This is a genomic window from Veillonella denticariosi JCM 15641 (assembly GCF_002959855.1).
GTDB classification, from domain to species: Bacteria; Bacillota; Negativicutes; order Veillonellales; family Veillonellaceae; genus Veillonella; species Veillonella denticariosi.
In genome coordinates this window covers 115344-230686 of record NZ_PPDB01000007.1, presented here as the reverse complement: position 1 = coordinate 230686, position 115343 = coordinate 115344, and the positions used below count along the sequence as shown (strand labels likewise).

The following is a 115343-nucleotide window of genomic DNA, read 5'->3' as shown; positions in this document are numbered from 1 at the left end:
CTTCAAAGCCGAAGGACTCTCGCAATCGATTTTCTAGGAATCGCATATATGAGAAGTGAATCAACTCCGGTTCATTTACAAAAAGAATAAATGTAGGCGGTTTAACGCTGGCCTGTGTCATATAGTAAATTTTAGGAATACGACCATTTCGTGACGGCACAGGATTAACGGTTTGCGCATCTTGCAACAATTGATTTAATGTACCAGTCGATACACGACGATATTGTTGTTCGGAAACAAATTTCAACATATCCGCCAACCGATGAATGCGTTGCTTTGTCAAAGCAGATGCAAATAGTATCGGAGCAAATTGTAAAAAGCCAAGTTCGTCGTATATATCTTCGGTAAAACGCAATGTGGTTTTATCATCTTTTTCTACAAGATCCCACTTATTGACAACGATAACGACACCTTTACCGGCTTCATAAGCATAGCCGGCAATTTTTTTATCCTGCTCCGTCACTCCGTCCTGAGCATCGAGAACAAGCACGACAATATCAGAGCGGTCCACCGAACGTAATGAGCGAACAATACTGTACCGCTCAACAGCTTCCTCAATTTTAGCTTTCCGTCTCATACCGGCCGTATCAATAAGAACGAATTTCTGTCCATCATGAGTCCAATGGGTATCGATAGAATCCCGTGTAGTACCTGCCACATCGGATACGATCACCCGATCTTGACCAAGCAATGCATTCGTCAATGAGGATTTTCCCACATTCGGCCGGCCGATAACGGCAACATGAATCGTATCCTCATCATCTACATTCGTACCGATCGGAGGAAAGTGTTTTACCGTATCATCCAATAAATCACCGAGATTCATTAAATTCTTTGCAGAAATACCGATAGGGTCACCTAGGCCAAGATTATAAAATTCATAAATATTCGGTTCCTGATTTACGCTATCAATCTTATTAACTACAAGCACAACAGGTTTTCCGCTGGCTCTAAGAATGTTGGCAACCTCTTCATCAGCAGGAACAATGCCCTGTTTGCCATCCACGACGAAAAGAATAACATCCGCCTCTTCAATAGCGAGCTCTGCCTGTAAGCGCATCATCTTAGGAATTACATGACTATTTTCTGTTACAAATTCAATACCACCTGTATCAATCATCGTGAATTCACGATTTAACCATTCCGCGTCAAAGTAAATACGATCCCGTGTTACACCGGGAATATCTTCTACGATGGAAATACGTTTATTAACAATGGCATTAAAAAGTGTAGATTTTCCTACATTTGGACGACCTACGACGGCCACTAATGGTTTTGCCATAGTTTCACCTCATTATCAACTATAATACATTATAATATTTTATCATATTCCCCATACAGTACGCAAAAAGGCTAACCAAGGAAAACCTTGGTTAGCCTTCTATTAGACAATGAATTATTCAGCGTCTTCTGCAGTTTCTTTTGCTTCCATCAATTCAGTTAATGCCAAACCCAATTTCTTTTCATCTTTATTAAGAGAAATAATTTTAACTTCAACTTCTTGACCACGGTTCAAGTAATCTTCAACTTTCGCATTACGTTGTTTTGTAATTTGAGAGATATGAAGTAAACCTTGAATGTCGTCGTTAACTGCTACGAATGCACCGTAAGCAACCAAACGGACAACTTTACCTGTAATAACATCGCCTACATGCAATGTTTCTTCCGCCACGTCCCATGGGCTCTTAGTCAAAGCTTTCAAGGACAAGGATAATTTATTGCTTTCAGCATCAAAGGATTGTAATTTAACTTCGATTTCTTGACCAACGGAAAGAACATCTTCCACTTTTTTAATTTTTTGCCAAGAGATGTCGGAAATATGAAGTAAACCTTCAATACCTCCGATATCTACGAAAGCACCATAAGGCATAATTTTGCGAACAACACCTGTATAGTTTTCACCAACGGTGATATTTTTCAATGCTTCAGCTAATTTAGCTTGACGTTCTACTTCCAATACGGCACGACGGGAAAGAACCAAACGGTTTTTCTTTTCATCGATTTCAAGTACTTTAGCTTCGAATTCTGTGCCAACCAAGTTGTCCAAAGATTTTACAAAGTGAACATCACCTTGGGACAATGGAATGAAACCACGAAGGGATTTAACGGTTACTACCAAACCTGCTGGAATAGCATCAATACCTTTACATAGGATGGTTTCATCTTTTTCTTGTGCTTCGATAACGTATTGCCAATCTTCATCTTTAGCCAAGCGAGTCATGGAAAGATAAATAGGATTATCTTCTTTGATGTGATTCATGATAACTGCTTTAATTTCATCACCATTCTTTAACACATCTTTGGCAGATTCTGGTGCTGGATAAGAAATTTCAGTTCTATTCAAAATGGCTTCTGTTTTATAGCCAAAAGATACATATGCACGTTCATCTTCAACTTGAACAACTGTACCTTCTACAACATTCCCTTTCTTAAATTCTTCTTGACCTTCTGCTGCTAATAATTCTGCAAAATCTTTCATTGTCTCAATGACCTCCTTAATAATCCAGTCGGGAGTCGATGCTCCTGCTGTTACCCCTACCGTCTGTACTCGGTCAAACCATTCCAGTTGTAATTCAGTAGAGGTTTCAATGTGATAGGTTATACATCCAACGTCACGACATACCTCTGCCAATCGGTTTGTGTTACCGCTATTTTTACCGCCTATCACAATCATAAGATCAACACTACGAGCTAATTCAACGGCAGAGTTCTGTCGTTCTTGCGTTGCATTACAAATCGTTTTGAAAACCTTAAGATTCTTAGATTTTTTCTCTAATATGTCTATTATACTGTTAAATTTAAATTGTGAAAAGGTTGTTTGTACAACAACGCCCATTTTTTCCACAATTTGTAATTTTTCAGCGGATTCCTCATCTTCGATGATTATTCCTTTGTTATCTGCCCATAAATTAATACTTTTGACCTCAGGATGGTTCTTTTCACCTAAAATCACTAAAGTCATTCCATCTTCAATGACGGATTTCGCATCCTGTTGTGCTTTTTTTACATATGGACACGTAGCATCTACAACATTAAGACCTTTTTCTTCGGCTTCATCATAGACAGCCGGCCCCACACCGTGAGAGCGGATAATCATAGTCCCCTCTTCGATATCCGATACAGCCTGAACAGGACTGACACCTCTTCTTTCAAGGCGGCCCACAACTTGAGGGTTATGAATAATAGGGCCTAATGTATAACTCTTTCCACAATGATTAGCCGCATCATCCGCCATTTCAACAGCCCGTTTTACACCATAACAAAAGCCGTGATTTTCCGCCAAAATTATTTCCATAATATCTCCTGAATAGAATTACCGTGATATGAATCTATCATGCGTTGGATTTCACCTTTTACACGATCATTTACCTCTTGAATAGCCTCAGGTGTCGGTTTTGCTTTTTCTACAGAAATCTGTTCACCAATAATACAAGCTACCCTTCCCCGTTGCATATTATGCGATCCGATAATAGCTACGGGAACGATACCTATACCGGTGCGAAGAGCGATAGAAGCCGCACCGTCATGAAATCTGCCCAGTTTACCGCTTTTTTGTCGATTTCCTTCCGCAAAAATACCGAGGACCTTATTCGCTTTCAGTAATCCTAACGCATGTCGAATAGCAACCTTATCAATAGCGCCACGATTCAAAGGAAATGCACCAAGCCAGGTACAAAGGAATCTTGAAATCGGATTAACAAACAATTCCTGTTTGGCCATAAAATGCACGTGTCTTGGTAATGCATATCCGACTATGCACGGATCATTATTACTCATGTGATTCGGCACAACGATAACAGGTCCTTCCATAGGGAAATTATTGCGCCCATAAACTTTTAACCCGTATCCGACTTTATAGCGTAACCAAAAAGCAGTACGCCATAGCCAGGTGGAAAATCTATTCATGATTAATTATCTCCTGTACCAACTGCAATATACGATTCACCGTTTCATCAAATGTCATATCACTAGAGTCTATTACTACCGCATCGTCGACACACACTAATGGAGATTCCTCACGATTCTTATCCATCTCGTCCCGGCGCTCTACGTTCTTAGTTATCTCATCCAAAGATTGTTCGTTAGCTGTTCCCTGCACTTCAAGCCATCTGCGTTTCGCACGTGCTTTCACAGAAGCGGTTAGATATATTTTTAATTCCGCATCAGGTAAGACTACGGAACCGATATCGCGACCGTCAAGGATGACGCCCCCTTCATCCGCCAAAAGACGTTGACGTTCTACCAGATATTGACGTACCCCTTTATGGGAAGCTACTTCGGAAACGGCATTGTTTACTTGAGGCGTACGAATAAGGTCGGTCACCTCTTGGCCCCGTACAAACACCTTACAGGCATCATTGCCCGGTTCCATCGTTAACTCTAGAGTTGGAAGGATGGTCTCCACCGCCGCCTGATCAGTAGGATCTATACCGTCATGTAAAACAGCCCACGTAACGGAGCGATACATGGCGCCCGTATCTATATATAAATATCCCAGTTGCTTTGCCACAACTTTTGAAATACTACTTTTACCGGCCCCTGCAGGACCGTCAATGGCAACAGCAATTTTTTTCAAACTCATAATAACCTCTATTCCTCATCTCCATGAACAGCGTGCATAGCCGCGACATAGCCCGTAGAAAAGGCGGCCTGTAAATTATATCCGCCCGTGAAAGCATCGATATCAAGCACTTCACCGGCACCATATAACCCTTGAATCAATTTTGATTCCATCGTTTTAGGATTAAATTCTTTTAATGATAGTCCGCCGGCTGTAACAATAGCCTCCTCCACGGGACGAAGCCCTTTTACAGTCAATGTCATATGTTGTAACACATGACATAGCCGTTGACGTTCGTCCCTCGTAATTTGATTAACGGGCTTTGCAGGATCTAATTCTGCTAATCGTATAACGACAGGTATTAAATTTTGCGGCAACAAATCCTTCATCCCATTCGTTAATTGCTTCTTTGAATATAAATCAAAATCTTTTTGTACACGCTTATCCAATACATCCGGTGTCAAAGCGGGCTTTAAATTAATCTCTATAGAGATTTGAGGATCTTTTTTGCGTAATAATTTTCCCACCGTATGACTGAGCGATAAAATAGTGGGTCCCGTAATACCGAAATGTGTAAACATCATTTCTCCAAACTGCTTCGCCTGTATCTTATTTTTCGAAATAACCGATACCTCTACATTACGCAAGCTAAGGCCCATGATATCCTTAACCCATGTTTCATCAGTCACGATCGGTACCAAGGAAGGTCTGATATCTGTTACCGTATGCCCGATTTGTTCCGCCAGTATATAACCGTCTCCGGTAGAACCAGTCAACGGATAGGAAGCACCGCCTGTACATAAAATAGCCGCATCACATGCGTATCGTTCTTTATCGGTTCGCACACCAATAACACGGCCATCCTGAACCGTAATTTCTCTTACGGGCTCATTTAGTCGAACTTGAACATGATACTTTTTAAGAACTTTCATGAACGTATCACGTACGTCCAAAGCGGAATCCGACTCAGGAAAGACGCGACCGCCGCGTTCAACTTTTGTCTTAAGGCCCCAACTATGTAACAACTCCAATAAATCTTCATTACTGAAATGCTCATAAGCGCTGTATAAAAACTTACCGTTTCCCGGTGTATTCTTTATAAATTCAACCATATCAGCGTTATTAGTGATATTGCAACGGCCCTTACCGGTAATTCCCATTTTCTTACCGACCATATTCATTTTTTCTAACAGTATGACACGAGCGCCTTCACGACCGGCGATAACCGCCGCCATCAATCCTGCTGCACCGCCTCCAATAACAATGATCTGCTTCATTTCTTATCAGACCCCAACGCTTTTAAAGCTTTCACCTCGCGAGACGTCAACTCTCGCGAACCGCCTCTCTTTACACCGCCTAACGTAAGTCCCCCATAAGCGATGCGCTTTAAATTGTGAATACGATAGCCGAAATGCTCAAACATGCGTCGTACCTGACGGTTCTTTCCTTCGTGAATTGTAATCTCCACCTCATGAACCCCGTTATGATCATCAAAGCCCAGATCTATAATCGTAGCCGGTGCGGTCATACCGTCTTCAAGATTGACACCGTTCGCAATGATTTGTAAATCTTCATCGCGTACTCGACCTTTAATACGAACTTCATACGTTTTTTCTACACCTTTTGAAGGATGTGTCAAATTCTGCGCCAACTCTCCATCATTGGTAAGCAATAATAATCCTTCCGTATATAAATCGAGACGACCTACAGGATAAATACGTTTCGACTCATTTTTTATATAATCCAACACGGTTTCTCTACCCTGCGGATCCGATACGGATGTGATGACCCCCTTAGGCTTATTCAATAAATAATATACCGGTTTTTCTTGTGCCAATAATTGACCATCTACCTTGACACGATCCTTTTGCGGATCGATTTTTACGCCTAGCTCCGTCACTTTACGGCCATTAACCTGAACATGTCCTTCTGTGATCAACGCCTCCGCCTTACGTCGTGATGCAATACCACAACTGGCAATATATTTCTGTAATCGTTCCATATTACCCTTCTGTTTCCGATACTTCCTGATGCAGTGCATCTATCGATTCGACACCGGCACTGCGCAAAAACTCATCTGTCGTGCCATATAAAATTGGTCTCCCTACCGTATCCTTATGACCCAGCTCAGCAATGAGAGATCTGGTAAGCAACTGTTTGATGATTTTATCGCTATTAACCCCGCGGACTTCTTCAATTTCCGCCTTTGTAATAGGCTGCTTATAAGCGATAACAGCCAATGTTTCCATCGCCGCATTCGACAATTTATCTTCCCGCTTGCGGATATGTCCCACATACGGTGCTGATTCACTGACACTCACCAATTCTACACCGGCACCGGATACACGAACACGTATCCCCCGATCATTCAATTCCAATTCAGATTGTAATGATTTAATATAATCAGATATTTCCTGTTCTGAAAGCTCGAAAACATCCGCCAACATATCCTGGGATATCGGTTTCGCAGCAGAAAATAAAACAGCCTCTAAATGCTTTGTCGGTAACGACATAGTATCCCCTTTCTACAAATTTTGTCCTACGGTTGCTGTAAAGATAATATCTTCATCTTCACCTTCACTCCGCATTTCCATCACTTGCTGTTTAAGTAACTCCAGGACGGCCATGAATATTGTAACCATACCGCTCTTCGTCTCAATAGCTATGAGTAATTCTCTAAAATAAAGGCTTTCACCACGGCGAATACGGCTGGACAAAGACAAAATCATATCCTCTAAACTATACGTGTCCTTTTCCACTTTAACTTCATGTAAAGGCTCTTCGTCAGATATTTCCTTTGCACGTTTCAATGTTTGATAAAAGATTTGATACAACTGTGAAAGTTCAAAATTATAAACATTATCTAATCCCAGCACACTGGTTTCTTCGGGGCGGCTAAAACAGTCGGAAGATGTGGACGTGCGTTCCATAAGTAGAGCTGTGAAGTCTTTAATCTTTTTAAACTCCACTAACTTAGCCACCAGTTCATCCCGAGGATCTTCCGCCTCGTCCGGTTCCGGGTCTGCCTTAGGTAGCAGCATTCGTGATTTAATTTGCAATAATGTGGATGCCATAACGAGGAATTCACTGCTGTAATAAATATCAAAATGATTCCAATTATCCAGATATTCCAAGTATTGGCTCGTAATCTCGACGATAGGAATATCGGTGATATCTATTTTATGTTTTTCGATGAGATGCAACAGCAAATCAAGAGGGCCTTCAAAAACGTCCAGCTTGTAATTATAATCGCCCATAATCCCCAATCCTCAGAAATAATATATTTAACTATATAATTATAAAGCATTTATCATAGTACTTTCAAATAATTGTTTTTTTTGCATTCATCTGCTATCTTTATTAGAGTAGTTATTATATATTATTATTTTCTTGTAAGAGAGGCCGTATTATGTCATCCATGATAAAGCAAATAGGACGTAATCCTATTTTTCGCTTTGGTATTATAGGCATTTTGTTATATATTGTACTGTACATCATCTACGAACCGATTACATTAGGATTAGATGTAGAAGATATTACAATTTTAGCTGTGCCTACTATTGTAGGTACATTTTTATTTCAATATTTTATGGGCTGTACCGTGTTTCATCGCCCGTTTTTGGGATATGGATTAGTCGGTATTCTATGGGCATTGACCTTTCCGTTGCTATTCCACTGGTCCTACGTAAAGCCTCTATATTTTTATGAATTTGCCAATGATTTTCTCTTCGGTCTTCTCATCTTTATGGGGTTTTCAGGAATTCAATTTCTAATCACCCAGACTAATCGATTCCATAAAACGACATCATTTATCATGGCTATCATCACCATGATACTAAGTCTCATTCCGTTCCTACAAATCAGCTACTACATGACAACTTGGCATTGTTTGACTCCGGCCAGCCTCCTCGCAGTATATATGACTAATCCAGAGGAAGCCTTCGGATTTCTTAAAAATGCCGCCGGCATCCCAGGCCTAATAGCCGTCGGAATCGGTCTAATCCTTTGGACATATTTATTATATTGGTCCAATCTGGGCATGAAATATGTAGTAAATCTCAACACGACACGACCTATGCGATCCGCATTGCTCATCGCCTCGATAGCCGCATTTCTCGTATACGTGCCATTCTTTTTATTTCCCAAAACTTGTATCGTAGCCAATTGGATTTCAGCCGGTGATTATGTAAAACAAATGCAGCAATATAATGATAATCATCATCTTGTCTTTGATTCTTTCAATTTGGATTCAACCGATACGGCTGCTAAAGAAACACCGGGCACAATCATCCTCGTCATCGGTGAATCGAGCTCTCGAGATTATATGAAAATGTATAATCCCGCTTTTCCTTATGATGATACACCTTGGCAGGGCGCTATGTATGCGGATAACAAAGACTTTATCTTCTTTGATAATGCATATTCATCCTATGTACAGACCGTTCCGAGCCTGGAACGCGCCCTATCTGAGCGCAATCAATACGATGATCGACCATTCCTCGATTCCGCCAATATTTTAGACATTGCTAAAAAAGCGGGATACACTACATCCTGGTTCAGTAATCAAGGTGTATTCGGAGAATATGATACGGCGATCTCGTTAATGGCGAAAACAGCAGATACGACGAAATGGGCGCATGAATCCTATGCATTCTCGGATCGCTACGATGAAGCGTTATTGCCATTACTCAAGACCGTGGATCCTACCAAAAATAATTTTATCGTCATTCATATCATGGGCAGCCATATTTATTATAATGACCGTTATCCTCATGAATTCAGTAAATGGAAACAAGGTCCTTATCCTGACGGACAGGAAGCCTATGCGAACAGTCAACTCTATACGGATTGGCTATTACAGCAAATTTATACATATGGTAAGGAGAAACTGAATCTTCAGGCTATGGTATATTTTTCCGATCATGGTGAAAGTCTCGATAAATCTCACAATCCAGACACATTCGACTTTATCATGACGCATATACCATTCTGGATCTATTTATCTCCTCAATATCGCGCTACCTATCCACAAACGGTATCAGCGCTCAATAGTCATGAACATCAGTATTTCACAAATGATTTACTCTACGACACCTTGGTAGGGCTCATGCATGCACCAAGTCAAAGATATGATCCGCAGCGGGATTTCAGTAACAGCAAGTATCGTTTCAATTTGCATAACCTTACTACCCTGCTCGGAGATCAACCCCTAACAAACGACCCAGCAAATGCAGGCAAATGATTTTATATTAATTTTATATTAATTGCATATATATAAACAACAGCCTCCTAAGGTTGGCACTATTTACCGCAAAATCGTAAATAGCTATCAACCTTAGGAGGCTGTTTATCTGTAAATAATTTTAGATAAATCCAAATTATATTGAATAGTATATATGATTTTCAATACTTCTATATTACTTATATTTTTCTAATAAATCGAGAATATCATCTTCCGTATAAATCTCAATGTCATGATGCAATAAACGTTCCACAGTCACACCATGTCCATTTGTAAGGGTTCTCGTAAAAGTACCGTCGTAAATGCGTTTATATCCGCAGCTGGGACTTTTCGCTTTCATTAAGGCAACCTTGCAACTATTCTGTAATGCCATATCTAATACGAGCTGTGCTCCATTCAAAAATGCATCCGTTACATCGGTACCATCACAAGTACAAATATTGGAACCGCATCGTTCCGCCGGCTGTCTCGGCGTATCTAACCCGCCCAATACCTCCGGACAAACAGGAATTAAGTTAAATGAAGCTTCTAACTCTTTAAGGCAAGGAAGTGCATTATCCTTTCCATCATAGCGGCAAGGCACTCCGCAGAGACATTCACTGATCAATAGATTAATTTTTCTCTTCATAAATATCCCCTATAAGATAATTTTCATATAAAATAAAAAAGACTAACCTAAGTTAGTCTAATGGTGCCGAGGACCGGAATCGAACCGGTACGGTTGTTTCCAACCGACGGATTTTAAGTCCGTTGCGTCTGCCTGTTCCGCCACCCCGGCATGGATGACGTTTGTGGAGGCGGCACCCAGAATCGAACTGGGGAATAAAGGTTTTGCAGACCTCTGCCTTACCGCTTGGCTATGCCGCCATATAAAATTGGAGCGGGAAACGAGATTCGAACTCGCGACCCCCGCCTTGGCAAGGCGATGCTCTACCACTGAGCTATTCCCGCATGTACATGGTGCCTCAGGACAGAATCGAACTGTCGACACACGGATTTTCAGTCCGTTGCTCTACCGACTGAGCTACCGAGGCATGATGGCGACCCCGATCAGATTTGAACTGACGATCTTCGCCGTGACAGGGCGACATGTTAACCGCTACACCACGGGGCCTTATCCAAAGTACTTGATTAGTATATCGGTTATCACAATATTTGTCAACACTATAACAAAAGATTTTTCATAAAACGTTCTTCATTCCGCAAGGTCGTAGAATCCTTATGTCCGGGCTCAACTATCAGGTTTTTAGGCAATGATAAAAGGTAGCGTATACTCGCCAATAACTGTGATGCATTGCCATTATAATTGTCCGTATTTCCCACATTTTGCTTGAAGAGAGTGTCCCCCGTAAAAAGGTATTCACCTATTTCAAGGCAAACAGATCCGGCACTATGCCCCGGCGTATGATGCACAGTTATCGTAAAAGGATCTAAATTCAACTTACCGGGCAACAGATCTTCACAGTCGGTATACATCTTTTTTTTATATACACTGGGGCGTCTTCTAATGAGCTGTAGCAACTCCTGATCTTCCGGATGCAAATACGCAGGAATATGGTAATGCTCACAGATATCATCCAAAGCGGATACGTGATCACAATGGCCATGTGTTAATAATACGGCTAAAGGCTGTGAATCCCCTACCATATCGATTATATGATGACTATGAAAACCGGGATCGATGATTAGAGATTTTCCATCTTGAATCAATACATAACAGTTAGCCTTATATAACCCTAGCGGACGTTTTATAATCTGCATCGTTCCTCCTAAAGAATTTTATAGCGTTTAAGAGGTTCTTTCTTGATAAAATAACCTTCCCAGAATTGGGGGTGTAACATAACGAGAATAGTAAATAATTCCAGACGACCTAATAGCATATCAACAGATGCGATTAATTTAGCCGTATTCGGCATAACAGCAAACGAATCAGTCGGACCAAATCCGCCAAAGCCTAAGCCTACATTGCTTACGAATGCGGTAACAACCTGTAATGCATCATAAGTCGTCAATCCCGTACATGTCATTAAAAAGGCGGAGCCTACATAGATCAACAAATAAAGGAATATAAACTGTTGTGTCATCTGAATCGCTTTTTCCGGCATCGGCTTACCATTGATGCGCACAACCTGTACCATATCGGGATGAATTGATTTACGTAAATACAGAATACTGCTCTTAATAAGAGTGATAAGCCGAATAATCTTTATGCCCCCTGTAGTAGATCCGCTGCAGCCTCCAAAAAAAGTACAAATGAACAGCATCATTTGCGCTGCTGCCGGCCATAAATCATAATCGCTGACAGCAAATCCGCTCCCGGTCTGTAAAGACACCAGATTAAATGCCGAATCCCGAACGATCTGCAATGGATCAGTATAGCCAGAATGCCATGCTAACGATATTGCCGTAACTGCAATACCAATAAATAAAACGAGCCAATACATGCGGGTTTCAAAATCATGTAAAAGAACCCCTATTCCCCGTTGCAATGCCCCGTAATATATAGCAAAATTACCACCTGCAAGAATCATAAAGAATATAAACACAAAGCAAATGTAATTGTTCTGCTCATAAATAAATGCACCTGCCGTAGTCGGAGTAAATCCGCCCGTAGAAATGATGGAGAACGCATAATTTAATGCATCAAAAGGACTTAGTCCTCCCGCCCATAACATAAGGAAGCATAATACGGTAAACACCACATATAACTGCCATAATTTCAAAGCTATAGATTGTACACGAGGCATCACCACGCCTACCTTAGGTACAGATGCTTCGGCATTAAAGAAATGAGCTGCATCAGCACCTAAATTTTTTAGAAAGGAAAGAATTAAAACGATAATTCCCATCCCGCCGATCCAGTGCATTAAACCGCGCCAAAGAATAAACGTATCCGGCAGCTCATCAACATTATAAATTATAGTAGCGCCCGTAGCCGTGATACCGGATGTAGCTTCAAAAAGGGCATCAAAACCATTCGTAAGTATTCCACTGCCTAGAAAGGGAATGGCCCCTAAAATAATCGTTAGAATCCAAATGGAAGATACTACAAGAAAGCCGTCACGCAAACTGAAATTTTGACTGTCACGACCATAGCGAACAAGAACCGCCCCCAGTACTACGGAAAGACCGGTAGTAATTAGAAATGACCAGTATGCAGTTTCAAATGCTATGCCATATATAAAGGGAATTATCGTAAATACCCCGTAAATATAAAGTAGCTTGCCCACCAAAGACATGACGATTTGAATGCGCATAGACCCTCCAGACTACGTGAGATACTTAAGTAATTTACTTACCGATTCAGGTAAGGTAAACATAATGATATGATCACCATCAAGAATCCTCGTGTCACCGCGAGGAACAATGGCTTCATCACCGCGTAAGATAACACCGACCAAAGCTTTTCCGGGGAGGCGTATATCCTTTAACTGTTTGCCTGCCACCGGAGATTCATCGGTAATAGCGATTTCAATAGATTCCGCCTTACCTCCTTCAAAGGTGGAAATAGATACAACACCTTCTCCGCTGCGAACAAAGCGCAAAATTTGCCCTGCTGTCAAGAGGCGCGGAGAAAATACGACGTCAATACCGACCTGCTCCATAAGCATAATATACTCAGGGCGACCTACGCGAACAACAGTTTTAGGAATACCCATATGTTTTCCTACAAGGGCCACCAACAGATTCAGTTTATCATCATCCGTCAATGCGATGATAACATCACTATCCGCAATTTCTTCGGCTTCAAGCAGGTCAAAATCGGTACCATCACCATTGATGACCATCGCTCTATCGACTTGAGCCGCTAACTGTTCGCATCGTTCAAAATTTTTCTCAATAATCTTAACGGAAAAGCCGGCCTGTTCTAATAGTACAGTCAAATTTCGCCCCAATAAACCTGCGCCGATGATGACAGCGCGTTTGTAAAAAGCCGTATGATTATGAAACCATTGATTTTCTACCGTTTCAATCCCTTCTTTAAGGCCTAAAAAGAATACGCTGTCGCCGGGTTGCAGCTGGCTTTCACCATGGGGAATAATCATTTCCCCATATCTTAGAATACCTACGAGCAGAACCCCCTCAGGAAATTGAATATCCTTCAGTGCACGCCCCACTATCGGTACCTCATCATTCAGTTTGAATTCCATAAGACGCACAGCCCCCTGTCCGAATTCCTCCACGTCAATGGCAGACGGAGTTTCAAGAATTCGCAACAATTCCTGCGCTGTAACCATCTCAGGATTGATAAATAGATCTACGCCCAGCTTGAATTTCATATCGTCATCCATATGTTCAGCCAGATTATTATCCCGTACACGGGCAATAGTCGTAGGCACGCCCATGATTTTAGCCACTGCACAAGACAGCATATTTACTTCATCCGAATCCGTTACGGCAATAAACATGCCCACATCAGACATGTCGATTTCATTGAGCAGTTGTAAATCACTGCCATTCCCCTGGACTAAACTGACATCCAAAGTGCTTTCAAGATTGTTAATGCGTTCCGGTGATTTGTCGATTACATATACATCATGATCATCCTGAAGCAATCGTTGTGCTAATGAATAGCCGACCTTACCGGCCCCTACAATGACAATTTTCATCGCCTTTATTCCTTGTCTTGTGACTCATTACCTGCGAGAGATGAACGACCGATGTCTGTAAGTAAGGTCCAACCATCCTCTTGAATAATCTTCTTTTCCTTCATCAAATGGCCCAATGCCCGTTTGAAAGCCGCCTTGCTGATGTTAAATTTATCTTTGATTAACATCGAGGACGACTCATCACTATAAGGCATTTTACCTCCTCGGTTAAGGAGATATTCCATAATAATATCTCCATCCGATACGATGGCTTTTTCCTTTATAGGTCGCATTGATACATTGATACGTCCGTCGTCACGTTTGAATGTAATACGACCTTCAACCATCTCGCCCACCTTTAATTTTCTGGTCATTTCCGAGCGGTGCAAAAATGCAATCCATCGCTCCGGCGTAATAAAAAAGGCCCCATCGCTTGTCAAATTATAGATAGCCCCCTTTACCATCTGTCCCACAACGGCCTCCGTAGCCGCTTTAGAAGCGCGACGCATTTCGTCATCCACATCCATGGATACAGCCATGCGTCCGGATTTATCCGTATACAGACGGACCCAAACCTTTTCACCGATTTGTGGACGACCACGCATTTCAGCGTGAGGCATAAAAATTCCACGCTCTGTGCCGACCTCGACGAAACAGCCGAAATTCGTCGTATTAATCACCTCTACATAACCGATCTGACCAACCTTCATAGCCGGTAAACGCATCGATGCCGTTAAACGCCCTTTCGGATCCCGATATAGAAATACCTCTACTTCATCACCAATCGCAACAGGCATCGTTTGCTGATCCTTGTGCAATAGAATATCATCGTTGGTATTCCCCGTTTGTCCATCTAAAAAGGCACCCTGGTCACTAGTACGCAGTACTTTTAATGTGGCAATCGTATTTTCCAACAATTCCGTCGCCATTTTAAACTCCTTCAAACGGAACTCGCTGAGCATCATTCCACAGTTCTTCTAAACCATAGAACTCACGCAATTCGCTTCCGCCAAAAATATGACAAATAATATCGCCGAAATCCAACAGGATCCATTCACCCTCTCTGTATCCTTCCCGATGTCGGACGGTCATACCGAGTTCAGCCCCTTTATCTTCAATTTCATCGGCAATACTTTGGGACTGCTTGATATTATTTGCGCTGGTGATAAGAAAGTAATCTCCCAACATGGAAATTCCTTCCAAATCTAAAATCGTAATATCTTTTGCTTTCTTATCAAATCCGGCTTGTGCTAATTGCAATACAATTTCTTTAATATCTTTCTTTTCTTTCATTCTATCTCCTTATCGGTTCTCTTTTTTAGCGTTGTTATCATCACCGGGCTCTGTCGGCTTTGTAGTCGCCTTTTTTGAATCTTCAGAATCATCGGAACGCTTTGTAGTGGAGTTTGTCGGTGCCGATATGAACTGTGTCATTTCATTAGCCGGCAATGTTCCCATCATAATGCCAACCAATCGTTGTGCTTCTGTAGGGTTTATATTCCAATACGTTTTATCTTCAATAACTTCCTTTTCACCCGGCAGAATATAAAAATGAATCTGATCTTTATTCATGCGCCCCACATTGTACATTAACTTGATAGCATCCATCGTGGAGATATTGCTTTCATAATAATCCCACACACGCCAAATATGCCATGCATTAGTAAGGAAGAAAGAATTATGTTCGTTCTCAACCCATAATTTCAAAAACCGTTCCTGACGCTGTAATCGTGTAAATGTATCGTTCTTCGGATCGGAATAGCGCAAATATGCCAGAGCTTTATCACTGTTCAATGTCTGATAGCCGCGACGTAAATCGATATCCTGTACACCATTAGCATCAAAATGTTCCATATTCTGTTCCACATAGATTTGCTGATCGCCTAATACGTCATTAGTTTTTTTGAAAGCATCCTGATTCACCACGATGTAGTAAGGGATCGATATATGGAACATATCCTCTACAACTGCTTTTGTTAATTCAATACCGCCCTTTTCATACATAGTGTTCAGCATAACCGTTGCAGTCTGATCCCGATTATCAATCTTGCTGTTACTTGGTATACCTATAATATCCATCGTTTTCTGATCGATATTGATAGATAACAGAAATAAACTGTCACCTTGACTTGGATTATTTTCATCAGTACCGACTACGAGAACATAAACAGGCTTATCAAGGCGCTTCTGCTCCACAGATACTGTGGATACATCTTGTTTATCGGAGGTCTCCTCTACGGTGTTCTCGCTATAGCCCGTAATCGACCTATATACATATGACACACCGGTGTACAATCCCCATCCGATACCGCTGAGGACAGCTATAAGAATAATTCCTACAATAATAAGTCTTGTCCATTTAACCTTTGATTGTCGTTGACGTCTCCGTCTACGTCGGCGAGCTCGAGCTCGTTCACGTTCTTCCATTACTTATACTCCATTATTTACACGAACGTAATATATCATTGCGACCGAGGATGGTCAGCGGATAAATTGAAAGTTGTTGATCCAGGAGATACCTTAAGGTCGTATCATAGCCGAGCAAAACCGCTGTATCTAAATCCTCATCGGCCGCCTTGCGCAACATATCTACGCCGGGAAACTCCCGATTAGGCTCAATATAATCGGCTAAAAAGATGATTTTATCCAATTTGGACATCCCCACCTTACCCGTTGTATGAACGCGTATAGCTTCCAGCACATCGCGATTCGTAACAGCGAAGTCCCGCTCAGCTCGTATCATCCCTGCAAGGCCATGTAATAAAGCACCGTTTTGCAACATTTCATCATCCGCATCATAAGTACTGCCCCGAACAAGATGCTGCATAGCCTGCAAAGGCATTTCCTTAGCACAGTCATGTAACAATGCTGCCAAACGAGCCTCATCCCGATTTACTCCATACCGTTCAGCTAATCGTGTCGCCGCTTCAACCACACCTAAAGTATGTTTAAAACGTTTTTTTCCCATCAACCGACTAACCGCATCTTTAATTTCATCAAATGATAACATACTTCAATCCTTCTCATAAATATGATTATCTTCAATATAATCAACTACGCATTTAGGTAGCATATAGCGAACGGTCTTTCCCTCTCGCAGGCGCTCCCGCAAATATGTAGCGGACAATCTCATTTCAGGAACCTCCATAAGATGTACCTTGTCTCTTGCTATCGGTCCTAAAGCGTCTAAGGCGGCATCTATATCTGCAGATCCATCCGGCCTTGTAGCCCCGATAAAATGAACCTGCTCCAGTAGTTCATCGATATATTTCCACGTCGGTAATGCACAAATCGTATCTGTTCCGGCTATAAAATAAAATTCCACATCTGGCCCATACAGATTCTTGAAATAGTGTATCGTATCTACCGTATAGGACGGCCCGTCACGATGCATTTCCACATCGGATATTTCAAAGTTAGGGTTATCCATAACCGCAGCGGCTGTCATAGCATAGCGATGTCGACTGTCAATAACATCATGTTGCTTATGCGGTGGAATACGGGCAGGAACAAAGATAACCTTTTCCAGGCCGAAGCTTTCACATGCCACCTCGGCAATCATGAGGTGCCCCAAATGAATTGGATTAAAGGTCCCTCCGATAATACCTATCTTTCTTTTTTCTACCATAATAAGGTCACACCCTTTATGACAATGACACAAATAATGATAAATAAGAGCAATGCCTTACCATAGGACATCCATTCATATCGCCCCTTCGGGGTCTGAATATAACGATAATATGCCCTTATCAGATAGTATAGCTGTTTCACGACCGTACTTGACCTTCTCCAAACACAAAATACTTATAGGAGGTGAGAGCCTGTAATCCCATCGGTCCACGAGCATGTAATTTCTGTGTGCTGATGCCGATTTCCGCACCGAAGCCGAACTCAAAGCCGTCCGTAAAACGCGTGGACGCATTATGATATACGGTAGAGCAGTCCACGAGATTCATAAATACGGTAGCACGCATCGGCTCGTCGGTAATAATCGCTTCAGAGTGATGCGTCGTATACTGATTGATGTGATCTATGGCTTCAGCTAAAGAATCGACTATGCGCACATTTAAATCTAAATCGTTATATTCCGTACTGAACGATATATCTTCAAGAGGAATCGTGTTATTCATATATTTTGCCACATCTTGGTCACCATGGATGCGCACCTTATAGGATTCAAGTGCATCCTGTAAGCGAGGCAAGAATTCATCAGCCACCGCTTTATGTACCAGCAGGGTTTCCATGGCATTACAGACGGATGGACGTTGTACCTTGGCATTAACAGCAATTTGTACAGCCATGTCGAGATCGGCATATTCATCAACAAAGGTGTGACATATACCGCTACCCGTTTCAATAACAGGAATCTTACTTTCATTGACAACGCGACGAATAAGTCCGGCACCACCACGAGGAATGATAACATCGATATATTGTCTTTGCTCCAATAAAGTGCCCACCATATCGCGATCAAGGACTTCAACCAGTTGCACCGCATCCGGTGTAATTCCTTGAGTTTCCAATGTATTTCTCATAAGGTTTACGATAACCTGATTCGTATTAAATGCTTCTTTACCGCCCCGTAAGATGGTCGCATTCGAAGTCTTTAAGCAGAGTACACCGGCATCAACAGTCACATTGGGACGCGCTTCAAATATAATACCGATAACACCAAATGGAACAGCACGTTTTTCAATGCGTAAACCGTTAGGCCTCGTAATCGTTTCCAGTAGTGTCCCTACAGGGCTTTTCAGTTCAGCTACCTGGCGGATACCTAATGCCATCTGAGCTATTCTCTCCGGCGTCAATGTTAATCGATCCATCATCGTTTGCGGCACATCGTAATGAACGGCTTGGTCAAGATCCCTGGCATTAGCCGCCATGACCTCATCGATATGAGCTTCCAGAGAATCGGCAATGGCTAATAACGCGCGATCCAAAGAATCCTGATCAATTTGAGCCAGTTCATAAGAAGCTTCTTTAGCACGTTGTCCCATATCGACACATAGTTCTTCATATTGATTCATAGCAAAGCTCCTAATGTAATAAGACTAAATTGTTTCTATGTACAGCTTCATCATAGGTCGTATTTATGCCTAAGATATTTGCAATATCATTAGAATTATGACCTTTAATAGCCTTCATATCCGCTGTACCGTAATTCGTGAGACCGCGCCCGATTTCCTTTTCTCGATAATAAATAGAAATCGTGTCCCCCGGTTCAAATTCCCCCTCTACGGATATGATTCCGGCCGGCAATATGCTGGCGCCTTGATCAAGTATAGCGCGAGCACAACCGTCATCAACAACAATAGCCCCTTTTAATCGTTTTCCAAAAGCAAGCCAATGATGTTTACCGGATAAACTGCTGTCACGTGCCTCAAAAAGAGTCCCGATCTGTTCACCTTTGCAGACACGACGTATAGAATCTTCTACCTCACCGGAAGTGATTACCATAGGAACTCCGGAATTCGTCGCCATATGAGCCGCCTTAATCTTTGTATACATGCCGCCCGTTCCCATATCAGATCCGGCACCGCCGGCAATAGCAAAGGTGTCATATGTAATTTCCGATACGGTTTCAATCAATGTAGCATCCGGATGTATTGTCGGATTTTCCGTATAAAGGCCTTCTATATCCGACAAAATAATAAGTAAGTCAGCATCGACAATACCGGCTACCGTAGCCGATAAGGTATCGTTATCACCTATTTTATATTCCTCAATGGCGACCACATCATTTTCATTAATAATAGGAATGACATTGAGTTGTAGCAAAGTATGCAGTGTATTGCGTAAATTCAGGTAACTGTGACGACCTGTGCTATCCTCTTTCGTCAGCAAAATTTGCGCTACCGTACGTCCATATTCACGAAACATGCGCTCGTACATATGAATCAGAACGCCCTGACCCACTGCGGCCGCCGCCTGTTTTAATACGAGATCACGCGGTTTTTCTTTAAATCCTAGAGGTGCCAACCCCGCACCGGTAGCACCGGAGGATACGAGAATAACTTCCTTCCCCTGATTAGCCAAGTCAGACAATTGACGTACCAACTTTTCAATACGCTCTAAATTTAAATGTCCATTGGCATAGCAAAGAGTACTACTGCCTACCTTTACTACAATTCGCTTTGCCTTTACGATAGCGCTACGCATAGGATGAGTCCTCCACTGATGAAAGCAACCACATGAAATCTACAGGCGTCATGGTTATTAAAATACGTTCAAGATAAAATGCATCTTACTTCGGTAAAATAATCTTCGGTTCCCTTTTCGCCTTATATAAAACGCCGTTGAATCCGATGACTTGTACAAGTTCTGCGCCCAACATATCCGCTAACTCTTGGAAAATCGTCTTCTCCTCAGGGCTGTTGTTATGTAGCTTGACTTTGATGAGTTCTCGTGCCATCAATGCCGCACGTGCATTGTCAATCACACTATCTTCCAAACCGTTTTTACCGATTTGTACGACCGGTGTCATTGTCGCCGCCAAAGAACGTAAATACCGTTTTTGTTTTCCTGTCATCATTACTCCTACTCTCGGAATGTAAAGCGTTGATCGCCGATAACAACTTCGTCACCGTCTTTACAACCTTTTTCCTTCAATTTAGCATCTAATTCCATAAAACGCCAAATGCGTTGAAATCTGCGAAGCGATTGATCGTCACTCAGATTTGTCATAGCTACCAATCGTTCAATTCGTTTACCGGTTATATAGAAAGCTGCATCATCACCGCGAGTAATTACAAATTCCACATCTGGTTTCGCCTCATACATCACCGTATCGTCAGTAGCCTCAGGTTCCGGTGCATAATTTTCCACGTAATAGTATGCCCGCTCCATAAGTTCAACTAAACCGTCACCGCTGAGAGCATTGATGAGGAACACCTCATATCCCTTATCTTCAAAATATTTCTTCGTATCAGAAATCGTAGTGTCATCAAAGACCAGGTCGATTTTATTCAATGCAACGATTTGCTTCTTATTCGCCAATTTCTCAGAATATTTACGCAACTCCTCATTAATAGCATCAAAATCAGCCTTTGGATCACGCCCCTCGATACCGGATACATCCAATACATGAATCAAAATATTGGTACGTTCGATATGGCGCAGAAAATTATGACCTAGCCCCACACCTTCACTGGCCCCCTCTATGAGTCCCGGAATATCGGCCAATACAAAGCTACGTTCACCGGAAAGTGTCACTACACCGAGAACCGGTGTTAATGTGGTAAAATGATAGGCCGCCACCTCCGGCTGTGCTTTAGATACCTTTCGGAGAATACTGGATTTACCCACGCTCGGATACCCCAGTAAGCCCACATCAGCAAGAACCTTCAATTCCAATTGCAACCAGAATTCTTCACCGGGCTCGCCCTTTTCCGCAAATGTCGGTGCGCGATTGGAACTGGTCTGGAATCGTGCATTACCGCGACCTCCACGACCACCCTTAGCAATGATGTACATATCCCCATCATTGATGAGATCACAAAAAATTCGTCCCGACTCTTCTTCTTTTATCACTGTACCTAAAGGTACGGGAATGATAAGCGGTTCCGCCCCGCGACCGTGTTTATTGGAGCTTTCACCATTGCCGCCCGCAGGGGCTTTAAATTGCCGCTTATATCGGAAATCGACGAGAGTATTAATATTTTTATCGGCTTTAAAGATGACATCTGCCCCTTTACCGCCGTCACCGCCGCTGGGTCCACCATTAGGAACGTATTTTTCACGACGGAAACTGGACATGCCGTCACCGCCGTCACCGGCTTTCACAAATACACGAGCTCGATCTATAAACATATGTTGACTCCTATGAACTATTATTGTAACAGTTCCACTGCTTTTTGAATTTGAATATCTTCTAATGTGCTCGTTGGAGATACCCCCTTCGGTAAATCCAACTCTACATCAGGACTAATGCCGATACCGTCAATAACACGATCATTCGGCGTATGATACTTGGCTATAGTCACCTTGATACCTTCATTATCAAAGCTTGGGTATACGGACTGTACCGTTCCTTTACCATATGTGTTAGTCCCCAAAATCGTTCCCAACTTACGATCCTGAATAGCACCCGCAATGATTTCAGATGCACTGGCGGATCCCTTATTGACTAAAACAACTAATGGAATTGTCGTTTCAGAACCGTCTGATTTATAAGTAGCCAATTTACCGGAACGATCTTGAACAGTTACGAGTGTTCCCGGAGGCATAATATAATTGGACAACTTTTCTGCTGTAGAAAGTAATCCGCCCGGATTATCCCGTAAATCAAGAACTAATGCTTTCATGCCTTGAGACTGCAATTCCTTATATTGAGTTTCGAAATCGTCAGCCGTATATTCTGCAAATTGGCTTACTCGAATGTAGCCGATTGTAGGTGTAAGCATTTTACTTTTTACAGTAGGTAAAACAATAGACTCTCGAGTGATATCAAAATGGAGCCTTTCCCCATTTCGTTCCACATCAAGTGCTACTACTGTTCCGGGTTCCCCTCTGATAAGTCCGGAGGCCTGATCAATAGGAACATCTTTGGTAGATTGACCATCAATGGTTAAAATATGATCACCAGTTTTAACTCCGGCTTTAGCGGCCGGTTGATCCTCCATGACGCTGACTGCATATAACCCTTGTTCGTCAATACCTAAAACCATACCGACACCGGCATATGTAGCGGAAGTCTGTTGTTTTATATTACTATATTCATCCGCATTTAAATATACGCTGTGAGGATCTCCTAAAGAATCCACCAGCCCCTTTAGCATTCCGTCATACAATGTAGACTTATCCATAGGCGTCATAAAGACTTGACTGGCTGCATAATAAGCAACAAATAATCGCGGCAACCCGAAAAAAGAACCTGATAGGTACCAGAAGGTAAGCCACATGATGACGATACCGGCCCCTATATATCTCAATAAGGACCAAAGTACCGTCCGTGTATCAAATTTCATCTTATAAATATCCCATTGGATCCACAGGATCCCCGCTTATACGAACTTCAAAATGCACGTGTGGGCCGGTACTGTTACCGGTACTACCTGCATAGGCAATAACTTGCCCTTTTCCAACATCCTGTCCTTCAGAAACGGCTAAATCAGAATTATGACCGTATAAGGTCGACATACCATTACCATGATCGATAACTACGGCATAACCATAACCGCCCATCCAACCGGACCAAACAACAGTACCGCCATCAGCCGCATGAACAGGAGTACCTTCATCAACACCGATATCGATACCGGAATGATAAATCGTGGTTCCCCAGATCGGATGTGTACGATAGCCATAAGGCGAAGTAATCTCACCACTTACAGGCCAACCTAATTGTCCTGTCCCTTGCACCCAAGTATATCCTGATGATGAAGCCTGCTGTGCCGCGGCAGCTCGGGCTGCCGCCCGTTCCGCCTGGCGCTGTTTCAAGAGTGCTGTAATCTGCGCTGAGGATGCATTTAACTCTTCAATCGCCTTCATAGCTGTCGCCTGATCAGTCTTAGCCTTCTCTAATACGACGGCTCGTTCTTGCTTTTTCTGTTCAATTTCAGCTTGTTTCGCGACAGCTGCCTTTTCTAATTCTACAAGTTTTGCCCTGGATTGTTCCAACGCCTGCTTACGAGCTTCAATTTCAGCGCGTTCCTTTTTGATTTCATTGATGAGATTTATATCGGAATCAATGATGCGTTTTAAAATTTCCAAACGATTCGCAAAGTCATTAAAATCCTTTGAGCCGATAACCACATCAATATAACTGAGACGACCGTTGATATAAATATCTCTTACCCGTTTATAGAAAACGGCCTCACGACCCTTTAATCGTTTTTGAGCTTCCGCCAACAGCTTTTCATTGACAGTAATATCATTTTCAACGGCAACTCGTTGCTGTTGAATTGTTTCCAAATCATGTTGTGCCTGCCGCAACTGTACTTCAATTTGTCGCAATTGTTCAGATACGCTGACAATAACACTTTCCGCATCTGTCTTAATCGCATTCTGTTGATTTACCTGTTGCTGAATGGCATCTAGCTGATTTGTTAAATCCTCATCTTCCGCCGCTATGTATAGAGGTGTTCCCAATACGACTATACCTGTTAAAAGCGTCGCTACAAGACGTGACTTAAACATGTAATATTTCATAAACTATTACACCTTCATATATTGTTTTAAAGAAATAGTACTGCCGATAGCACCGACTACGATGCCGCCACCTAAAATATATAGTGCTACATCATAAAAAAATGGGAACATCGGTACTAATGGAAAGAATGCCAATGATTCGAATACTTCCATCGAAATGAAATGATAAAACTCACCTACGCAAAGAACGGCGATGATGGCCCCTATAAAGCCCAACAGCATGCCCTCAATCAAAAACGGCCAACGAATAAAACCATTCGTAGCCCCTACGTATTTCATGATGGCGATTTCTTTACGACGTGCAAATACGGTAAGGCGAATTGTATTGGAAATGATGAACAATGTAGCAGCCGCCAGGAAAGCAATCAATACGATGCCACTGATTCTGATAACTTGAGTGATGCGGAATAACTCCTCCACAATATCTTGTCCGTAATGCGTACTTTCAACCCCTTGGAAGGTTGTCACCAGTTTAGCGGTCGTCTTTACATCATTCGGGTTATCAAAGGTCAATACATACGAATTAGGTAACGGGTTTACCCCACCTAAAGCATTTACCAGCTGTTGCTGGTCCCCCAGACGTTCCTTAAATTCCTTCATGGCCTGTTCTTTATTTACAAATTCCAAATGTTTCAAATTCGGAATCGCCTTTATCTGTTTTCCCACAGCCATAATCTGATCAGTTGTCAGACCGTCCTTAAGATATACACTTAGCTGCACCTGATTTTCCAAGCTGGATGCCATATTGTTCAAGTTAATAACACCACAAAGGAAAACACCGAGCATGAATAAGGACAATGCCACCGTCGAGATAGATGCCAACGTCATTAATCCATTGCGCTTCATCGACTTGAGGGCTTCTTTGAAAAAATATTTTAATGTTCTAGGCTTCATTAACTTCTGCACCTCTCATATTATCACTCTGTACACGACCATCTTTAAGACGGATAACACGCTTATTTAAGTACGAAACAATATCCATATTATGAGTAACCATAATAACAGTAGTGCCGAAATTATTGATATGTTTAAATAAATCTACAATATCCCGACTTGTTGTAGGGTCTAAATTTCCTGTCGGTTCATCAGCAATAAGAACGGTCGGACGATTGACAATAGCTCGAGCGATTGCAACGCGTTGCTGTTCCCCGCCGGATAAATCCTCCGGCATATCATTCGCCTTATCAGTCAAACCCACCAGTTCAAGAACATGACTCACTTTTTCTCTGATCACCTTTGGTTTTTCCTCGATTACTTCGAGAGCGAAGGCGATATTTTCAGATACCGTCTTATTAGGTAAAAGACGGAAGTCCTGGAATACTACGCCCAGTTTTCTACGCAACTTCGGAATTTTACTGCGTTTCATGCGCGTAACATCAAACTCATCTACAAGAACACTACCCGAATCCGGTACGACTTCATGAGTTAATAATTTAAATAATGTCGATTTCCCTGCACCGCTGTGACCGCAAATAAGCACAAATTCGCCGTCATTAATCGTCAAACAAACGTCATCTAATGCAGTGGAACCATTATCATAAACTTTACTAACATTCTTAAATTCAATCATGGGGGTCCCCTTTTATTACTTACGAGCGATTACACGTTTTGCTGCTGCCACAATATCATCTGCGGACAAACCGTATTTTACCATCAATTCTTTTGGTGTCCCGCTCTCCCCAAACGTATCTTGAACACCGACGAATTCCATAGGTACCGGATTATTAGCCACTACAACTTCCGCCACGGCAGAACCGAGGCCACCGATGATATTATGCTCTTCCGCAGTCACGATAGCACCTGTTTCAGCGGCTGCTTTTACAATAGCATCAGCATCGATAGGTTTAATAGATGCCATATTGATAACACGAGCCGATACATTGGACTGACCTAATATTTTAACCGCCTCAAGTGCAGGTCCGACTAAGGCGCCGCATGCGATGATAGTTACGTCGGATCCATCAGCCAACATTGCAGATCTACCCGGTTCAAATATATACCCTTCCGCCGTTACATCCTCTACACCGGCACGACCCAAGCGAACATATACAGGTCCTTCATAAGCCGCAGCCCATTCAATAACAGCTTCCGTTTCCCGTTCATCAGCCGGAACGACAACTGTCATATTAGGCAATGTACGCATACAGGAAATATCTTCTAAACTCTGATGAGTCGCCCCGTCTTCACCAACAGTAATTCCCGCATGAGTGGCACATACTTTCACATTGAGTTTCGGATAACATACAGCGTTTCGAATCTGCTCAAACGCACGTCCCGTCGCAAACATAGCAAAGGAAGACACAAACGGAATTTTTCCTGCCGCAGCCAATCCAGCACCGACGGAAATCAAGTTCTGTTCTGCAATCCCCACATTGAAGAAACGTTCAGGGCATGCCGTTTTAAATGTATCGGTCTTGGTAGATTTAGATAAATCCGCATCTAAAACGATAATATTCTGATTGGCTTTGCCAATGCGAGCCAGTGCATTGCCATATGCTTCACGTGTTGCTTTACCCATTATTGCACCCCCATAATTTCATTCACAAACTCCGTACCTTGTTCAGCACTCGGAGCCTTGCCGTGCCAGCCGGCTTGACCTTCCATTTCTCCGACACCCTTACCTTTTACGGTGTGCATTACGATACATGTAGGTCCTTCTGTGAAGGCCTTTGCCGCTTCTATGGCATCATGCAGTTCATCGAGATTATGACCATCCACTTCGATTACATTCCAGTTGAAAGCTTTAAATTTTTCAGGAATCGGCAATGGAGACAATACCTTTGTAATATCTCCATCAATTTGTAATCCGTTAAAATCCACAAAAGCAGTCAGATTGTTGAGCTTATAATGACCGGCAAACATAGCCGCTTCCCATACTTGCCCCTCTTCGAGTTCACCGTCCCCGAGAATGGAGTAAACACGATAATCAGCATTATCGATTTTACCGGCTAGAGCCATGCCACAGGCTGCAGATATCCCCTGCCCCAAAGAACCCGTAGACATATCTACGCCCGGTGTATGTTTCATATCCGGATGGCCCTGTAACATATGATTGATTTTACGAAGATTGAGGAGCTCCTCTTTCGGAAAATATCCCTTTTCCGCCAATGTCGCATACAAGGCGGGTGCCGCATGCCCTTTAGACAATACAAAGCGGTCTCTATCGGGATTCTTAGGATTTTTAGCATCCACATTCATCTCTACATAATAAAGCAATGCCATTACATCAGTGATAGATAAAGAACCTCCGGGATGCCCTGATTTGGCAGCCGTAACAGACTGTATAATACTAACGCGAATAGCTTTTGCTTTCTCTTGAACTAATTGTTTAACATCTTGTGTTAATGCAGCCATAGAGACCTCACTTTCTGGATACTATCCATATATAATTAGAAATCCTTTAATAATGAAATAGCGATTTCCGCATTGCGTTGAGAATCGGATCTCAATGCTCGGATGCGGTCATAGGACTCCTGATAAACAGTCTTTGACGTCAATAATTCATGGCAACGTCTATATAATGCTTCCTCCCTCAAATGAGTCATCGTTCCAATAGGTTCTTGGCCAATCATATGTAAAAAGCTGGTGATTTTCGGATCATAAGAGATTCCGATAACAGGTTTTCCCATGAGAGAACTGAACACCAATGCATGGAGACGTATACCGATCATCAAATCCACATTTCCGGATAAAGATAATTGTTGCTCTGTGGAAAATGGGCCTTCTAACACAATAGCCCCTTTCGGCATAAGCCCGGCAATCAGTTTTGCTTCTTTAGTATCCTCGGGATGAGACATAGGGATAAATATAATTTCTACTTGGTCCTGTCCCTGCAAGCGCGCCAACACATTAGCCAGTGATTCCCGATACTCCGTATCCTCTTTCCAGCTGCGTACTGCAACACCAATACGCTTAAGTGATATCCCGGTATCAGGCAACTTAGACGTGTATCCGTCTAATATATGCTGACCGATAGATATATCGGCTTTATTCATAGCCAGTACCGCATCGGCGGTAACCTCTACATCCTCAATTCCTAAGGACTCCAATTCATCTTTAGAAATGGAGTCGCGTACCGTGATGGCATCTACAAATTTCAACATGCATCCTACGGCACGGCGTGTAGATTTGCGATTGAGAGGTCCTATACCTTGAGAGTAAAGCATAACCTTTTTACCCATCAACTTTGCGAGGCCCATAATACTCAAGTAATAATATGTATTACGTATACTCGTCGCATCTTGTAAAAGACTGCCGCCCCCGCTGATGACCAAATCGGAACTCGCAATGGCTTTCACAATACCTGGCGCCGAAAAGGTACCGACAGCATGAATATCATGTTTCTTACTGGTCTCTCGCGGATTACCCGAAATAACCGTTATGTGCGCATCAGCCTCTTCCTTACGAATTGCATCAACGATAGCACATAACATGGCTTCATCACCGGCATTGCCAAAGCCGTAATAACCGGAGATAACAATATTACTCATGTTTTACCTCCTGCTGTTGAAACCATTGTGTTACGTACATCATAAAACGTATCGCAATAATCAACGCAAGACCGATAACGACACCTATAAGCAATCCATCATAGCCGCGCATGATGGACATAAATACAGGGGTCCGAATATGACAGAATGTTTCAACCATGGATGCAATACCGATAACACCGGTAATCGTCAAAACAAAATGAATCACTGTAGGCCATTTTCTAAGGAATCCAAAAGTAGCTAACATCAACATAGGATGTCCAATGATAAATTCCTTTTCACGAGGTCGTGCATACAGTGTATTCTCAAGGAATCGGCGAAGCATCAGTTCAAAACCCGGTACCGGCACACCTGCCGTATGACCGCTGCGCCCTAAAAATACCCAAGCTGCACCACCTAGCGCGGCAATGATAAAGAATACATAAAACTTAACATCCATCGTAAGAAACTCAACAACGAACCGTTTAGCTTCTTCTTGAGAGTTAATCATGCGCCCTTTCCAGAGAGGAAACCGTTGTAAATACGCTATCATTACAAGAATAATCGGCAATACAAATGTTAATTTAACACCTCTGAAGAGTGCAAACTCCATAAAGAATTTCGTATTTCCCAGAAGAGCGGCGATGAACATTCCACCTATAGCCGCGAATAATGCGGCGACAACAAGGTATAACACGGAAAGCAGTATGGATTTAACCGTCCCCAACGGGCGAGAAGCGTCATAACGGCGCCATTCCTCCATCAGACAGATCATAGCACCTACAGGTGCCAGTACAGCTGATGAAAGGGCCCAAATTTGAGTAATCAACGTACCGCTCGTAATAATAAAAATTACGATGGACACTAAAGAGATACCAAAGAATGCAACTAACTGCGTATGTTTAGGCATAGGTATAAACATCTGCGCCACATATACAAACAATGCCACCGCCCCAATCATACTTAATACGACAAGCAGTGGATTTGGCGTATACGCCGGATAAATATCGGCAGGACCGAACTCATAGCCTTTTGCAGATAACTTATCTGTTGCCATCGCAATATAATTAATTGTCGTTTGTAACACGGTCTCATTATTTTGACCGGTTTCATATACAGGGAACAAATTATAGCGAATGTTACGTTCAATATCACTGATATAAAAACGCTGAGCGGACTCTTCAGGTGTGATTTTCTTTAATTCATCTTTAGCAATAGTATAAACGCGACCTACACTATAGCCATTCTTGGCAGCCATTTCAAGAAATCCTTGTTGCGGCTCATATTGAAGCTGATTTACCGCCTCAATACCGACTAATGGAATATGGTGTTTATTTAGCAGTTCCACTGTTTCATCAATGTGGTTCGGTGCCCCCAGAGCTTCTTTCCCGGCAAAAATCATACCGGTCACATGAGGTACACCATCTAGACGATTAAAGACATATTGAATATCTTCTGATGTTACATTTCTGTAGTTAGTGGGGCGAACAATAACATTAAAGCCTTTATCGGCCACTTCCTCAGCCTGTAATTTGGAAATGCCGAGATTCATCTTTTTATAACTGTCTTCTGTAGCACCGTATAATTCAATAACAGGTCCTATGCTCGTGTTGAGTTCATGTACCTTATCCTTGCCGATACGATGATACAAGTCCTCTCGAATTTCCTTGTAATAACCTTCCTTACCTGAAGCAAGTGCTATATACAGAGCCCCCGGTTTTACAGATGCTCCGTTAACACGAACGGAATTCATATCTTGCGCAGTCAATAATCTGATTTGACCGGCATCGTGCGCCTTTTCCAATGTACGATCATAAATGGCAAATGCTGTGACACCTGCATTCCGCAATGCATCAAAAGCTTCTTCCTGACTTCTTTTTTCAAAGGCATTGGCACGCAATACCGCATCATAGTCAACAATATTTTCAATATGATTTTGAGACTTTTCAATTTGATGTCGTTCAAATACCAAGTATAACGATGATAATAAACCAACAATAATACAAAGTATAAGAATCCAAGAATACTTATTTTTTTGTGCGCTCCGACGATTCACGGCAAATCCTTTCTATTTGAGTACAGGGATAACTTTAATATGAATTTCCCCATTAGTAACGTCAATACGTTCCGCTTTCACAGGAATCGGAAACGTATTGAAATCGTAAATTTCTGTAGTTTCCAGAATACCGGATGTAAAGCCCGGAATCGTTGCACCGTTAAGAGTAAATCTCTTAGGTGCAAAAACCAATGTATTTCCCTTTAATTCCAACGCACCTTCAAGTTGAATAGTGCCTCGGAACATCATACCAACATTCATATCCCCGGATAAGGTAATCTTATCATTACCGATGTTCACCTTAACATCTTTAATGGTATTACCTGCTTGTTCACTCAAAAATGCAGATAAATCCGCACTTGTAATAACACCGTCGATGCTAGCTTTCCCCACGCTAATTACATCCAGTTCCTGATTAGCAATCAAAGAAACAGGATTAATTAAAATTTGCTTTGCATCATAATCAAAGTTTGCAAAATTCAATTTGCCTAATCGTACGTTTTTAAGCGTGCCCGACACTTGATCCGCTTCCCCATATAACAGTTTAAAGCCAGGCTGTACCTCTACATTGACAACTTGAGAATCAGGTTGTAGAGACTTATTAATTTCTTTTTCAATGCGCGATTCCACATAGTTAGGCAATAAAAATTGAGTCGCTAAGAAGATGCCCACGACAAGCACCAGTAAAAAGAGTAAAAACTTTTTCATCATGTCTCCTAAATCGTTAAATTAGCTTCCTTTTTCAAGTACCCTTCGATGAATTGATCAATATTACCATCCATAACAGATTGTACATTGCCAGTTTCCACGCCGGTACGATGATCTTTTACAAGATTATATGGATGGAATACATAGGATCTGATTTGACTGCCCCATTCAATGGCCTGATAAGTACCACCGATTTGTTCCTTCAATTCAGCCTGTTTTTCTAGTTCCAGTTCGAATAATTTAGCTCGCAATAATCGTAATGCCTGTTCTCTATTCTGTATTTGAGAGCGTTGAGACTGACATTGTACGACGATTCCCGTCGGTCTATGAGTCATACGGACAGCGGAGTCGGTCTTATTAATATGCTGTCCGCCGGCACCACTGGCCCGATACGTATCAACTTGTACATCCTTCATATCGATATTGATATCTACCGTATCATCGATTTCCGGCATAACATCGACAGCTGCAAAGGATGTATGACGACGCGCCGCTGCATCAAATGGTGAAATTCGAACAAGACGATGTACACCCTTTTCTGATTTTAAATACCCAAAACTATTTTCGCCTTTAATAAGAAATGTGGCCGATTTAATACCTGCTTCATCGCCGGGCTGTTCATCCATAAGTTCAACAGAATATCCCGATTTTTCAGCCCAACGTAAATACATACGAATCAGCATAGAACACCAGTCTTGTGCTTCTGTACCGCCGGCTCCGGCATGGAAAGTCAGAATCGCATTGTTTGCATCATATTCACCGCTCAATAAAAGCAATACTTCTTGTTTCTCAACGGTTTCTTCAATATGGTCAACATAATCTTTAATATCGCCTTCCATTGAAGAATCATCTTCCTCAATAGCCATATCTAGCATGACGCCGGCATCTTCAATATCGCTAATCAATTGTTTATAACCTTCTACAGCATTTTTCAGTTGTGTCGCTTCTTGAGATATCTCGCGGGCCTTATCCGGATTATCCCAAAATGTGGGATCACTCATCTGCACGTCAAGTGTAAAAATCCGCTCTTCCTTCTGAGCGATGTTAAAGTGAATCCCTCATTCCATAAATACGTTCTTCCAGGTTTGCAATAATCGGTTTTAAATCCTCTAACAATTTATGTTCACCACCTTCGATAATGACTCCAGTAAAATGAAAATGGCCGTTGCCCAAAAGATCTCCCACTGAGCAACGTGCCATTCACAAATTTTAATCTATATTTTGTGGCTCCAACACATCTTCATGATGGGATTGTGCACCTTCCAAGTGATCAACAGGTTGTTCAATTTCCTCAATCAATTGTGCACGAATTTTGTATAACGCCATGATTGTCTCATCTTGAATCGCTTCAATCATACGTTGGAACATTTCATAGGCTTCAAATTTATATTCCACCAACGGATTTTTTTGTCCATATGCACGAAGACCGATACCTTCACGCAACATGTCCATATTATCCAAATGTTCCATCCATTTGTTATCAACAACGCGCAACATAATAGCCTTTTCAAGTTGTCCGAACATAGCTTCGCCAAGCATATCCACACGATCTTGGTACTCTTCATGAGCAATATCCAATAAGCGTTCCAAAAGGTCCTGACGACTATATTCCTCCATGTCTTGAGCTGACATAATATCTTCTGTTAAGAAGTACTGACTCAAATGTTTATATAAGCCTTCATAGTCCCATTCCTCCGGATAGAGTTTTTCATCTGCATAAGTATCTACAGACTCAGTCACCAGCTTATTGATCATTTCATCTATAGTTTCACGCAACGATTCATTGCATAAAATGCGACGACGTTGTTCATACAGGACTTCACGTTGTTGATTCATAACATCATCATATTCAAGGACATACTTACGAATATTATAGTTATGATCTTCTACTTTCTTTTGAGCCCGTTCAATTGATTTAGTAATCAACGAATGTTCGATAGGCTCGTCTTCTTCCATGCCTAATTTATCCATGATGCCCGAAATATTGTCGGCACCAAAGATACGCATCAAATCATCCTCTAAGGACAAGAAGAACTGCGATGACCCCGGGTCACCTTGACGGCCTGCACGACCGCGTAATTGGTTATCAATACGACGGCTTTCATGACGTTCTGTACCTAAAATAGCCAAACCGCCGAGTTCAGCCACCCCTTCACCGAGGGAAATATCAGTACCGCGACCGGCCATATTCGTGGCAATGGTCACCATACCCATTTGACCGGCATCTGCAACGATTTCCGCTTCTTTTTCATGATGTTTCGCGTTCAAAACCTTGTGAGGTACACCGGCACGTAACAGCATATCTGAAAGTTCTTCAGATTGCGTGATGGAAGTTGTACCGATCAAAATCGGTTGCCCCTTCTGATGGCGCTCTACAGCATTTCGTACAACGGCACGATACTTAGCAGCCTTCGTTTTAAAAATCTGATCCGGTAAATCCACACGGGCCAACGGTTTATTAGGTGGAATCGGCAATACGTCCAATCCGTAAATATCGTTGAATTCCTTTTCTTCCGTTTTGGCTGTACCGGTCATACCTGCTAACTTTTCATACATACGGAAATAGTTCTGGAATGTAATGGATGCCAAGGTCTGGCTTTCACGTTCAACCTGTAATCCTTCCTTTGCTTCGATTGCCTGATGCAAGCCATCGGAATAACGGCGGCCGAACATCAAACGTCCCGTAAATTCATCGACAATAACGACTTCATTGTCCTTGACCACATAATCGACATCGCGATGCATCATTGCGTAAGCACGTAAGGAGGCACCGAGCAAATGATTCAACTCGATATTTTCAGAATCATACAGATTTTCAACGCCAAGCATTTTTTCCACTTTAGCAATACCCGAATCCGTAGGCGCAATGGTCTTCTGTTTTTCATCAATCGTATAGTCTTCATCTTTTACAAGATGAGGAACGATTTTAGCCAACTTATAATAATTATCCGTAGAACGTTGACCAGGTCCCGAAATAATCAATGGAGTTCTAGCCTCATCGATAAGAATAGAGTCAACTTCATCGACGATAGCATAATTCAAAGGCCGCTGCACCATTTGCGATGCATCGGATACCATGTTATCACGCAGATAGTCAAACCCGAACTCATTATTTGTACCATATGTAATATCGCAAGAATAAGCTTCCTTACGTTGGTTATAATCAAGGTTTGCTACGATAAGACCGACAGATAGACCTAAAAATTTATATAATTTCCCCATCCACTCACTATCACGCGTAGCCAAATAATCATTGACAGTAACAACATGAACACCTTTACCTGTAAGGGCATTTAAATATACCGGCAATGTCGCTACCAAGGTTTTACCTTCACCGGTACGCATTTCTGAAATATTTCCACGATGAAGTGCAATACCGCCGATCATTTGCGTATCAAAATGACACATTCCCAACACGCGTTTAGATGCTTCGCGAACGACAGCAAATGCTTCCGGTAATATATCATCCAGGGATTCACCCTTTTGTATGCGACGCTTAAACTCATCTGTTTTAGCAACTAAATTAGTATCACTGAGTTTTACATAATTAGGTTCAATTTCATTAATATGGTCGACAATAGTGCGCATCTTCTTAATTTCATGAGCGCTATTATTGCCAATTAGCCTTTGTAAAAAGCCTAACAAACAAATCACTCCTCTACAGGACATCTTACATTATCTTATCTAATTTATTATAACGAAAACGCCTTGAATAGTCAAAGAATTCAAGGTGTTTTACTATTATTTCTCCACATTACCGTTCCATAATAAACTCAAAATTAAAAAATATTTTTTACCCGATATACTTTCATTGACAGTCGGTCTAGAAAAGTCCGCACATAAAGGGACCGTTTCTTTTATCAAAAGGCCATACTCCAATGGTAAAATTAGTTGGCGAGGCATTGCTAGTTTGATATAATTAGGTTCATTGGTGTGGTTTTATTTCATATTTTAATTATACCAATGGAATGGGTCCTTCGGGACCCTTTTTCCTTATAAAATACAGAAAAATAGCTATTAGTTGATTATATATAATCAACTAATAGCTATTTTTAGTAGAAAGGGGCTGTTTTGTTACAGCCCCTTTTTTATAATAATCGGCTGACTCTGACAATAGAAAGGAGTTTAGAATAAATGGTCAACCGATATTATCAATTATTGAAGTTCCGGTTCAATCAAACCGTAGAACCCATCATGTCTGCGATATACGACATTCATACTTTCCGTTTCCGCATTGAAGAACATGAAGAAATCATGTCCGATAAGATTCATTTGCAAAATAGCTTCTTCTACATCCATTGGACGTACAGCAAAATGCTTCCGTTTTACAACTTCGATGGTTTCTTCTTCCACAGGTACATCCAGTTGAGCAGGATGGAACGCTTCCTGTTTTTTGAAACGTTTAGCTAAACGAGTTTTATGTTTGTGAATTTGTCGAATAATTTTATCTACAACTAAATCGATAGCTGCATACATATCATCATTTGTTTCTACACCGCGAAGTACGATTTTATCCACAAAACAAGTAATTTCTATAGTAGATTTATCTCTTACAACGGATAGCACCGCTTGTGCATCTAACTCATCATCAAAGTAACGGGTCAATTTGCTCAATCTTTTTTCGATATACTCGCGAAGAGCATTTGTCACTTCAATGTTTTTACCTCTGATAGCTACTTTCATAAGTCAACACCCTTTCTAAAAATCAACCACGAGATACGAGTGCTTTACATAATTTATACTAATGTCTCGTGCTATATTTAGTATTTCTACATAAGACAGTTAAACTCCTCTTTTTATTAGAAAAAATTTTTTATTTTTTGCAAAATTATAAAATCGCTTTATGAGATAACTCAAAAAATCCCGATACCAAAGGATATCGGGATCTAATTTATGTTGTATTTATGTATTTTTCAGTATGTGATTACGCTTTAACAACATTTGCAGCTTGAGGGCCACGGTTGCCATCTACGATTTCGAATTCAACATTTTGACCTTCAGTCAAAGATTTGAATCCTTCATCTTGAATTGCAGAGTAATGCACGAACACATCGCTACCGTCTTCTCTTTCAATAAAGCCATAACCTTTTTCTGCGCTAAACCATTTCACTTTACCTAACATGGTAACATCCTCCTAAAAATATATATTGTCTTACTGTCTTGCACTACATTTGTATCATAACACAGCATGTATAAAATATCAAACGTTATTAACCGCGCGCGTAATGAATATACAAAAACTTTTTATTGGAGATAATTTTCTTATTATACCCGCAACATCCGTTATAAATTGAATTATAAGAGTTTACGGCAAAAGCAGATCATCATTATATTAATAATAAAAGTATGCATTAAAAATTATCAATTACACCGTCGAATGCATAAATTATTATTATATCACAAATATTTATAGGTATAATCGATTTTTACAGATTTAACCGTCTATACATTCACTGTTTAACACTCTTATTTTCACAACTATAAATTACTATCATCATAATTTTTGATAGGTATAAAGCCATTTGTTTATCATGAATTTTAATATGAACCATTTCAGTTTTCTTTATGAACGAACAAAAAAGAGATGTAATTACAACGCAATGTAATCACACCTCTTAAAATCTCTCAATTTTAACTAATCTGATATCTATCGATTATGACTGATCATTATAAAATTTTAGATAGGAATAATTTTGTTCTATCATTCGTCGGCGCTTCAAATACATGTTTAGGCGTATCGTCCTCTAAGATTAAACCGCCGTCTACAAACAGCACTCGGTCCGCCACTTCTTTCGCAAAATTCATTTCATGAGTAACGATAACCATCGTCATCCCTTCATAAGCAAGAGACTTCATAACATCAAGTACTTCCCGAACCATTTCCGGATCAAGAGCGGAAGTCGGCTCATCAAAAAGCATCACTTTCGGTTTCATCGCTAACGCACGGGCGATAGCCACACGTTGTTTTTGCCCGCCTGATAAGGAATCGGGATACGCATTTGCTTTATCAGCCAAACCTACTCGATCAAGCAAAGCTTGTCCGACTTTCTTAGCATCCTCATCAGATAATTTACGCACCTTCTTTTGCGCCAGTGTTAGATTCTCCATCACTGTCATATGAGGAAATAAGTTGAAATTTTGGAATACCATTCCCACTTCAGCGCGTACTTCGTTCAATTTCGTCTTATCAGCCAAATCCATACCATCTACAATAACCTTGCCCGATGTAGGCTCTTCCAAGTAATTCATCGTACGCAACACCGTACTTTTACCGGAACCGGATGGACCGATGATTACCACAACTTGCCCCTGTTCAATATGCAGATTGATACCTTTAAGTACTTCATTTTTACCGAAGGTTTTATGTACATTTTCTAATCTAATCATTTAATGCTGTATTTCCTTTCAAGGTATCCAACTAATTGTGAAATACTCACCGTCATTATGAGATAAATAATTGCAACGGTTCCCCAAATCTCAAATGATGCATACGTTTTTGCGATAATTAATTGACCGCGACGTGTTAACTCTTCAAATCCGATAACAGAAACCAATGAAGAATCTTTCAACATCGCAATAAATTCATTCCCCAATGGAGGAATAATTGCTTTAAAAGCTTGCGGCATAACGATATATCGCATCGTTTGCCCCCAAGTCAACCCCAGAGAACGTCCAGCTTCCATCTGCCCTTTATCGATAGATTGAATACCGGCACGGAAAATTTCAGAGACATAGGCACCGGAGTTAATACTACATGCGGTTACAGCAGCAATAAACGGGTCGATTCTCTGTCCTGTAAGCATCGGCAATGCAAAATAGATTAAAAATATTTGTACCAAAAGAGGGGTACCACGAATTATATCCACATAACATTTAGCCAATAGTCTAACTATACTAAAATTTGATAAATTCGCTAAAGACACCAATAACCCGATAAAAAATCCACACCCCACCGACATTGCGGTTATTTCTACTGTTACTAGGGCTCCTTGCAATAAAAGCGGCAAATTACTAGATATGACATTCCAGTCCATTCATTACTCCCTATACTATTTAAAATCTACAACAACGGGCATATCTGCAGGTGCATCTACATTAAACCATTTTTTATATAATGCATTAAATTCGCCATCCGCCTTCATCTCTTCAATAGCTTTGTTTATTTGTTCCTGTAAAGCCTTATTATCTTTATTAATTGCAATACCGAGATATTCTTTCGTATTCGGATATGCCATATATTTAATCTGTTGGTCCGGATGTTTTGTAGTGTAATATTGTGCTACAGGCAAATCGATAACCGTTGCATCAGCCCCACCATTTTGTAATTCTAACAGAGCTTCATTACTATGGTCAAATTCTTTTACCGTAGTACCTTCAATTTTATGTGCCAAATCGGAACCCGTAGTACCTAATTGAGCCGCAATTTTCTTACCTTTTAAATCATCTAGAGAGTTGATATTTTGACCGGCTTTAAATACAACGGCTAAAGCATTTTCATAATATGGAGACGAGAATAATACTTTTTCACTTCTTGCTTTTGTAATGGTCATACCGGAAGCGGCCACATCGATATCGTGTGTATTCAAAGCCGGAATCAACGCATCAAACGCAACATTTTTAAGTTCTACATCTTTATTGATACGCTTGCCGATTGCACGAATCAATTCGATATCAAAACCGGTATAATCCTGTGTTTTTTCATCTTTAAATTCAAACGGTACAAAGGTAGCGTTCGTACCTACAATTAATTTATTAGATGTGTCAGCTGTGGATCCACAGCCGCCTACAACAGCACCGGCCATAATCAACATACAACTACCAAGAATTAGTTTTTTAAATTTATTATGTAACATAGTATCAACCTCATAAACTTAATTTACAATTACTATATTGATAGTATAGACATAAGGTATAAATATGTCAATATTTTTGTATATATTATTCCGTTTAATCGTTATACTTCCGATATAATCCCCTCTCACTATACAATCTATGAATATTTATTACACCAATGTATACTCTATTTGCTTTAGCCATAGGATTTAGAACCGTTTGCTGATATACATATGTATAAAAAAAGCACATGAGAAAAGCCTCATGTGCCTGTATACGGCTGACCTGGTTTTTGCCCCCACACTCGCCTGCTGGAAGGTTCGCTCATAAGTCTGTGACTCCCCACTACTACTCCTCTCGTGTTACCGGCAGGACTTACACCTAAGCCGCACCATGCTCACAGCCTCTCGGACTGCTTATGTGGATCGTTTCGCCTGCGACTGGCATCGACTTGCAACCACAGACCCGTATAAAATTATTATAAATAATATTCTCATTACTGTCTAGGTACACGCCAATTAACTCACCTATTAACCTTAGACTTTAATTGATGTATTCTTTTAATACCACATAAACATAAAACTTTTACCCACATAATATATCCGAACATACCGGCTATTTATTCTCAGTAGAATAAAAATATTTTTTTCAAGTCTTTTTTTCGTTGTATAGAAAATAGGAATAGAATACATAAAAATTTCTTCATAATTCTATCATTTTTATTAAATCAATTTTTTAAAGCACCATTCTTATTGCATTCTTAAAAAGTCAATCATTTTTTGTATGATAAATATGAATACTAGCATCATAGGAGAACATATGTCTCATACACAAAAAAAAATTTATGGTGTATAATACGTATACTGTTAATAAAGAACGAACCAAAAGTTGTACGATATAAACATTTATACTTGGGGATGTATAATATATTATGTAGGTGAGTAAAGGGGTTTACTATGTTTATGTTATCATTAATGCAGCCGTCCGGGCTGTATGAATTGGAGAAAGATAGTCTAGAGGCCATCAGTGCACAATTATTGCAGATGATACAGATGAAAAGCTATCATCTATATACGCATTCCATCCAGGTTGCCAATTATGCGGTCAGTATTGCCGCAAAAATGGGATTGCCGCTAAATGAAATTGAGCAAATTCGTCATGCCGCCTTACTCCACGATGTAGGTCTCTTAATGGTACCTAATGCACTTATACAAAAGTGTCCATATCTGAACAAACAAGAAATGTCCAAATATAAACAACATGCTGCAAGCGGTGCCAACATGATTGAAAACTATCCATGTTGCCAGCAGATCTTGCCCTATATTCGCTATCATCACGAAAAATGGGATGGCTCCGGATATCCGAAGCATTTACGCGGCGCTAATATTCCATTAGGCGCCCGTATTATCGCCGTTGCTGATTATTATGACACGACGGTTAATCCATCCACCGAATTTTGGGCAAAGACCAAGGCGAAAGCAAAAGAAGAACTCTTCAGTGCATCAGGCTCTCTCTTTGATCCCGATGTGGTGAAGGCCTTTATCGATGTCCTAGGATAAAATTATGTCTTAGTCTAAAGGTCTATGCTCTAGACTAAAACATAACTTCAAATCTTATAGTTAATGTGCTAATTTAAGATACAAATAATTTATGAACTATCATTAGAAGCTCCCACTGGCAAGTGTAAGGGCTTCTAATTTTTTTGGCCTCTTTAATCGCAATATTTTAGCTACCGCCTCCAAGGTGGCACCGGTAGTATAAATATCATCCACAATAAGAATTCTCTTTCCTTCCAGATTAACATCATCATAATCACAATGCATCATGAAAGCATCGTTAATATTAGCTTGCCGTTCTTTATGTGTCAGACTCCACATATCACGTTCTGTATCAAATTTGTAAAGGCAATCAAACCACTTAAAATATGCAGGATACATATGATGTAATGCATCCGCCCAAGGTTTAAAAAACAGATCTACCTGGTTATATCCTCGTTGTTCTCTCTTAGCCGCACCGGATGGAACAGGAACAATATAATCAAATACATACGAGTTTACAGTAACACTATTAAATTTTCTGTGCATGTAAAAGTTGTACGATACTAGAAAAGGAGCAGCCCCTTTGGACTGCTCCTTTTTTTCGTTGAATTTGACATCATATATCATGGACTTCATACCGCCCTTGTAGTCGGCCAATATGCATACATCATCTAAATGATGTAAAAACTTATTCGGTACATGGCGAATATGTAAAAGTTCGGTAAAACAGGATTCACACCAATCCCCTTGTGATGCTACCTCAGCACCGCAATGCGGACATGTAGGAGGAAATAAGAAATCCCATAAACTCATTACGAATCACAGCTCCCTTGTATACGTTCCTTAAATAATGTATACCGTTCATCAGCATTTACCGTATGAACCGCACGATCAATAGCGCTCGTTGTGCCGACGATGATAACCTTACGCTTAGCACGTGTTACAGCGGTATATAATAAATTTCTCTGCAACATACCGCCGTATCGAGGTACAAAAGGAATAATCACCACACCATATTCACTGCCTTGACTCTTATGGACCGTGATCGCATAGGCAGGCATAATCATATGTGCATCATCGATAGAAAGACGCACTTCCTTATGGATAAAACGGATGCAAATATCCGTTCTCGTAATGGCATAAATAATGCCGATTTCACCATTAAATATGTCCAAATCATAGTTATTCAAAATCTGAATAACCTTATCTCCGACGCGGTATGTAATACCATTAACACGAACCTCACCCTTATGACTGTCAGGAGGATTCAATGCTTGCTGTACATATTGTGATATACGTGTACTCCCTGCTTCACCTCGGCGCATGGGAGAAATAATCTGAATATCCAGTTCATCCTCTATATTCTCCTGCTCACGCTTATACACATCAATGATAACTTTCATCAGCGCATCATAAGAGTTTACAGGGATAAAAGAAAATTCATCACCATTACCATCGAGTTTAGGCATATCGCCCCGATTAATAGCATAAGCACTGTCGACAATTGTATTACCAGAGTTCTGGCGATAAATCTGATTTAGCCTTGTATAGGGCACGCAATCACTGTCAAGCAAATCCTTAAGAACAAAACCAGCACCTATGGGCGGCAACTGATCCACATCGCCCACAATAATGACATGAGCCTCCCTAGGAATAGCCGCCATGAGAGAATAAAATAAACGCACATTCAACATGGAGGCTTCATCTATAATGATAACATCAATCTCGAGAGGATCATCTTCATTCTTCGTGAAATCATATGAATCACTCCCCTGGACGGGTACCAATAAACGATGAATCGTAGTCGCTTCAAACTCTGTCGCCTCCGTCAGGCGCTTAGCAGCACGCCCGGTCGGTGCACAGAGAATGATACGCCCCAAACCGCCTAATTGAAAACCTTTCACCAGAGCCTTGATAATCGTTGTTTTACCTGTACCCGGTCCACCTGTGATAAGAGAAAATTTTTCAAAAAAGGATAGTTTGATGGCTTCCTTCTGAGCATCACCAAAAGTAATATGATTCTCCTGTTCAAATCGATTGATAAAATCCTGTATATCAAGCGATATAGGGTCAGCTTCCAGTAAAAAGTCACGCGTATAATTAGCGCCTTCCACTTCGGCTACATACATCTGAGGCGGATAGATATAGAGAATATCGTCATGATAGGTGCTGTAGAGGGCCCCTTGTTCCAATAAGGATTCAATAAAATCAGCAATATCATCTACATCTGTTTGTAACAGATCATCCATGCGACCGATAAGCTGGTCCACCGGTAAACATGTATGGCCCTGATTATCGAGATTCCGCAAAATCCATTCAAGACCGGCCTCCAGTCGTCGCATATCGCTACCAGTAATTCCAAGATTTTCAGCCAGCGTATCTGCCGTTCCGAAGATCATATCTTGAGCAACACGAAGCAATGTGTACGGATTATCCTTGATTACATCGACGGCTTGTACCCCATAGTATGTATAAACGGTACGACTCCATTTCGATGAAATATGATGACTTTCAAAGAAATGATTCAAATCCGCTAAGATGCCTTCCCCCAATAAGGTATTAAAAAGTTCATCCTTAACGCTTTGTCTCAGCCCCGGTACCTCCTTGATTTCCTCCGGTCGTTCTTCGCGCAATACCTCTAAGATCCGAGTACCGAAATAATCTAATATCTTTTCAACAGATTTTTCACCGAAGCCTTTGATGCCGAGATTCATCAGGTATAATTTAGCGGCCCCCATGTTATCGGGTTTCAATTTTTCTATACTGAACGCATCAAACTGAAAACCGTATTTCGCATGCTCCACATATCGACCGCGAACTTCGATATCCTCGCCTTCCTTAGGAGATTCGAACTTACCCGTACAAGTAATGTATTCCTCATTATAATCTTTCAATATAAACACACAATATGTGCGCTGTGTGTTTTCATATATAGTTCGGTATACAACTCCCCGTATGGCGTCCATTATTTCTCCGTATTCGGCAAAGCTTCAATAATTTCTTGTACCGCATCGGTAATACTGCCTTCATTACCGATTTTAATATGCGCAACCTGTTCATATAAAGGATACCGTTCTTCATAAACATTGAAAATGTACTCGATACTTTCCTTTACAAGAGGTCTGATTTCCAAATCCAAATCATCCAGAATATGATTGACATCGCGATTCACGAATACAACCAACCCGTTATTTCGCATGAGTTTAACCGTTTTATCATAGGTAACCGTACCGCCACCGGTCGCTATCACCGACGGTTTATTCCGGATCAGTTCTTTAATCGTGGAATATTCATACTTACTGAAAGCATCCTTACCATCGTAAATAAAAATATTCTGCACCGATTTACCGACCTTATCTTGAATGGTCTGATCCAAATCATAAAAATCACGCCCCAATTCCTTTGCCAGCATTTTTCCGACCGTCGTCTTGCCTGCGCCGGGCATACCGATAAGGAAAATATGTTTATGCATATGCTCTTTCAAAAACTCGTTACTCATGGATACAACAGTTTTTAAATAATTTTTCACATATGGCGACAAATTTTCATCCTTACAAAGATCCTTGTGCAAAGCAATGATATCTTCATCACGCTCTTCATCGATAAGCGGCAAGTGATGCTCATCCTTATACTTCCCGATTTCCTTTATCAGGTTCAACCGTTTTTCAAATTCTTTAACCAATACGGTATCTATGCTATCAATTTTTTTACGAGCTTCTTTAATATCCATTAGAACACCCTCTATCCTCACGCGTCAGTCAAAATACGCAACGCTTTCTCTTCATCGACTTTCATCTGATCGATTAAATCCTGCAAATGGCCGAATTTAATCTCTGACCGTATATACGCAATAAATTGAACAATAACACTTTGTCCATATACATCCCGATCAAAGTCAAATACATGAACCTCACATCGATGATATTGATTCTTAAAGGTCGGATTATCTCCGATATTGCCGACCCCGTTATACCATTTACCATCAATACGTACACGATTTGCATAAACACCATCGGGCGGAATCGCCATTTCATCAGGCAATAACAAGTTTAACGTAGGAAATCCCAACGTCCGTCCCCGTTGATCACCTTTAATTACGGTTCCCTTGAATTGATACGGTCGACCCAGCCACTTTGTGGCATCCTCCATACGCCCTTCTTGAATCGCCTTTCGAATTTCCGTACTGGAAATCGGTTTCTCCAAAGAATCGCAAGGTAATAGCGGCTGTACCAAAACACGGATATCCGTAGATTCTAAAGTTTGCCGTATATAGGAAGGATTTCCCAATCCCTGCGCGCCAAAAGTAAAATTTTCACCCATTACGATTGCGGCTACATTCATATTCTTGCATAGAATTTTAAGGAACTCCTCCGCCGTGACACGCAATAAACCTGCCGTCATAGGTAACCGTAAAACATAGTCCACATTCATAGCCGATAAAATATCGTCCATAACATCCTGCTGAACCAGTAACTTCGGCACTTTATCCGGATGTAAAATGGTCAACGGATGACATTCAAATGTGACAATTATACTCACCGCCTGTGCTGATTTAGCCTCTTGCACAGCCTTATATATAACTCGCTGATGACCTCTATGAATGCCGTCAAAGGTACCCAAGGCATATACTTTTCTATCTTTGATTTGGCGCAATTCATCAAACGAATGTATTTGCTTCATACTCATCCTTTAATAAAAATATTTTTATCCACCTTCAATGTGTGGTCTGTTCGCTTCATAATACCTATAAACCCGTGAGGTCCATAGGCTCTATAGAGATGACCTGTTTCTGTGAAAGCAAAGTCTTTACCGATCGGTAACGCCTTGCCTTCTATCATCATCCTTAATTGTACACTATTTACAACTACTTGCGAAAGATGGGAAACCGCCGTATCTGTCGGTAATAGTAAACTTTCACCATGGACCATCAGCTCTTCAGCCATCTTGGTCATGGAGATATCAAAAGGGCCCACCTGTGTACGTGCCAAAGATGTCATCATTCCCGGAATTCCAAGAGATATGCATATATCGCGTAACAAGGATCGGATATACGTGCCCCCTGAGCAGGTAATACGAACTGTAAAGTAAGGAAATCCATATGCAATGAGTTCAATCTGCTTAATATGAATTTGACGTAACGGCAATTCTACAGGAATCCCCTTACGAGCATATTCATAAGCGCGAATACCGTTGACCTTGATTGCCGAATATTTTGAGGGCCGTTGATGCTGCTCGCCTTCAAAGGTTTTCAATATGCTTTGTAGTTCATCAAAACTAGGCTTACCAATAGATTCATCTAAGATAGACGAGCCTGTCTGAGCATCTACGAGAACCCCTGCTCTAAGAGACATCTCCGCATCGGGTAATACCGGACTGCCGGAACTATCCTCCGTATCCGTAAAGGTGCCAAATTTACATTCTGCCACATAGGTCTTGTCAAAACCTTCCGTGTATTCGATGAGACGAGTCGCCTTACCGAGAAATATGGGTAATACACCATATGCCATGGGATCTAACGTTCCGCTATGACCGATGCGTTTTTCTTTTAAAATACGACGACATATAGCCACCGCATCGTGACTGGTAATGCCGGGCGGTTTTAAAAACGGTAAAATACCATCCATTATTTAATAGCCTCAATTAATACACGTTTAACCTCTGTTAATGGCAAATTAATCGTACAGCCGGCAGCACGGATATGGCCACCGCCGCCAAAACGGGCAGCAATTGCGTTTACATCCGCCCCTTTAGATCGCAGGCTCACACGCGTGCGATCATCCGACTCGGCTTTCAGCAAAATAGAAATGTCCACCGTATCTACATTGCGGATTATATCCACAAAACCGTCTGTATCGTCACCGAGAATATCCATAACCTCTCGATTTAATTCGATGGTGGCCACAGTATCATTTTTATAAAATTCAATAGTCTGCATAATCTGTTTCGTCAAAGCGAGACGCTCCGCCGATACGGCCTCAATCGTCTCGGAAATCACATTAGGTCTAGCCCCTGCAGCCACACATTTAGCAGCCATTTCCAGCGTATTAGCCGTGGTATTACTGAATTTAAAGAATCCGCAATCCGTGGCAATAGCCATATAGAGAGCGGTCCCCATGGACTCTGTAATAGGCCAATTCCATTTTGCACATAAATCGGTAATAATTTCACCGGTAGCAGCAAACTCAGACTTTAAGTATAGATGATCCGCAAATTCCGAATTGGAAATATGATGGTCTATATTAAAAATAGGTGCACTCCACAGTGCACCTACTTTGCCAATTCGCTCATACGTGCTAGCATCCAAAACCATAAGCATATCGATATCCACAGGATGGGACTCAAAATACGCTACATCGTGGATATGATCTGTATACTGTAAGAAAGTGTATTTATCAGGTACTACATCATCCACTACCATATATACGGTTTTGCCTTGCCCTACAAGGGCTTCATAGAAGGCGACCATAGAGCCGATAGCATCGCCATCGGGACGGATATGGACGGTTAGCATAATAGAATTAGCTTCACACAGAGCCATATGTAATTGATTAATTGTAATCTTACTCATGTTCTGTATCCTTTGTGTTAATTTGTTTCTTCATCCTTTTTAATCTCATGTAAAAGGGATTCGATACGCATGCTGTAATCCAGCGATGTATCCTTATCAAAAGTAATCGTAGGAATATGGCGCAATTTAAGTACCTTTCCAAGTTCGGTACGAATATGGCCTGATGCATGCTTTAATGCGATAAGAGTATCTTCTTTTTCCTTATCGGAACCAAACAGGCTGACGTAAATAGTAGCTTCTCGTAAATCACCCGTCACGTGCACATCTGTAACGGTAGTGAAACCGATGCGAGGATCTTTTAATCCGCGCATCAGCATTTGACTTACCTCTTGTTTGATAAATTCCTGTAATTTTCTGACACGAACGTCACTCATAATAACCTCCTAAAGTTGAGGTGCAATTTCTTCCATCAAGTATGCTTCGATAACGTCGCCTTCCTTGATATCACGATACCCTTCAAGAGAAATACCGCATTCGAAGGATGTTTTTACTTCCTTAACTTCATCTTTGAATCGGCGTAAGGAATCGACCTTACCTTCAAATACAACGATGCCGTCACGAATCAAACGTACTTCAGAGTCATTTGTAATACGACCTTCCGTTACATAGGAGCCCGCAACGATAGCCTTCGGTGTGGAAATAACCTGACGCACTTCCGCACGACCTACGACAACCTCTTTAAATTGAGGTGCCAGCATACCGCGCATAGCGGATTCAACGTCATTAATGGCATCATAAATTACACGATACGTACGTAAGTCGACCTTTTCCTGTTCAGCCGCACGGCGAACGTTTGCATCAGGGCGTACATTAAAGCCCATTACAATCGCATTGGATGCGGATGCAAGCATAATATCGGATTCGTTAATAGCACCTACTGCGGCATGAACGATAACGATGCGAACCTCTGGATTTTTAATTGCTTCCAAAGATTGACGCAATGCTTCTACAGAACCTTGTACGTCGGCTTTGATGATGATATTTAGATCCTTCAACTCGCCCTGTTGAATTTGATTAAAGATGTCATCCAATGTAACCTTATGTGTAGCCTGTAATTCCTGAACACGTTGTTTAGCAATACGTTTTTCCGCAATCGCCCGTGCTTCATTATCGTCCATACCGTTGATGATTTCACCGGCTTGAGGAACCTCGGAGAAGCCCAAGATTTCCACCGGCATGGAAGGACGGGCTACTTTTACCCTTTCACCACGTTCATTAGTCATGGCACGAACCTTACCGTACGCCGTACCCGCAAGCACCGTATCGCCTACACGAAGGGAGCCTTTTTGTACTAAAACTGTACAAACGGCACCGCGGCCCTTATCAAGTTGAGCCTCGATAACGACACCGTACGCTTTACGATTAGGATTGGCCTTTAATTCCATCACCTCTGCAACGAGCAGGATGTTTTCAAGCAAGTCATCAATACCTTGCTTCTGCTTTGCAGAAACCGGCACCATAATTACATCTCCGCCCCATTCTTCAGGCAAGAGACCATGTTCAGACAGCTGTTGTTTTACATGGTCAGGATTTGCACCCGGTTTATCCATCTTATTGATGGCAACGATAATAGGCACTTCGGCAGATCTTGCGTGGTTGATAGCTTCGATAGTTTGAGGCATAACACCGTCATCCGCGGCAACGACAAGAACGGCGATATCCGTGGACTTTGCACCGCGCAAACGCATCGCTGTGAAAGCTTCATGCCCCGGTGTATCAAGGAATGTAATCTTATTATCCTTGTAACGTACCTGATATGCACCGATATGCTGTGTGATACCGCCCGCTTCGCCTGCCGTTACATTTGTTTGACGAATAACATCAAGCAACGATGTTTTGCCATGGTCAACGTGACCCATGATTGTTACAACAGGAGGACGAGGTTTCAATGTTTCCGGTGCATCTTCAATCTCGATAACATCCGTTGGATCCTCTTCCGGTTCCACTTCTGTTACGGTAACGCCGAATTCCTCGGCCACGATAGTAGCCGTATCGACATCTACCTCCTGGTTAATACTGGCCATAACACCTAAAAGCATCAACTTTTTAATGATTTCAGATACTTCACGGCCCATTTTTTCAGCTAATTCTTTAACCGTTAAAGAACCGCTCAATTCGATTTCCGTAGCGATAGCCGCTTCCGCCTTACGTTCAGCTTCCGCTTTCTGTTGCAAGTATTGTTCATTACGATGCTTTACGCGATTTTTTTTCTTCTGCATAGATGTGGATAACAAGGATTGCGGACGGTTATTACCGCCTTTTTTATTCTTCTTGTTACGACGATCATCATTGCGGTTATTACGATTATCGTTATTGCGACTATCATTATTACGAACATCGTGAGAACGACCGCTATTACGGTTATCCTTATTTCGATTATCGTTGTTACGATTGTCGTTGTTGCGGTTATTAGAACGATTGTGGGGACGGTCTCCGGCAGATTGATTACCATTAGATTTGCGCGTAGGTTCACTTATTTGTACATGACGCACATTACTTCGCTTATGATCATCACGTTTGGGTTGTTCTGTTTTCTGTGTCGCTTGTTTTTTATGCTCCTGCTTTTTCGACTCTTGCGTTTTGTTGTCCGACTTTTTTTGCTCTTGTTTATGACTTACAGACTCTGATTTTTGAGACTTAGACGCCTGTTTATGTTCAGCCGTTTTAGCAGGTGCTTTATGTACAGTCTTAGATGCTGCACCATCCTTCTTGCTTAACTGTTTTTTTACAATGTCATATCCTGTCTCATCAACAGAATTGACAGCTGTAGTAACTTTAAAATTATGTTGTTGCAAGATAGAAATGACCTGCTTGCTTTCTATGCCAAACTCCTTGGCAATTTCATGGACACGTTTTTTGGACATCTGCATACCCCCTTATTATCGATCAATCTCTTTTAATAATGCTTTTGCAAATCCATCATCCAATACGGCTACCACTACCCGAACATCCTTGCCAATGGCCGTACCTAAAGCCTCTTTCGTGGCAATACTGCAAAGCGGGATATGATGTATATCTGCTAATTGTATATATTTCTTTTCATTGTTGGATGCACAGTCACCTGCGAGAAGAACCAACTTGGGCTCCTTTCTCTTAATGGCTTTTTCCACGATAAAATTACCGGAAATCACCTTACCTGCTCGTTGTGCTAATCCTAAGAGATTTAAAATTTTATCTTCATTCATAATATCTTATCCAGTGATTACTCGGTCTCTTGAAAATCACGTCGAAGTTGTTCGTATATCTCTTGAGATACACTATGTTTTAACGATCGCTCCAATCGTTTTGCCTTATAGGCCTGCTCAAAACAGGAAACGGATGAACATAGATAAGCGCCTCGTCCCGGTGCTTTACCGGTGCGGTCAATGCTGATAACGCCATCCGGACTCAAGGCCACGCGAATTAGTTCCCGTTTTACCTTGGACTCACCACAGCCTACACAGGTACGCATAGGTTGGGATTTCTGTTTCATGACTATTCACCATCCTCAGCAGTACCGAATCCCGTGAAAGGATCCTCTGCCGCCTGTGTTTCACTCTTAATATCGATTTTCCAATTCGTTAATTTTGCTGCAAGCCTTGCATTTTGACCGGCCTTGCCGATTGCTAAGGACAATTGGTAATCCGGCACCACCACATAGGAGGATTTTTCCTCTTCGCTCACATCTACGGATACGACCTTTGCAGGACTTAACGAGTTGGCGATATAAATCGCCGGATCCTCATCCCATTTAACGATATCGATTTTTTCATCATGAAGTTCATCTACAATGTGTTGTACACGTTGTCCCTTCGGCCCTACACAGGAACCTACAGGGTCGATGTTTTCATCACGGCTGTACACGGCGATTTTAGAACGCATCCCCGGTTCACGTGCAACGGATTTAAGCTCTACCACACCTTCATAAATTTCCGGTACTTCTAACTCAAACAGTCGTTTTAACAATCCAGGATGTGTACGGGAAATCATGATTTGAGGACCTTTTGTCGTCTTCTTAACCTCTACAATGTAACATTTGATACGGTCGCCCTCGCGATAGGTTTCCGTTGCAATTTGCTCTGTAGGCGGTAAAATCGCTTCTGTCTTACCGAGGTCGATAAATACATTCTTACCTTCAACACGTGTAATAACACCGGTGATAATATCACCTTCACGGCTGTAATATTCTTCGTAAACTACACTTCGTTCCGCTTCCTTCAATCGTTGAATAAGCATCTGTTTTGCCGTATGTGCAGCACTACGTCCGAAATTGGCGGGTGTTACATTCACCTCAACGATATCGCCGATTTCAAAACGCTTATCCTTTTTTCGGGCATCCGATAAACTGATTTCTGTTTCCGGCAACTCTACAGTTTCAACGACTTGTTTTTTTGCCATTACCTTATAATCGCCGCTTTCACGGTCAATCACAACGTATGCATCAGGATTAGATGTAGGTTCTTTGCGATACGCCTGTAATAATGCAGCCTCCAAAGACTCGAAAATAACCTCGGGAGCAAAACCTTTTTGCTTTGTAAGCACCATCACCGCTTGAATTAATTCTTGACTCACTCGTATGCCTCCATGTATTAAAAATCAAGATGTAATCGAATTTGTGCAATAGCAGACCGTTCGAATGAAATGCTTTCACCATTGATTGTAAAATCGATAGTTGTATCCGTAAAACCTTGTACCGCGCCCATATATTGTTTGCTGCCGTTAATCGGTTTAAATAGCTGAATATCCACATCACGGCCGTTATAACGAACTAAATCCTTGTCCTTTTTTAATACCCGATCAAGACCTGGAGAGGATACCTCCAATAAATAGTTTTCCTTAATCGGATCCTTCTCATCGAGGACTGCACTTAATTTTTCGCTTACCCCTTGGCAATCGTCCAAATCCACACCACCGGGTTTATCAATGTAGACGCGCAGATACCAGTCCCTTTCGCGAACATAGTCCACATCGACTAATTCCATATCGGTGCCGGCTATAATGCCTTCAACTACAGAGGAAACAAATTCCTCTACCGCCTCTCTTTTCATAGCCATCGCCTCCTAACAATTTACTACTTACTACAATCCATATATTTTTAGTTAAGGTATTTCTACTCAAGAGTGCTAATCATAAATGAAAGAGTGGACATACGCCCACTCTTTTAACAGATTTATATAAAAGTCATATATAGTATATCATATTTACTATATATATACAAATTGTCCCCTGATTTCGGGTATTGAAAGAAAAATTTTCCAGATTCCTTCTCAAATGTATCAAATTTGTAATCGACCCGATATGCTTACACGGGTTCTTGTAAACTGCGCTCATTGAGCTCATGCAATACAATCTGAAGATATTTCCGCAACAACGAACTCAAATCATCTAAATTCTTTGCATCTAAATGGTGATCGATTTCCGGATAGTTTTTATATCGCAGTTCAGCAAAGAACTCATCACGCAGTTCATTATAATACAGTAGCAGCCCCGTACATTCATCCATCTTGCGATATTCACCGATGATAAAGGATCCGTTAATCATACGAATAGCATGTGCAGGATCTACATCGCGCACAAAACCTTCCAGTTCATCAGACATAACCTCTGAAAAATCCCATGTAGGAATACCGCGACGTTTATAGGTGAACGTAAAATTTTCTGACGGATTTACGAGCATATTCGTTAGCCCTTTTACACAGCGTTCCTGTAAGCCTGACCAGAACGAATCAAGGTCTGCACGAACAAAGGATATATCTACAAAAGAAAAAAGCGGTAACTCCACATGTACCGTATAGTCCTCCACCTCTTTATCATAGAGGGCGCACCAACGCCATCCTAGTGTATTTTCATAATGAAAAAGGGGCACAGTCATTACCTTTTCACCTGCAGCGATACGTTTCTGTATAGCAGTACAAGCATCAGGCCCCGTAACGGACAAGGAAAAATCCCCCACGGTCTGAGGTAACCAGGAGTAATCCAAGTCCTTACAGGATTCAATAATCTGGTCCATATAAAGCTTCATACCTTTCTTGATATTGTAATACGGCCTTTACATAGCTTCGCGTTTCAGGAAATGGTATGGTATCAACCATCCCGTTCCATTTATTTTCCTGTAACCATGCTTCAACATGCCCGCGCCCCGCATTATATGCGGCTAAAGCCATCACTTCATCGCCGTTAAAATCTTTTAACAGGTGTGCTAAATACCAGGTTCCTAATTCGATATTCGTTACCGGTTCCTTTAATTGCCTGTCGGTATAGTTACCATGTCCCACCTGCTCCGCTATCCAGCGTGCCGTCTCCGGCATGAGCTGCATCAATCCGAGAGCACCTGTTTCGGATTCCGCCGTATTTCTATACTTGCTTTCAGCAAGAATCACACTAGCCACTAACGCGGGAGATACATCTTCTTTTTCAGCGGCGGCCATAACCTCCTCCCGATAGTCAAAGGGATATACAAACTGGCGCTCTACAAAATCGTCAAGATGGGTAAAATAAAACCAGCCCAAAATGACGCATGATAACGCCGTTGCTGTTGTGCGTTTCATAAATCCCCCTTCTATCGTTCAAATCAATCACTCAAATGGCTTTAAAACAGGTTCTATCCGAGTAGACCATATAGATTGCAGTTGTTTCTCTAACTCATGAGGTGCTCCGTTATTATCTATAATTATAGTCGCATAAGACCTCTTGTCGTCAAGTTTCATTTGACTGTGAATACGAGCCATCGCATCACTCCGAGAATATCCATTACGTTCCATCAAACGCTGCACCTGCGTTGTTTCGTTTACATAAACGAGCCATACCTCATCCATCATAGTATACCATTCCCCCTCGATTAGAAGAGGAATATCATAAATGAGTACAGGCATCCGCTTCGCTTCGTACTCTTCGGTAAGCTCCATGATACGCGCTCGAATATATTGTTTTAAGCAATGATTCAATACATCACGTTTCGAATTATCATGAAAAACGATATTTCCCAGAATTTCACGATTCAAAGTGCCATCCTTATGCAGTACCGTGCTACCGAAATGCTCAACTATGGCTTCTAGCCCTTTCGTTCCCGCTTCCACCACTTCCCGAGCTACCACATCCGCATCTACATAAGGAATACCACGCTTCTTAAAAAATGATAAAACTGTGCTTTTACCGGACGCAATACCTCCGGTTAAGCCGATTTTTTTCATATGATTTCCCTTTTACTTCACCAAGGCCCAATTTTCCGCACTATGCACATCCACAATGAGGGGTACCTCTAGTTCCACAACGTTCTCCATAATGCTGCGCAATAATTCTTTTACCGCATCAAGTTCGGAATTTACCGCTTCCAGCACGAGTTCGTCATGAACCTGCAACAATAGCCGCGATACGAAATTTTTTTCTTCCAGCTTTTGTTCCACCTGATTCATAGCGATTTTAATGATATCCGCCGCCGTCCCTTGAATCGGTGTATTCATAGCCGTGCGCTCCGCAAAGGAACGACGATTAAAATTTCGGCTGTTAATATCCGGCAATTCCCGTTGACGGCCGAACATAGTACGAACTTTACCTGTTTCATGGGCCTCTTGCACCATACGGTCCATGTATTCCTTAACCTTCGGATACCGGCTGAAATACAATTCGATATAATTTTTTGCTTCCGCCCGGGTTATACCGAGATCTCTGGACAAACCGAAATCGGAAATTCCGTAGATGATACCGAAATTAACCGCTTTTGCATGAGAACGTTCTTCGCTTGTCACATCTTCCTGTGCCTTTCCGAGCACCTCCGCCGCCGTAAAACGGTGAATATCCTTACCGTCCTTGAAAGCCTGAATTAACGCCTTATCACCGGATAGATGGGCTAAAATACGCAATTCGATCTGGGAATAATCGGCACTCACCAATGTGTCATAGTCCGTCCCCGGATAGAACAGAGCTCGAATCTCACGTCCTTTTTCCGTACGAACCGGAATATTTTGTAAATTCGGATCCGATGAACTCAAGCGACCTGTAGCCGTCACCATCTGGTTAAAGCTGGTGTGAATACGATGCGTCTTTTCATTAATTAATACCGCAAGGCCTTCTAAATAGGTAGATACCAGTTTTGCCACAGATCGATACGCGAGAATCTTTTCTACAATCGGACTCTCATTACGCAACATATCAAGCACTTCCGCATCTGTGGAATAACCGGTCTTCGTTTTCTTAATGACAGGCAATCCTAATTTTTCGAACAAGATGACGCCCAACTGTTTCGGTGAATTAATATTGAAGGTTTCCCCTGCAAGTTCATATATCTCCTGCTGTACGGCTTCCAGTTCGGCCTTAAACCGAACCGTTGTTTCTGAAAGCTTTTCAGGATCGATATAAATACCGTTCTTTTCCATTACTACTAACGTATGGGTAAGAGGTAATTCTATACTTTCATATAGGGACCATACATTTTCTCTATGAGCGGCATCACAGGCCCCGGAATTCATGGCAAGTAAAGCTTTCACCATAGATATGCACTCCACATCGACACTGCCACTGGCAATAGCCGGTACGGAAAAACGCTCGGTCAAATACAGATATCCGTAATTAGTCCGCGTCGGATCAAGCAAATATGCCAATAGTGATATATCATGAATCCGTGCCGTACCGTCATCATTAAACAGAGATATCCGAGCAGGTTCAGCCTCGTCAAACGCCTCTAGCAATTCTTTCGCCTGAGTAGTTACAACCGTCTCAGCCCCCTTCAACACAGGAAGCACGGCATTAACGTCATCTGTTTTTACAACCCTATCCCCATTCGACAGATAAATCGAGGCAGGAACTCTGAACGGGGATTTTCCATCCAATATAACATGAACCGCTACCGTTTTTTTGTCATAGTAATCTGCAGTTAAATCCTTTGCATCACCTAGATTTTCCAAAGAAATCTCCTCTTGAGGCGCAAAAAGAGAACCCGGTTCTCCAAAAGCTTCGGACTCACCGCCCATAACCTGTACGATGCGCGGTGTCAACTTGGTAAAGCCCAGAGTCTCAAACAGAGGTTGCACCTCAGAAGAATGAAAGTTCTGCACAAAATCATCCACCGTATAGGATAAATCCATATCCGTTTTAATCGTTGCCAGTTGACGGGACAAAAATGCCAAATCCTTATTTTCTGTAAGACGTTCCTTCAATTTTTTACCGGAAATATCCTCAATATGATCGTATACGGATTCAAGAGTGCCGTATTCAGTGATCAGCTTAAGAGCCGTCTTTTCTCCGACACCAGGAACCCCTGGAATATTATCGGACGAATCCCCCATGAGAGCTTTCATATCGATGACCTTATCAGGACCATATCCGTAGAGTTCCTCCATGTTATCCGGAGTTACCTCCAACATTTCGGAAATGCCCTTCTTCGTTAATAGCACATGACTGTACTTTGTAATGAGTTGTAAATTATCGCGGTCACCGGTGATAATTTTGACCGCCAAATCATCGGAGCCGAATTTTTTACTCAAGGATCCGAGAATATCATCACCTTCAAAGCCTTCTTCTTCAATGACACAGATGCCAAGTGCTTTCAGAACATCCTGAATAAGGCTGAACTGAGGCCGCAAATCCTCCGGTGCATCGGGACGATTCCCTTTATAATCGCTGTACAATTCAGTTCTGAATGTTTGACGTCCCTTATCAAAAGCTACCGCCACATAATCCGGTTTAATTTCTTCATACAGCTTGATAAGCATCGTCAAAAAACCGTAAACCGCATTGGTAGGCGTTCCCAATGCGGAACTCAACGGAGGCAATGCAAAAAACGCACGAAATAATAAACTGCTGCCATCTATGATCATTAATTGTTTCATAATACACCTCACTTAATTCTATCATTTATTATATCATATAGAGCATTAAGGCTCTCATAAAATCCATGTTATAGATTAAGGAGTATAATCAGTCTTCCTCTGTAAAAGTTCTTGCGTATCAATATGCTGTGTGATATAATCATTCAGGTATAAGAAACGAATTTAAGGAGGTGACTCAATTGCCAAATATTAAATCCAGTATTAGAAGCGTAAAAACGGATGCTGAACGTCGTGCGAAAAATGCCGCTGTAAAATCTAAAATCCGTACAGCAGCTCGTAAAACCGTTGAAGCTGTTCAAGCAGGCGCAGTAGAAGAAGCTAAACAAGCACTTGTTCATGCTACTAGCGTAATTGATAAAGCAGCCTCCAAAGGTATACTTCATAAAAACACTGCAGCTCGCAAAAAATCCAATCTAGCAGCTAAAGTGAATGCTTTATAATTTAAAAACTATTAAGACAGCCTCACAGATTTCTGTGAGGCTGTCTTTTTATTCTTTACCTTAAAGCTATACCTTCAAAATATGTATAACCCTTAAAACTCCATTACTCCCGTTGTGGTGATTCGAATTTCAGGTATCACCGTCAACGCTAAGAAGCTGAGATTAATGAACGGATCCAATGTTTTAGGCACGCCCATGGAATAGGCGATTTCCTTCATTTTGGCCACCTTTGTATCCACCTCTTCATGCGGACGATTTGTGATGAGCCCCATAACTTCCAAAGGCAACTCTTCGATTACCTTTTCTCTGCCGGTAATAACATATCCGCCGCCGATTTCACGAATTCTATCGATAGCAATCATCATATCCGCATCATTATCTCCGACGACGATCAGATTATGTGAATCATGTGCAAAGGATGTGGCAATGGCACCGTTCTTTAGGTTAAACCCCTTCAAGATGCCTACACCATTTCGCCCGGTCGCCTTATACCGTTCTATACAGGTAATCTTGTTAAATGCATCATTAGGCACGAATAATCCATTTTCTGAAGGTACGTCTTCCATCGTTTTCTTCGTTACAATCTGCCCGGGAACAATATTAATAATCGATTGAGGCCCTTCAACGGAAATATCTAATTTATCCTTTGTGAAAGCACCGATATTAATGGTATGCAGTAATTCCTCCGGCACAACCTTTTCTTCTCTTACGGGAACGCGTTCAATCGGTTTCCCTTTATAGAACACCTCGTGAATATCCACGCGTTGCTCATCATTGAGGATTACCAGATTGGCGCTATAACCGGGCGCAACTGCACCTAAATTTTTTAATCCGTAACATGATGCCGGATGTGTAGAAGCCATTTTATATGCCTCAATAGGTTTGAGCCCTAACTCGATAGAGCGACGAATATTATAGCTGATATGTCCTTCGGAACGAATATCCTCAATATGTTTATCATCCGTACAGAATCCATATCGTTCCGTATTCGCCTGCTCCCCTATAATCCCTTTTACAATAGAGTCTAGATTATGAGCGGCACTACCTTCACGAATCCATACATAAATACCGTTTCTGACTTGTTCTTTAGCCTCATCATAAGAGATACATTCATGATTTGTCGTAATCCCCGCTAATCGATAACTTGCAAGCTGCTGTGGTGAAAGTCCGATTATATGACCATCCATAACGGTATTCTTAAAGTAATCCAGCTTCTTAAGCATATACGGATCAGCATTAATAACACTATAACAATCCATGACCTCCCCTAAACCTAAGATGCGAGAATTGCTCTGTAATCTATGTAATTCATCGCCATCCAGTATGGCGCCGTTATCCTCTCCGGGTACAGCAGGTACACAGGATGGCGCCATAACATATACATCCCCCTGAGCAGTAGCAGTTTCATTAATCATATACTCAATACCGGCAATACCCGCTACATTACCGGCTTCATGAGGGTCTACAATAAATCCTAACGTTCCCACTTGAGAGGCCTCAAATACGAGTTCTTTCGGATTCACCAAGGTGGATTCCAGATGGAGATGACTGTCTATAAATCCGGGCACAATATATTTATCGCTGTAATCATATTCTGTTTCACCGGTATATGTTCCTACACCTATAATCGTGTCATCATGAATCGCAATATCCGCTTTTACCCATTCATCGGTAAATACATTTAAAACAGATGCCCCCTTCAATACGACAGGAGCCTTATCCAACCCCTGTGCCTGTCGAGAAATTTTTGCATTGAATTGTATCATATAAGGGTCCTCCCTACATAAAGACTTCTTTCAAAACGAAAATGAGCGCCAAGAAATACATGACACCGGAAATGTCTCGATACTTACCGGTCAACACTTTAATCAAAACATAACTGATGAGCCCCCATTCGATACCCACACCTATGGAGTAAGCAAATGGCATCATAATAATTGTCAAAAATGCCGGTAGTCCTTCCGAAATATCACCGAAATCGATGTCCTTAACGGATGCCATCATAAATAGACCTACCACGATAAGTACCGGCGCTGTAGCCGCCACAGGAATAACCATAAGTAACGGTGCCAGGAATAAGGATGCTATAAAAAGTCCCGCAATGGTTAACGCGGTCAGCCCCGTACGTCCCCCCTCTGCGATACCCGCAGCCGATTCAACAGCCACGATATGAGGCGATGTACCTAGTGCACTACCGATGATAGTGCCTAAAGCGGATACTTTCATACAGGAACTCTGAACACTCATCTGTTTCTCCTGAGGTACCTCAGCTTGATTTGTAAGACCAATCAATACACCGACCACATTAAATAAGTTGACGAATAAGAATGTAAAGGCCACAAACACCATATCCACAGACAAAAGTTCGCTCAAATCATAATGAAACCAAATCGGTGTCAAAGACGGCGGCACGGAAACCACCGTATCCGGCAATTGGGTAATACCGCAGAAAAATCCTACAACCGCGGCAATGATAACAGCCAGAAAGATTCCACCTTTTACATTACGACCCGTAAAAACGGCAATCAATACAATTCCCAATATAGATACTAGGCTGGATGGAGCTTGTAAATCGCCAATGCTCACAATGGTGGCAGGATTGCTGACAATAAGTCCTGCACTGCTGAGACCGATTAGAGCGATAAACAATCCGATGCCCGCCGTTACCGCCAGTTTAATCGTATGCGGTATAGCATTGAACAGATATTCTTTTAACGGTGTAACCGCAATCAGTAAAAATGCCAAGCCGGCAATTAATTGGGCCGTCAAAGCAAAGGCAAAACTATGCCCCATCTGGACTACTATAGTATAAGCAAAAAACGCATTGATACCCATACCGGATAATCCTGCAAACGGCATATTGCTATACAGAGCCAACAATAAAGTCATGATGATGGCACTCACGGCAGTCGCCGTGAATACGGCACCTACATCCATACCTGCAGCGCCAAGAATAGCCGGATTTACGGCTAATACATAAAAAACACAAAGAAATGTGGTGGCCCCCGCAAATAACTCTCTTGATACGGATGAGCCCCGTTCTGAAATCTTGAATACTTTGTCCCATACACTACCTTGTACTTGTTCTCTCATAATGATTCCTCCTCTCGTACTTACAATCATGGGTGTATTCATGTATATTTATATATTTCCACATAACTACATAAATTTCCTGTATATGTTTGAAATTTTGTATACAAAATTACCGCAATACATAGTGATTACTTCAAATTACTATGTATTGCGGTATTTAAATCATCAATAAAGACTATGCTACCTTATGGGTAACATAGTCTTTTAATACAGTATCAACAATACTACACTTAGCATCTAACTCTGCCTTTAATGCTCGTTCAGGATCAAGTTCTCCAGATACGACCATATCAACGATGGATTTAGAGAATCCTGACACGAGAATGACACCGCTTGAATGTGATTGTACAGGTATTGTATTGTGCGCATAAAGAGACACATTCCAAAAATAAGGCGTGGCATACTATAACCACAGTCTTCAAATTTCTTACGACACATTTCCATTACGGTAACCGTATCACTATGAACCCTAGCTTGATCAAATTGCATGTCCGAAATGATAAGACACGTCTTAGGTAAATCCTCTTGACGCATATGATACTTAATAGCCGTATCTAGAATCAAATCAAAGGTAGCCTCAATATCCGTAGTGCGAAAATCATCGAATCTACGTAATCGTCTTAATTTATCATGCAATGACTCACACATTGAAATATCAACAATTTCAGGATTACTGCTAAACGTAATAAATCGATTTTTGAAAACTCGATTCCTATTATGCTCTGTACAATATAATGCAATGGAATCGCCCACACTAAGGGCCGTTACAGAGTTATTGCCTGCTACTGGTTGCCACATAGAGCTTGACCCATCTCGTATGATCAATATATCATCATACGCTTTGGGTGGCTCTTGAACCTTCCACAACTCTTCTAGTGTAGGATCCTCTTCTTTAATGGTATCTACCCAGCCATTGGGATTCGTATAGGCATGAACAATATCGTAAAGGAACATAGAATTAGCATTAATCCTAACAGATCTATCACCCTTTTTCAAGGATGCAAGATAAATCTTACGACGTTCCTCGTCATGATTTAGGAAGGCATCCATTTTGCTAGAAGGCTAATAGAATCGCCAAGACCACAGCCTATCACATCATAACTAAATTGATTCCTAATTAGTTTCCCCAATCCGTCATGAAGAACATCACTAGTCGTATCAAAATAGATACGCAATACATCATCCCAACGACCATAATTCCACAGCTCAGTACCAATGATAAATTGCAAAGCCATTTCTGGATACAAATCACCGATTTTAGTGAGCATCATACGAAATGCATCGCGTTCACCAAGACCAAGCTTAATGTGGCGTGCATACATAAGCCACTTCATGGTATAAAAAGGATCTTCCTCATAAGATGTAATAAATAAACGCAATGCGTCAACTGCTTCCATCTTATGTGACTCTCCATAAAAATAGGATTGGCTTTTACTTTTATCATAGAAATTAATTGCTGCATTACGCAAAGAAGGAACGGAAAAATTTAGGTCTACGAGAGTACTACCACTCGTGCGATACGCCGTTCCACCATTACCGGTATAGGATTTTTCATTTGTTGTTAATGCGTCCATAAATGTATTCATAGTTCATATCTCCTTGGTATATAAAAAACCGCTGCGGATTATCACAACGTAAATTTTGAAAGCAAAATAAACAAGATAACCATGAGCGGTTACAATACAAAGTTCAATACAATTACTAACCTCATCGAGGCTAAGGCTAACTAGACACGATATACGAGACTAAATGGGCTCTATCATTACTCTTTTAATTTAATCAATAGGAATTTGCTGCTTGTGTCTAACCTTATAAATCGTTTATGAACGATAACTATGAAATTATACTAGATTCTATCCTCATCTTTTTAATTGTAAAATGTTAAAGAATTGCTGTGAGAATCTAAGTCTTTCTGTTCTACATGTTAGTGAATTCTTTCACCTGTTGATGTAAGTATAATACACGCATCCATGTGTGTCAATATTTTTTAAAATTTTTTAGAAAATCTTGTTACATCATCAGAAATAACAACCACAAGACTAGATATTCTCTATAATAAGGTATAGCTTTTAGTCTTTTTGCAACACATTTTCTCCGGCCTTTAAAAATTACTCCAAAAAATCAGAACCACCCGTTTTACGGGTGGTTCTGATTTTTGTAATTATTTTCATCGACGTATTCTTATTATGTTACAATACAGTTATATTAGTGTTCAATGGGGGATGTGTGTATGAAACGTTATATTACATTACTTAGTCTAGGTTTGTGTTTAGCTGTATCGATGCTTTCACAAGCTAACGATATAAAGCCTTTTATACATGTTACGAATGTACATAATCGCCAATATGATGCGGAGTTAGATGCTATTACAGATACAAAGTTTTATGGACCGTATCAATTCCGCATATTAAAGGATGCTATTGAAACGCAGGGGGAAACGAAGGACATTGATGGTAGGGTGTTTAGAACCTCTAATGGGGTATTTATGCATGTAAAGGTTAGATCTATTGATAATGGTAGCGCATCCTTAGATAAAGAGGTTAAGAAGATTTTTAAAAATAGAACGATTCCAGAGTCTACAGTTAAGATGGTATTGCCTGTTAAGCATGATGTAATAGAGGTCAACAATGATGGCGTACGTAGTTTACTAGCTGAATTTATGTATGGGTGGCCATTAGAGTATCGCACGGATATGGTATTGGTGACAGATTATGAAGATACTCGATACTACTATAATTTACAGTTTTATCGACATAAGTTACCTGAAGGTGTTCGTATGGAGCAGTTGCGCCAAATGATTATGGATGCACAGTTTAGTTATAAATAAGTGATATCTAATTAGCACAATATAGTTATAAATAAAAGAGGTTTCTAATGGTCACAGTAGTGATTTATAGGAACCTCTTTTATTGTGCAAGTAAATTATATAGTTAGTAAACTATTACAGAATGCTTTTACCCAAAGGGAATACAGTTTTGATGGCGCATCTATGTGAAAGTACCGCCTCATAAACGTAACATATATTATATTTTTACAGGTAATAGATTTGGAAATTACGTTGTAAATGCTTTAATTTACATGAATTTGTTATAGGGTTATATTATTTATAAGTGTTTTTTTGGATTAGTGGTGGTTTTATATATTTTACAATTGCGATAGATATAGCAATTGTAAAAGCTATCAAAAAGGATTCTTTTGCGAAGCTAATGGCAATAGTTTCTTGTCCCATTAGCATATAATAAATGGATCGATAAAAGCTGAGGCCTGGTAGTAAAGGGAATAAGCTAGTCATTAGGAAAACTATAGCAGGGCATTTCCGTTTAACAGCCAATATTCTGGATGCTATGGCGATGATAAAACCACTGATAAATATTGAAAGCATAACATTAAATTGTAGTTCAGATAAAGTTAAGAATAAGAACCATGAAATAAATCCTAATATTGAAGTATCTAGAATATGTTGTTTTCGTACACGAAATAGGATTGCAAATGCTGTCGTACCAATGCCAGCCATTATACTTCTCATGAACATAGAAGTGAATGAATTAGAATCTAAATTAGATGTATAAAGGGGAATTATTTGTGTGTTGAAGAGTAGTGATTGTACTACTGCGACCCCTACAGCCATGGAGATACAGGTAAGTAAAGCTCCCATCATGAGTGTTATTCCAGTATTATAATTATTTTGACTATACTCCCTGATAGCATTAACAAATGGAACTCCAGGAACAATGTCAATCATAGCTCCTAGTAGTATTACAGAAAGATTAGATCCTATATTAAAGTGTATGAAAAGATTCCCAAATAAGGCGATAAGAATACTACCTAAAATAGTGATTAATACATCTGAGTTAAGTATTCTTTTAATCGTGCACATATAGGCGCCTAATATTAAGCCTATAATACCTGCAATTATAGAGTCTGTTATTGAACTACCAATTGCATAGCTAAAGCCAGAAGCTCCTATTGTATAAGCTACTAATCTCCAAAAAATTAAATAGTCAGGCATAGTATCAATTTTTTCAAGTTCATTTATAACCTCTTCAATAGTAATGCTCTTCTGTGTAATGCGTCGAGAGAGCGCGTTAACTGATTCAATTTTGCTGAGGTTAATATCGACTTCAGGAACATTATAAATACGAGTAATTTCAGTATTATCATCTTTCTTAGCAGTTGCAAAAATGCCTCTATTTGATACGTAGGCTTCTAAATCTTTAAAATTCATAGCTCTTGCTATGTAATTCATAGTATCCTCTGTACGACTGATTTCGGCGCCACTGCTAAGTAATATTTTTCCAGCTTTTAGTATAATTTCTAATTCCACATCTGTCATTATTTCCTCGTTATTCATTTTACTTCATTGTTATTTATATTGGACTTTTTGATAGGTCTATCTTTAGAAGATTCAGTTGATTTTGATTCTTCCTGTTGTTCTTGTAGAATATTGATATTTTGATGTATAACCTCTTCGTCTATTAAGAGATGCTCTTCCACATAGTCTTTTAGCTCTTGAACTGTTTCCGTATTTGAAAGTATTTCTTTTGCTTCATTATGAATATCTTCTTTAAGAGATTTTGTATCTGCTTGACTAATATCACCTAATGTATGGAATAGTTCACGTTCTTTTTCTGAAAGATTTTTGTGAGGACTATGTTTTTTTAATGATAAATGGAGCATCTTTCTTCGGAAGAGTTTTTCCATAATAATATCTTTACGATCACGGAGCCAGCCATAAATAAGAATAATTAGGAGTAATAGTCCCATATAACCGAGAATTGGGTAGAGGATACTAATCAAATCTTTAAAACCAAAGAAACTACATATATATCCTATGATTACTACAGAAATAATAATAATTCTCATTCTTTTTGTGCTGCCGTTGGCAAAACGTCTAGCAATAGAATAAAAAAGAGAGAATGCTGTATTAAAAATAAGTGAAAAGACTGTGATTGCATATATATGCTAGCCAAGGATGAATTTGATTGGCAATAGCAAGAATCGGCAAATCTGCATCTTTTACTGTATCTAGATTTGCAAAAATAGAGATAGCAGCTATAAAAACAACTAATCCGACTAATAGGCCGCCACGAGTGCCACCTTTTTCAGCAATACCAATACGAACAACAGAACCACCTAAAATAAAGGCCATAGAAACAGCTGTCATAGCACATAGAGCATAATAATTAAGGACAGAAAACCATACATTGCTTGTGGCTGGTTTGATTGTGTGGGCTATAGCCTCTAATGTAGTCCAATCATGACTTTTACCAATAAAAGAGTAGCCTGTAATGATGAATATCATAACAATCATGATAGGAGTAAAAACACCTAAAATATTGGTTATTTTGTCAAAGTTCATAAATGATACGGTTATGATTAAAAGTGAGCAAATTAATCCACCAATCCAAAAAGGGAATCCAAATTGTTGTTCTAAGTTTGAGCCTGCGCCAGCAATCATAACAAATCCCATAATAAAGCTACCAGAGATTAGTACAAAATCAAGTATTCTTGTAATAATAGGATGGGAAATCTGTGTAAAAACTTCTTCATGATTGTCTGCACGATAGTAGCTCCCCAAAGTAAGCATGATTTTACCAAATGCGGCATTTAATAGACCTAGTAATAGAACACCAATGAGACCTATTTGGCCAAAACTTATAAAATATTGTAGAAGATCTTGTCCACTCGAGAGTCCTGCACCTACAATAACACCTATGTAGGCAAATGCAATTTTCCATGATTGTTGCATTATATTTTCCTCCTTTCAAATACATAACTTAGTAAACATTTAATATTATATCATACTGATGATTCAGTTGATGGAAACCTCACCGCCAATCTCTATAAGATTAGCTAAGACTGGACCCATTTATAGGCCTTAAGTTCAATATAGTGATGTCAAACGTAAAAGTAAATCAGAACCACCCGTAAAACGGGTGGTTTGCTCACGGGCTATAAGCCCGTAGTACTAGGCCAGCGTCTAAAGGCGCTGGCTTTCACTACGTTCAATCCGCATAGCCATTGACTCGTAACGTTCCCCTTAAAGGGGATATGTATTACTTGCTACCCTTAAAAGGGTCCTCATATTCTTTTACACTAAGTTTATCTTTCATTTGGTCATGTAACTCTTGCTCACGTATATATTTCTTTACTGTAGCCTCATTTAGACCTACTGTACTAACATAATATCCCTCGGACCAAAAGTGTCTATTTCCAAACTTATACTTTAAGTTTGCGTGTTTATCGAACATCATAAGTGCACTTTTACCTTTTAAATATCCCATAAAAGGTGAAACTGCTATTTTGGGTGGGATTAATACTAACATATGCACATGATCTGCCATGAGCTCCCCCTCTATAATCTTGACGCCCTTATATTCACATAAACGCCTCAATATTTCAAGTAAACTATTTCTATATTGATTATATATAACTTTACGTCTATACTTAGGTGTAAATACTATGTGGTATTTGCATAACCATTTTGTGTGCGCAAGACTCTGTGTCTTTGTTGCCATATAAAATCATCTTTCTTTTGCATATAATGCGGCTTGAACACCTACATTATACTTAAGCAAGGTGATTTTTTTGTATAACTTTCGTTGCCGCACCCGCATAGCGGGTGGTTTTATGATTCGCGACTAAGTCGCGAACCAGTCTAAAGACAATAATAAAATGCCGATGCAGCTAGTTATTTACTAGTTGTATCGGCATTAAAATCAACATCTTTTATCCTATACTCTACACAGGTAAATTACTTCAAATTGAGAACATCCAAAAATGATTTTCCAATATGCCATAGTGGTAATCTAAAATTTTGCAATACTGTTTCACCTATGTCCGCAAAACTATGTCTATCACCCAAAGCTACTGAATGACTCATACTTGGACTATAAGCTAGCAAAGGCACCATTTCTCTCGTATGATCTGTACCTTTCCAAGTCGGATCATTCCCATGATCTGCCGTGATGAGGAGCAAATCATCATCCTTAAGTAAATCTAACAAGCCGCCCAATTGGTAATCAAAATCTTCGATAGCACGCTTATACCCGTCTACATTGCGCCTATGACCGTAAAGGCTGTCAAATTCAACAAGGTTAACCATCATGAGCCCCCGTATAAAACTTCGTCCCAACAGATACGGCACCACATTCATACCATGAGCATTGGACTTTGTCGGATATGATTCATCCCAGCCGACATGAGCATAAATATCGCCGATTTTGCCGACTGCCACTGTCGGAATATTAAAGTCTTGTAACGCTTGTTGCACCATTTTCTTTTCAGGCATGCGACTGTAATCATGGCGATTCGAGGTGCGCACAAAATGTCCCGATGTACCGACAAAAGGCCGCGCAATGATGCGCCCCACATAATAATCACCGATACACACCTTATCGCGCGTAATTTGACACATGCGATACAAATCTTCTAATGGAATGACATCCTCATGAGCAGCGATTTGAAAGACCGAATCCGCCGATGTATATACGATCGGTTTACCTGTTCTTATATGCTCTTCTCCGAGGCGTTCAATAATTTCCGTTCCGGATGCAACCTCATTACCCAGAAATTCATAACCCGTTTCCTTCGTGAAAGTATCCATCAATTGCTTCGGAAAGCCATCATAAAATGTCGGGAAAGGTACCGTCACGGGATGCCCCATCATCTCCCAATGTCCGCTTGTCGTATCTTTGCCGGTACTCATTTCGGTCATACGACCGTAAGCACCGACAACAGGCTCATCGAACTCTGAAATATCAGCAATACGGGCTAAACCCAAGCTTTTTAGATTCGGACAGCGGATAGGTCCCGCTGCAGATTCAATATGCCCCAATGTATTCGAACCTTCATCGCCGAATTTAATCGCATCGGCCGCATGTCCCACACCGACACTGTCCATCACTAATAGAATAATCCGATTATACATATGTACTCCTAAACTCATATGAAATACATTACCCTATATAATGTAAATATTTCATAATAAATTACAGTCAAGAATCATGACCATGAACCAGCAAAACCATCTGACGTAAATCGAAATATTTTTGATACTACTTAAGGTATGGCATAGCAAGCATGAGTGCCGCCAAAGACTTGCTATCCTTGATATTCTCATTTCTGATAGCCTCCAGCAACTCCGGTACTGTGTAGTACTCCAGCTCCACATATTCATCGGGATCCCAATTGGTTTCCCCCATGATAAGATCCTTGGCAAGATATAAATGTAGTACCTCATTGCAGAATCCCGGACTCGTAGCGATAGCTCCTAACGGAATCCACTGAGCCGCACGATACCCGGTTTCCTCGGCCAGTTCACGCTTAGCGCAGACAATGGGTTCTTCATTGGGGTCAAGTTTTCCTGCAGGTACCTCCAGTAGCGGCTGCTGCAAGGCATATCTGAATTGACGCTCCATGACGATCTTATTGTCCTCTGTAACCGCCACAATCGCCGTGGCCCCCGGATGATGCACAACCTCACGCCATGCCTCCTTGCCGTTCACATCGGCTATATCATAGGTAACTTGAATCAACTTACCGTTAAATTTCATTTCACTGGATTTCTGTATTTCCTTACTAATTGCCATATGTACCTCTAATCTTCTATTTTATGTAAAAATCCGAGCATTCGGATACGTTGTAAAATTTCCTCTAAATACACTTCATTAGGAACGATAAAATCAATATCGTCCTGCGTATGACGCTGAACCGTAATATTGTCATCCATAATAGCAAGAATCTTTTCTTTTGTCGTAGGCTCCGCCATCTGCTTTATAATAAAAAGAAAACCGTTATCTATATCCTGTTGCACTTTATTGTACATATCCCCTATACCGATATAGGAGCTGCCTTCTTTTTCCACTATGGTGGCAATAAAATCTATAAATCTTTGCGGTATATATACCTTATTATCCTCAAAAGCGATTCTTTCATATGGTTCAGCATACATATCAAGATTATCCACGATGATCAAATACAGTAGACGAGAGTACACTCTGTCCATTTCTATAGTATATCCGGGCAGCTTTCCATGTATATGATCCACTATATCCTGAACAGTAAATACATCCCCTCGGTCCATAACCTCTTTAATAGCAATATGGATGCTGTCCGTCATATTGGAAGGAATGCCTACATTAACAATACTGCAAAAATACAATCTTGATAATACATCTATGCCGACCCGTTCATTACGAATGATGTCTTCACTACGTTTTTCCTTCGTCAAAAGGGACATTCTGAACTGCGTATCATAAATATAATCATAATACTGTTCCTTAGCAATATAATCGTCATTAGCCAATTGCGCTATATTATCATGAATATCCTCGGGTAACCAGCTTATATAAGACCGTGAAAGAAACACATCACCTATATACGCGCAACCTTGATCATTGGCACGTTTTATAAATTCATGTACATATACAGGATCATTAAAAGGCTCCAAATATTCATGAGCCACATAATAATCATTAGAGCTCAATACCTTTTGGATGTTATCAATTTTATAACTCGCCGTCTGACTCATCCGATTATCCAGTCCCATCGTATCGGCTACAAGCTTCAATATGTTCTTTGTATATAAAGTCCGCTCCATCAACGGCATCTCTAGCGCTTTTTGCTCCGCGTACTGCATGATTTCTCGATATTGCTCTAACCGTTTCCATCCGGGATATGTATTATATGATACATAAGCAATACCTTTATCGGATAAATTCTTATTACAGATCGATAAAATCTTATCTTTTACCATATCCGGAACCCACGACCAAATCCCATGTACAATAATATAGTCAAAAGTACCGAAGGATTCGTCAATATCTAAAATATCTTTTTCAATCAAATGTATATTGGAAAGCCCCATCGATGCAATCAATTCATTCCCCATCTCAATCTGCGAAGATGATAGATCGATACCCGTAAAGGAAGCTTCAGGATAATATAAAGCCTGAGAAATAATATTTCCCCCAAAAGAACAGCCCAGTTCAAGAACGCGAGCCTTTTTTAAAGGTACAGGCTCCAATCCATATAATAAAGCTCGTGCCGCTAATGTATTTAGAGAAGTGGCTCCAAAGGGCTGAGAAATATACACTACATCCTCATAACTCTTTTTTAGAACTTTATTTTCATCCAGTATGTGCATAGTATTCTGTGTTGATTCGACATCATTTCCCATAATTGATGTATTCATATTCCTTTTTTGTTTTGACTCCTGTTTCATAACGCCTCCCGAATTCTTCTTCTATAAGAATTATTATATAGTATTATGAAAAAGAATTGTAGACAAGTCATAATAACACATGAAAGCCGCCCAACCAAGTTGAGCGGCTTTCACCATTTTATTATGAATCATATAGACTTTACATAGTCCCCGTACTGCCGATACCGCCGGTTCTTACACCTGTAGCATCGTCATCATTGGTAATAAGGTATTTGGAGAATATGCCTTGAGCAACGCGTTCTCCTTTTTCAAGGGTTATCGGTTCTTGACCAAAATTCAGGAGGGCAATCATAATATGACCTTCATTGTCCTCATTATTATAATAATCACTGTCGATAATGCCCGTGCTGTTCACAAGTGCCAAATGACGCTTAACGGCCATACTGGAGCGGATATGAATAGCAAGGTATTCATCATATGCCATAAAAGCCTTAAGACCCGTAGGCACAAGTTTTATTTCACCCGGTTCCAATGTAACGGCTTCAGCACATTCTATATCATATCCTGCACTTTCCGTCGTTTTACGGGTCGGTAAATTGATATCTTGTTCTTCAAAGGCAGTTACTACCTCAAATCCGCGAATATCCATGAGACACCTCTTACTTTAAACAATCCTTACGGGATAAGTTAACACGGCCTTGTTTATCAATTTCGATAACTTTTACCATGATTTCATCCCCAACGTTTACAACATCCTCTACATTTTCAACGCGTTCCTTAGCTAATTTTGAAATATGTACAAGACCTTCTTTACCAGGCAATACCTCTACAAAAGCGCCGAATGCCATGAGACGTGTTACCTTTCCTAGATATACTTCCCCTACTTCCACTTCTTTAGTAAGGTTCGTAATGATTTCTTGCGCTTTCGCAGCCCCTTCTTGTTCCACGGATGCGATAAATACGGTACCGTCATCTTCAATATCGATCTTAGCACCTGTTTCTTCAATAATGCTGCGAATTACTTTACCGCCTGTACCGATAACATCGCGAATCTTATCAGGGTCGATTTTCATCGTAATGATGCGCGGTGCGTATTGAGACATTTGTTTGCGCGGTTCAGCGATAGTATCAAGCATGATACCCATAATATGCATACGACCTTTATGGGCCTGTTCCAATGCTTCATGCAAAATCTCACGGGACAAGCCGGAAATCTTGATATCCATCTGGATTGCCGTTACCCCTTTAGCGGTACCGGCCACCTTAAAGTCCATGTCGCCAAGAGCATCTTCCATACCTTGAATATCTGTTAAAATCGTGTAATGTTCACCTTGAGTCACAAGCCCCATAGCGATACCGGCCACAGGCGCCTTGATAGGCACTCCGGCATCCATCAGGGATAATGTGGAGCCGCATACGGACGCCATGGAACTGGAACCATTAGATTCCAATACTTCAGATACGAGACGCAATGCATATGGGAAATCCTCTTCACTAGGAATTACAGGAACCAATGCTCGTTCAGCCAATGCACCGTGACCGATTTCACGACGGCCAGGACCGCGGGAGGAACGTGTTTCCCCTACGGAGAAGGACGGGAAGTTATAATGATGAATATAACGTTTTTCAGTTTCAACACCAAGACCGTCGATAGTTTGTGTTTCGGATAAAGGTGCTACTGTTGTAATATTCAATACCTGAGTTTGACCGCGTGTAAATAATCCGGAGCCATGTGTACGAGGCAATACGCCTGTACGGCAGGAAATCGGACGAACTTCATCAAGCTTACGACCGTCCGGACGAATTTTTTCAACGGTGATCATATGACGGACAATTTCCTTCGTCATCGCATCAAATGCTTTATTAACGTCAGAAAGATTATCCGGATAAATGCTTTCAAAATGAGCCAATACGTCGGAGCGAACTTCCGCTTCTTGAGTATCACGTTGTTGTTTATCAGCACAACGAACAGCGGCATCTAATTTATCATGGCCGTATGCACGTACTGCATCAGCGATATCCTGAGGCACTTCTTTACTTTCAAAGACGCGTTTTTCCTTACCGACTTTAGCTTTAATATCCTCCTGGAAGGCTACGATTTTTTTTATTTCTTCATGAGCGGTCATGATAACTTCGAGGATTATATCTTCCGGCACCTCCTGTGCACCGCCTTCGACCATGAGGATAGCATCCTTCGTACCGGCTACAACGATATTAAGATCGCTTTCATCAGCTTGAGCTTTAGTCGGATTAACAACAAATTCTCCATTAACACGTCCCATTCGAACACCTGCGATAGGTCCGTTCCAAGGAATATCAGAAATAGAAAGTGCTGCAGATGCACCGATCATACCGCATATAGCAGGATCGCAGTCGTGATCTACGGACATAACCGTTGCCACTACATGCACTTCATTGCGCACACCCTTATCAAATAGCGGACGAATAGGACGGTCAATCAAACGGCTATTCAAAATAGCGGATTCCGGTGGACGTGCCTCACGTTTGATAAATCCTCCAGGCAAGCGACCGACAGCATACATTTTTTCTTCATAGTCTACGGTAAGCGGGAAGAAATCGATATCCTTCGCCTCTTTAGAACCCGTAGCGGTCACGAGTACACGTGTATCTCCATAACCAACCATTACGGCACCGCCGGCTTGTTTTGCAAGTTCCCCAGTCTCAATCGTAAGCGTACGACCGGCCAGGTCCATTTGGAATTGTTCCATTCCTATTCCTCCTATAAATCATCTTTTTCATATACCTTATTATTATATATCATCATATAAAAATAAGCCATGTATTTAAAGACTTTAGTTGTTGGTACCGCTTATTTGCAGAGTTATAAATAAAAAAGCCGTCCCGGAGGACGGCAAATTTTATTATTTACGAAGACCAAGTCTTTCAAGAATGGAACGATAACGTTCGATATCTTTGCGACGAAGATAGTCAAGCATATTACGGCGTTGACCTACAAGTTTCAACAAGCCACGACGGGAATGATGATCTTTTTTATGTTCCTTCAAGTGTTCTGTTAAGTACTGAATACGGCTTGTCAAAATCGCAATTTGTACTTCCGGAGAACCTGTGTCACCTTCATGTGTAGCATATTCTTTAATGATTGCTAATTTAGCTTCTGTAGTTAACATTTCTGTTACCTCCTATAAATAAAAATCTCGTTAAGCTTAAGTAACCGTCGGAGAGTCGAATACTTCGCTTACGATGTGTCTAATGACTTTATTTAGTATACAGTATCTGCCTGATGTTGTAAAGAAAAACTATTTCGCTCCTAAAACCATGCGATCGCTCAATGCATTTTCACCGGCCACTTCGAATTTTTCAAGAAGATCCTGAACGGTGAGTTTTTTCTTTTCTTCCCCTTTTACATCGTAAATGATGCGACCCGCATCCATCATGATGAGACGATTACCGAAACGCAATGCATCGCGCATATTGTGAGTGATCATAAGGGTTGTCAAATTATGTTCAGATACGAGCTTTTCCGTCAACTGCAGTACATTTTCCGCTGTCTTAGGATCAAGTGCCGCCGTATGTTCATCGAGCAACAAAATTTCCGGGCGAAGCATAGTCGCCATCAACAAGGTAATCGATTGACGCTGACCACCCGATAGTAACCCCATGCGAGCCGATAACCGTTCCTCTAAACCGAGACCAAGTAGGGCGAGTCGCTCTTTAAAAAACGCCTGTTCGCTGTCTTTGAAAGCCCACTTAAGGCCCAATCTTTTACCGCGACGCATGGCGAGAATCAAATTCTCTTCAATCTGCATATTGCCCGCAGTTCCTACCATCGGATCCTGAAAGACGCGACCGATATATTTAGCACGTTTATATTCAGCCATTTTCGTCACATCAATATCATTGATTGTGATTTGTCCCTCATCTACGGGAAATACTCCGGCAATAGAGTTCAATAGCGTACTTTTACCGGCACCGTTACCACCGATAACCGTACAGAAATCACCTTCTTCAAGTCTAAGATTGATACCCTGAAGAGCGGTTTTTTCATTAATGGTGCCCTTAAAGAAAGTTTTTACCATATTTTTTACTTCTAACATAGAAACCTCCTTAGCGAGCCAGCCATTTGGCTTTCAATGTAGGCAACGAAAGCGCAATAGCCACGAGAATAGCGGTGAATAATTTCAAATCGTTCGGCGGCATACCGAGATAAAGGACGGTAGCAATTACGATACGGTATACGATAGATCCGAGCACTACGGCAATAAGACTCTGTACAAAGGATTTTGTACCGAATACGACCTCACCGATGATAACAGATGCCAAGCCGATTACGATTGTACCGATACCCATCCCTACATCGGCGAACCCTTGCGCTTGGCCGATTAAGGCTCCGGATATACCTACAAAACCGTTGGATATCAACAGACCAAGGACAATCATATTATCCGTATTCACACCTTGAGCGCGAATCATTTGCGGATTTACACCGGTCGCCCGAAGAGCCGTACCGATTTCAGTACCGAAAAACCAGAATAAGAACAGACATACAACGATAGCCACCAAAATCCCTACAATGGCCGCAGACCACATATTCGGTGTATGTAATACACCGCCGAGCATGCTATACACAGTATCCATACGAAGTAAAGATACATTAGCCTTGCCCATGATATGGAGATTAATGGAGTATAAGGCGATCATCGTTAAGATACCGGCTAAGAGAGCAGGTATTTTTAATTTTGTATGAATCCAGCCTGTTACAGCACCTGCCGCCATACCACCGATGCCGGCAACTAAAATGGATAAAATCGGATTCATGCCATTGGTAATCAAAATGGCTGAAATAGCCGCCCCCATAGGGAACGTTCCTTCCACCGTCAAGTCCGCCACATCAAGAACGCGGAATGTGATGAATACACCAATCGCTAATAAAGACCACAAAAGGCCTTGAGTTATGGTGCCTACCAATAAATCAAACATCAATATCTCCTCTATTTTTTCATATCTTTTCGAAGTGCCTCCGGAATAGTAATCCCCAATTTATTGGCACGCTCTTCGTTGACAGTTAATTTAATTTCCTTTTGTGTTTCAACCGGCATATCCCCGATTTTAGCTTCTCCTGACAAGATTTTTGCAGCCATCAAACCCGTCTGATAACCTAATTGATAGTAATCTACAGAATAGGTTGCCACACCACCGGTCATAGTCATGCCTTCATCAGCAGCGAATACAGGAATCTTTGCGGCATCCGTAATTTGCGCCAAGTTGGCCATCGCCGATGCGATTACATTATCCGTCGGCGTATAAATGGCCTGTACATCCTGATTTACGAGATTGGTTGCCGCCTGTTGAATATCGTTAACATTAGATACCGTCGCTTCTACTACAGTTATCCCCTTTGTCGCAGCATAAGCCTTCATTTTTTCCACCTGTAGCTGGGAATTGATTTCCGAAGATGTGTAGATAGCACCGATTCGTTTAACATTCGGTACCAATGCTACAATGAGATCCACCTCTTTTTCTACAGGTGTCATATCCGATGTACCCGACACATTACCGCCGGGATGTTCATTAGATTTAACAAGCTTAGCCGTCACATAATCGGTAATAGCTGTTCCTAAAATCGGCATATCATGAGATGCATTAGCCATTGTCTGTGCCGCCGGTGTTGCAATGGCAAGCACCAAATCATTTTTATCAGATACAAAACGCTGTGCAATACTATTTAAATTAGATTGATCGGCCTGTGCATTTTGTTGATCAATCTTGATATTTTCTCCATCCTTATAACCTTTGGAGGCAAGGCCGTCAATAAAGCCCTTATTTGCTGCATCAAGAGATGGATGTTCTACCAGTTGAATAACACCGATTTTCTTTTGATCTCCGGATGCCGTGTTGGAACCGCAACCTGCGACCATAGCCATTACGGTAATGGCGCTGAGGGCCACTACAATACCTTTTTTCCAGTTCATGTAACATTACTCCTTACCAGTTGCGTATTAAATCATAGATGCTTTGTTCATCAATTCCTCTGGTAAGGTGATGCCCAATTTTTCCAACTTGTCTTTATTCACAACTAATTTAAACTCTTTTTGCGTTTCGATAGGCATATCTTCAACTTTAGCTTCACCGGTTAAGATTTTTGCAGCCATCAAACCCGTTTGATATCCCAATTTATAATAATCCACGGATAAGGACATGAGTGCTCCGCCTTTAACATGATTATCTTCACCACCGAAAACCGGGATCTTTGCAGGATCTGTAATAGCGACAAGATTACTCATCGCAGATGCCACCACATTATCTGTCGGTACATATACCGCATCTACATGTTGAGATACGAGGTTTTGAGCCGCTTGTTGAATATCGTTTACGGTGGATACCGTAACCTCTTCTACCTTAATCCCTTTTGTAGCAGCATAAGCCTTCATTTTCTCTACTTGAATCTGAGAGTTCACTTCACTGGAACTATAAATGGTACCGATTGTTTTCGCATTCGGCATGACTTGTAATATCAGATCAACTTGTTGTTCTACCGGGTTCATATCACTCGTACCGGATATATTGCCGCCCGGATGCTCATTTGATTTAACGAGCTTTGCCGCTTCATAATCGGTAATGGCCGTCCCCAAAATCGGAATATCATGAGTCGCATTAGCCATCGTCTGTGCCGCAGGTGTAGCAATCGCTAAAATCAGATTTTTACGATCCGATACAAAACGTTGAGCAATCGTATTCAAATTTGATTGATCGGCTTGAGCATTTTGTTGATCAAAGGTAATCTTGCTATCTAAGCCTTTTTCCTTTAATGCATCGACAAAGCCTTTATTGGCTGCATCCAAAGCAGGATGTTCAACAAGTTGAACCACACCTACCTTGTAATTACCGCCATCACTTGTTCCATTTGTACCACACCCGGTAACGGCCATAAAAGCTGCCGCAGTCAGTACCAAGGCGATTCCTTTTTTCCAGTTCATAGGGATTCCCTTCCTCTTCGTCATATAATAATATATTAATTATAAACGACTTTATCTACTACATCAATGTAGCAGACTAAAGTATTTTACATTTGTTCATATTGAATATACAGAAAATACTGTTTTTATGAGATAAGGTTATCGATTTAAAGACGCCAACATTTCTTCCGTCAATTCGTTTGCGGCTAGAATATACTCCTTCAGCGTTCCCTTATCGAGGGCCATCTTCATAACGGGAACTTCAAAGGGGTCCAGGATAACACACATCAAAATCTCGCCTGTCACATAGTAACCGACAACAGCTTCACCTTCATCCATCTCAAGTGTTTCTCGTTTTACCGTTACACAGTATGGTTTCATAACCTCTGCGGCAGCCTTTGCCACTTCTTCCCGATTTGCAATGTATTCATCCGCCTTCGATTCAGGAATATCAAAGATATCGACCTTTACGGTCTTTACCTCCGATGCATTGTCTTTAGCGGCTGCAATAGCGGCGCCCAATTCCGTTTTACTCATAATCCACCTCATACATGAATTGGACTTTCACCACCGGTGAAAGCCCTCTATCATTAGATTGTTTCATCTGCCGCATTAAGGAACGCGACATAACACTGTTTAGCTTCGTAAATATCCGCTTTGGAGGTAACTTCCCACGGAGCATGCATGCTGAGTACAGCCACACCGCAATCAATGACATTCATACCGTACAAAGCCATGATATATGCAATGGTTCCGCCTCCACCGAGGTCGACTTTACCGAGCTCAGCCGTTTGATATGTAACATTATTGGCCTCCATAATGCGGCGAATAAAGCCCATATACTCCGCATTGGCATCATTAGAGCCCGATTTACCGCGAGCCCCCGTAAATTTATTGAACACAACGCCCATTCCTAAGAAAGAGGCGTTTTTCTTTTCAAAAGCGGAGCCGTAAAGAGGATCATATCCGGCGCTTACATCGGAGGACAACATGCGTGATTTTTCCAATGTACGACGAACGCTGACAGAATTCGGTTTTCTCATAAGCGTTAAAATTTCAGCCACCGCATTTTCAAAGAATCGGGATTGCATACCCGTAGCGCCGACTGAACCGATTTCCTCTTTATCCACAAGCAAACAGCATGTAGTACGTTTTACCTGATCCACTTCGAGCATCGCTACCAATGAAGTGTAGGCACATACGCGGTCATCTTGACCATACGCCATAACCATGGACCGATCAAAACCCATATCGCGTGCTTTGCCGGCAGGAACGATTTCAAGTTCTGCGGATAATAAATCCCGTTCCTCAAAACCATATTCCTTTTCAAGAAGGGCGTTAATAAATTTAGCAACCCCGTCCTTCTCTTCATCTTTTACGGGACGGCTGCCGATGAGCAGATCCAACGCCTCCCCTTCGATAACCTTTGCCGCATTTTTCTGCATCTGTTCCTGACCCAAATGTGGCAGTAAATCGGTAATACAGAAAACAGGATCCGTGTCCTTATCGCCGATATTGATATCGATACGGGTACCGTCAGTCTTCACAACTACACCGTGAATAGCCAAAGGCATCGCAACCCAATGATATTTTTTGATTCCCCCGTAATAATGAGTATCCCAAAATAACAGATTGCTGTCTTCATATTGAGGATTTTGTTTAACGTCGATACGAGGAGAATCGATATGGGCTCCTAACAGATTCATGCCCAATTCGATATCATCCGTACCGATATTGAAAAGAGCGATGGATTTATCCATGTGGGTATAATACACCTTATCCCCCGCCTTGATTGACGTATTTGATGCAATTAAATCCTGTAAATTAACATAGCCTTTCGCTTTTGCCATCTGTACAGCCTGAATCACACATTCCCGTTCAGTTTTTCCATCATCTAGAAATTGACGATATCCATCACTTAACTCATATACTTTGGATATGGTCGCATCATCATAATTGTGCCATGCATATTTACGTTCCATACAATTATCCTTTCTAAAGGTATTCTATGCCTCAATATCCTGTATAAAATAAGCCTCTAAATCTACAGAATACAGCTTCATAGAAATCTTATTCGATTGACATTAAAATCAAATCATTTAGTCGCATGTCGCTTTTCCAGCTCCGCTCTGCGATGTTCATGATATAATCTTTCTTTCTCCCGATTAACCTCGGACTTGTTTTTATATAATAAACGAATCTCATCGGTACAATGTGTCAGTACTTTTGTAACATAAAACTTTGTAATTCCCGATCTGATCGTATATTTTCCAACCTTTAACTGCACCGCAAAATCGCCATGTTTAGGACAAATACCGAGTGCAAGATACTTATCCCCCTGTAACCGTTCCGGCTGCGTCATATCCAATCTATTCTGGCAATATGGACAAAACGACAGTCTAACCCGTTTATCATGGACAACACGCTTCTTTTCGGAAAAGTTCTCATACATAAAAAACGTCAGAATCGGCGGATATAACAATGGATTGGAACCGGTCTTACGGATCTCATCATACTGCCGTATTCCTTCAGGAATATCCAGTTTCTGACAAATATGTGCCGTAAAAACCGCGTCATGCAATGCATTGTGTGCCGACAAATGCTCTGAGGAAATTCCTAAATCCTCCATGGCATGGGATACGGAATACTGTTGATTTGTTCCGTACCGTTGATAGGCATAAATCATCTGCGCATCCACCCACTGATCATAGGACAGCACTTTCATACTGTGCAACATGAGATTTTCCCGTAAAATGAGAATATCATCAGAACCCCACGATAAGAGCATGTATTGATCGCCGCACCAGGCTTGAAAATGATGCATGGCCGTCTTAAACGGCACGCCATGATTCAAATCCAACGATGTAATCCCCGTCAATTCACGCACGTGTTTATGCATGCGTGTTAAATATCGAGGTTTGATAAACATCGTAAAATGATCTACGATATCCATCCGTTCATTCAATTTTACTGCTCCGATTTGAATAATCTCACCCGTCAACGGCATCTTTGTGCGTTTCATAAAACTGATATCGTTACTGTACGGTTGATTCCATTCCAAATCAAATACAATATAATTCATAACTGGCCTTTATTTTGTTTCTGAAAGCAACGTTTCCGCCGCTTTAATCACTTCATCTTCGGATATTACGGAAATTCCCGCGTAGTGACCTTCCTTGATGATCTGTTTCATACTTTTACCGATTTCATATGTATCCATGGACTCAAGAACAATAGATTCAGATTGATACGGTCCGTAAAAAAATGGATTTGACGGTCCGTAAAGTGCCACTACGGGCACATGTTGACTCACAGCGACGTGCATCGGTCCCGAATCATTCGTGATGAGCAAGGAGCACCGCCCCATAGCCGCAGCCAAAGGCCCTAACTGAAATGCACCGGTCGCGACAATCGGCTTTGTTTCCATCATCTTTACAACCGGTTCTACCATATCGATATCCATAGGGCCTCCAAAGAATATCGTCTTGTACCCTTGCCGTCCGAAATAATCCGCCACATGGACAAAACGTTCGGCAGGCCATCGTTTTTCAGGGACCGCACTACCGATATTGAATCCGATAAGCTTATCTTCATCCTTTACACCATGATCGGTATAGAAATCATATGCCTCACGGCGCCAAGCTTCACAAGTTTCTATATGTAAACCGGAATTTGATAAATCCGCAACCCCTAACTGCTCCAAAACATTGATATACATATCCGCGGCATGACGCGTCTTGCGGTCGAGACGCGTATACTTCGTCATAAAGGGTCTGAATAAAAAATGACTCATCCCCGTTGTAACAGGTGCATGAATCTTCCACGCTAAATATGATGTGCGTTCATTGGGATGCAGATTAATCACGATATCCGGCTTACCCTTCGCATTGATCTCACACGCGACCGCATTGAGGCCTGAAATACTGTTATGACGCCCTTTTTTATCCACGACGACAAGTTCATCAATATTTGGATTATACTGCATAACCTGCTGTAATTTCTCATCTATTACATATGTAATATGACTATGAGGTGCCGCCTTTCGCAATACCTCTAAAAACGGTGTCGTCAGGATAACATCACCCAGATGCATGAGAAAGGTCACAACAATTCGCTTATTATCGAGTTCCATTACAGTTCCTTTCCAAGCACTTGCTCATATACGGACCATACCGCATCCACCGGGATCTGAGCCATGCAGTCCGGATCATCAACCAACGGGTCCTCCGGCGTCGCCTTTGAGGTAGGAGAAATGATGAGATGTACGTGACTGCCTCCATAAGGACTTGTCCGCTTAGGTGATGTCGTACCGAATAAGGCAATGAGAGGCCGCTTCAAGGCATTTGCAATATGTAGCGGTCCCGTATCGGCGCTGATAAATACTTCGCATCGACGGATCAGTTCTATCAGTTCCTCCATCGATGTAGCCCCAACGAGATTTACGAGATTATCATTCTTTACATAATTTTCTATGAAAGCGCCCTTCTCAATATCCTCTGGTGCACCTGCGATGACGACCTTCTTACCTGATTCACAGAGGCGAATACAGAGTTCGCCAAAATTGAGAAGAGGCCATTCCTTTACTATCCATCGTGCGCCGGGTACTACTACGACATATTCATCATCGGAAATACCAAAGCATTGAAGACGATATTTAATCGATTTTTCCGCATTCCCGTAGACGGGCATGGGAAATTCAACACCTTCCACTTCGCCACCCAAGGCGCGAACGGTATCTAAATATCTCTCGATAACATGATCGTACTTGTGCTCTCCTACAAGGGCTTTATTCACAAGATTACTGCCTTCGCGCAGTTCCCAGTAACCGTATTTTTCAGGCGCCCCCGATAGTAGAGAAACTATAGCACTTTTTGCAATACATTGTAAATCTAAGGTCATATCAAAATGACGACTATGTAGCTCTTTTCTAAGCTCCCAAAGATATGCCGGTTGTTTCAACCTCTTCTTGTCGATAATGATGACATCATCGATCCAGGGGGTACCGGGTAGGAGGCTGGCGAACTGTTCATGAATAGCCCAGGTGATACGCGCATCGGGCCAGTTCTTACGAATTGCATACAAGGTAGGTAATGCATGTATAACATCGCCTAAAGAGCTCATCTTGATAATGAGTATATTCTTGTAATCTTTCATACCATCACCTCCATCATATCTATATCAAAGTATAAAATTACACGCTAAATAATCGTTTTTATAAAATCCAACAAATTGGTACCCGTAAATAAGTACCCTTTTATACCGGCCGCCTCGGCGGCCTCAATATCACGCGGACTATCTCCTATGAGAAAGCTTTCACCAACATTCACATCATAATCCTTAATGGCCTGATATATCATACCGGGTTTCGGTTTGCGACATTCACATTCAACGGCATAGCGAGACACCGTGCCTTCTACATGATGAGGACAATAGTAGAAACGTAAAATCGGAGCCCCGCAGGCATCCAGTTCACGCCCCATATATTCATGCAGAATCTGCACATCATGTTCCGTATAATACCCCCGGGCCACACCGCTCTGATTGGTCACCACAATGAGGTCATACCCTTTACTGTAGGCATATGCAAGCGCCTCTTTAGCACCATCAACCCATTGTAAATCGTCAATCCTGTAAAGATAGTTCACATCCTTATTGATGACCCCGTCCCGATCGAGAAACAGTACTTTGCGCATCAACGTAAATATCCTTCATTATGTTCCAACAGTTCACAATATTCTTTAACGGCATCTTCCATCTTTGTAAAGCCTTTATCATAACCGGCAGCCATCAATTTAGTCGTATCCGCTTCGGTAAAGCTTTGGTATTTGCCCTTTAATACCTCAGGGAACGGGATGTATTCAATTTTACCCTTACCATTGTAATCGATAACAGCCTGCATAAATTGATTAAAGCTATGTGCATTACCCGTACCGCAGTTAAATATACCGGAGATTTCAGGATGTTCCCAGAAATAGAAATTCACATTGACCACGTCTTTTACGTAGATAAAATCTCGTGTCTGACCGCCATCTTCATAACCGTCCGTGCCTTCAAACAAATTGATTACACCGGTCTCCTGATTTTTATAGAACATTTGACGAACTAGCGATGCCATCTTATTTTTATGGGCTTCGTTAGGGCCGTATACATTAAAGTAGCGAAGTCCTACCACCTGTGCGGTGTATTCACCTTCAAATTTACGCACATAACGATCAAACAAAAGCTTAGAATACGCATATGGATTAAGTGCTTCTTCCGCTTCTGGTTTCTCTACGAAACCGTTGGTACCATTACCGTAAGTAGACGCGGATGATGCATAAATAAATGGAATTCGACGATCCTGACAATAATGAAAGAGATTTTTAGACCCTTCATAATTGTTTTTCATCATATATTTACCGTTATATTCCATCGTATCTGCACAAGCGCCTTCGTGGAACACGACGTCAATAGGCCCTACATCAAAAGATCCGTCAGCAACAGCATAATCAAAATCATCACAATCGATATAATCTAAAAATTCCAGGTTTTGAATATTGCGAATTTTACGCCCATCTGTGAGGTCATCAACGATAATAATATCCGTACGACCACGCTCATTCAAGGCTTTCACAATATTACTGCCGATAAAACCGGCACCACCGGTTACGATAATCATAATTTGCCCTCCTTAGCCATCTCGGCTATTTTTCCTACTATATCCGACGTGGAATAGCCTTCTTTAAATGAAAGCACCTCTACATCATCAACGGACTCACGCCCTACGATATCTTCTTTTTTATAGTCTCCGCCCTTAACGAGTATATTAGGTCGCAAATAGGCCAATAGTTCTGCAGGCGTATCTTCTTCAAACAGTACAACTCCGTCCACACAGCCCAAAGCGCTGAGCAGTGCAGCACGATCATCTTCACTTACGATGGGACGCGTTTCCCCTTTCAAACGACGGACGGAACAGTCTGAATTAAGGCCTATAATCAGATGGTCGCCGAGTTGAGCCGCCTCTTGCAAATATGTAATATGTCCGCGATGAAGAATGTCGAAGCATCCGTTCGTAAATACCACGGTGTCTCCATTTTGCTGCCACCGTTTCACGAGATCTGACATCTCCTCTTTCGTGTATAGAGGCTTATCCTGTAAGCCCCGTTGCAAAGAGTGCCACAGTTCTATCAACTCGGAGCGATGAATCGGATAGGTTCCCACCTTCGCTACGACGATACCGGCCGCACCATTTGCAATATGAAGCGCTAATCGCATCGATAATTTACCTGCAAGACATGTAATAATCATCGACACCACCGTATCGCCGGCACCACTTACGTCAAATACTTCCTGCTGTGTCGCAGGATTGTGCCATGTACGGCCATCCTTCGCGATAACGGTAATCCCTTTTGCGGAGCGAGTGGCTACAATATAATCTAAATCAACAGATTGCAGAATCTCCTTCGCCGCATTGACGATAGATTCATCATCATTCACCAACGTACGCCCCACGCATTCACCGAGTTCTTTCACATTCGGGGTAATACACGTCGCCCCGTTATATTTAGACCAATCGGCCCCCTTAGGATCCACGATAGTCTGTACATTGTATTGTTTTGCCAACGCAAAGACCTTTTTTAACAGGCTCGGTGTACATACGCCCTTACCATAATCGGAAATAACGATACCGTCTATACCCGATTTGCAAAGATTCTCCAACCATGTTGCAAGTTGCATTTCCTCATCGGAGGTTAAATCTATAATTATTTCAAAATCAAGGCGCATCATCTGTTGACGGTCACCTAAAATACGCATCTTTGTAATGGTGGAGCGATTATCATCGATGATGAGTCCTGAAGTATCAATGTGATCTGCCTCCAAGAGGGATTTCAATAGGCGACCATGATCATCATTGCCAGATAAAGCTCCTAAGTATACATGACAGTCCAGGTTTGCCAAATTAGACGCCACATTACCGGCGCCACCAAGCACCTCTTTTATTTGAGAAACGCGATTTACCGGAACAGGAGCTTCCGGCGAAATGCGACTCACATCGCCAAATACATATCGGTCCACCATCACATCACCGATAACGGCAATGTTAAGATTTGGCAATGTATTCATTAAAAATTGATTAATTGTGGTATTGATCATAGCTTATATTCCTATCTACTCATCAATAGTCTTCTTCGATTAATTCACAGATGATATGACCTGCTAAAATATGCATTTCTTGAATGCGGGCCGTCACCTTGCTCGGAACGGCGAGTGTAATATCACAAAGCTCGGCCATCTTGCCGCCGCCTTCGCCGGTAAATCCGATTGTATGCATACCGATGGAGCGTGCCATTTCAACAGCTTTCAGAACATTTTTGGAATTTCCCGACGTAGAAATTCCGATGAGAACATCTCCGGAGCGACCAAGTCCCTCCACCTGACGAGCAAAGACAACATCATAATCATAATCATTGGCAATGGATGTCAAAATAGATGTATCCGTCGTAAGTGCAACAGCAGCCAAGGAACGACGTTCCTTTTTAAACCGACCGATCAATTCAGCCGCCAAATGCTGAGAATCTGCTGCAGATCCGCCATTGCCGCAAAACAATATTTTATTTCCATTTTCAATAGCTGTTTTACAGCGAATTCCTATGTCCTGGATAATCTCCATCTGTTCCATGGTCTTTCCAAAAACATCTAAATGCTCAGAAAATCGCTCTGCAATCATAGGATTTAAATCATTCATCATAAAAGCTCCTTTAACAGTCTGTCCGCATTTTTCCAAAATATCTTATCCCGTTGTTCCACGGTCAAACCGGCCATTCCAAACGCATCATAGAGACGACTCATCTGCGATGTATCCGCGATTTCCGTTTCCAGTGGAATACCGTCAAAATCAGTGCCCAACGCCAACACATCTTCACCGCCCTTATCGATAAGGTATAGTCCATGTTTAACAATGTCCTCAATACGACTGACCGGCGATGTGCCCAGGAAATTCTGCGCAAAATTGAGCCCTATAACGCCCCCCTTATTAGCGATGAGCTTAATAAGGGTATCAGGTAAATTACGCGTATGATTTCTCACTGCCCGCGCATTTGAATGAGATGCGACGAAAGGGACATCAAGGATATCACCTAACTGCTCCGTTCCAGCATCATTGAGATGTGAACAATCAACAATAATCCCCATATCCTGCATGGCTTCGACAAATTCAACACCCTTAGCCGTCAATTTTTTGGATTGATCCCCACAATGAGGTTCTCCCAATCCGTTCGGATAATTCCAGGTCAATGTGATAAGACGTATGCCGTCCTTATAGGCTTGTGAAAGTTTCTGTAAATCACCACCAAGAACACCGCCCTCCTCAATGGAAAGAAGAGCCCCGATTTTGCCGGACTCATATACCCCCTGTATATCCTGATAAGAGAGCACATGCTCTATGTGCTCTCCATAACGCTCAATTTGCGATGTACATAAATCACGCATATCCTCATAGCGACCATAAGGATTATCTGTTTCATGTAAATCGATATAAAATGCAAAATCTTGCACCTTGCTGTGAGCCTTCCGTAATTTTTCTATATCTATTTTCCAGCGGTTTCGATATAAATCACCGCTGTCAGGATGATCCAGCAGCTGCATCATCGTATCACAATGTAAATCTATCATAAGGCCCCACACATCGTATACATCATGATTTCAAAACCATGTATAATCGATACTGCGAAAATAACTATTCTTCAACGGCAGGTTTACGTTTCGGCTTTTTGGCATCTAGCTTTTTAAGGGCCTTTAACTCTTCCATAAAACTGTCAATATTGTCAAACTTGCGATATACACTGGCAAAGCGAACATAGGCAACTTGGTCGATATCCTTTAATTGTTGCAATACCAGTTCACCGATACGGTCCGTAGTTACCTCTTGATTGATTTCGTTGCGGATATCGCGTTCCACATCATTAACAACCTGTTCCATCACGGACATCGGCACAGTTCGTTTATCACAGGAGCGCAATAAACCGTTTAATAATTTACCGCGATCAAAGAGTTCACGGCGTCCGTTTTTCTTTAGTACCATAAGCGGCACTTCTTCTATAATTTCATATGTAGTAAAGCGACGGCCACAATTGATACATTCGCGGCGACGGCGAATACTATTACCTTCATCAGTCGTTCTCGAGTCTGTTACCTTCGTGTCTGTGTGTTGGCAATAAGGACATCTCATCTGTTACTACTCCTTTTCTACTAAATATTAAGTGAAACAGGCATAATAAGCCCATTTTCTACACTATATATAGTACCATGAAAACCGCTAAAATACAAAGAATCCCTAGGATTTCCTAGGGATTTCTTCATTATTCCCACGATTTTCAAATTATCAAAATAGAGAATAAACTTTTATTAAGTTATAGTCCTTATCGCTTCAAAGCATCCTCGATACGAAGCAAACAGTCACCGGATTCAATACGACTGCCTTCACGAACGAGAACCTCTTCAACGATACCGTCGATTGGAGCCGTAATCGTCGTTTCCATCTTCATGGCTTCCGTTACGATTAACGGTTCACCCTTCGTTACGGACTGACCATTCTTAACGAGAATCTTAACAACAGATCCGGATAATGTAGCTCCGATTTCACCAGGGTTCGATTCATCCGCTTTACGACGAACAACACCGGTGGTTTTTGCATGTTTATCATGAACCTTAATGCTACGCGATTGACCGTTAAACTCAAACAATACAATGCGATTACCATCCTCATCAGGTTCGGAATAACCGTTCATTCTGATGATAAGGGTCTTACCTTTTTCAATGGTTACCTGAATTTCTTCGCCGCGCTTCATACCGAAGAAGAACGTCGGCGTATCAAGTACGGACACATCACCGAAATCGCTTACAAATTTATTGTAATCCTGATAAACCTTAGGATATAGGCAATATGCACTTACATCTTCATCAGTGGTTTGCGCACCCATATCGCTCAATTCATTGCGGACATGTTCAAAATCGGTCGGAGGCAATACGGCACCCGGACGAACGGTAATAGGACGCGCCCCTTTCAAGATAATCTTCTGTAACTTTTCAGGGAACCCTTGGTACGGTGTTCCGAGGCGGCCTTCAAAGAATTCCACTACGGATTGAGGAAAATCAAGAAGCTCTCCTTTTTCGAAGATATCTTTTTCCGTCAAGTTATTTTGTACCATGTACAATGTCATATCCCCTACAACCTTGGAGGACGGCGTTACTTTAATGATATCACCGAACATCATATTGACCTGATGGTACATTTTCTTGATATCCGTCCAGCGGTCACCAAGGCCTACCATCTTTGCCTGTTGCTGCAAATTGGAGTATTGTCCGCCCGGCATTTCATGTTGGTATACCTCTGTATTAGGATATGCTTCAGCTTTATCGACACCTCTATAGTAAGGTCGAATGCTGCCAAAGTAATGGGACATTTCCTCCATGTAGTCGATATTCATTTCAGGCTGACGTTCATGACCTGCCAAGGCATAATACATGGAATTCATGCTCGGCTGACTTGTGCCGTTAGCAAACGCGGAGTACGCCAAATCGATAACATCTACACCGGCATCTACTGCTCGGCCGTATGTATAAATGGAATTACCGGAGCCTTCATGTGTATGCAAATGAATAGGAACGGACACCGCATCTTTTAAGGCGGATACCAAATTATAAGACGCTTGCGGTTTCAAGAGGCCCGCCATGTCTTTGATGGCAATAATATTCGCCCCTGCTTTTTCAAGCTCTTTCGCCATGTTCACATAGTAGTCCAAGTTGTATTTTGTACGTTTCCCGTCCAAAATATCGCCCGTATAACATAGAGCCACTTCGGCTATTTTATTCTGAGCACGAACTTCATCGATGGCTACATGCATATTATCCAAGCTGTTCAAGCTGTCAAATACGCGGAACACATCGATACCGTTTACAGCGGCACGTTGAATAAACTGACGTACCACATTATCCGGATATGAAGTATAACCTACCGCATTAGCACCGCGAAGCAACATTTGCAACAATGTATTCGGTACTTCGCGACGGAACATGCGCAACCGTTCCCATGGATCTTCATGCAAGAAACGATAGGATACGTCAAAGGTAGCACCGCCCCAACATTCAAGAGAGAATAAGTTCGGTACACCTTTTGCCGCATGGCCGGCTACACGTGCCATATCAATGGTACGTAGACGAGTCGCAAATAATGATTGATGGGCATCACGCCATGTAGTATCCGTAAAGAATACTTGTTTCTGTTCGCTCAACCATTTAGAAAATTTATCCGGACCTAATTTATCGAAGGTCTGTTTTGTTCCCTCCGCAGGGCTTATATCCAATGCAGATGGCATCTGAATAGGATCAAAGTCAGGAACTTCCTGATGACCGGCGCCGGAATAGCCGTTAATCGTCACATCCGCAATGTAACGCAATAATTTTGTACCACGGTCACGATCCGGTTTCAATTCAAACAATTCAGGATGTTCTTCAATGAAGTTTACATTGTAATGACCACTTTGGAATTCAGGATTTTCCAATACATTGATTAAGAAATGAATATTAGTTTTTACGCCGCGGATACGGAATTCCTTCAGGCAACGTAACATTTTACGAATAGTTTCGTCATTATTAGGCCCGAATGCAGTCGCTTTCACAAGCAAGGAATCATAATACGGTGTTACGACAGCACCCGTGAAAGCATTTCCCGAGTCAAGGCGGATACCGAAACCGCCGGAACTACGGTATGCAAGGATTTTACCCGTATCGGGCATGAAGTTATTTTTCGGATTTTCAGTGGTAATACGACATTGAATAGCCGTTCCTTTACAAGGAATTTTATCCTGTTCAGGGATTCCCACCTCAGGACTATGTAAGCTGTAGCCTTCAGCAATGCGGATCTGAGAATGTACAATATCAATATCCGTAACCATTTCCGTTACAGTATGTTCCACCTGAATACGAGGGTTAACTTCGATGAAGTAGAAACTGCCGTCCGCTGTTACCAAAAACTCAACTGTACCAGCATTGACGTAGTGAACATTCTTCATGATCTTAACGGCTGCATCACATACAGCTTTGCGCGTTTCCAACGGTAACGCAAAGGCAGGCGCCATTTCAACGACCTTTTGATGACGGCGTTGTACGGAGCAGTCACGTTCATGGAGATGAACCACATTACCGTGTTCATCACCCAGAATTTGTACTTCAATGTGTTTCGGTTCTACGATGAGTTTTTCCACGTATACATCGTCATCACCGAACGCGGCTTTCGCTTCAGACTTAGCGCGATCATACGCATCACGAAGATCCTCCTTGCGATGAACTTCACGCATACCGCGACCGCCACCGCCGTTAACGGCTTTAATCATCAACGGGAAGCCATGAGTATCAGCAAATTCTTCCAGTTGAGCAAAATCCTTAAGCGCTCCATCAGAGCCCGGAATCATAGGGATGTCAGCCAATTTCGCCTGTTCACGGGCATTAACCTTATCGCCGAACATATGAAGATGTTCAATTTTAGGACCGATAAAAATAATTCCTTCTTCTTCGCATCGACGGGCGAAACCTTCATTTTCGGATAAGAATCCATAACCCGGATGAATGGCGTCGATGTCATGTTCTTTTGCAATACGGATGATATCTTCAATATCAAGATATGCATCAACAGGTTTCTTACCTTCCCCTACGAGGTAGGCTTCATCAGCTTGATTACGATGTAAGGACAATGTATCCTCTTTAGAGTAAATGGCTACTGTTTTAATACCCATTTCATTACATGCGCGAAATACGCGAATTGCAATTTCACCACGGTTGGCAACCAAAACGGATTTGATTTTTTTCATGTATTGCCTCCTACCAGCTTCGACGGATGTGAACCTTCAGCTTTCAATTTTATTAATATATAAATACTAATCGGATATATATTTAGTTATAAGCATATATAGATATGACTCATCAAAAATAACGATATCCTTGTATTCATACTGATATACACTTATTATACAATATTTTCACCATAATAAAAGATAGTATTTACTCATCTCCGAGGAAATAATTCATTAAATGATTCAGTTGATTTTGATCAGCGGATCCCATTGTTTCTCGCGCGGAATGCATCGCCAAAATCGGTAAGCCGATATCCATGGTACGCATCGGTAACATAGCGGAAGAAATCGATCCCACCGTAGAGCCTCCGGGAACATCGGAACGATTTACGTAGATCTGATACTGTACATCGGCCTCCTCACAAAGCCCCTTAACGATGGCAATCGCCTTCGCATCACCCGCATAGGACTGACTGGAGGCCATTTTAAGTGCCAGGCCCTGATTGAGCACGGGTATATTCGTAATATCATTTTTCTCCGGATAATTAGGATGTAATCCATGAGCTACATCGGCTGAAATCATAAAACCCTTTGCCAAATCTTCATCCATATCCTGCGCAGTAAAGCCTAATACATCATAAATACGTTTTACCAGATTCGGTAACAACATACCGGCTCCGCCTTGTTTAGTCCGACTTCCTACCTCTTCATTGTCGAATAAAATGGCACAACGAATGCCGTCGACTTTATTTTTATGAGCTGCAATAATTCCCGACAATACACCGAAACAGGATGTCAGATTATCTAATCGCGGTGAGCTGATAAAATCACCGTCTATCCCTAGTGTACAGCCTTGCTCAACAGGATATAACGTCATTTCATAGGATAAAATTTCCGATGGATCACAATTGACCTCATCCGCAAGAAAGTGCATCCATTCATCATAACATTCAATAGATTCATCATTATCTAGAGTTGAAACAGCTTTAACATGACTATCCGCATTACGGGTTCCGTTATCGACATCTCTTTTTTCCATCATGAGAATCGGCAACATATCTTTCTGACGGTTCAGCTTTACCCCGTCATTAACGGTGCGATTCATATGAATCGCCAAGTTCGGAATGATGGCGATGGGCCTCTTTGTATCCACTAAAACGGAATCCACATCAAATGCGGATTCACCTTTAAGCACAACGGTCCCGGCAGCCCCCAAAGGTCTGTCGAGCCATGTATTTTCGATAAGGCCGCCGTACATTTCCACGTTTAATTTTTTATAACCTTTCACGGATACAACGGGATTCGGTTTTACGCGAATTGCGGGAAAATCCGTATGTGCCGATGCAACCCGCAATGTATGACGAGGGTGCTTGCCGATATGAAAGGCAAATAATGTCGTGCCGAATACATTCACCACATAAGAACCGGGATGCAATTTCCATGTATCCTCCAATGAAAGTTCGGTAAATCCCGAGTCCAATAACATTTGTAAACTCGTATCTACCGTATGATACGGTGACGTGCACGCACCAATATATTTCAATAATTGTTGATTATCAAACTTCATATGTACCTCCTATGCAAAAGCATACATGTAATCATACAATCATAATGAATACTTTCACTATTCATATAATCTATAATAGTATTATAGATTAATCACATATGATTACTGCTCTTATTTTATCACAAAAAGCCGCCCCAACGGGACGGCTTCATGTATACATAGATACGTTTACATCAATAAAATTGGACCGTAATTATACTATGTAAATCTTGATTTGTATTTACAATTAATACCGACTTACCACATACCGATCAGTTTCATCCATGCGGAACCAATGCCTATAAAGATGATCAAGTTGATTACGGACGTGAAGAAACCGAGTTTCCACCATGTATTTTGAGGAACATAACCGGTATTGAATATTACCGGAGATGGACCTGCCGCATAGTGAGTCAAGGACATACAGAGATTAGATGTGAAAGCGATCATCAACAATGTCAACATCGGTGGAGCACCTGCGGAAATTGCAATCGCAGAAAATGCTACGAACATTGCGGAAATATGCGCCGTTAGCGATGCAAATACATAATGTGCATATGTATTGACAACCACGGCTACAATAAATGCAATAACCCAGGAACCTTCCGGAATATAACCGCCAACTAGTACGGTGGCCCATTTGATAAAGCCCAGTTTGGAAAGAAATCCGGCGAAAGCCATCAAGGTACCCATCCATACCAATGTATCCCAGGCACCTTTCTCACTTTTAACATCATCCCAAATCAGCACCCCCGTAGCTAATAAAATAGAGATACCGATAAATGCTACAACAGTTGCATGAAGTTGTGTAAACTGAGATGTAGCCCACAATACAAGCGCTAAAATAAATACACCAAGCATGACCCACTCCTGGAAACTCATAGAACCCAATTCCTTTAATTCTTGACGAATCATTTGTTGTGCTTCACGGGCATCTTTAATTTCAGGTGGATATGCTTTATATATAAAATATGGCATAATTAACAATGCAATTAACCCCGGAACGATAGCGGCCATGGCCCAGTCACCCCAAGTGATACCGATTCCAAAGGATTGAAGTGCCAACGCAGCAACCAATGTATTACCGGCCATGGAAGTTTGGAACATGGCAGATGTAACGGTATTTACCTGATAAATAGACTGCATCAAAAATGAACCGATTTTACGTGGGCCATTTTGCGGTTCAGAACCGAATGCTTTTGCCAAGCTTGTTGTAATCGGCATGATAACACCGCCTACACGTGCCGTATTGGACGGTGTTGCGGGCGCCAATATCAAGTCTGATAATGCCAGCGCATAAGCCAATCGTAAACTTGAGCTACCAAAAGCCGAGATTAAATTATACGCAATACGCTTGCCTAAACCGGTTTTAATAAAACCACGAGAAAATAAGAATGCTCCAACAATTAACCAAATTGATGTATCAGAAAAGCCGGATAAGCCTTCACTGATCTTTAATGTTCCCGTTAATGCAGCAACTGTGATAACGATAATAGACACGCCACCGATCGGCAACGGCTGCGTAATAAAGCCTGCGATAGTAGCGACAAAGATGGCAAATAAATGCCAGGACTGTGGGGTTAACCCTTCCGGTGTAGGCACAAACCATATCGCCAAACCTAAGATGATTGGAATTAACCAATTAATAAGTTTCTTCATTTACATACCTCCTACTTAGGGACTTCAAAAAGCCTAACAATCCATTATTAAAATTTCAAGGTATATAGTAACAACCATATCATATCGTCTATAGCTTTCACTATATTATCTTTAGTATAAATCCATAGTATATAAAATAGAAATATAAATTTATTTGTGTATTATAAATAAAATCTATTGTAAAAAGAAAGCTGCACACACCGATGGCATGTACAGCTCACATGTAGAATATAGCCTATTGCGGTAAGGATACATCCTCCAAATTTGTCTTTTCAATGGATTCAATATCACCTTGATCACAAAGGTTGGCAATGGTAGGATCAATCGGCAAACGACCCAACAAAAGTAAGCCGTACTTCTGAAGAATTTCTTCAATATGACTTTTACCAAAAATCTCATAATCCTTGCCGTTATCTGGGCAATGGAAATAAGAGTAGTTTTCTACTACACCGATGATCGGCACCTGCATGAGATCAGCCATTTTTACGGCCTTTTCAACAATCATGGATACCAAATCCTGAGGAGACGTAACGATGATAATACCATCCAACTTCAAGGATTGATAAACGGTAATCGCCACATCACCTGTGCCCGGCGGCATATCAACAAATAAATAATCGATATCCTTCCAAATAACATCACTATAGAATTGTTTAACCACATTACCTAAAATCGGACCACGCCATAAAACAGGATCCGTATCGTTTTCCAAGAGAAGATTTACGGACATAACATCGATACCGCCCTTGGACTTCACAGGATACATACCGATTTCATCGGCATACGCTTTTTCCTTGATACCAAAGATTTTAGGAATGGATGGGCCTGTAATATCCGCATCTAGAATACCGACTTTATAACCTTTACGAGCCATCGTAATGGCCATCAAACTCGTAACCGAGGACTTACCTACGCCGCCTTTACCGGAAACAACACCGATAACATGCTTAACGGAACTCAATTCATGTAACGGAGCCGTAAGATCTTGCGGTTGTTGTGGTGCGCCACCACCGCAGGAGGATTGAGATGGGCATCCGCCGCAATCGCTGCCACTGCTACTGCACCCCATAATAAACACCTACTTTCTTTAAAGGACTTACCTTTATAATCTATATAAAAGTTTAATTTTTACACCGTAAATACAACGTATCTACAGTAACATTGTATCATGTTATATCAAAATTTATCAATATATAGATATACCATATATGATTATAAACTTATTCATCATAGCTTTTTAATTCCATATATTGTGAAAACACGTTGATGTATTGTAAAAGCCCTATCTGTTTCAACCATGTTGTAAACTCAAGTCACATCTTATTCACCACAGAATTCTTTAGTCAAAGAGCCTAAAATTTCCATACCTTTTGTAATTTCCTCAACAGTCGGTACCGTATAGCTCAAGCGGAATGCATGACCCTCACCGGCTCCGTCCGCCGCGAAGGCTCCGCATTTAATTATGCCCACATTCTTATCCATGCAGGCTTCAAAGAATGCATCGCAATCGACGGATTCCGGCATCGTCATCCATGCGAACATACCGCCTGTGGGCTTTGTAAGATGAACTTTAGAGCTTGCATATGTATCGAAAGCGTTAAGCAATGCATCGCACTTCATTTTATATACCTTGCGTACATTATCGAGGTGTCCATCATAATCAATGGTATCTAAAACATGTGCCACTACCTTCTGTGTCACTAACGGCATCTGCCCTGCCGTATTATTTTTAAGGGCCTGAATCGCCTCTATAATCTTCGCCGGCCCGAACAAGAAACCTACCCGAAGACCTGCCGATAACGTCTTGGAATAAGAACCTGCATAAAGGACACGGTCCTCCGTATCAAAAGACTTAAACGTCGGAATATATTCACCGGCAAAACGAATTTCACCGTAAGGATCATCTTCATAAATAAATAAATCATATTTTGAGGCAACGGCGTAAATCTTTTTCCGTCGTTCCAGTGGCATCGTAATCCCTGTAGGATTTTGAAAATTAGGAATGAGATAGATATATTTCCCCTTTCCCGATTGAGCAGCCTTTTCCAGCTCAGCCGGAATCATCCCGTATTCATCTGTTTTAATACCAACGGCCTTACCGCCCATATTGCGCACCGAATTGATTGCACTGGTAAAAGTGAACTCATCCATGTACACCTCGTCACCCGGTTCAATAACGGTAATAGGCACAAGACCTAACAGTTGTCCCGCTCCATTAGAAATGATGAGACCTTGACCTTCCGGGTTCATATGATGCGCTTTAACCAAGCGCTGTAAAGTCAATTCAGCAAGTCTGGCATCGCCTTGCATCGGTCCGTATTGCAACAAACTCATAGGGTTTGAATGTACCACCTCATCAAAAGCTTTTTCAATAATTTCGACGGGAATCGCCTCGGGAGCGGGATTACCGATACCGAAACTAATAAAACCATCTACGCCTACACCACGTTCAAAAACTTCACGAATAAAATTAGGACCTTTCAAGGTCACCCGTTCAGGAAGGGAAAAGCTCATAAAATCGCCTCTTTCACATAATAACTATATCTACGTTCTATTACGCTATGCATTCAATAGCATCATTACAAATCACACGCTGCTCTGTAACTCGACATTAACCAGCTGCGATATTACGCATTCGGATCATGGTCCTGCTCGGCATTTCGTTTATTGATATAATATTTATATACTTTCCACAATATAAAATATACAATGCCTGCCACGACGACGATGATACCGAGACGGGACATATTGTCCTGAAAATTAACGATATCCGTACCGATGGCGACTTCGAGCGCCGTCGAAGGAAACTTACCGATTAAATTAGCCAAGATATAATCACGAGGCTTAATCTTACTGATAGCGCCCAAAGCCGTGATAACACCGGACGGGAAATACGGTAACGACCGTGCAAAAAGCATAACGACAAAGCCGTTTTTACCGGAAAAATCATCTACTTTCATCAGCACGCTGCTCTTGGCAATCAGTTTATCCGCCGTATCGCGCAAGAAGTATCGCATGATATAAAAGCTGATAACGACGCCAATCGTTTCAGCGAGCCAGGAGATAATAATACCAGGCCACATACCGAAAACCAAACCGTTAGCCGTAGAAATAAAAATGGATGGTAAAAAGCCGACCGCATTAACAAAAATGTCGAGGACCATGCTGATCAACATCGCCATAGGTCCGAAGCTTTGAATATACTCTGCAATTTCCTCCATCGATCCATCTGTAGCCAGATGCCACATGGTCGGATAAAATGTAGGATCTACTATATTAATGGCAATTAATAGGGCAATAAAACCGATGCCTGCTATTAACTGAACCCAGCCCTCACCGGAAGGCTTTAACTGTCTTTTACTCATATATACCTCGTTTTATAAAAACTAGTTCCATTATATCACGGATTCTATAGAACAGTTATAACCAGTTATGTAGCATAAAAAATATAATTCTAATAATACTAATAACATAAAATTTATTTAGCATAAAAATTGTTTAAAGATGTATAATACAATTATTATAACAATATTCTCAACGAAAGAAGGTATACCATGATATCAGCAGGTCAAACAGCGACAGCCACTGTCGTCGTTACAGAATCAAACATCGCAAAAACAATGAAATCCGGCGCCCTAGAAGTATTCGCCACACCCGCTATGTGCGCCCTCATGGAAGAAGCCGCACAGGCAGCCGTGCAGCCACATCTGGAAGCCGGCGAAGGCACGGTGGGGATTTCCCTATCCATCACTCACGAAGCACCGTCACCTCTCGGTGCAACGATTACGGCAAAAGCTACCGTCAGCGCAGTCGAAGGTCGCAAAATCACATTTGATATCGAAGCATCTGACGGAATAGGTATCATCGGCCGCGGTACGCATGAACGATTCATCATCAACAATGATAAATTCATGGCTAAAGTGATCAATCGCACAAAATCAAATTAAGCTTTTAGGGTTATAAAATTATAAGATAATACGCGTTGTCCTATAATCCCCATACGACGCAAATCAAAACTGAATAATATAACAAACGGCATCTACCATTCGATAGATGCCGTTATTTTATATACACGCTATTTACTAATCTCTTCTGTACTAATTCACTTTTTAGTAAGCCATTTTTATGAGCCGTTAAAAAATAGCGAATTTTTATTAACAGATTTTCACAACCCAGCCTTCAGGTGCTTCAATTTCACAATGTTGAATGCCAAGCAATGTATCATATAATTTTTTCGTTACAGGGCCCATATCATCCATACCGGCAGGGACGTTGATATCACCCTTTTCAGTATGAATCAAACCTACCGGAGAAATAACCGCTGCAGTACCGCAGAGACCGATTTCAGCAAAGTCTTTCAACTCATCTACATGCACCGGACGATGTTCCACCTTCATACCGAGATAATGTTCAGCCACATACATCAAGGATCGACGTGTGATGGACGGCAAAATACTGTCAGATTTAGGCGTTACAAGAGTACCGTCCTTTGTAATAAAGATAAAGTTTGCACCACCGGTTTCCTCTACATGTGTGCGCGTAGCCGCATCAAGATACATATTCTCCGCATAACCCGCTTTGTGAGCATCGGTAATCGCATACAAGCTCATCGCATAGTTCAGGCCCGCTTTAATATGACCGGTACCATGTGGAGCTGCACGGTCAAAGTCAGTGATACGGATTTTAATCGGTTTAGCGCCGCCTTTAAAATAAGGTCCTACGGGTGTCGTAAAAACGCGAAACTGATATTCATCCGCCGGCTTTACACCGATAACGGAATTTGTGCCCATCATGTAAGGACGAATATAAAGACTTGCACCGTGACCATATGGAGGTACGAAATCTTTATTTGCTTCTACTACTTTTTTTACGGCTTCTACAAATCTGCCTTCAGGCAATGTAGGCATCACAAGACGTTCTGCAGAACTATTCATGCGTTCCGCATTCAAGTCCGGACGGAAACATACGATATGACCATCTTTTGTATAATATGCTTTCAAACCTTCAAAAACAGTTTGCGCATATTGGAATACACCGGCACATTCATTTAAAACGACATTGGCATCTGTAATCAATCCGCCTTCATCCCATTTACCATCTTTATATGTAGATAAATAACGGTAATCGGTTTCCATGTAACCGAACCCGATATTGTCCCAGTCGATATTTTTACTCATAACCATAACCTCCAAAACATTCATGAATATATGAATAATCTTAACACTATACGCATGTAATTTCAATAGATTCTATAGAATTCAATTCAACACGGTACAATCACCGCAACAGATACTTTATCTGAAAGTAATCCTGCATCAATCATTTATTCTTTGATTCCCATCTATCATTTATGCTCTTGTTCCAATCGAAGCATATATTCTTTACGAACGATGCCTCCTGCATACCCCGTCATCTGTCCGTTAGCCCCCACTACGCGATGGCATGGAATGATGATGGATATGGGATTATGGCCTACAGCTCCTCCTACCGCCTGAGCGGACATACTGTCTTTACCTTGCGCTTTTGCAATCTGTTTTCCAATCGCACCGTATGTAGTCGTTTCACCATACGGTATCGTTTGAAGTATAGACCATACTGACCGTCTGAACGCAGAACCTTCCAGTTGCATCGGCGGGTATATGCGTGGTCTCTGCCCTTTAAAATAATCATTGAGCCACATAACAGTCACCTCAAAAGGACCGGTCAACTGATCGATATACTCCGCATCATCATAACTAGGTGCATGAGCTTCATCAACAAAAAACAAATCTGTTAAGTACGTCAATGTACCAAGCATAATCATAGTTCCTAATGGACTTTCATAAGTATATTTATAGTTCATAGTACATTAACTCCTTCTTAAACTAACAAATCATTCAATACCTTTTGTATATCATCTTTAAATGCTATTGTATTATGCTGAATTTCAAATGGAATAGTTTGCTTTTCCATATTAATCGGCACATATAATACATCTATATTATCGTCTGCCATCCGCATAAATGGATATTTTATAATCATCGGCGTATTAAATCCTACACCAAGCTCTAACAATACGATTTTCTTATCTTTATAGTTCTCTATAAAAGTTGCATATCGTTTTGAGCCACATACCAACCTTCGTCTTGCACAAAGGCACCGTCGACACGTAAATTCATCGTCATTAGTTCACCACATCTAGGACAGTGGTGAATTAACTCTGTAGGAATTTTCATATCCTTTTGTTCCTTCACCATACGGCGCACTTGTTCTTCATTATCATAAGTCTCTTTTGATGACATGGCTCAATGCACTGCCACAAGCCTAAATCACCTTGCATGTAATAAAATCTATTTTTATCCACTCCAGCAAATTGCATTTGATGATCTACATTAGTGGTAATCACAAAGTAATTCTTATTTTGTAACAACTCCATCAACCGAATATAAGGTTCACCTGCTGAAATATCATAGCGATTATAGTAGATATGACGGCTCCACCACGCCCAATATTCTTCCATGCTTTCAAATGAATAGAATCCACCAGAATACATATCTGTGATACCGTACTTTTTGTGAAAGTCATCAAAATATTTATGAAAACGTTCCCCACTATAAGTCAAACCCGCTGCAGTAGACATACCTGCCCCAATACCAACAAGTACCGCATCAGCAACATTAATAGCTTCTTTCACACGTTCTATATTATCCCAATAATTTGTCGTAGATGTCATAATCAATATCCTTAAATACATTAAATACCACTTGGATTTTACTATTAGTTTCTTTTAAATAGGTTCTCACAGTATCGACTGCAATTTGTGCTGCCTCTTCATTAGGGAATCTGAATTCACCGGTAGAGATACAGCAGAATGCAATAGAGTGTAAGTTATAAGCATTAGCCAACTCTAAGCAGGAGCGATAGCAAGAGGCTAGTTCATTTCGCTCTTTCTCTGTTACCTCTTCATAAATAATAGGTCCAACAGTGTGAAGTACATGCTTTGCCGGTAAATTATACCCATAAGTCATACGAGCTACACCGGTCTTCTCAGGCATATCTAAATACTCTATCATTTTATTACACTCCATACGGAGCTCAATACCCGCAAAGGTATGGATAGTATTATCGATACATTTATGGTTAGGCGCAAAGCATCCAAGTAATTGATTATTGGCAGCATTAACAATGGCATCAACAGCTAATCGAGTAATATCACCTTGCCACAAATAGATTTGAGATTCTCGCTCTTCCATATCATTAATCGTAACGATGCCTTTTTCATGAGCCAATATATTTAAATATTCATCCTCTACCTTCATCCACTCAGCGGGCATGGCTCCTGCAGGACGAATATTACATAGTGCTCTAAATAGAGAAAATTGTTCTTCTTCATTTACTGGAATATCTATATGTTCGTTATGTTTCTCTTTATATTCTGCTACTAATCCCTCTAAAAGATAGCGCAATCGTTCTTGTTGTGTCATATATAACTCCTAAATAGAATTAACTAGATTATAACCTATTATATAGCAAAAAACTGCTAGCACATAATATGCTAGCAGTAACTTTACTGATTAGTATTTTATCAGAGACTAAGGTCTAACAAAAGCTTGACCACCATGATTTACAAGGATATCCCCATCTAATACTTTAGTAGTAACCCCTTGTAGACTACCTTGGATTTGGCTCATCATAAAGCGATAACCTGGGCTATTCAAGTGTTTAGTAAGGGCTTCCTGATCGCTATAGATCTGAATGACGTACCAGCGATTTTTTGCGTGTCTTTCACGAAGCACATAACCAGCCTTATAACCCGCATCATCCCGAACGGCACGTTCCATATCGAGTTGATATTGTCGTTGTACCGTATCGATTTCATTACTATCAACAGTAAACTCAGTTAAGGTCACCACTGCCTTACCATCATTTACAATGGATAATGCATCTTTCTTTTCAAATAAAAGTACAGACTGTACATCGTACATCTTACGATTTGTTAATTTAGAGCCTACTTCATTAACAAATGCTTGATAATGATCAGATTTGCGATGTGCTTCAATAGCAGCTAAATCTTTATAGATTTCAACTACATAAGACTCCGATGGATTCCCCTTTACATGCGCCACATTCATGGACAATGTATTAGGCTCTTTTTCCATAGATGCTGTCAGATTAGCTACGCCTGCACTATTATAAGTTCCTTGTAGATCTACAGGTACTTCAAAACGATACATACTTACGCTAGGTGCTGTATCAACTGATTGATCTCGTTCCATAACAAGAGCTGCAAAAGATGTACTTACACCTAATACGGCAATAGCAGATGTTAGTACAATACGTTTTAATAAATTTTTATTCATACATACTCCTAAATTACAAAGTAATATATTCTACTATTGTACCATGCTCTTCAATGAGTTTAACTAGTTCTTTACCTTGAAGCCACACAGTCGCATCATTTTGGTTCGGATGTATGCCGATTAAATTATTCTCGTAGTCCGCGTCAATATAATAATGAACCTTACGGTCCTCATCATGGAGCAAGCAAAATGGAGATACGTGACCTGGTTTAATCTTCAAAATATCCCATAATTCCTCTTCTGAACCAAAGGAAATCTTTTTAAGCTTGTGGTCCTTACGGAATTGTTTTAAATCTACACGTTTAGAACCGCGAACGGTAATTAAATAGTAATGCTCTCGTTTATGATCTCGTATAAATAAATTCTTTGCATCCCACTCAGGATATGGCAACTGCACATTCGGCTTATCGTCCATACTAAATAATGGTGCGTGATCTGTAATTTCAAAATTTATATGATGTTCTTTTAAATAATCGTATACGCCTTGTTTATCCAATATCATACTATTTACTAGTTCTATTTATTAACTAGATACTTCACAATTCAGTTTCGCTTTTAAATCTCTAAAATATATTTTTTGTTGTCGTTTCAAGTATAGACTTATAAATGGCTTAAATATTAATTTTTTAGAGACAACGTTTTCAGTAAAGTCCAGAATCGTTTTATCACCCTTTGCATAGAATTTTCCAACCCAAGTGCCTTTAATATTTTTATTTTCCATCTTAAATATCCATGATTGGTATGTAACGCATTCTGTTACTTTAAAATGAGTTTCAATTCCGTCCTTGGTAATCTCTATAAAGTTATGCTCATCTATAATTCTTACATCTTTTAAATCACTTCTCCAGGAAAAATCATTTAGATTCGTGACCACATTCCACACGATTTCTACAGGACATAAAAGAGTAACCTTCATATTAGAAATTGCCATAATGATTACCTCACATAGATTCTTGAACATCCCGGATTATGATAACTCTTACCGCTTCACTTGATTCCTTATAAGTAAAGCTACTACCTCAGCCGTAGGCTGTTTCCAACCATTCTTCACTTCGTTCGAATCCTTGGACATCCCTGACATAGGTAGTGCTAATACTCACTGCGTCGCTTCACTCCTAGTGAGCAAAGCCACGACCTCAACATGTGACGTCATCGGAAACATGTCCACCGGCTGCACTTCTTTCAGTTCATAGCCATAATGTGTAAGTATTTCAATGTCTCTCGCCATGGTAGCAGGATTACAGGATACATAAACGATGCGTTTCGGTTCCATGCCCGCTGCGGAGGTAAGTACCTCTTCTTTACAGCCTGCACGGATCGGGTCGAATACGATAACATCCGGTCGTACACCAGCTTTATATAATTTCGGCATTTCCACGGCCGCATCAGCGACGATAAATTCCGTATTTTCATAACCATTGCGTCGCGCATTTTCACGAGCGTCGATAATGGCCGGCTCTACAATCTCTATGCCGATAACATGCTTCGCCTCGCGCGCAAGAAACAACGAGATAGTCCCCGTACCACAATAGGCATCAATGACAGTCTCATGACCTTTTAAATTCGCATACATTAACACTTGATCGTATAATACCGTCGTCTGTTCCGGATTAACCTGAAAGAAGGAATGCGGTGACAAGGTAAATCGCAAACCCTTAATGTGATCCGTAATCGTACCGTCCCCGTAAAGCACATGATTCGTAGGCCCTAATATGACATTTGTCCGCTTTCCGTTCACATTATGAACGATGGTTTCCACTGATGGTACCCGTTCTGTCAGCCTCTCAATCCATTGGTCCTGATCCGGCAAATAATCAGTTGCCATTACAAGGATGACCATATATCCGGATTGACCGATACGACCGATGACATGGCGTAATACCCCCTTACCCGTATGTTCGTCATACGGTTCTATACCAAGTTCCTCCGCAATTTCATAGCATGCTTGAGCAATCTGATTATTTCCGTCCATCTGTATAGGGCAGTTTGTGCCGTGAACGATATCATGAGACCCCATGGCATAGAAACCCATCCGTATCGTTTCTCGTGTGCCTCCCACAGGCATTTGCATCTTATTACGATAAGCCCACGGGTTCTTCGGACCTAATGCGAGTTTTACAAAATCCGGATTCTGATGTCCGATTCGTTCAATAACATCCTTCACTTTTTGTGTTTTTAGTGAAAGCTGTCCCTCGTAGGTTATGTGCTGTAATTGACAGCCGCCGCAAACGCCGTATAATTCGCAGTTCGGCGCAATCCGATTATCCGCTGCGGTTATGACCTCTAAAAGCTTACCCGTAGCATATGTCTTTTTCACCGTTGTTATAGTTACTTTCACAGTTTCATTCGGCAAAGCAAATGGTACAAAAACGGTAAAGTCCTCAACACGACCTACGCCTTCACCGCTGCTACCGATACCGTGAATTGATACGAGTACAGTATCACCGACCTTAACGGGAGCCGATGTAATAGCCTTCTGTTTTTTAGAGAGTTTTGTTATATCCTGCGATTTCTGACGCTGCCCTTGATTATATTTGTTTCCACACTTCGTAGATTTACGAGATATATGATTTCTGTCGCTCATTACGAATCTCTCTTCTTCCAAATTTTAATCATGCCGGTCACGATGAGGACAAAGAATACGGTACCGATTTTAACCAGCAGTTCTTCACCTTGAATATATGGTATTAAAAGAGGATCCTCTACGATCATTTCCCCTGCAACCCATCCGAGCAAGGCACCTCCGGCCCACAGAATAGCGGGAAATTTATTGATAAGACGGGCGAATAATGTGGAACAGAATACGATAATAGGTACCGTAATCAGCATACCTACAATCACTAATTCCAAATGCCCCTTCGCTGCACCGACTACACCGATAACATTGTCAATACTCATCATGGCATCCGCCACAATGATGGTCCAGACAGCCCCGAGCAAGGAGTCCTTCGCATCGATATGAGCCTCTTCATCGCCGCCCTTGAGTAATTGGATGGCAATCCACAAGAGAACAAGTCCGCCCCCTAAATGGATGAGAGGAATCAGGGTTAATGCCTCCACTAAAATCGTGGCGAACAGCAACCGCATGGCAATAGCTCCGACAGTGCCCCATATAACGGCTTTTTTTTGTAATTCCGGCGCTAATTTTCCCGCCGCCATACCGATTACAACGGCATTATCGCCGGCCAATAAAATATCTATCAAAATAATTTTACTAATGGTAAGCCATGTAGCCGCTTCTAAAAATTCCATGATTATATTACCCCGACTATACGTTCATAAACTTAATAACTATCTATTAACTATATCATAATTTTCATCGTCTTTCACAATAAAATACCACTGATATAAAAAATTCCTCCCTCGATCATGACGAGAGAGGAAATGGATATTAATGATTATTTTTCAATTTATTTGTTAGTAACGATGCCCCTACAACGATAATAACAGCCGCAATCTTAATAAATAATACATACGGTTCAACCACATGTGCAATAAGTTTATCTTCTACACTCATCGCAGCACCGACCCATGCGAGGATACTGCCACCGATATAAAGAATAATCGGAAAACGTTCGATAACTTTCACAAACAATGTACTGCCATAAATGATGATAGGTACCGTAATCAGCATACCGATCGCCACCATCATCATATGACCGTCGGCAGCGCCTACGACACCGATTACATTATCTATCCCCATAATGCCGTCGGCAATAACAATTGTCATAATAGCGGAGCGCAAATTATCTTTAGCCTCGATAGTATGCTCTTTTCCGTCATCAGCCACCAATTTATAACCGATCCACAATAAGAGAATACCACCGACTAAACGAAGTACGGGAATATTGTTTAAGGCCTCCACAAAGAGAAATGCCATGACGAGACGCAGGATAATCGCCCCCGCAGTACCCCAGAAAATAGCCTTTTTTTGCAAATCAGCAGGCAAATTACGAGCCGCCATGCCGATTACGATAGCATTATCACCGGCCAATAAAATATCGATAACGATGATTTGCAGCATCGCCAATAATCCCTGTGCAGATACTATGTCCAACATATCCTCCTATACAAATTTCAACATAACACGGAATATAATATATTCATTATATTCGATTTATATAGAGAATGTAAAATTCAATTATTAAAGTATATATTCATTTTTATCATAGACCGTTAAGTCCTATCGTATCGTCATGAGTAATACCACGATTGACATATAAATAAATGCATAACTACAATATCTCCGTATTTCATAATTCTTAATCCCTCAACGACAAGGATTTAACTATCAAATTACCATACTTTATGGTATACTATATCATCAACTAGGGAGGTCATCATGTATCAGACATATTCTATATTGGAAAAATTATGGTTATTTATCAGACTATTCACCCCCATGTGCATCACTCAATTCTCCCTCGTAGGAGGCACGTTCATCGCTATATTCCTGACCGGACAATATAGCACGACGGATTTGGCCGGTGTTGCGACGGGATATAATTTATGGATCTTATTCTATATCTTCGCTATGGGCATACTGATGAGTATTTCGCCGATTATATCACAATTATTAGGAGCAAAACAGACTTCCTCTATCGGCATTATCATTTATCAAGGTTTGTTTATCGGTACCGTTTTAGGCTTAATAATCCTATTACTCGGTATTTTCGGTCTCGATCCGTTATTGACATATCTCAATTTAGAACCGGCGGCACGCGATGTGTGTATCGATTATCTGAAAGTTTTCAGCATAGGTCTATTTCCTCTATTATGGGTCAACACGTTGCGTAATACAGTAGATTCTCATGGGCTCACTCACTACTCTATGCTCATTGTAGTTACCAGCTTTATGATCAATGTATTCCTAAACTATACCCTTATTTTCGGTCACTTCGGTTTTCCGGAGCTGGGAGGCGTCGGTGCCGGCTATGCAACGGCAGGTGCATGCTGGACAAACTTTATACTCTTCAGCGCCATGATGCTGTTTCATCCCAAGCTTAAAGGATATCAGGTCTTTAAAACTTGGCATGGTCTTAAATGGATTTATATTCAGGAGCAACTGCAAATCGGAATTCCAATCGGTCTTTCCACGTTTTTAGAGGTAAGCATATTCAGTATCGCCGGACTTTTGATGGTTCACTTCGGTTCTGCCGTCGTTGCAGCCCATCAATCGGTTATTTCCTTTACGAATGTATTCTATTGCTTACCGTTGAGTGTTTCCATGGCGGCAACTATTGCGGTAGCTTACGAAGTGGGGGCCATGCGCCCGAAAGATGCGATTGAGTACTCATACTTAGCCCGTATACTGGCCATCATTATGGCTGTACTTATCTGCAGCTTTACCTTTACCCATATGGATACGCTTTCATCGCTTTTCACAAACGATCCGGAAGTATATAATCTGATATACAGCTTCTTGGGATACGGCGTATTCTTCGCCGCGATCGATGCCATTGGAACTCCGTTACAAGGCATTCTAAGAGGATATAAAGATGTAAAAATGGTCTTCTACATTTCCTTTATCTCCTATTGGGGCGTCTGCTTTCCTATGGCTTATATCCTATCTAAAAATCCTGCATACGGACCATACGGCGTATGGATCGGCCTATTATCAAGCGTAGCAGCTGCCGGTATATTATTTACAATCCGAGCATGGTATATTCAACATTACAAACCAAAATCCGTAAATAATACAGCCGCGCAATAATTCAATCTCTTAAAAGTATAAACAGAATTTATATTATTACAAAAACTATACAATACGAAGCCCCTAGCAGTAGATTAAAATCAATCTACGCTAGGGGCTTTCAATATGAAAAATATTATTCATATCGATACTATTTTAGTATCAAATTTTATTTACTATTCAACAAGTTATATTTTTCTACCTTCGACATACGGAAAAAATTGTACAATGTTTCCGCCGTCTTATAATTCATTGATTCAACCTGCGCCAACTCATCGACAGAGGCGGCCTTCATGGCTTCAAGGCTGTTGAAATGAGCCCATAAGGCCTTACGGCGTTTAGTCCCGATACCTTCAACATGGTCAAGGATAGATTCGAGATTTCTTTTACCTCGCAATTTTCTGTGATATGTAATAGCGAAGCGATGAGCCTCATCGCGGATTTGCTGTAACAATTGCAGCTCCGGCGTATGATGACTCAATATTATGCTGTCGGACTGTCCTTCCACAAAGACCTCTTCAATGCGTTTTGCCAAAGATATAACAGGCACATCCGTAACACCTACGGCTCGGATAAGAGGGATAGCCGCATTGAGCTGCCCTTTACCGCCGTCAATGATGATGAGATCCGGCATAGGCCAATCCGTTTCATTTCCGTAGCGACGCTCCATAATCTCCGCCATCGACTTAAAGTCATCCGGCTTGCCCTGAGTTGTTTTCAACTTAAAGCGACGATACTCCTTCTTTGCCGGCTTGCCACCTTCAAAAACAACCATGGATGCAACGGTTTCAGCACCTTGAGTATGGGAGATATCAAAACACTCCATGCGCTCCGGTAAGCGCGGCAGGTCGAGGACTTCCGCCAACTTCTTAACGGCTCCGCCTGTCTTGTCAATTTGATATTGCCACTGACGACGCCGCTCCTCCAGGAAGGCTTCCGCATTTTCACGGGCCATCTTAATCATATCCATCTTATACCCGCGATGCGGCACAGATACATCCACATGCTGCCCTTTCAGTTGTGTAAACCACTCACTGAGCAACTGGCGGTCCGAACTTTCTATCGGCAGCAGCAGTTCTTTCGGAATAAAATTCGTCTCTCCATAATACTGTTTAACGAAGTCCGTCATAATCGTTTCCGGAGCATCCCCATCGTGCTGCACGAAGTAGTTTTCTCGGCCTAACAGCCGACCTCCACGAATGAAAAGCAACTGAACACAGGCCATTGAATGATCTACAGCCATACCGAGTACATCCAAATCACCACGCTGTGTTACCATCCGTTGTTTTTCCTGAATCTTTTCGATGCTTGTCAGCTGATCCCGGTATCTTACAGCATCTTCAAAGCGTAATTCCTCAGCTGCTGTTTCCATCTTCTCTTTAAGCTCTTTCAACAGTGGAATCGGTTTACCTTCAAAGAGCTGTATAATCTCCTGAATATATACATCATAGGCTTCCTTCGTAATTTTTCCCACACAAGGGGCCTCGCAATAATGCATATGATATTGTAAACAGGGACGTTCAACCTTCATGGACCTACATGTACGGAGCGGATAATAAAGGCGTAGCAGTTTAAGCACTACATGGACGGAGGTAACATCCGTAAAGGGGCCGAAGTATTTAGCACCATCCCGCTCAAGTCGTCGCGTCATATATACACGCGGAAAATCTTCCTGAACGGAAATTTTTACGTATGGATAAGTCTTATCATCTCTAAGTCTGATATTATACTTCGGATGATGCTCCTTGATGAGCGTATTCTCCAAAATAAGAGCTTCCATTTCCGTCTTGGTCTGGATGACCTCTACATCGACAGCCCGTTTCATCATAGCCGTCACCTTAGGCGCCCTGTTTGCATCGTTCCGCACATAAGAACGAACGCGATTGCGTAGGTTGATAGCCTTTCCTACATAAATAATACGGTTATATTGATCACGCCAGAGATAAACGCCCGGCGTTGTCGGCAGATGACTGACCTTTTCCAGTAATTCCTCTGATGCCATAGGTCCTCCTTTCCATGTAGAAATAATTTGTAAACACCGTCTATATCAGCTAATGTTATTCCTATACAATCGTATTTTAACCATGCCAGTATTTTTAATCTTAACATTTACTTTTTGCTCTTACCGGCCGCTTTCATAAATGCATTGGTCTGATCCAATACGGGTCCAAGAAATTTTCCCGTATAGCTCTCTTTCACCTTTGCAATCTGCTCAGGTGTACCGGTAGCCACAATCGTACCGCCTCGATTACCCCCTTCAGGACCTAAGTCGATAATATGATCCGCCATCTTGATAACGTCCAAATTATGTTCAATGACGATAACCGTATCGCCTGCATCTACGAGTTGCTGTAAAACATGTAACAACTTGCGAATATCCTCAGCATGGAGTCCCGTCGTAGGCTCATCTAAAATATACAGAGTTTTACCTGTACTGCGACGAGCCAGTTCCGTTGCAAGCTTAACACGTTGAGCCTCCCCGCCGGACAATGTCGTAGCGGCTTGCCCCAAGCGAATATATCCAAGACCCACTTCTTGTAGAGTGACCATCTTGCGATGAATTTTCGGAATAGCACTGAAAAATTCCACCGCTTCATCAACGGTCATGTCCAACACGTCGGCTATGGATTTACCCTTGTATTTAACCTCCAAAGTTTCCCGATTATAACGGTCTCCTTTACACACTTCACAAGGAACATACACATCAGGCAGGAAGTGCATTTCAATTTTAATAATACCGTCACCGCGACAAGCTTCACAACGACCGCCTTTCACATTAAAGCTGAAACGGCCCTGTTTATAACCGCGCATCTTCGCCTCCGGCGTTTGACTGTACAATTCGCGAATCGCGTCAAACACCCCCGTATAGGTAGCGGGATTTGAACGCGGCGTACGACCGATCGGGCTCTGATCGATGTTGATGATCTTATCGATATATTCTAAGCCTCGAATTTCCTTATGAGCTCCCACCTTATGATAGGAACGATATAAGTTATTAGCTAGCCCCTTGTATAAAATCTCATTAATCAATGTGGATTTGCCTGATCCGCTGACACCGGTAACAACAGTAAAGAGACCGATTGGGAACTTTACATTAATATTCTGTAAATTGTTTTCCTTAGCCCCTCGAATTTCAATATAGTTTTTACCGGCTTTACGACGTTTTTCAGGAAAAGCGATAAATTTACGGCCGCTCAAGTACTGACCGGTAATGGAGTCCTTTACCTTCATCACTTCATCTACGGTACCTGCCGCAACAACCTCACCACCATGTTCACCGGCACCGGGTCCGATATCAACAAGATAATCAGCGGCGCGCATTGTATCTTCATCATGCTCTACGACGAGCAATGTATTACCTAGGTCACGAAGTCCCTTTAAGGTATCGATGAGTCTGTCATTATCCCGTTGATGCAGGCCGATAGATGGTTCATCAAGTATATAGAGCACACCCACTAACCCCGAACCGATCTGCGTCGCTAAGCGAATACGCTGCGCCTCTCCGCCGGATAATGTGCCCGCACTACGATTCATCGTTAAATAATCAAGTCCTACATTATTGAGGAACCCTAAACGAGCGTTAATCTCCTTCAGAACTTGGGTCCCGATAACTTGTTCCCGCTCCGTCAATTTGAGATTCGCAAAGAAATCCAAAGCCTCTTTGATTGTTAGCTGCGTCACTTCATTGATATTCTTATGTCCGACGGTAATGGCGAGAACCTCCGGCTTTAAACGCGCTCCATGACAGGTGGTACACGGCTTAATGGACATGAACTTTTCAAATTCCTCCCGCATGGAGTCCGTCGATGCTTCACTGTGACGGCGCTTCACCATAGGCAAAATGCCTTCATATTCGGTAAAAAACTCTTTCACTTCACCGCGCATGTTCTCATAAGTGAAAGACACCTTCTCCGTAGTACCGTACATGACCTTCTTCTGTAATGCCTTCGGCAGTTCATCATATGTAGAGTTCAATGAATATCCGTTTGCTATGAGAAGGCCCTCCAATTGACGCATAAACCACGCATTAGGATTTGAGCTCAAAGCCTGTACACATCCGTCCGCAAAGGATATCGATCCGTCAGGGAGAACACGTTCCTCGTCAACCTCCATGGTCGAACCGATGCCGAGACATGCGGGGCATGCACCAAAGGGACTGTTAAAGGAAAACATACGAGGTTCAATCTTCGGTAGTGAAATATGACAATCGGGACAGGCGAAATGTTGGCTGTACATATGGTCAGGACCGTCGATTTCCTGAATTACGACGATACCTTCCGCCCATTTGCCTGCCGTTTCCATGGAGTCCGCTAAACGGGATTCTATGCCGGCTTTCACAATGAGACGATCCACGACGATATCAATGGAATGTTTCTTATTTTTCTCCAAACTGATATCTTCATCTAATATGCGTACAATCCCATCTACACGAGCCCGTACGAAGCCTTCCTTACGCAGTTGTTCGAAAACTGATTTATGCTCCCCTTTTTTGCCCTGTATCATAGGCGCCAATACCAAAATCTTTGTGCCTTCCGGGAACGACATGACGTCATCCGTCATCTGTTGAATCGTCTGTTGCGTAATCGGTTTACCGCACTCAGGACAATGAGCATGACCGACACGGGCAAAGAGAAGCCGCAAATAATCATAAATTTCCGTCACGGTGCCCACCGTAGAACGCGGATTACGGCTCGTTGTTTTCTGGTCGATGGAGATGGCCGGTGACAATCCTTCAATATAATCTACATCAGGTTTATCCATCTGCCCTAAAAACTGACGTGCATATGCCGACAGAGATTCCACATATCTTCGCTGTCCTTCGGCATAAATCGTATCAAACGCAAGTGACGACTTGCCGGATCCGCTGAGGCCCGTCAAGACGATAAACCGGTCTCTGGGTAAAGCGATATTTATATTTTTAAGATTATGCTGACGCGCACCTTTAACTATTAACTGGTCTTTCATACTTTCCTTTCTATATAGCAACGATGATACCCGTAGGTATCATCGGCATACGTATATACCATATATCCATACTACTATAGTATCGCACATATGATCTATATAATCTATATTATTTTTTACTTTTCGGCGCTTGTTTTTTCACAGTTCGCTTCGGTTTCTTCAATTTACTGTTATCGGCGCTGTGCATATCCGACCATTGTTGACGTAAAACTCCCAACTGATCGCGTAATGCTGCAGCTTTTTCAAATTCCAGCTGCTTAGCGGCCGCCTTCATTTGTCGGTCTACATCCTCAATCTTATTATACAATTCTTCCGGTGTAATATCCGCCACCTTGGTGGATTGTGTATCTTGTACATATGGCTCATGACCGTGATCCATCACATCGGATTTAGTCTTGCCTTTGCGTTTTGCCTGTGAAAGGCCCTGTCCATCCGTTACCATATCATCTTCAATCTTGGTTAATTCAATTAATTCCTTAACCTCTTTAGCTACCGATTTCGGTGTAATATGATGTTCTTCGTTATAAGCCTCCTGTACGGCACGACGACGGTCCGTTTCATCGATGGCGCGCTGCATGGAGCCCGTAATACGGTCAGCATACATGATAACATGACCATTTACATTACGAGCTGCACGACCGATCGTCTGAATCATGGCCGTATCGGAACGCAGAAAGCCTTCCTTATCCGCATCGAGAATAGCCACTAAGGATACCTCAGGCATATCGAGGCCTTCTCTTAGCAAGTTAATTCCTACCAGGACATCGAATACGCCGGCCCGCAAGTCCCGAATAATCTCAGCGCGCTCAATGGTAACGATATCCGAATGAAGATAACGAACTCGAACGCCCATTTCCTTCAAGAATTCCGTCAAATCTTCCGCCATCTTCTTCGTCAATGTCGTAACGAGAACGCGTTCATTCTTTGCGGCTCTTGTATTGATTTCCCCAAGCAAGTCATCCATTTGCCCCTTGATAGGACGGATTTCAATAGACGGATCTAAAAGGCCTGTAGGTCGAATGATTTGCTCCGCCACATTTGTTTGCACATCCATCTCATATGGACCCGGTGTAGCCGATACGTAAACAATTTGATTGATTCTCTCTACAAATTCATCGAATTTAAGAGGTCTGTTATCCAATGCGGACGGCAAACGGAATCCATATT

General features: G+C 41.4%; 109 protein-coding genes and 5 tRNA genes (2 of these 114 cut by a window edge). 6 read left to right on the top strand and 108 right to left on the bottom strand.

From position 1 onward, the window contains the following. The 8 genes from der to VEHSUH05_RS06550 all read right to left on the bottom strand — a co-directional run. On the bottom strand, positions 1 to 1282 hold the 5' portion of the coding sequence (der, locus tag VEHSUH05_RS06585; RefSeq protein WP_054673268.1) for a ribosome biogenesis GTPase Der. 53 nt of this gene lie to the left of the window's left edge; the window shows 1282 of its 1335 coding nt (coding positions 1-1282); its start codon is at positions 1280 to 1282; its stop codon lies off the left edge, out of view. Positions 1283 to 1396: 114 nt separating this feature from the next. Further along, the gene (locus VEHSUH05_RS06580; protein ID WP_038114839.1) at positions 1397 to 3295 is read right to left on the bottom strand and encodes a bifunctional 4-hydroxy-3-methylbut-2-enyl diphosphate reductase/30S ribosomal protein S1; all 1899 of its coding nucleotides are present in this window, start codon (positions 3293 to 3295) and stop codon (positions 1397 to 1399) included. Continuing rightward, a complete protein-coding gene (locus VEHSUH05_RS06575) occupies positions 3286 to 3906 on the bottom strand; it encodes a lysophospholipid acyltransferase family protein (protein WP_038114835.1) in 621 nt (206 codons plus the stop codon). The genes VEHSUH05_RS06580 and VEHSUH05_RS06575 overlap by 10 nt, the downstream gene beginning before the upstream one ends. Further along, entirely contained in the window at positions 3899 to 4582 is a 684-nt protein-coding gene (gene cmk, locus VEHSUH05_RS06570) for a (d)CMP kinase (RefSeq protein WP_105091106.1), read from the bottom strand. Before cmk ends, VEHSUH05_RS06575 begins: the two co-directional genes overlap by 8 nt. An 8-nt stretch (positions 4583 to 4590) precedes the next feature. Further along, on the bottom strand, positions 4591 to 5838 hold the full coding sequence (locus tag VEHSUH05_RS06565) for a BaiN/RdsA family NAD(P)/FAD-dependent oxidoreductase (RefSeq protein ID WP_105091105.1): 1248 nt from the start codon (positions 5836 to 5838) through the stop codon (positions 4591 to 4593). Next, entirely contained in the window at positions 5835 to 6563 is a 729-nt protein-coding gene (locus tag VEHSUH05_RS06560) for a pseudouridine synthase (protein WP_038114826.1), read from the bottom strand. Before VEHSUH05_RS06560 ends, VEHSUH05_RS06565 begins: the two co-directional genes overlap by 4 nt. 1 nt (position 6564) lies before the next feature. Further along, positions 6565 to 7074, bottom strand: a complete 510-nt coding sequence (gene scpB / locus VEHSUH05_RS06555; protein ID WP_038114824.1) for an SMC-Scp complex subunit ScpB — start codon at positions 7072 to 7074, stop codon at positions 6565 to 6567. Between the two features lie 12 nt (positions 7075 to 7086). Next, entirely contained in the window at positions 7087 to 7818 is a 732-nt protein-coding gene (locus tag VEHSUH05_RS06550; protein ID WP_105091104.1) for a segregation and condensation protein A, read from the bottom strand. Positions 7819 to 7970: 152 nt separating this feature from the next. Here VEHSUH05_RS06550 and VEHSUH05_RS06545 point away from each other — a divergent pair, with 152 nt between their 5' ends. After that, entirely contained in the window at positions 7971 to 9803 is a 1833-nt protein-coding gene (locus VEHSUH05_RS06545; protein WP_105091103.1) for a phosphoethanolamine transferase, read from the top strand. A 175-nt stretch (positions 9804 to 9978) separates the two neighbouring features. Here the strand turns inward: VEHSUH05_RS06545 and VEHSUH05_RS06540 are convergent, their stop codons facing one another. The 34 genes from VEHSUH05_RS06540 to VEHSUH05_RS06375 all read right to left on the bottom strand — a co-directional run bounded on the left by VEHSUH05_RS06540 (position 9979) and on the right by VEHSUH05_RS06375 (position 39627). After that, positions 9979 to 10431: a 2-thiouracil desulfurase family protein gene (locus VEHSUH05_RS06540; protein WP_054673253.1), complete on the bottom strand. Its 453-nt coding sequence runs from the start codon at positions 10429 to 10431 to the stop codon at positions 9979 to 9981. Between the two features lie 61 nt (positions 10432 to 10492). Continuing rightward, a tRNA-Leu gene (locus VEHSUH05_RS06535) sits at positions 10493 to 10581 on the bottom strand. 14 nt (positions 10582 to 10595) lie between these two features. Further along, a tRNA-Cys gene (locus tag VEHSUH05_RS06530) sits at positions 10596 to 10670 on the bottom strand. Positions 10671 to 10679: 9 nt separating this feature from the next. After that, positions 10680 to 10754 (bottom strand) — tRNA-Gly (locus VEHSUH05_RS06525). A 7-nt stretch (positions 10755 to 10761) separates the two neighbouring features. Beyond that, positions 10762 to 10837: transfer RNA gene (locus tag VEHSUH05_RS06520), tRNA-Phe, on the bottom strand. A 4-nt stretch (positions 10838 to 10841) separates the two neighbouring features. After that, a tRNA-Asp gene (locus VEHSUH05_RS06515) sits at positions 10842 to 10917 on the bottom strand. Between the two features lie 50 nt (positions 10918 to 10967). Further along, positions 10968 to 11564, bottom strand: coding sequence for an MBL fold metallo-hydrolase (locus tag VEHSUH05_RS06510; protein ID WP_105091102.1), 597 nt, complete (start codon positions 11562 to 11564; stop codon positions 10968 to 10970). 8 nt (positions 11565 to 11572) lie between these two features. After that, entirely contained in the window at positions 11573 to 13060 is a 1488-nt protein-coding gene (locus VEHSUH05_RS06505) for a TrkH family potassium uptake protein (protein ID WP_105091101.1), read from the bottom strand. Positions 13061 to 13072: 12 nt separating this feature from the next. Beyond that, on the bottom strand, positions 13073 to 14413 hold the full coding sequence (gene trkA, locus VEHSUH05_RS06500; RefSeq protein WP_105091100.1) for a Trk system potassium transporter TrkA: 1341 nt from the start codon (positions 14411 to 14413) through the stop codon (positions 13073 to 13075). Positions 14414 to 14418: 5 nt separating this feature from the next. Then, positions 14419 to 15321 (bottom strand): CvfB family protein, encoded by a 903-nt coding sequence (locus tag VEHSUH05_RS06495; RefSeq protein ID WP_105091099.1) that lies wholly within the window; start codon positions 15319 to 15321, stop codon positions 14419 to 14421. Position 15322: 1 nt separating this feature from the next. Continuing rightward, on the bottom strand, positions 15323 to 15685 hold the full coding sequence (rsfS, locus tag VEHSUH05_RS06490) for a ribosome silencing factor (RefSeq protein ID WP_054673248.1): 363 nt from the start codon (positions 15683 to 15685) through the stop codon (positions 15323 to 15325). 9 nt (positions 15686 to 15694) lie between these two features. After that, positions 15695 to 16819 carry an LCP family glycopolymer transferase gene (locus VEHSUH05_RS06485; RefSeq protein WP_105091098.1) on the bottom strand — a complete coding sequence of 375 codons (1125 nt, stop codon included), beginning with the start codon at positions 16817 to 16819 and terminating at the stop codon, positions 15695 to 15697. Positions 16820 to 16832: 13 nt separating this feature from the next. Next, positions 16833 to 17402 (bottom strand): bis(5'-nucleosyl)-tetraphosphatase (symmetrical) YqeK, encoded by a 570-nt coding sequence (gene yqeK, locus VEHSUH05_RS06480; RefSeq protein ID WP_038114795.1) that lies wholly within the window; start codon positions 17400 to 17402, stop codon positions 16833 to 16835. Positions 17403 to 17405: 3 nt separating this feature from the next. After that, positions 17406 to 18020 (bottom strand): nicotinate-nucleotide adenylyltransferase, encoded by a 615-nt coding sequence (nadD, locus tag VEHSUH05_RS06475; RefSeq protein WP_038114793.1) that lies wholly within the window; start codon positions 18018 to 18020, stop codon positions 17406 to 17408. Between the two features lie 139 nt (positions 18021 to 18159). After that, the gene (locus VEHSUH05_RS06470) at positions 18160 to 19419 is read right to left on the bottom strand and encodes a glutamate-5-semialdehyde dehydrogenase (protein WP_054673244.1); all 1260 of its coding nucleotides are present in this window, start codon (positions 19417 to 19419) and stop codon (positions 18160 to 18162) included. 10 nt (positions 19420 to 19429) lie between these two features. Further along, on the bottom strand, positions 19430 to 20551 hold the full coding sequence (gene proB / locus VEHSUH05_RS06465; protein ID WP_105091097.1) for a glutamate 5-kinase: 1122 nt from the start codon (positions 20549 to 20551) through the stop codon (positions 19430 to 19432). An 85-nt stretch (positions 20552 to 20636) separates the two neighbouring features. Next, complete coding sequence (gene yhbY / locus VEHSUH05_RS06460) at positions 20637 to 20921, bottom strand: ribosome assembly RNA-binding protein YhbY (RefSeq protein WP_054673241.1); 285 nt, start codon at positions 20919 to 20921, stop codon at positions 20637 to 20639. A gap of 8 nt (positions 20922 to 20929) precedes the next feature. Beyond that, positions 20930 to 22201 (bottom strand): GTPase ObgE, encoded by a 1272-nt coding sequence (obgE, locus tag VEHSUH05_RS06455; RefSeq protein ID WP_095065805.1) that lies wholly within the window; start codon positions 22199 to 22201, stop codon positions 20930 to 20932. Positions 22202 to 22221: 20 nt separating this feature from the next. Further along, positions 22222 to 23358 carry a S41 family peptidase gene (locus tag VEHSUH05_RS06450; RefSeq protein ID WP_095065804.1) on the bottom strand — a complete coding sequence of 379 codons (1137 nt, stop codon included), beginning with the start codon at positions 23356 to 23358 and terminating at the stop codon, positions 22222 to 22224. 1 nt (position 23359) lies between these two features. Then, positions 23360 to 24541, bottom strand: a complete 1182-nt coding sequence (locus VEHSUH05_RS06445) for a murein hydrolase activator EnvC family protein (RefSeq protein ID WP_105091096.1) — start codon at positions 24539 to 24541, stop codon at positions 23360 to 23362. A gap of 6 nt (positions 24542 to 24547) precedes the next feature. Next, positions 24548 to 25435 carry a permease-like cell division protein FtsX gene (ftsX, locus tag VEHSUH05_RS06440; protein WP_105091095.1) on the bottom strand — a complete coding sequence of 296 codons (888 nt, stop codon included), beginning with the start codon at positions 25433 to 25435 and terminating at the stop codon, positions 24548 to 24550. Then, positions 25425 to 26111, bottom strand: a complete 687-nt coding sequence (gene ftsE / locus VEHSUH05_RS06435) for a cell division ATP-binding protein FtsE (protein ID WP_105091094.1) — start codon at positions 26109 to 26111, stop codon at positions 25425 to 25427. The genes ftsX and ftsE overlap by 11 nt, the downstream gene beginning before the upstream one ends. Before the next feature lie 15 nt (positions 26112 to 26126). After that, positions 26127 to 27059 carry a transketolase family protein gene (locus tag VEHSUH05_RS06430; protein ID WP_105091093.1) on the bottom strand — a complete coding sequence of 311 codons (933 nt, stop codon included), beginning with the start codon at positions 27057 to 27059 and terminating at the stop codon, positions 26127 to 26129. Further along, positions 27059 to 27895, bottom strand: a complete 837-nt coding sequence (locus VEHSUH05_RS06425; protein ID WP_105091092.1) for a transketolase — start codon at positions 27893 to 27895, stop codon at positions 27059 to 27061. Before VEHSUH05_RS06425 ends, VEHSUH05_RS06430 begins: the two co-directional genes overlap by 1 nt. Before the next feature lie 35 nt (positions 27896 to 27930). Continuing rightward, a complete protein-coding gene (csaB, locus tag VEHSUH05_RS06420) occupies positions 27931 to 29031 on the bottom strand; it encodes a polysaccharide pyruvyl transferase CsaB (protein ID WP_105091091.1) in 1101 nt (366 codons plus the stop codon). After that, positions 29024 to 31066: a DUF5693 family protein gene (locus VEHSUH05_RS06415; protein WP_105091090.1), complete on the bottom strand. Its 2043-nt coding sequence runs from the start codon at positions 31064 to 31066 to the stop codon at positions 29024 to 29026. The genes csaB and VEHSUH05_RS06415 overlap by 8 nt, the downstream gene beginning before the upstream one ends. A gap of 12 nt (positions 31067 to 31078) precedes the next feature. Then, positions 31079 to 31774, bottom strand: a complete 696-nt coding sequence (locus VEHSUH05_RS06410; protein ID WP_105091089.1) for an LmeA family phospholipid-binding protein — start codon at positions 31772 to 31774, stop codon at positions 31079 to 31081. Between the two features lie 8 nt (positions 31775 to 31782). After that, positions 31783 to 32890 (bottom strand): peptide chain release factor 2 gene (gene prfB, locus VEHSUH05_RS06405; RefSeq protein WP_245875958.1). Its coding sequence is split into 2 segments (ribosomal slippage): positions 31783 to 32832 and positions 32834 to 32890, totalling 1107 coding nucleotides; the frame shifts between segments, so codons are not numbered across the junction. A gap of 93 nt (positions 32891 to 32983) precedes the next feature. Further along, entirely contained in the window at positions 32984 to 35419 is a 2436-nt protein-coding gene (gene secA / locus VEHSUH05_RS06400; protein WP_105091088.1) for a preprotein translocase subunit SecA, read from the bottom strand. Positions 35420 to 35929: 510 nt separating this feature from the next. Further along, positions 35930 to 36457 (bottom strand): ribosome hibernation-promoting factor, HPF/YfiA family, encoded by a 528-nt coding sequence (gene hpf / locus VEHSUH05_RS06395; RefSeq protein WP_038114762.1) that lies wholly within the window; start codon positions 36455 to 36457, stop codon positions 35930 to 35932. 241 nt (positions 36458 to 36698) lie between these two features. Beyond that, positions 36699 to 36896, bottom strand: coding sequence for a cold shock domain-containing protein (locus tag VEHSUH05_RS06390; RefSeq protein ID WP_004693056.1), 198 nt, complete (start codon positions 36894 to 36896; stop codon positions 36699 to 36701). A 545-nt stretch (positions 36897 to 37441) separates the two neighbouring features. Next, complete coding sequence (locus VEHSUH05_RS06385; RefSeq protein WP_105091087.1) at positions 37442 to 38161, bottom strand: amino acid ABC transporter ATP-binding protein; 720 nt, start codon at positions 38159 to 38161, stop codon at positions 37442 to 37444. Continuing rightward, positions 38158 to 38808 carry an amino acid ABC transporter permease gene (locus tag VEHSUH05_RS06380; RefSeq protein ID WP_038114756.1) on the bottom strand — a complete coding sequence of 217 codons (651 nt, stop codon included), beginning with the start codon at positions 38806 to 38808 and terminating at the stop codon, positions 38158 to 38160. The genes VEHSUH05_RS06385 and VEHSUH05_RS06380 overlap by 4 nt, the downstream gene beginning before the upstream one ends. A 15-nt stretch (positions 38809 to 38823) precedes the next feature. Next, the gene (locus tag VEHSUH05_RS06375; protein ID WP_105091086.1) at positions 38824 to 39627 is read right to left on the bottom strand and encodes a basic amino acid ABC transporter substrate-binding protein; all 804 of its coding nucleotides are present in this window, start codon (positions 39625 to 39627) and stop codon (positions 38824 to 38826) included. A 936-nt stretch (positions 39628 to 40563) separates the two neighbouring features. Here VEHSUH05_RS06375 and VEHSUH05_RS06370 point away from each other — a divergent pair. Beyond that, positions 40564 to 41166 (top strand): HD-GYP domain-containing protein, encoded by a 603-nt coding sequence (locus VEHSUH05_RS06370; protein WP_038114752.1) that lies wholly within the window; start codon positions 40564 to 40566, stop codon positions 41164 to 41166. Between the two features lie 102 nt (positions 41167 to 41268). Here VEHSUH05_RS06370 and VEHSUH05_RS06365 read toward each other — a convergent pair whose 3' ends face one another. The 16 genes from VEHSUH05_RS06365 to polA all read right to left on the bottom strand — a co-directional run bounded on the left by VEHSUH05_RS06365 (position 41269) and on the right by polA (position 57516). After that, entirely contained in the window at positions 41269 to 41958 is a 690-nt protein-coding gene (locus tag VEHSUH05_RS06365; protein WP_105091085.1) for a ComF family protein, read from the bottom strand. Continuing rightward, positions 41958 to 44111, bottom strand: a complete 2154-nt coding sequence (gene recD2, locus VEHSUH05_RS06360) for an SF1B family DNA helicase RecD2 (protein ID WP_105091084.1) — start codon at positions 44109 to 44111, stop codon at positions 41958 to 41960. Before recD2 ends, VEHSUH05_RS06365 begins: the two co-directional genes overlap by 1 nt. After that, the gene (locus VEHSUH05_RS06355; protein WP_105091083.1) at positions 44111 to 44875 is read right to left on the bottom strand and encodes a shikimate kinase; all 765 of its coding nucleotides are present in this window, start codon (positions 44873 to 44875) and stop codon (positions 44111 to 44113) included. Before VEHSUH05_RS06355 ends, recD2 begins: the two co-directional genes overlap by 1 nt. Before the next feature lie 17 nt (positions 44876 to 44892). Further along, a complete protein-coding gene (locus VEHSUH05_RS06350) occupies positions 44893 to 45825 on the bottom strand; it encodes a bifunctional riboflavin kinase/FAD synthetase (RefSeq protein ID WP_105091082.1) in 933 nt (310 codons plus the stop codon). Positions 45826 to 45827: 2 nt separating this feature from the next. Continuing rightward, a complete protein-coding gene (locus tag VEHSUH05_RS06345; protein WP_105091081.1) occupies positions 45828 to 46769 on the bottom strand; it encodes a tRNA pseudouridine synthase B in 942 nt (313 codons plus the stop codon). Continuing rightward, complete coding sequence (locus VEHSUH05_RS06340) at positions 46769 to 47713, bottom strand: DHH family phosphoesterase (protein ID WP_105091080.1); 945 nt, start codon at positions 47711 to 47713, stop codon at positions 46769 to 46771. The genes VEHSUH05_RS06345 and VEHSUH05_RS06340 overlap by 1 nt, the downstream gene beginning before the upstream one ends. Before the next feature lie 17 nt (positions 47714 to 47730). After that, positions 47731 to 48087, bottom strand: coding sequence for a 30S ribosome-binding factor RbfA (rbfA, locus tag VEHSUH05_RS06335; protein ID WP_038114735.1), 357 nt, complete (start codon positions 48085 to 48087; stop codon positions 47731 to 47733). A 9-nt stretch (positions 48088 to 48096) separates the two neighbouring features. Continuing rightward, complete coding sequence (gene infB, locus VEHSUH05_RS06330) at positions 48097 to 50577, bottom strand: translation initiation factor IF-2 (RefSeq protein WP_105091079.1); 2481 nt, start codon at positions 50575 to 50577, stop codon at positions 48097 to 48099. Between the two features lie 15 nt (positions 50578 to 50592). Further along, positions 50593 to 50898, bottom strand: coding sequence for a L7Ae/L30e/S12e/Gadd45 family ribosomal protein (locus VEHSUH05_RS06325; RefSeq protein ID WP_054673204.1), 306 nt, complete (start codon positions 50896 to 50898; stop codon positions 50593 to 50595). A 17-nt stretch (positions 50899 to 50915) separates the two neighbouring features. After that, positions 50916 to 51185, bottom strand: a complete 270-nt coding sequence (gene rnpM, locus VEHSUH05_RS06320; protein ID WP_038114729.1) for an RNase P modulator RnpM — start codon at positions 51183 to 51185, stop codon at positions 50916 to 50918. 2 nt (positions 51186 to 51187) lie between these two features. After that, positions 51188 to 52264, bottom strand: coding sequence for a transcription termination factor NusA (gene nusA / locus VEHSUH05_RS06315; RefSeq protein WP_105091078.1), 1077 nt, complete (start codon positions 52262 to 52264; stop codon positions 51188 to 51190). A 17-nt stretch (positions 52265 to 52281) separates the two neighbouring features. Further along, on the bottom strand, positions 52282 to 52740 hold the full coding sequence (locus VEHSUH05_RS06310) for a ribosome maturation factor RimP (protein WP_054673201.1): 459 nt from the start codon (positions 52738 to 52740) through the stop codon (positions 52282 to 52284). A 254-nt stretch (positions 52741 to 52994) separates the two neighbouring features. Further along, a complete protein-coding gene (locus VEHSUH05_RS06305; RefSeq protein ID WP_105091077.1) occupies positions 52995 to 53702 on the bottom strand; it encodes a hypothetical protein in 708 nt (235 codons plus the stop codon). Next, complete coding sequence (locus tag VEHSUH05_RS06300) at positions 53686 to 54240, bottom strand: lytic transglycosylase domain-containing protein (RefSeq protein WP_105091076.1); 555 nt, start codon at positions 54238 to 54240, stop codon at positions 53686 to 53688. The genes VEHSUH05_RS06305 and VEHSUH05_RS06300 overlap by 17 nt, the downstream gene beginning before the upstream one ends. Before the next feature lie 27 nt (positions 54241 to 54267). After that, a complete protein-coding gene (gene coaE, locus VEHSUH05_RS06295) occupies positions 54268 to 54882 on the bottom strand; it encodes a dephospho-CoA kinase (protein ID WP_105091075.1) in 615 nt (204 codons plus the stop codon). A gap of 12 nt (positions 54883 to 54894) precedes the next feature. Then, a complete protein-coding gene (polA, locus tag VEHSUH05_RS06290; RefSeq protein ID WP_105091074.1) occupies positions 54895 to 57516 on the bottom strand; it encodes a DNA polymerase I in 2622 nt (873 codons plus the stop codon). Positions 57517 to 57695: 179 nt separating this feature from the next. Here polA and rpsT point away from each other — a divergent pair, with 179 nt between their 5' ends. After that, positions 57696 to 57956, top strand: coding sequence for a 30S ribosomal protein S20 (rpsT, locus tag VEHSUH05_RS06285; RefSeq protein ID WP_038114721.1), 261 nt, complete (start codon positions 57696 to 57698; stop codon positions 57954 to 57956). Between the two features lie 92 nt (positions 57957 to 58048). On the opposite strand, the gene ade is transcribed toward rpsT, so the two are convergent. The 4 genes from ade to VEHSUH05_RS09425 form a co-directional block, all read right to left on the bottom strand. Further along, the gene (gene ade, locus VEHSUH05_RS06280) at positions 58049 to 59722 is read right to left on the bottom strand and encodes an adenine deaminase (RefSeq protein ID WP_105091073.1); all 1674 of its coding nucleotides are present in this window, start codon (positions 59720 to 59722) and stop codon (positions 58049 to 58051) included. A gap of 13 nt (positions 59723 to 59735) precedes the next feature. Beyond that, positions 59736 to 61049 carry an NCS2 family permease gene (locus tag VEHSUH05_RS06275; protein WP_245875943.1) on the bottom strand — a complete coding sequence of 438 codons (1314 nt, stop codon included), beginning with the start codon at positions 61047 to 61049 and terminating at the stop codon, positions 59736 to 59738. A 249-nt stretch (positions 61050 to 61298) separates the two neighbouring features. Beyond that, positions 61299 to 62099: a DUF7788 domain-containing protein gene (locus VEHSUH05_RS09430; RefSeq protein WP_245875942.1), complete on the bottom strand. Its 801-nt coding sequence runs from the start codon at positions 62097 to 62099 to the stop codon at positions 61299 to 61301. Continuing rightward, complete coding sequence (locus tag VEHSUH05_RS09425) at positions 62084 to 62635, bottom strand: hypothetical protein (protein ID WP_245875941.1); 552 nt, start codon at positions 62633 to 62635, stop codon at positions 62084 to 62086. The genes VEHSUH05_RS09430 and VEHSUH05_RS09425 overlap by 16 nt, the downstream gene beginning before the upstream one ends. Positions 62636 to 63279: 644 nt before the next feature. Here VEHSUH05_RS09425 and VEHSUH05_RS06265 point away from each other — a divergent pair. Continuing rightward, positions 63280 to 63876 carry a hypothetical protein gene (locus VEHSUH05_RS06265; RefSeq protein ID WP_105091071.1) on the top strand — a complete coding sequence of 199 codons (597 nt, stop codon included), beginning with the start codon at positions 63280 to 63282 and terminating at the stop codon, positions 63874 to 63876. 273 nt (positions 63877 to 64149) lie between these two features. Here VEHSUH05_RS06265 and VEHSUH05_RS06260 read toward each other — a convergent pair whose 3' ends face one another. The 31 genes from VEHSUH05_RS06260 to VEHSUH05_RS06115 form a co-directional block, all read right to left on the bottom strand. Continuing rightward, positions 64150 to 65382, bottom strand: a complete 1233-nt coding sequence (locus VEHSUH05_RS06260) for a threonine/serine exporter family protein (RefSeq protein WP_105091391.1) — start codon at positions 65380 to 65382, stop codon at positions 64150 to 64152. 14 nt (positions 65383 to 65396) lie between these two features. Continuing rightward, complete coding sequence (locus VEHSUH05_RS09420) at positions 65397 to 65912, bottom strand: hypothetical protein (RefSeq protein ID WP_245875940.1); 516 nt, start codon at positions 65910 to 65912, stop codon at positions 65397 to 65399. Between the two features lie 61 nt (positions 65913 to 65973). Continuing rightward, positions 65974 to 66798 carry a YkvI family membrane protein gene (locus VEHSUH05_RS09415; protein ID WP_245875939.1) on the bottom strand — a complete coding sequence of 275 codons (825 nt, stop codon included), beginning with the start codon at positions 66796 to 66798 and terminating at the stop codon, positions 65974 to 65976. Between the two features lie 307 nt (positions 66799 to 67105). Then, positions 67106 to 67567, bottom strand: a complete 462-nt coding sequence (tnpA, locus tag VEHSUH05_RS06250; protein WP_105091070.1) for an IS200/IS605 family transposase — start codon at positions 67565 to 67567, stop codon at positions 67106 to 67108. A gap of 236 nt (positions 67568 to 67803) precedes the next feature. Further along, on the bottom strand, positions 67804 to 68979 hold the full coding sequence (locus tag VEHSUH05_RS06245) for a phosphopentomutase (protein ID WP_105091069.1): 1176 nt from the start codon (positions 68977 to 68979) through the stop codon (positions 67804 to 67806). A 127-nt stretch (positions 68980 to 69106) separates the two neighbouring features. Further along, the gene (locus VEHSUH05_RS06240; protein ID WP_038114710.1) at positions 69107 to 69640 is read right to left on the bottom strand and encodes an NUDIX hydrolase; all 534 of its coding nucleotides are present in this window, start codon (positions 69638 to 69640) and stop codon (positions 69107 to 69109) included. 8 nt (positions 69641 to 69648) lie between these two features. Next, on the bottom strand, positions 69649 to 71274 hold the full coding sequence (locus tag VEHSUH05_RS06235) for a class I SAM-dependent methyltransferase (RefSeq protein WP_105091068.1): 1626 nt from the start codon (positions 71272 to 71274) through the stop codon (positions 69649 to 69651). A 139-nt stretch (positions 71275 to 71413) separates the two neighbouring features. Then, entirely contained in the window at positions 71414 to 71863 is a 450-nt protein-coding gene (gene dut, locus VEHSUH05_RS06230; RefSeq protein WP_038114706.1) for a dUTP diphosphatase, read from the bottom strand. Positions 71864 to 71873: 10 nt separating this feature from the next. Beyond that, a complete protein-coding gene (locus VEHSUH05_RS06225) occupies positions 71874 to 73943 on the bottom strand; it encodes a polyribonucleotide nucleotidyltransferase (RefSeq protein WP_038114705.1) in 2070 nt (689 codons plus the stop codon). A gap of 153 nt (positions 73944 to 74096) precedes the next feature. After that, a complete protein-coding gene (gene rpsO, locus VEHSUH05_RS06220; protein WP_038114703.1) occupies positions 74097 to 74363 on the bottom strand; it encodes a 30S ribosomal protein S15 in 267 nt (88 codons plus the stop codon). Between the two features lie 129 nt (positions 74364 to 74492). Next, on the bottom strand, positions 74493 to 75290 hold the full coding sequence (locus VEHSUH05_RS06215) for an ABC transporter ATP-binding protein (protein WP_038114701.1): 798 nt from the start codon (positions 75288 to 75290) through the stop codon (positions 74493 to 74495). Positions 75291 to 75300: 10 nt separating this feature from the next. Continuing rightward, positions 75301 to 76173 carry an ABC transporter permease gene (locus VEHSUH05_RS06210; protein WP_038114699.1) on the bottom strand — a complete coding sequence of 291 codons (873 nt, stop codon included), beginning with the start codon at positions 76171 to 76173 and terminating at the stop codon, positions 75301 to 75303. 11 nt (positions 76174 to 76184) lie between these two features. Then, complete coding sequence (locus tag VEHSUH05_RS06205; RefSeq protein ID WP_105091067.1) at positions 76185 to 77165, bottom strand: ABC transporter substrate-binding protein; 981 nt, start codon at positions 77163 to 77165, stop codon at positions 76185 to 76187. A 27-nt stretch (positions 77166 to 77192) separates the two neighbouring features. Next, on the bottom strand, positions 77193 to 78170 hold the full coding sequence (locus VEHSUH05_RS06200) for an ABC transporter substrate-binding protein (RefSeq protein WP_038114693.1): 978 nt from the start codon (positions 78168 to 78170) through the stop codon (positions 77193 to 77195). 138 nt (positions 78171 to 78308) lie between these two features. After that, complete coding sequence (locus VEHSUH05_RS06195) at positions 78309 to 78686, bottom strand: hypothetical protein (RefSeq protein ID WP_038114690.1); 378 nt, start codon at positions 78684 to 78686, stop codon at positions 78309 to 78311. 53 nt (positions 78687 to 78739) lie between these two features. Next, entirely contained in the window at positions 78740 to 80131 is a 1392-nt protein-coding gene (locus VEHSUH05_RS06190) for an aminopeptidase (protein ID WP_105091066.1), read from the bottom strand. A gap of 113 nt (positions 80132 to 80244) precedes the next feature. Next, positions 80245 to 81231, bottom strand: a complete 987-nt coding sequence (locus tag VEHSUH05_RS06185) for a 3'-5' exonuclease (RefSeq protein WP_105091065.1) — start codon at positions 81229 to 81231, stop codon at positions 80245 to 80247. 9 nt (positions 81232 to 81240) lie between these two features. Continuing rightward, positions 81241 to 82281 (bottom strand): glycosyltransferase family 9 protein, encoded by a 1041-nt coding sequence (locus tag VEHSUH05_RS06180; RefSeq protein ID WP_105091064.1) that lies wholly within the window; start codon positions 82279 to 82281, stop codon positions 81241 to 81243. Next, on the bottom strand, positions 82281 to 83303 hold the full coding sequence (locus VEHSUH05_RS06175; RefSeq protein ID WP_105091063.1) for a glycosyltransferase family 9 protein: 1023 nt from the start codon (positions 83301 to 83303) through the stop codon (positions 82281 to 82283). The genes VEHSUH05_RS06180 and VEHSUH05_RS06175 overlap by 1 nt, the downstream gene beginning before the upstream one ends. A gap of 44 nt (positions 83304 to 83347) precedes the next feature. Continuing rightward, a complete protein-coding gene (locus tag VEHSUH05_RS06170) occupies positions 83348 to 83842 on the bottom strand; it encodes a D-glycero-alpha-D-manno-heptose-1,7-bisphosphate 7-phosphatase (protein ID WP_038114675.1) in 495 nt (164 codons plus the stop codon). After that, positions 83842 to 84807, bottom strand: coding sequence for an ADP-glyceromanno-heptose 6-epimerase (rfaD, locus tag VEHSUH05_RS06165; RefSeq protein ID WP_105091062.1), 966 nt, complete (start codon positions 84805 to 84807; stop codon positions 83842 to 83844). Before rfaD ends, VEHSUH05_RS06170 begins: the two co-directional genes overlap by 1 nt. Continuing rightward, complete coding sequence (rfaE1, locus tag VEHSUH05_RS06160; RefSeq protein WP_105091061.1) at positions 84804 to 86282, bottom strand: D-glycero-beta-D-manno-heptose-7-phosphate kinase; 1479 nt, start codon at positions 86280 to 86282, stop codon at positions 84804 to 84806. Before rfaE1 ends, rfaD begins: the two co-directional genes overlap by 4 nt. A gap of 22 nt (positions 86283 to 86304) precedes the next feature. Further along, positions 86305 to 86874 carry a D-sedoheptulose 7-phosphate isomerase gene (gmhA, locus tag VEHSUH05_RS06155; protein WP_038116000.1) on the bottom strand — a complete coding sequence of 190 codons (570 nt, stop codon included), beginning with the start codon at positions 86872 to 86874 and terminating at the stop codon, positions 86305 to 86307. Then, positions 86874 to 87800 (bottom strand): dipeptidase, encoded by a 927-nt coding sequence (locus VEHSUH05_RS06150; RefSeq protein ID WP_105091060.1) that lies wholly within the window; start codon positions 87798 to 87800, stop codon positions 86874 to 86876. The genes gmhA and VEHSUH05_RS06150 overlap by 1 nt, the downstream gene beginning before the upstream one ends. A gap of 64 nt (positions 87801 to 87864) precedes the next feature. Beyond that, positions 87865 to 88356, bottom strand: a complete 492-nt coding sequence (gene nrdR, locus VEHSUH05_RS06145; protein WP_038114662.1) for a transcriptional regulator NrdR — start codon at positions 88354 to 88356, stop codon at positions 87865 to 87867. A gap of 190 nt (positions 88357 to 88546) precedes the next feature. Continuing rightward, entirely contained in the window at positions 88547 to 91993 is a 3447-nt protein-coding gene (locus VEHSUH05_RS06140) for a pyruvate carboxylase (RefSeq protein WP_105091059.1), read from the bottom strand. Positions 91994 to 92183: 190 nt separating this feature from the next. Continuing rightward, complete coding sequence (locus VEHSUH05_RS06135) at positions 92184 to 93542, bottom strand: M18 family aminopeptidase (protein WP_105091058.1); 1359 nt, start codon at positions 93540 to 93542, stop codon at positions 92184 to 92186. Positions 93543 to 93779: 237 nt separating this feature from the next. Next, entirely contained in the window at positions 93780 to 95180 is a 1401-nt protein-coding gene (locus VEHSUH05_RS06130; protein WP_105091057.1) for an anion permease, read from the bottom strand. 235 nt (positions 95181 to 95415) lie between these two features. Then, entirely contained in the window at positions 95416 to 96249 is an 834-nt protein-coding gene (locus VEHSUH05_RS06125; RefSeq protein ID WP_038114649.1) for an Mrp/NBP35 family ATP-binding protein, read from the bottom strand. A 251-nt stretch (positions 96250 to 96500) separates the two neighbouring features. Further along, complete coding sequence (locus tag VEHSUH05_RS06120; protein ID WP_105091056.1) at positions 96501 to 97694, bottom strand: aminotransferase-like domain-containing protein; 1194 nt, start codon at positions 97692 to 97694, stop codon at positions 96501 to 96503. Positions 97695 to 97807: 113 nt separating this feature from the next. Then, positions 97808 to 98545: a TVP38/TMEM64 family protein gene (locus tag VEHSUH05_RS06115; protein WP_054673174.1), complete on the bottom strand. Its 738-nt coding sequence runs from the start codon at positions 98543 to 98545 to the stop codon at positions 97808 to 97810. Positions 98546 to 98734: 189 nt separating this feature from the next. Between VEHSUH05_RS06115 and VEHSUH05_RS06110 the strand changes: the two genes are divergently transcribed. Beyond that, complete coding sequence (locus tag VEHSUH05_RS06110; RefSeq protein ID WP_105091055.1) at positions 98735 to 99127, top strand: thioesterase family protein; 393 nt, start codon at positions 98735 to 98737, stop codon at positions 99125 to 99127. Between the two features lie 207 nt (positions 99128 to 99334). Here the strand turns inward: VEHSUH05_RS06110 and VEHSUH05_RS06105 are convergent, their stop codons facing one another. The 12 genes from VEHSUH05_RS06105 to VEHSUH05_RS06060 form a co-directional block, all read right to left on the bottom strand. Next, complete coding sequence (locus VEHSUH05_RS06105; protein ID WP_105091054.1) at positions 99335 to 100357, bottom strand: branched-chain amino acid aminotransferase; 1023 nt, start codon at positions 100355 to 100357, stop codon at positions 99335 to 99337. Between the two features lie 167 nt (positions 100358 to 100524). Continuing rightward, positions 100525 to 101022, bottom strand: a complete 498-nt coding sequence (locus tag VEHSUH05_RS06100) for a methylated-DNA--[protein]-cysteine S-methyltransferase (protein ID WP_105091053.1) — start codon at positions 101020 to 101022, stop codon at positions 100525 to 100527. 17 nt (positions 101023 to 101039) lie between these two features. Continuing rightward, complete coding sequence (locus VEHSUH05_RS09410) at positions 101040 to 101234, bottom strand: hypothetical protein (RefSeq protein ID WP_245875938.1); 195 nt, start codon at positions 101232 to 101234, stop codon at positions 101040 to 101042. Positions 101235 to 101260: 26 nt separating this feature from the next. Next, positions 101261 to 101416 (bottom strand): hypothetical protein, encoded by a 156-nt coding sequence (locus VEHSUH05_RS09405; RefSeq protein WP_245875937.1) that lies wholly within the window; start codon positions 101414 to 101416, stop codon positions 101261 to 101263. Further along, positions 101410 to 101892, bottom strand: coding sequence for an SIR2 family NAD-dependent protein deacylase (locus VEHSUH05_RS09400; protein ID WP_245875936.1), 483 nt, complete (start codon positions 101890 to 101892; stop codon positions 101410 to 101412). The genes VEHSUH05_RS09405 and VEHSUH05_RS09400 overlap by 7 nt, the downstream gene beginning before the upstream one ends. Further along, complete coding sequence (locus tag VEHSUH05_RS06090) at positions 101864 to 102643, bottom strand: protein-ADP-ribose hydrolase (RefSeq protein ID WP_105091052.1); 780 nt, start codon at positions 102641 to 102643, stop codon at positions 101864 to 101866. Before VEHSUH05_RS06090 ends, VEHSUH05_RS09400 begins: the two co-directional genes overlap by 29 nt. 108 nt (positions 102644 to 102751) lie before the next feature. Continuing rightward, complete coding sequence (locus VEHSUH05_RS06085; RefSeq protein WP_105091051.1) at positions 102752 to 103519, bottom strand: putative quinol monooxygenase; 768 nt, start codon at positions 103517 to 103519, stop codon at positions 102752 to 102754. A gap of 13 nt (positions 103520 to 103532) precedes the next feature. After that, positions 103533 to 104018, bottom strand: coding sequence for a prolyl-tRNA synthetase associated domain-containing protein (locus tag VEHSUH05_RS06080; protein ID WP_054673790.1), 486 nt, complete (start codon positions 104016 to 104018; stop codon positions 103533 to 103535). Positions 104019 to 104042: 24 nt separating this feature from the next. Next, positions 104043 to 104450 (bottom strand): hypothetical protein, encoded by a 408-nt coding sequence (locus VEHSUH05_RS06075; protein ID WP_054673163.1) that lies wholly within the window; start codon positions 104448 to 104450, stop codon positions 104043 to 104045. A gap of 165 nt (positions 104451 to 104615) precedes the next feature. Then, complete coding sequence (rlmD, locus tag VEHSUH05_RS06070; protein WP_105091050.1) at positions 104616 to 106103, bottom strand: 23S rRNA (uracil(1939)-C(5))-methyltransferase RlmD; 1488 nt, start codon at positions 106101 to 106103, stop codon at positions 104616 to 104618. Continuing rightward, complete coding sequence (locus VEHSUH05_RS06065) at positions 106103 to 106771, bottom strand: TerC family protein (RefSeq protein WP_038114615.1); 669 nt, start codon at positions 106769 to 106771, stop codon at positions 106103 to 106105. The genes rlmD and VEHSUH05_RS06065 overlap by 1 nt, the downstream gene beginning before the upstream one ends. Positions 106772 to 106910: 139 nt before the next feature. Further along, positions 106911 to 107576 carry a TerC family protein gene (locus VEHSUH05_RS06060; RefSeq protein ID WP_105091390.1) on the bottom strand — a complete coding sequence of 222 codons (666 nt, stop codon included), beginning with the start codon at positions 107574 to 107576 and terminating at the stop codon, positions 106911 to 106913. Positions 107577 to 107861: 285 nt separating this feature from the next. Here VEHSUH05_RS06060 and VEHSUH05_RS06055 point away from each other — a divergent pair, with 285 nt between their 5' ends. Beyond that, positions 107862 to 109232: an MATE family efflux transporter gene (locus VEHSUH05_RS06055; RefSeq protein WP_105091049.1), complete on the top strand. Its 1371-nt coding sequence runs from the start codon at positions 107862 to 107864 to the stop codon at positions 109230 to 109232. 148 nt (positions 109233 to 109380) lie between these two features. Here the strand turns inward: VEHSUH05_RS06055 and uvrC are convergent, their stop codons facing one another. The 3 genes from uvrC to uvrB form a co-directional block, all read right to left on the bottom strand. Then, entirely contained in the window at positions 109381 to 111213 is a 1833-nt protein-coding gene (gene uvrC / locus VEHSUH05_RS06050; RefSeq protein ID WP_105091048.1) for an excinuclease ABC subunit UvrC, read from the bottom strand. A 107-nt stretch (positions 111214 to 111320) separates the two neighbouring features. Beyond that, positions 111321 to 114176, bottom strand: a complete 2856-nt coding sequence (gene uvrA, locus VEHSUH05_RS06045; protein WP_105091047.1) for an excinuclease ABC subunit UvrA — start codon at positions 114174 to 114176, stop codon at positions 111321 to 111323. A 109-nt stretch (positions 114177 to 114285) separates the two neighbouring features. Beyond that, positions 114286 to 115343: the 3' end of an excinuclease ABC subunit UvrB gene (gene uvrB, locus VEHSUH05_RS06040; protein ID WP_105091046.1), read on the bottom strand. Its footprint extends 1114 nt past the window's final position; 1058 of the gene's 2172 nt are visible here — the last part of the coding sequence; its start codon lies beyond the right edge, outside the window; its stop codon occupies positions 114286 to 114288.

Excerpts from the sequence above, each read along its gene's own strand:
- VEHSUH05_RS06580 (WP_038114839.1), bottom strand. The coding sequence starts at position 3,295 with ATGGAAATAATTTTGGCGGAAAATCACGGCTTTTGTTATGGTGTAAAA.
- VEHSUH05_RS06575 (WP_038114835.1), bottom strand. The coding sequence starts at position 3,906 with ATGAATAGATTTTCCACCTGGCTATGGCGTACTGCTTTTTGGTTACGC.
- cmk (WP_105091106.1), bottom strand. The coding sequence starts at position 4,582 with ATGAGTTTGAAAAAAATTGCTGTTGCCATTGACGGTCCTGCAGGGGCC.
- VEHSUH05_RS06565 (WP_105091105.1), bottom strand. The coding sequence starts at position 5,838 with ATGAAGCAGATCATTGTTATTGGAGGCGGTGCAGCAGGATTGATGGCG.
- VEHSUH05_RS06560 (WP_038114826.1), bottom strand. The coding sequence starts at position 6,563 with ATGGAACGATTACAGAAATATATTGCCAGTTGTGGTATTGCATCACGA.
- scpB (WP_038114824.1), bottom strand. The coding sequence starts at position 7,074 with ATGTCGTTACCGACAAAGCATTTAGAGGCTGTTTTATTTTCTGCTGCG.
- VEHSUH05_RS06550 (WP_105091104.1), bottom strand. The coding sequence starts at position 7,818 with ATGGGCGATTATAATTACAAGCTGGACGTTTTTGAAGGCCCTCTTGAT.
- VEHSUH05_RS06545 (WP_105091103.1), top strand. The coding sequence starts at position 7,971 with ATGTCATCCATGATAAAGCAAATAGGACGTAATCCTATTTTTCGCTTT.
- VEHSUH05_RS06540 (WP_054673253.1), bottom strand. The coding sequence starts at position 10,431 with ATGAAGAGAAAAATTAATCTATTGATCAGTGAATGTCTCTGCGGAGTG.
- VEHSUH05_RS06510 (WP_105091102.1), bottom strand. The coding sequence starts at position 11,564 with ATGCAGATTATAAAACGTCCGCTAGGGTTATATAAGGCTAACTGTTAT.
- VEHSUH05_RS06505 (WP_105091101.1), bottom strand. The coding sequence starts at position 13,060 with ATGCGCATTCAAATCGTCATGTCTTTGGTGGGCAAGCTACTTTATATT.
- trkA (WP_105091100.1), bottom strand. The coding sequence starts at position 14,413 with ATGAAAATTGTCATTGTAGGGGCCGGTAAGGTCGGCTATTCATTAGCA.
- VEHSUH05_RS06495 (WP_105091099.1), bottom strand. The coding sequence starts at position 15,321 with ATGGCGACGGAATTGTTGGAAAATACGATTGCCACATTAAAAGTACTG.
- rsfS (WP_054673248.1), bottom strand. The coding sequence starts at position 15,685 with ATGAAAGAAAAGAAAGATATTAAAGAAATTGTATTGCAATTAGCACAA.
- VEHSUH05_RS06485 (WP_105091098.1), bottom strand. The coding sequence starts at position 16,819 with ATGGAAGAACGTGAACGAGCTCGAGCTCGCCGACGTAGACGGAGACGT.
- yqeK (WP_038114795.1), bottom strand. The coding sequence starts at position 17,402 with ATGTTATCATTTGATGAAATTAAAGATGCGGTTAGTCGGTTGATGGGA.
- nadD (WP_038114793.1), bottom strand. The coding sequence starts at position 18,020 with ATGGTAGAAAAAAGAAAGATAGGTATTATCGGAGGGACCTTTAATCCA.
- VEHSUH05_RS06470 (WP_054673244.1), bottom strand. The coding sequence starts at position 19,419 with ATGAATCAATATGAAGAACTATGTGTCGATATGGGACAACGTGCTAAA.
- proB (WP_105091097.1), bottom strand. The coding sequence starts at position 20,551 with ATGCGTAGCGCTATCGTAAAGGCAAAGCGAATTGTAGTAAAGGTAGGC.
- yhbY (WP_054673241.1), bottom strand. The coding sequence starts at position 20,921 with ATGACAGGAAAACAAAAACGGTATTTACGTTCTTTGGCGGCGACAATG.
- obgE (WP_095065805.1), bottom strand. The coding sequence starts at position 22,201 with ATGTTTATAGATCGAGCTCGTGTATTTGTGAAAGCCGGTGACGGCGGT.
- VEHSUH05_RS06450 (WP_095065804.1), bottom strand. The coding sequence starts at position 23,358 with ATGAAATTTGATACACGGACGGTACTTTGGTCCTTATTGAGATATATA.
- VEHSUH05_RS06445 (WP_105091096.1), bottom strand. The coding sequence starts at position 24,541 with ATGAAATATTACATGTTTAAGTCACGTCTTGTAGCGACGCTTTTAACA.
- ftsX (WP_105091095.1), bottom strand. The coding sequence starts at position 25,435 with ATGAAGCCTAGAACATTAAAATATTTTTTCAAAGAAGCCCTCAAGTCG.
- ftsE (WP_105091094.1), bottom strand. The coding sequence starts at position 26,111 with ATGATTGAATTTAAGAATGTTAGTAAAGTTTATGATAATGGTTCCACT.
- VEHSUH05_RS06430 (WP_105091093.1), bottom strand. The coding sequence starts at position 27,059 with ATGGGTAAAGCAACACGTGAAGCATATGGCAATGCACTGGCTCGCATT.
- VEHSUH05_RS06425 (WP_105091092.1), bottom strand. The coding sequence starts at position 27,895 with ATGGCTGCATTAACACAAGATGTTAAACAATTAGTTCAAGAGAAAGCA.
- csaB (WP_105091091.1), bottom strand. The coding sequence starts at position 29,031 with ATGAGTAATATTGTTATCTCCGGTTATTACGGCTTTGGCAATGCCGGT.
- VEHSUH05_RS06410 (WP_105091089.1), bottom strand. The coding sequence starts at position 31,774 with ATGAAAAAGTTTTTACTCTTTTTACTGGTGCTTGTCGTGGGCATCTTC.
- hpf (WP_038114762.1), bottom strand. The coding sequence starts at position 36,457 with ATGAAAGTAGCTATCAGAGGTAAAAACATTGAAGTGACAAATGCTCTT.
- VEHSUH05_RS06390 (WP_004693056.1), bottom strand. The coding sequence starts at position 36,896 with ATGTTAGGTAAAGTGAAATGGTTTAGCGCAGAAAAAGGTTATGGCTTT.
- VEHSUH05_RS06385 (WP_105091087.1), bottom strand. The coding sequence starts at position 38,161 with ATGATTAGATTAGAAAATGTACATAAAACCTTCGGTAAAAATGAAGTA.
- VEHSUH05_RS06380 (WP_038114756.1), bottom strand. The coding sequence starts at position 38,808 with ATGGACTGGAATGTCATATCTAGTAATTTGCCGCTTTTATTGCAAGGA.
- VEHSUH05_RS06375 (WP_105091086.1), bottom strand. The coding sequence starts at position 39,627 with ATGTTACATAATAAATTTAAAAAACTAATTCTTGGTAGTTGTATGTTG.
- VEHSUH05_RS06370 (WP_038114752.1), top strand. The coding sequence starts at position 40,564 with ATGTTTATGTTATCATTAATGCAGCCGTCCGGGCTGTATGAATTGGAG.
- VEHSUH05_RS06365 (WP_105091085.1), bottom strand. The coding sequence starts at position 41,958 with ATGAGTTTATGGGATTTCTTATTTCCTCCTACATGTCCGCATTGCGGT.
- recD2 (WP_105091084.1), bottom strand. The coding sequence starts at position 44,111 with ATGGACGCCATACGGGGAGTTGTATACCGAACTATATATGAAAACACA.
- VEHSUH05_RS06355 (WP_105091083.1), bottom strand. The coding sequence starts at position 44,875 with ATGGATATTAAAGAAGCTCGTAAAAAAATTGATAGCATAGATACCGTA.
- VEHSUH05_RS06350 (WP_105091082.1), bottom strand. The coding sequence starts at position 45,825 with ATGAAGCAAATACATTCGTTTGATGAATTGCGCCAAATCAAAGATAGA.
- VEHSUH05_RS06345 (WP_105091081.1), bottom strand. The coding sequence starts at position 46,769 with ATGGATGGTATTTTACCGTTTTTAAAACCGCCCGGCATTACCAGTCAC.
- VEHSUH05_RS06340 (WP_105091080.1), bottom strand. The coding sequence starts at position 47,713 with ATGAGTAAGATTACAATTAATCAATTACATATGGCTCTGTGTGAAGCT.
- rbfA (WP_038114735.1), bottom strand. The coding sequence starts at position 48,087 with ATGAGTGACGTTCGTGTCAGAAAATTACAGGAATTTATCAAACAAGAG.
- infB (WP_105091079.1), bottom strand. The coding sequence starts at position 50,577 with ATGTCCAAAAAACGTGTCCATGAAATTGCCAAGGAGTTTGGCATAGAA.
- VEHSUH05_RS06325 (WP_054673204.1), bottom strand. The coding sequence starts at position 50,898 with ATGAATGAAGATAAAATTTTAAATCTCTTAGGATTAGCACAACGAGCA.
- rnpM (WP_038114729.1), bottom strand. The coding sequence starts at position 51,185 with ATGAAACAGAAATCCCAACCTATGCGTACCTGTGTAGGCTGTGGTGAG.
- VEHSUH05_RS06310 (WP_054673201.1), bottom strand. The coding sequence starts at position 52,740 with ATGAAAAGAGAGGCGGTAGAGGAATTTGTTTCCTCTGTAGTTGAAGGC.
- VEHSUH05_RS06305 (WP_105091077.1), bottom strand. The coding sequence starts at position 53,702 with ATGGACCAGATTATTGAATCCTGTAAGGACTTGGATTACTCCTGGTTA.
- VEHSUH05_RS06300 (WP_105091076.1), bottom strand. The coding sequence starts at position 54,240 with ATGAAACGCACAACAGCAACGGCGTTATCATGCGTCATTTTGGGCTGG.
- coaE (WP_105091075.1), bottom strand. The coding sequence starts at position 54,882 with ATGAAAAAAATCGGCTTAACCGGAGGTATTGCGTCCGGTAAAAGCACA.
- polA (WP_105091074.1), bottom strand. The coding sequence starts at position 57,516 with ATGAAACAATTAATGATCATAGATGGCAGCAGTTTATTATTTCGTGCG.
- ade (WP_105091073.1), bottom strand. The coding sequence starts at position 59,722 with ATGATACAATTCAATGCAAAAATTTCTCGACAGGCACAGGGGTTGGAT.
- VEHSUH05_RS06275 (WP_245875943.1), bottom strand. The coding sequence starts at position 61,049 with ATGAGAGAACAAGTACAAGGTAGTGTATGGGACAAAGTATTCAAGATT.
- VEHSUH05_RS09430 (WP_245875942.1), bottom strand. The coding sequence starts at position 62,099 with ATGGATGCCTTCCTAAATCATGACGAGGAACGTCGTAAGATTTATCTT.
- VEHSUH05_RS09425 (WP_245875941.1), bottom strand. The coding sequence starts at position 62,635 with ATGAATACATTTATGGACGCATTAACAACAAATGAAAAATCCTATACC.
- VEHSUH05_RS06265 (WP_105091071.1), top strand. The coding sequence starts at position 63,280 with ATGAAACGTTATATTACATTACTTAGTCTAGGTTTGTGTTTAGCTGTA.
- VEHSUH05_RS06260 (WP_105091391.1), bottom strand. The coding sequence starts at position 65,382 with ATGACAGATGTGGAATTAGAAATTATACTAAAAGCTGGAAAAATATTA.
- VEHSUH05_RS09420 (WP_245875940.1), bottom strand. The coding sequence starts at position 65,912 with ATGAGAATTATTATTATTTCTGTAGTAATCATAGGATATATATGTAGT.
- VEHSUH05_RS09415 (WP_245875939.1), bottom strand. The coding sequence starts at position 66,798 with ATGCAACAATCATGGAAAATTGCATTTGCCTACATAGGTGTTATTGTA.
- tnpA (WP_105091070.1), bottom strand. The coding sequence starts at position 67,567 with ATGGCAACAAAGACACAGAGTCTTGCGCACACAAAATGGTTATGCAAA.
- VEHSUH05_RS06245 (WP_105091069.1), bottom strand. The coding sequence starts at position 68,979 with ATGTATAATCGGATTATTCTATTAGTGATGGACAGTGTCGGTGTGGGA.
- VEHSUH05_RS06240 (WP_038114710.1), bottom strand. The coding sequence starts at position 69,640 with ATGGCAATTAGTAAGGAAATACAGAAATCCAGTGAAATGAAATTTAAC.
- VEHSUH05_RS06235 (WP_105091068.1), bottom strand. The coding sequence starts at position 71,274 with ATGAAACAGGAGTCAAAACAAAAAAGGAATATGAATACATCAATTATG.
- dut (WP_038114706.1), bottom strand. The coding sequence starts at position 71,863 with ATGGATATTCGCGGATTTGAGGTAGTAACTGCCTTTGAAGAACAAGAT.
- VEHSUH05_RS06225 (WP_038114705.1), bottom strand. The coding sequence starts at position 73,943 with ATGGAACAATTCCAAATGGACCTGGCCGGTCGTACGCTTACGATTGAG.
- rpsO (WP_038114703.1), bottom strand. The coding sequence starts at position 74,363 with ATGTTAACTACAGAAGCTAAATTAGCAATCATTAAAGAATATGCTACA.
- VEHSUH05_RS06215 (WP_038114701.1), bottom strand. The coding sequence starts at position 75,290 with ATGTTAGAAGTAAAAAATATGGTAAAAACTTTCTTTAAGGGCACCATT.
- VEHSUH05_RS06210 (WP_038114699.1), bottom strand. The coding sequence starts at position 76,173 with ATGTTTGATTTATTGGTAGGCACCATAACTCAAGGCCTTTTGTGGTCT.
- VEHSUH05_RS06205 (WP_105091067.1), bottom strand. The coding sequence starts at position 77,165 with ATGAACTGGAAAAAAGGTATTGTAGTGGCCCTCAGCGCCATTACCGTA.
- VEHSUH05_RS06200 (WP_038114693.1), bottom strand. The coding sequence starts at position 78,170 with ATGAACTGGAAAAAAGGAATCGCCTTGGTACTGACTGCGGCAGCTTTT.
- VEHSUH05_RS06195 (WP_038114690.1), bottom strand. The coding sequence starts at position 78,686 with ATGAGTAAAACGGAATTGGGCGCCGCTATTGCAGCCGCTAAAGACAAT.
- VEHSUH05_RS06190 (WP_105091066.1), bottom strand. The coding sequence starts at position 80,131 with ATGGAACGTAAATATGCATGGCACAATTATGATGATGCGACCATATCC.
- VEHSUH05_RS06185 (WP_105091065.1), bottom strand. The coding sequence starts at position 81,231 with ATGAATTATATTGTATTTGATTTGGAATGGAATCAACCGTACAGTAAC.
- VEHSUH05_RS06180 (WP_105091064.1), bottom strand. The coding sequence starts at position 82,281 with ATGGAACTCGATAATAAGCGAATTGTTGTGACCTTTCTCATGCATCTG.
- VEHSUH05_RS06175 (WP_105091063.1), bottom strand. The coding sequence starts at position 83,303 with ATGAAAGATTACAAGAATATACTCATTATCAAGATGAGCTCTTTAGGC.
- VEHSUH05_RS06170 (WP_038114675.1), bottom strand. The coding sequence starts at position 83,842 with ATGCGCAAAGTACTGTTTCTCGATCGGGACGGGGTCATCAATAAGGAT.
- rfaD (WP_105091062.1), bottom strand. The coding sequence starts at position 84,807 with ATGATTATCGTAACCGGTGGTGCCGGTTTTATCGGCAGTAATATTGTG.
- rfaE1 (WP_105091061.1), bottom strand. The coding sequence starts at position 86,282 with ATGATCAATACCACAATTAATCAATTTTTAATGAATACATTGCCAAAT.
- gmhA (WP_038116000.1), bottom strand. The coding sequence starts at position 86,874 with ATGAATGATTTAAATCCTATGATTGCAGAGCGATTTTCTGAGCATTTA.
- VEHSUH05_RS06150 (WP_105091060.1), bottom strand. The coding sequence starts at position 87,800 with ATGATAGATTTACATTGTGATACGATGATGCAGCTGCTGGATCATCCT.
- nrdR (WP_038114662.1), bottom strand. The coding sequence starts at position 88,356 with ATGAGATGTCCTTATTGCCAACACACAGACACGAAGGTAACAGACTCG.
- VEHSUH05_RS06140 (WP_105091059.1), bottom strand. The coding sequence starts at position 91,993 with ATGAAAAAAATCAAATCCGTTTTGGTTGCCAACCGTGGTGAAATTGCA.
- VEHSUH05_RS06135 (WP_105091058.1), bottom strand. The coding sequence starts at position 93,542 with ATGAAGTTTGATAATCAACAATTATTGAAATATATTGGTGCGTGCACG.
- VEHSUH05_RS06130 (WP_105091057.1), bottom strand. The coding sequence starts at position 95,180 with ATGAAGAAACTTATTAATTGGTTAATTCCAATCATCTTAGGTTTGGCG.
- VEHSUH05_RS06125 (WP_038114649.1), bottom strand. The coding sequence starts at position 96,249 with ATGGGGTGCAGTAGCAGTGGCAGCGATTGCGGCGGATGCCCATCTCAA.
- VEHSUH05_RS06120 (WP_105091056.1), bottom strand. The coding sequence starts at position 97,694 with ATGAGCTTTTCCCTTCCTGAACGGGTGACCTTGAAAGGTCCTAATTTT.
- VEHSUH05_RS06115 (WP_054673174.1), bottom strand. The coding sequence starts at position 98,545 with ATGAGTAAAAGACAGTTAAAGCCTTCCGGTGAGGGCTGGGTTCAGTTA.
- VEHSUH05_RS06110 (WP_105091055.1), top strand. The coding sequence starts at position 98,735 with ATGATATCAGCAGGTCAAACAGCGACAGCCACTGTCGTCGTTACAGAA.
- VEHSUH05_RS06105 (WP_105091054.1), bottom strand. The coding sequence starts at position 100,357 with ATGAGTAAAAATATCGACTGGGACAATATCGGGTTCGGTTACATGGAA.
- VEHSUH05_RS06100 (WP_105091053.1), bottom strand. The coding sequence starts at position 101,022 with ATGAACTATAAATATACTTATGAAAGTCCATTAGGAACTATGATTATG.
- VEHSUH05_RS09405 (WP_245875937.1), bottom strand. The coding sequence starts at position 101,416 with ATGGTGAAGGAACAAAAGGATATGAAAATTCCTACAGAGTTAATTCAC.
- VEHSUH05_RS09400 (WP_245875936.1), bottom strand. The coding sequence starts at position 101,892 with ATGACATCTACGACAAATTATTGGGATAATATAGAACGTGTGAAAGAA.
- VEHSUH05_RS06090 (WP_105091052.1), bottom strand. The coding sequence starts at position 102,643 with ATGACACAACAAGAACGATTGCGCTATCTTTTAGAGGGATTAGTAGCA.
- VEHSUH05_RS06085 (WP_105091051.1), bottom strand. The coding sequence starts at position 103,519 with ATGAATAAAAATTTATTAAAACGTATTGTACTAACATCTGCTATTGCC.
- VEHSUH05_RS06075 (WP_054673163.1), bottom strand. The coding sequence starts at position 104,450 with ATGGCAATTTCTAATATGAAGGTTACTCTTTTATGTCCTGTAGAAATC.
- rlmD (WP_105091050.1), bottom strand. The coding sequence starts at position 106,103 with ATGAGCGACAGAAATCATATATCTCGTAAATCTACGAAGTGTGGAAAC.
- VEHSUH05_RS06065 (WP_038114615.1), bottom strand. The coding sequence starts at position 106,771 with ATGGAATTTTTAGAAGCGGCTACATGGCTTACCATTAGTAAAATTATT.
- VEHSUH05_RS06055 (WP_105091049.1), top strand. The coding sequence starts at position 107,862 with ATGTATCAGACATATTCTATATTGGAAAAATTATGGTTATTTATCAGA.
- uvrC (WP_105091048.1), bottom strand. The coding sequence starts at position 111,213 with ATGGCATCAGAGGAATTACTGGAAAAGGTCAGTCATCTGCCGACAACG.
- uvrA (WP_105091047.1), bottom strand. The coding sequence starts at position 114,176 with ATGAAAGACCAGTTAATAGTTAAAGGTGCGCGTCAGCATAATCTTAAA.